This is a genomic window from Sphingomonas sp. ABOLE (genome assembly GCF_003950455.1).
In the GTDB taxonomy this organism is placed as follows: Bacteria; Pseudomonadota; Alphaproteobacteria; order Sphingomonadales; family Sphingomonadaceae; genus Sphingomonas; species Sphingomonas trueperi.
This window is the reverse complement of the sequence record NZ_QQWY01000015.1, coordinates 1-114,406: the sequence shown is the minus strand read 5'-3', so window position 1 is coordinate 114,406 and position 114,406 is coordinate 1. Positions and strand designations below refer to the sequence as shown.

Annotated in this window: 98 protein-coding genes and 4 pseudogenes (1 of these 102 cut by a window edge); 62 read left to right on the top strand and 40 right to left on the bottom strand. The window is 67.5% G+C overall.

Translation table 11 applies throughout. The annotated features are described in order from the left end of the window. The 11 genes from CA234_RS11445 to CA234_RS11395 form a co-directional block, all read left to right on the top strand. Positions 1–1,503: the 3' portion of an ATP-binding protein gene (locus CA234_RS11445; protein WP_206431175.1), read on the top strand. Its footprint begins 555 nt before the window's first position; 1,503 of the gene's 2,058 nt are visible here — the last part of the coding sequence; its start codon lies off the left edge, out of view; it ends in the stop codon at positions 1,501–1,503. Positions 1,504–1,675: 172 nt separating this feature from the next. Then, the gene (locus CA234_RS25195) at positions 1,676–1,810 is read left to right on the top strand and encodes a hypothetical protein (RefSeq protein ID WP_277600103.1); all 135 of its coding nucleotides are present in this window, start codon (positions 1,676–1,678) and stop codon (positions 1,808–1,810) included. Between the two features lie 71 nt (positions 1,811–1,881). Then, positions 1,882–4,440 carry a cation-translocating P-type ATPase gene (locus CA234_RS11435; RefSeq protein ID WP_241213464.1) on the top strand — a complete coding sequence of 853 codons (2,559 nt, stop codon included), beginning with the start codon at positions 1,882–1,884 and terminating at the stop codon, positions 4,438–4,440. Continuing rightward, on the top strand, positions 4,437–5,495 hold the full coding sequence (locus CA234_RS11430) for an AI-2E family transporter (protein WP_125974899.1): 1,059 nt from the start codon (positions 4,437–4,439) through the stop codon (positions 5,493–5,495). Before CA234_RS11435 ends, CA234_RS11430 begins: the two co-directional genes overlap by 4 nt. A 110-nt stretch (positions 5,496–5,605) precedes the next feature. Further along, entirely contained in the window at positions 5,606–5,938 is a 333-nt protein-coding gene (locus CA234_RS11425) for a metalloregulator ArsR/SmtB family transcription factor (RefSeq protein ID WP_125974897.1), read from the top strand. Between the two features lie 11 nt (positions 5,939–5,949). Continuing rightward, positions 5,950–6,378, top strand: a complete 429-nt coding sequence (gene arsC, locus CA234_RS11420; RefSeq protein WP_125974895.1) for an arsenate reductase (glutaredoxin) — start codon at positions 5,950–5,952, stop codon at positions 6,376–6,378. Positions 6,379–6,382: 4 nt separating this feature from the next. After that, positions 6,383–7,462: an ACR3 family arsenite efflux transporter gene (gene arsB, locus CA234_RS11415; RefSeq protein WP_126001740.1), complete on the top strand. Its 1,080-nt coding sequence runs from the start codon at positions 6,383–6,385 to the stop codon at positions 7,460–7,462. Continuing rightward, positions 7,462–8,217, top strand: coding sequence for an arsenical resistance protein ArsH (arsH, locus tag CA234_RS11410; RefSeq protein WP_125974891.1), 756 nt, complete (start codon positions 7,462–7,464; stop codon positions 8,215–8,217). Before arsB ends, arsH begins: the two co-directional genes overlap by 1 nt. Next, complete coding sequence (locus CA234_RS11405) at positions 8,214–8,708, top strand: arsinothricin resistance N-acetyltransferase ArsN1 family B (RefSeq protein WP_125974889.1); 495 nt, start codon at positions 8,214–8,216, stop codon at positions 8,706–8,708. The genes arsH and CA234_RS11405 overlap by 4 nt, the downstream gene beginning before the upstream one ends. Before the next feature lie 333 nt (positions 8,709–9,041). Then, entirely contained in the window at positions 9,042–11,180 is a 2,139-nt protein-coding gene (locus CA234_RS11400; protein WP_125974887.1) for a TonB-dependent receptor, read from the top strand. Then, positions 11,180–12,244: a PepSY-associated TM helix domain-containing protein gene (locus CA234_RS11395; RefSeq protein WP_126001739.1), complete on the top strand. Its 1,065-nt coding sequence runs from the start codon at positions 11,180–11,182 to the stop codon at positions 12,242–12,244. Before CA234_RS11400 ends, CA234_RS11395 begins: the two co-directional genes overlap by 1 nt. Positions 12,245–12,268: 24 nt before the next feature. On the opposite strand, the gene CA234_RS11390 is transcribed toward CA234_RS11395, so the two are convergent. Both CA234_RS11390 and CA234_RS11385 read right to left on the bottom strand, forming a co-directional pair. Next, on the bottom strand, positions 12,269–14,245 hold the full coding sequence (locus CA234_RS11390) for a sugar-binding domain-containing protein (protein WP_126001738.1): 1,977 nt from the start codon (positions 14,243–14,245) through the stop codon (positions 12,269–12,271). A gap of 11 nt (positions 14,246–14,256) precedes the next feature. Further along, entirely contained in the window at positions 14,257–16,563 is a 2,307-nt protein-coding gene (locus tag CA234_RS11385; RefSeq protein WP_126001737.1) for a GH92 family glycosyl hydrolase, read from the bottom strand. 223 nt (positions 16,564–16,786) lie between these two features. On the opposite strand from CA234_RS11385, the gene CA234_RS11380 reads away from it, so the two are divergent. Then, the gene (locus CA234_RS11380; RefSeq protein WP_206431173.1) at positions 16,787–16,987 is read left to right on the top strand and encodes a hypothetical protein; all 201 of its coding nucleotides are present in this window, start codon (positions 16,787–16,789) and stop codon (positions 16,985–16,987) included. Positions 16,988–17,022: 35 nt separating this feature from the next. Here the strand turns inward: CA234_RS11380 and CA234_RS11375 are convergent, their stop codons facing one another. The 3 genes from CA234_RS11375 to CA234_RS11365 are packed head-to-tail and all read right to left on the bottom strand — an operon-like array spanning position 17,023 to position 19,539. Then, positions 17,023–17,286 carry a hypothetical protein gene (locus CA234_RS11375; RefSeq protein WP_126001736.1) on the bottom strand — a complete coding sequence of 88 codons (264 nt, stop codon included), beginning with the start codon at positions 17,284–17,286 and terminating at the stop codon, positions 17,023–17,025. A gap of 31 nt (positions 17,287–17,317) precedes the next feature. After that, a complete protein-coding gene (locus tag CA234_RS11370) occupies positions 17,318–18,493 on the bottom strand; it encodes an MFS transporter (RefSeq protein ID WP_126001735.1) in 1,176 nt (391 codons plus the stop codon). A gap of 11 nt (positions 18,494–18,504) precedes the next feature. Beyond that, positions 18,505–19,539, bottom strand: coding sequence for an aldo/keto reductase (locus CA234_RS11365; RefSeq protein WP_126001734.1), 1,035 nt, complete (start codon positions 19,537–19,539; stop codon positions 18,505–18,507). Positions 19,540–19,626: 87 nt separating this feature from the next. Here CA234_RS11365 and CA234_RS11360 point away from each other — a divergent pair, with 87 nt between their 5' ends. Continuing rightward, positions 19,627–20,532, top strand: a complete 906-nt coding sequence (locus tag CA234_RS11360; protein ID WP_125974873.1) for a LysR family transcriptional regulator — start codon at positions 19,627–19,629, stop codon at positions 20,530–20,532. An 86-nt stretch (positions 20,533–20,618) separates the two neighbouring features. Here CA234_RS11360 and CA234_RS11355 read toward each other — a convergent pair whose 3' ends face one another. From CA234_RS11355 to CA234_RS11325, 6 genes are all read right to left on the bottom strand, one after another. Further along, positions 20,619–23,648 (bottom strand): TonB-dependent receptor, encoded by a 3,030-nt coding sequence (locus CA234_RS11355; protein WP_126001733.1) that lies wholly within the window; start codon positions 23,646–23,648, stop codon positions 20,619–20,621. Between the two features lie 89 nt (positions 23,649–23,737). After that, positions 23,738–24,664 carry a FecR domain-containing protein gene (locus tag CA234_RS11350; protein ID WP_126001732.1) on the bottom strand — a complete coding sequence of 309 codons (927 nt, stop codon included), beginning with the start codon at positions 24,662–24,664 and terminating at the stop codon, positions 23,738–23,740. A 1-nt stretch (position 24,665) separates the two neighbouring features. Next, a complete protein-coding gene (locus CA234_RS11345; protein ID WP_126001731.1) occupies positions 24,666–25,169 on the bottom strand; it encodes a sigma-70 family RNA polymerase sigma factor in 504 nt (167 codons plus the stop codon). A 449-nt stretch (positions 25,170–25,618) separates the two neighbouring features. Next, positions 25,619–28,030: an ABC transporter permease gene (locus CA234_RS11335; protein ID WP_126001730.1), complete on the bottom strand. Its 2,412-nt coding sequence runs from the start codon at positions 28,028–28,030 to the stop codon at positions 25,619–25,621. Between the two features lie 94 nt (positions 28,031–28,124). Further along, on the bottom strand, positions 28,125–28,805 hold the full coding sequence (locus CA234_RS11330; RefSeq protein WP_125974863.1) for an ABC transporter ATP-binding protein: 681 nt from the start codon (positions 28,803–28,805) through the stop codon (positions 28,125–28,127). 9 nt (positions 28,806–28,814) lie between these two features. After that, a complete protein-coding gene (locus CA234_RS11325) occupies positions 28,815–30,098 on the bottom strand; it encodes an HlyD family efflux transporter periplasmic adaptor subunit (protein ID WP_241213463.1) in 1,284 nt (427 codons plus the stop codon). A 139-nt stretch (positions 30,099–30,237) separates the two neighbouring features. Between CA234_RS11325 and CA234_RS11320 the strand changes: the two genes are divergently transcribed. Both CA234_RS11320 and CA234_RS11315 read left to right on the top strand, forming a co-directional pair. After that, complete coding sequence (locus tag CA234_RS11320) at positions 30,238–31,482, top strand: response regulator (protein WP_126001729.1); 1,245 nt, start codon at positions 30,238–30,240, stop codon at positions 31,480–31,482. Beyond that, positions 31,472–32,650 (top strand): PAS domain-containing sensor histidine kinase, encoded by a 1,179-nt coding sequence (locus CA234_RS11315; RefSeq protein ID WP_126001728.1) that lies wholly within the window; start codon positions 31,472–31,474, stop codon positions 32,648–32,650. Before CA234_RS11320 ends, CA234_RS11315 begins: the two co-directional genes overlap by 11 nt. Before the next feature lie 56 nt (positions 32,651–32,706). Here the strand turns inward: CA234_RS11315 and CA234_RS11310 are convergent, their stop codons facing one another. The 6 genes from CA234_RS11310 to CA234_RS11285 form a co-directional block, all read right to left on the bottom strand. Further along, positions 32,707–33,876, bottom strand: a complete 1,170-nt coding sequence (locus CA234_RS11310; protein WP_125974857.1) for a pyridoxal phosphate-dependent aminotransferase — start codon at positions 33,874–33,876, stop codon at positions 32,707–32,709. Between the two features lie 35 nt (positions 33,877–33,911). Beyond that, complete coding sequence (locus CA234_RS11305) at positions 33,912–34,727, bottom strand: sulfite exporter TauE/SafE family protein (RefSeq protein WP_125974855.1); 816 nt, start codon at positions 34,725–34,727, stop codon at positions 33,912–33,914. Positions 34,728–34,816: 89 nt separating this feature from the next. Further along, on the bottom strand, positions 34,817–37,393 hold the full coding sequence (locus CA234_RS11300) for a TonB-dependent receptor (protein WP_241213462.1): 2,577 nt from the start codon (positions 37,391–37,393) through the stop codon (positions 34,817–34,819). 727 nt (positions 37,394–38,120) lie between these two features. Continuing rightward, the gene (locus CA234_RS11295) at positions 38,121–39,650 is read right to left on the bottom strand and encodes a DHA2 family efflux MFS transporter permease subunit (protein WP_125974851.1); all 1,530 of its coding nucleotides are present in this window, start codon (positions 39,648–39,650) and stop codon (positions 38,121–38,123) included. Positions 39,651–39,662: 12 nt separating this feature from the next. After that, positions 39,663–40,856 (bottom strand): HlyD family efflux transporter periplasmic adaptor subunit, encoded by a 1,194-nt coding sequence (locus CA234_RS11290; protein ID WP_125974849.1) that lies wholly within the window; start codon positions 40,854–40,856, stop codon positions 39,663–39,665. After that, complete coding sequence (locus tag CA234_RS11285; protein ID WP_241213461.1) at positions 40,849–42,294, bottom strand: efflux transporter outer membrane subunit; 1,446 nt, start codon at positions 42,292–42,294, stop codon at positions 40,849–40,851. Before CA234_RS11285 ends, CA234_RS11290 begins: the two co-directional genes overlap by 8 nt. Before the next feature lie 118 nt (positions 42,295–42,412). On the opposite strand from CA234_RS11285, the gene CA234_RS11280 reads away from it, so the two are divergent. The 5 genes from CA234_RS11280 to CA234_RS11260 all read left to right on the top strand — a co-directional run bounded on the left by CA234_RS11280 (position 42,413) and on the right by CA234_RS11260 (position 44,605). Next, entirely contained in the window at positions 42,413–43,054 is a 642-nt protein-coding gene (locus CA234_RS11280) for a TetR/AcrR family transcriptional regulator (RefSeq protein ID WP_126001727.1), read from the top strand. A 23-nt stretch (positions 43,055–43,077) separates the two neighbouring features. Then, positions 43,078–43,578 (top strand): hypothetical protein, encoded by a 501-nt coding sequence (locus CA234_RS11275; protein WP_125974845.1) that lies wholly within the window; start codon positions 43,078–43,080, stop codon positions 43,576–43,578. Positions 43,579–43,650: 72 nt separating this feature from the next. Continuing rightward, complete coding sequence (locus CA234_RS11270; RefSeq protein WP_126001726.1) at positions 43,651–44,076, top strand: hypothetical protein; 426 nt, start codon at positions 43,651–43,653, stop codon at positions 44,074–44,076. Continuing rightward, positions 44,073–44,288: a hypothetical protein gene (locus CA234_RS11265; RefSeq protein WP_126001725.1), complete on the top strand. Its 216-nt coding sequence runs from the start codon at positions 44,073–44,075 to the stop codon at positions 44,286–44,288. Before CA234_RS11270 ends, CA234_RS11265 begins: the two co-directional genes overlap by 4 nt. Continuing rightward, complete coding sequence (locus CA234_RS11260) at positions 44,285–44,605, top strand: hypothetical protein (protein ID WP_125974841.1); 321 nt, start codon at positions 44,285–44,287, stop codon at positions 44,603–44,605. The genes CA234_RS11265 and CA234_RS11260 overlap by 4 nt, the downstream gene beginning before the upstream one ends. Positions 44,606–44,694: 89 nt before the next feature. On the opposite strand, the gene CA234_RS11255 is transcribed toward CA234_RS11260, so the two are convergent. The 4 genes from CA234_RS11255 to CA234_RS11240 form a co-directional block, all read right to left on the bottom strand. Then, on the bottom strand, positions 44,695–45,084 hold the full coding sequence (locus CA234_RS11255) for a hypothetical protein (protein ID WP_125974839.1): 390 nt from the start codon (positions 45,082–45,084) through the stop codon (positions 44,695–44,697). A 4-nt stretch (positions 45,085–45,088) separates the two neighbouring features. Further along, positions 45,089–46,612: a fumarate hydratase gene (locus CA234_RS11250; protein ID WP_125974837.1), complete on the bottom strand. Its 1,524-nt coding sequence runs from the start codon at positions 46,610–46,612 to the stop codon at positions 45,089–45,091. A gap of 72 nt (positions 46,613–46,684) precedes the next feature. After that, positions 46,685–47,434 carry an EAL domain-containing protein gene (locus CA234_RS11245; protein WP_206431171.1) on the bottom strand — a complete coding sequence of 250 codons (750 nt, stop codon included), beginning with the start codon at positions 47,432–47,434 and terminating at the stop codon, positions 46,685–46,687. Positions 47,435–47,503: 69 nt separating this feature from the next. Continuing rightward, a complete protein-coding gene (locus CA234_RS11240; protein WP_125974835.1) occupies positions 47,504–48,379 on the bottom strand; it encodes a LysR family transcriptional regulator in 876 nt (291 codons plus the stop codon). 102 nt (positions 48,380–48,481) lie between these two features. Here CA234_RS11240 and CA234_RS11235 point away from each other — a divergent pair, with 102 nt between their 5' ends. The 7 genes from CA234_RS11235 (at position 48,482) to CA234_RS11205 (ending at position 57,856) form a co-directional block, all read left to right on the top strand. After that, a complete protein-coding gene (locus tag CA234_RS11235) occupies positions 48,482–50,029 on the top strand; it encodes a proton-conducting transporter membrane subunit (protein ID WP_126001747.1) in 1,548 nt (515 codons plus the stop codon). Between the two features lie 4 nt (positions 50,030–50,033). Beyond that, positions 50,034–52,424, top strand: a complete 2,391-nt coding sequence (locus CA234_RS11230) for a DUF2309 domain-containing protein (RefSeq protein ID WP_125974833.1) — start codon at positions 50,034–50,036, stop codon at positions 52,422–52,424. A 2-nt stretch (positions 52,425–52,426) separates the two neighbouring features. After that, on the top strand, positions 52,427–52,684 hold the full coding sequence (locus CA234_RS11225) for a hypothetical protein (protein WP_126001724.1): 258 nt from the start codon (positions 52,427–52,429) through the stop codon (positions 52,682–52,684). Between the two features lie 37 nt (positions 52,685–52,721). Then, positions 52,722–53,663, top strand: coding sequence for a hydrogen peroxide-inducible genes activator (locus CA234_RS11220; protein WP_125974829.1), 942 nt, complete (start codon positions 52,722–52,724; stop codon positions 53,661–53,663). A gap of 74 nt (positions 53,664–53,737) precedes the next feature. After that, a complete protein-coding gene (locus CA234_RS11215; RefSeq protein ID WP_126001723.1) occupies positions 53,738–55,429 on the top strand; it encodes an ABC transporter ATP-binding protein in 1,692 nt (563 codons plus the stop codon). Continuing rightward, complete coding sequence (locus tag CA234_RS11210) at positions 55,413–56,474, top strand: HlyD family efflux transporter periplasmic adaptor subunit (protein ID WP_126001722.1); 1,062 nt, start codon at positions 55,413–55,415, stop codon at positions 56,472–56,474. Before CA234_RS11215 ends, CA234_RS11210 begins: the two co-directional genes overlap by 17 nt. Then, positions 56,471–57,856, top strand: coding sequence for a TolC family protein (locus tag CA234_RS11205; protein ID WP_126001721.1), 1,386 nt, complete (start codon positions 56,471–56,473; stop codon positions 57,854–57,856). The genes CA234_RS11210 and CA234_RS11205 overlap by 4 nt, the downstream gene beginning before the upstream one ends. Here the strand turns inward: CA234_RS11205 and CA234_RS11200 are convergent. Further along, positions 57,851–58,453, bottom strand: a complete 603-nt coding sequence (locus tag CA234_RS11200) for an IS5 family transposase (RefSeq protein ID WP_125974821.1) — start codon at positions 58,451–58,453, stop codon at positions 57,851–57,853. The genes CA234_RS11205 and CA234_RS11200 overlap by 6 nt on opposite strands. A 166-nt stretch (positions 58,454–58,619) precedes the next feature. On the opposite strand from CA234_RS11200, the pseudogene CA234_RS24910 reads away from it, so the two are divergent. From CA234_RS24910 to CA234_RS11145, 11 genes and pseudogenes are all read left to right on the top strand, one after another. Then, a pseudogene (locus tag CA234_RS24910) lies at positions 58,620–59,011 on the top strand (tyrosine-type recombinase/integrase); the annotation flags it as partial. Positions 59,012–59,311: 300 nt separating this feature from the next. After that, positions 59,312–60,394 carry a hypothetical protein gene (locus tag CA234_RS11190; protein ID WP_125974819.1) on the top strand — a complete coding sequence of 361 codons (1,083 nt, stop codon included), beginning with the start codon at positions 59,312–59,314 and terminating at the stop codon, positions 60,392–60,394. Positions 60,395–60,462: 68 nt separating this feature from the next. Next, on the top strand, positions 60,463–60,981 hold the full coding sequence (locus CA234_RS11185) for a peptidylprolyl isomerase (RefSeq protein ID WP_126001719.1): 519 nt from the start codon (positions 60,463–60,465) through the stop codon (positions 60,979–60,981). Then, positions 60,971–62,779, top strand: coding sequence for an OmpA family protein (locus CA234_RS11180; RefSeq protein WP_126001718.1), 1,809 nt, complete (start codon positions 60,971–60,973; stop codon positions 62,777–62,779). The genes CA234_RS11185 and CA234_RS11180 overlap by 11 nt, the downstream gene beginning before the upstream one ends. After that, a complete protein-coding gene (locus CA234_RS11175; protein ID WP_125974813.1) occupies positions 62,776–63,255 on the top strand; it encodes a hypothetical protein in 480 nt (159 codons plus the stop codon). The genes CA234_RS11180 and CA234_RS11175 overlap by 4 nt, the downstream gene beginning before the upstream one ends. 18 nt (positions 63,256–63,273) lie before the next feature. Continuing rightward, the gene (locus tag CA234_RS11170) at positions 63,274–64,026 is read left to right on the top strand and encodes a hypothetical protein (protein ID WP_206431170.1); all 753 of its coding nucleotides are present in this window, start codon (positions 63,274–63,276) and stop codon (positions 64,024–64,026) included. Between the two features lie 11 nt (positions 64,027–64,037). Beyond that, positions 64,038–64,583 carry a hypothetical protein gene (locus CA234_RS11165; RefSeq protein ID WP_125974811.1) on the top strand — a complete coding sequence of 182 codons (546 nt, stop codon included), beginning with the start codon at positions 64,038–64,040 and terminating at the stop codon, positions 64,581–64,583. A gap of 182 nt (positions 64,584–64,765) precedes the next feature. Further along, positions 64,766–65,494, top strand: a complete 729-nt coding sequence (locus CA234_RS11160; protein ID WP_125974809.1) for a hypothetical protein — start codon at positions 64,766–64,768, stop codon at positions 65,492–65,494. Continuing rightward, positions 65,494–66,150 carry a hypothetical protein gene (locus CA234_RS11155; protein ID WP_125974807.1) on the top strand — a complete coding sequence of 219 codons (657 nt, stop codon included), beginning with the start codon at positions 65,494–65,496 and terminating at the stop codon, positions 66,148–66,150. Before CA234_RS11160 ends, CA234_RS11155 begins: the two co-directional genes overlap by 1 nt. Beyond that, positions 66,147–67,283, top strand: coding sequence for a hypothetical protein (locus CA234_RS11150; RefSeq protein ID WP_126001717.1), 1,137 nt, complete (start codon positions 66,147–66,149; stop codon positions 67,281–67,283). The genes CA234_RS11155 and CA234_RS11150 overlap by 4 nt, the downstream gene beginning before the upstream one ends. Before the next feature lie 19 nt (positions 67,284–67,302). Continuing rightward, entirely contained in the window at positions 67,303–67,944 is a 642-nt protein-coding gene (locus tag CA234_RS11145) for a PASTA domain-containing protein (protein WP_125974803.1), read from the top strand. An 86-nt stretch (positions 67,945–68,030) separates the two neighbouring features. Here CA234_RS11145 and CA234_RS11140 read toward each other — a convergent pair whose 3' ends face one another. The 4 genes and pseudogenes from CA234_RS11140 to CA234_RS11130 form a co-directional block, all read right to left on the bottom strand. Next, a complete protein-coding gene (locus CA234_RS11140) occupies positions 68,031–68,237 on the bottom strand; it encodes a hypothetical protein (protein WP_125974801.1) in 207 nt (68 codons plus the stop codon). A 165-nt stretch (positions 68,238–68,402) separates the two neighbouring features. Then, positions 68,403–68,919, bottom strand: a pseudogene (locus CA234_RS11135) (IS5 family transposase); the annotation flags it as partial. Further along, positions 68,914–69,042, bottom strand: a pseudogene (locus CA234_RS24360) (IS481 family transposase); the annotation flags it as partial. The pseudogenes CA234_RS24360 and CA234_RS11135, both read right to left, overlap by 6 nt. Before the next feature lie 93 nt (positions 69,043–69,135). After that, entirely contained in the window at positions 69,136–70,914 is a 1,779-nt protein-coding gene (locus CA234_RS11130) for a thiamine pyrophosphate-requiring protein (protein WP_126001716.1), read from the bottom strand. A gap of 338 nt (positions 70,915–71,252) precedes the next feature. Here CA234_RS11130 and CA234_RS11125 point away from each other — a divergent pair, with 338 nt between their 5' ends. The 3 genes from CA234_RS11125 to CA234_RS11115 are packed head-to-tail and all read left to right on the top strand — an operon-like array spanning position 71,253 to position 77,033. Continuing rightward, positions 71,253–74,366 (top strand): response regulator, encoded by a 3,114-nt coding sequence (locus CA234_RS11125; RefSeq protein ID WP_126001715.1) that lies wholly within the window; start codon positions 71,253–71,255, stop codon positions 74,364–74,366. Beyond that, on the top strand, positions 74,351–75,223 hold the full coding sequence (locus CA234_RS11120; RefSeq protein WP_126001714.1) for a CheR family methyltransferase: 873 nt from the start codon (positions 74,351–74,353) through the stop codon (positions 75,221–75,223). Before CA234_RS11125 ends, CA234_RS11120 begins: the two co-directional genes overlap by 16 nt. Next, positions 75,216–77,033 carry a response regulator gene (locus CA234_RS11115; RefSeq protein WP_126001713.1) on the top strand — a complete coding sequence of 606 codons (1,818 nt, stop codon included), beginning with the start codon at positions 75,216–75,218 and terminating at the stop codon, positions 77,031–77,033. The genes CA234_RS11120 and CA234_RS11115 overlap by 8 nt, the downstream gene beginning before the upstream one ends. Here CA234_RS11115 and CA234_RS11110 read toward each other — a convergent pair. The 3 genes from CA234_RS11110 to CA234_RS11100 all read right to left on the bottom strand — a co-directional run bounded on the left by CA234_RS11110 (position 77,030) and on the right by CA234_RS11100 (position 81,306). Beyond that, positions 77,030–78,016: a substrate-binding domain-containing protein gene (locus CA234_RS11110; protein ID WP_126001745.1), complete on the bottom strand. Its 987-nt coding sequence runs from the start codon at positions 78,014–78,016 to the stop codon at positions 77,030–77,032. The two genes, CA234_RS11115 and CA234_RS11110, sit on opposite strands and share 4 nt — an antisense overlap. A gap of 59 nt (positions 78,017–78,075) precedes the next feature. Further along, a complete protein-coding gene (locus CA234_RS11105; protein ID WP_125974791.1) occupies positions 78,076–80,139 on the bottom strand; it encodes a phospholipase C, phosphocholine-specific in 2,064 nt (687 codons plus the stop codon). Between the two features lie 78 nt (positions 80,140–80,217). Continuing rightward, positions 80,218–81,306, bottom strand: a complete 1,089-nt coding sequence (locus CA234_RS11100; protein ID WP_126001712.1) for a PLP-dependent cysteine synthase family protein — start codon at positions 81,304–81,306, stop codon at positions 80,218–80,220. Between the two features lie 138 nt (positions 81,307–81,444). Between CA234_RS11100 and CA234_RS11095 the strand changes: the two genes are divergently transcribed. Beyond that, positions 81,445–81,633, top strand: coding sequence for a hypothetical protein (locus tag CA234_RS11095; protein WP_125974787.1), 189 nt, complete (start codon positions 81,445–81,447; stop codon positions 81,631–81,633). Between the two features lies 1 nt (position 81,634). Here CA234_RS11095 and CA234_RS11090 read toward each other — a convergent pair whose 3' ends face one another. The 8 genes from CA234_RS11090 to CA234_RS11050 form a co-directional block, all read right to left on the bottom strand. Continuing rightward, on the bottom strand, positions 81,635–82,372 hold the full coding sequence (locus CA234_RS11090; protein WP_125974785.1) for a Crp/Fnr family transcriptional regulator: 738 nt from the start codon (positions 82,370–82,372) through the stop codon (positions 81,635–81,637). 58 nt (positions 82,373–82,430) lie between these two features. Then, complete coding sequence (locus CA234_RS11085) at positions 82,431–83,099, bottom strand: sensor histidine kinase (RefSeq protein WP_126001711.1); 669 nt, start codon at positions 83,097–83,099, stop codon at positions 82,431–82,433. A gap of 166 nt (positions 83,100–83,265) precedes the next feature. After that, on the bottom strand, positions 83,266–85,365 hold the full coding sequence (locus CA234_RS25335) for an NAD-dependent epimerase/dehydratase family protein (RefSeq protein WP_346962890.1): 2,100 nt from the start codon (positions 85,363–85,365) through the stop codon (positions 83,266–83,268). Continuing rightward, positions 85,362–86,450, bottom strand: coding sequence for a glycosyltransferase (locus CA234_RS11070; RefSeq protein ID WP_126001710.1), 1,089 nt, complete (start codon positions 86,448–86,450; stop codon positions 85,362–85,364). The genes CA234_RS25335 and CA234_RS11070 overlap by 4 nt, the downstream gene beginning before the upstream one ends. Further along, complete coding sequence (locus CA234_RS11065) at positions 86,447–87,559, bottom strand: glycosyltransferase (RefSeq protein WP_126001709.1); 1,113 nt, start codon at positions 87,557–87,559, stop codon at positions 86,447–86,449. The genes CA234_RS11070 and CA234_RS11065 overlap by 4 nt, the downstream gene beginning before the upstream one ends. Beyond that, complete coding sequence (locus tag CA234_RS11060) at positions 87,556–88,671, bottom strand: glycosyltransferase family 4 protein (protein WP_126001743.1); 1,116 nt, start codon at positions 88,669–88,671, stop codon at positions 87,556–87,558. Before CA234_RS11060 ends, CA234_RS11065 begins: the two co-directional genes overlap by 4 nt. A gap of 2 nt (positions 88,672–88,673) precedes the next feature. After that, the gene (locus CA234_RS11055) at positions 88,674–89,759 is read right to left on the bottom strand and encodes an NAD-dependent epimerase/dehydratase family protein (protein ID WP_126001708.1); all 1,086 of its coding nucleotides are present in this window, start codon (positions 89,757–89,759) and stop codon (positions 88,674–88,676) included. Next, a complete protein-coding gene (locus CA234_RS11050) occupies positions 89,756–90,871 on the bottom strand; it encodes an NAD-dependent epimerase/dehydratase family protein (RefSeq protein WP_125974773.1) in 1,116 nt (371 codons plus the stop codon). Before CA234_RS11050 ends, CA234_RS11055 begins: the two co-directional genes overlap by 4 nt. A 244-nt stretch (positions 90,872–91,115) precedes the next feature. On the opposite strand from CA234_RS11050, the gene CA234_RS11045 reads away from it, so the two are divergent. Genes CA234_RS11045 through CA234_RS11030 form a run of 4 tightly spaced genes read left to right on the top strand, consistent with a single transcriptional unit; the run spans position 91,116 to position 94,625 of the window. Then, positions 91,116–91,715: a histidine phosphatase family protein gene (locus CA234_RS11045; RefSeq protein WP_125974771.1), complete on the top strand. Its 600-nt coding sequence runs from the start codon at positions 91,116–91,118 to the stop codon at positions 91,713–91,715. Next, on the top strand, positions 91,712–92,521 hold the full coding sequence (locus CA234_RS11040; protein WP_125974769.1) for a TIGR04290 family methyltransferase: 810 nt from the start codon (positions 91,712–91,714) through the stop codon (positions 92,519–92,521). The genes CA234_RS11045 and CA234_RS11040 overlap by 4 nt, the downstream gene beginning before the upstream one ends. After that, entirely contained in the window at positions 92,518–93,519 is a 1,002-nt protein-coding gene (locus CA234_RS11035) for a glycosyl hydrolase (protein WP_126001707.1), read from the top strand. The genes CA234_RS11040 and CA234_RS11035 overlap by 4 nt, the downstream gene beginning before the upstream one ends. Then, the gene (locus CA234_RS11030; protein ID WP_126001706.1) at positions 93,519–94,625 is read left to right on the top strand and encodes an inositol-3-phosphate synthase; all 1,107 of its coding nucleotides are present in this window, start codon (positions 93,519–93,521) and stop codon (positions 94,623–94,625) included. The genes CA234_RS11035 and CA234_RS11030 overlap by 1 nt, the downstream gene beginning before the upstream one ends. 191 nt (positions 94,626–94,816) lie before the next feature. Here CA234_RS11030 and CA234_RS11025 read toward each other — a convergent pair whose 3' ends face one another. Further along, entirely contained in the window at positions 94,817–95,341 is a 525-nt protein-coding gene (locus CA234_RS11025) for a DUF1003 domain-containing protein (protein WP_125974763.1), read from the bottom strand. 47 nt (positions 95,342–95,388) lie between these two features. Between CA234_RS11025 and CA234_RS11020 the strand changes: the two genes are divergently transcribed. From CA234_RS11020 to CA234_RS10995, 7 genes are all read left to right on the top strand, one after another. Continuing rightward, positions 95,389–96,348, top strand: a complete 960-nt coding sequence (locus tag CA234_RS11020; protein WP_126001705.1) for a zinc-binding dehydrogenase — start codon at positions 95,389–95,391, stop codon at positions 96,346–96,348. Continuing rightward, complete coding sequence (locus CA234_RS11015; RefSeq protein ID WP_126001704.1) at positions 96,345–97,319, top strand: Gfo/Idh/MocA family oxidoreductase; 975 nt, start codon at positions 96,345–96,347, stop codon at positions 97,317–97,319. Before CA234_RS11020 ends, CA234_RS11015 begins: the two co-directional genes overlap by 4 nt. Before the next feature lie 156 nt (positions 97,320–97,475). Continuing rightward, entirely contained in the window at positions 97,476–97,625 is a 150-nt protein-coding gene (locus tag CA234_RS24355; RefSeq protein ID WP_164521791.1) for a hypothetical protein, read from the top strand. 18 nt (positions 97,626–97,643) lie between these two features. Next, positions 97,644–98,237, top strand: coding sequence for an SRPBCC family protein (locus CA234_RS11010; RefSeq protein WP_241213458.1), 594 nt, complete (start codon positions 97,644–97,646; stop codon positions 98,235–98,237). After that, a complete protein-coding gene (locus CA234_RS11005; RefSeq protein WP_126001703.1) occupies positions 98,237–99,427 on the top strand; it encodes a zinc-dependent alcohol dehydrogenase in 1,191 nt (396 codons plus the stop codon). The genes CA234_RS11010 and CA234_RS11005 overlap by 1 nt, the downstream gene beginning before the upstream one ends. 14 nt (positions 99,428–99,441) lie before the next feature. After that, positions 99,442–100,221: an SDR family NAD(P)-dependent oxidoreductase gene (locus tag CA234_RS11000; protein ID WP_126001702.1), complete on the top strand. Its 780-nt coding sequence runs from the start codon at positions 99,442–99,444 to the stop codon at positions 100,219–100,221. Positions 100,222–100,296: 75 nt separating this feature from the next. Then, positions 100,297–101,139 carry a CoA ester lyase gene (locus CA234_RS10995; protein ID WP_125974753.1) on the top strand — a complete coding sequence of 281 codons (843 nt, stop codon included), beginning with the start codon at positions 100,297–100,299 and terminating at the stop codon, positions 101,137–101,139. Here CA234_RS10995 and CA234_RS24350 read toward each other — a convergent pair. Beyond that, complete coding sequence (locus CA234_RS24350; protein ID WP_164521788.1) at positions 101,122–101,526, bottom strand: hypothetical protein; 405 nt, start codon at positions 101,524–101,526, stop codon at positions 101,122–101,124. The genes CA234_RS10995 and CA234_RS24350 overlap by 18 nt on opposite strands. Here CA234_RS24350 and CA234_RS10990 point away from each other — a divergent pair. From CA234_RS10990 to CA234_RS10975, 4 genes are all read left to right on the top strand, one after another. Next, a complete protein-coding gene (locus CA234_RS10990; protein WP_125974751.1) occupies positions 101,414–104,554 on the top strand; it encodes a TonB-dependent receptor in 3,141 nt (1,046 codons plus the stop codon). The genes CA234_RS24350 and CA234_RS10990 overlap by 113 nt on opposite strands. Positions 104,555–104,713: 159 nt before the next feature. After that, positions 104,714–105,433, top strand: coding sequence for a SapC family protein (locus CA234_RS10985; RefSeq protein ID WP_125974749.1), 720 nt, complete (start codon positions 104,714–104,716; stop codon positions 105,431–105,433). Beyond that, on the top strand, positions 105,430–106,464 hold the full coding sequence (locus CA234_RS10980; protein WP_125974747.1) for a cupin-like domain-containing protein: 1,035 nt from the start codon (positions 105,430–105,432) through the stop codon (positions 106,462–106,464). The genes CA234_RS10985 and CA234_RS10980 overlap by 4 nt, the downstream gene beginning before the upstream one ends. Positions 106,465–106,665: 201 nt before the next feature. After that, positions 106,666–107,301 (top strand): PEPxxWA-CTERM sorting domain-containing protein, encoded by a 636-nt coding sequence (locus tag CA234_RS10975; protein ID WP_164521790.1) that lies wholly within the window; start codon positions 106,666–106,668, stop codon positions 107,299–107,301. 72 nt (positions 107,302–107,373) lie between these two features. On the opposite strand, the gene CA234_RS10970 is transcribed toward CA234_RS10975, so the two are convergent. After that, complete coding sequence (locus tag CA234_RS10970) at positions 107,374–109,266, bottom strand: methyl-accepting chemotaxis protein (protein WP_241213457.1); 1,893 nt, start codon at positions 109,264–109,266, stop codon at positions 107,374–107,376. 237 nt (positions 109,267–109,503) lie between these two features. On the opposite strand from CA234_RS10970, the gene CA234_RS10965 reads away from it, so the two are divergent. From CA234_RS10965 to CA234_RS24900, 5 genes and pseudogenes are all read left to right on the top strand, one after another. Then, positions 109,504–110,562, top strand: coding sequence for a glycosyltransferase family 2 protein (locus tag CA234_RS10965; RefSeq protein WP_241213456.1), 1,059 nt, complete (start codon positions 109,504–109,506; stop codon positions 110,560–110,562). 117 nt (positions 110,563–110,679) lie between these two features. Then, complete coding sequence (locus CA234_RS10960; RefSeq protein ID WP_125974741.1) at positions 110,680–111,468, top strand: 2-keto-4-pentenoate hydratase; 789 nt, start codon at positions 110,680–110,682, stop codon at positions 111,466–111,468. A gap of 32 nt (positions 111,469–111,500) precedes the next feature. Continuing rightward, a complete protein-coding gene (locus tag CA234_RS10955) occupies positions 111,501–112,790 on the top strand; it encodes an MFS transporter (protein WP_125974739.1) in 1,290 nt (429 codons plus the stop codon). 28 nt (positions 112,791–112,818) lie between these two features. Next, the gene (gene uxaC / locus CA234_RS10950; protein WP_125974737.1) at positions 112,819–114,240 is read left to right on the top strand and encodes a glucuronate isomerase; all 1,422 of its coding nucleotides are present in this window, start codon (positions 112,819–112,821) and stop codon (positions 114,238–114,240) included. A 41-nt stretch (positions 114,241–114,281) separates the two neighbouring features. Next, positions 114,282–114,406 (top strand): annotated as a pseudogene (locus tag CA234_RS24900) (5-dehydro-4-deoxy-D-glucuronate isomerase); the annotation flags it as partial.

Sequence of the window (114,406 nt, the reverse complement as noted above, 5' to 3'; positions counted from 1 at the left end):
GCCTATGCGCGGATCGTCCCCGAATGTGCGATACCGTCCCGCCTGCCGGACGCGCGCGCGCGGTGGTTCGGGCAGGATGAGAACGGCCATGCCATCGAGCCCGATCGGTATGCGGGCGCCCGGGCGCTGCGCGGCGAAAACGTACCCGGATCCGAGTTCCTTCACCGCGCGCCGGATGGGCGCGAGACCTGGGTGCGGGTGAGCGGCGTACCGCTTCACGACGCGGAAGGGCAGATTGCCGGTGCGCTCTGCGTCGTCGTCGACATCGACCGACAGAAGCAGACCGAAGCGCGGTTGCGCGAGCTGAACGAAACCCTGGAAGCGCGCGTGGCGGCGCGGACTGCCGAGCTGGAACAGGCCCATGAGCAGCTGCGCCAAAGCCAGAAGCTGGAAGCGATGGGCCAGCTTACCGGCGGCGTGAGCCATGATTTCAACAATCTGCTGACGCCGATCATCGGATCGCTCGACCTGCTCCAGCGGCAAGCGGGTGGCGGCGAACGCGAGCGGCGACTCGTCGAACGGGCGCTCCAGGCAGCAGACCGCGCCCAGGTGCTGGTCCAGCGGCTGCTGGCCTTTGCGCGGCGCCAACCGCTCCAGCCGGTCCCGGTCGATGTGGGCGCGCTGGTGACCAACATGGCGGAGCTCGTCGCCAGCACCACCGGGCCGCAGATCGACGTGGTGGTGGATGTGAAGGCGGCGCTTCCTCTCGCTACCGCCGATCCGAACCAGATCGAAATGGCGCTGCTCAACCTCTGCGTGAATGCCCGGGATGCCATGCCCGACGGCGGTACGATCCGGGTTTCGGTTTCGACGGAGCCGGTCGCCCACCACCATCGCTCGGGACTGAAGCCGGGTCGCTATGTGCGGCTGTCGGTGGCCGATACCGGCATGGGCATGGATCGTGCCACCTTGGCCAAGGCGGTGGAGCCGTTCTTCTCCACCAAGGGCGTAGGTCGCGGCACCGGCCTCGGGCTGTCGATGGTCCATGGCCTTGCCGCGCAGCTCGGCGGCGCACTGACGATCCAGAGCCAGCCGGGCCTGGGCACCAATGTGGAGATCTGGCTGCCGACGAGCGACGAGGCGGCGGAGCCCTCCGGCGCCAAGGCGGAGGGCGCTGCCCCGCGCGCGGCGGGTATCGTGCTTCTGGTGGATGACGAGGACCTGGTCCGCGCCAGTACCGCCGACATGCTGACCGACCTGGGCTATACGGTGCTGGAGGCGAACTCCGCCAAGGCGGCGCTGAAGCTTCTCGATGACGGGCTGCGACCGGACCTTCTCGTCACCGATCATCTGATGCCGGGCGAGACCGGGCCGGCGCTGGCACGCGACGCCCAGCGGCGACTGCCGGACATCCGGATCCTGATTATTTCGGGGTTCGCCGAGCTCGACGCGGTCGAGGCGGATCTGGCGCGACTGACCAAACCGTTCCGGCAGGCGGATCTCGCGCGCAAATTGGATGCATTGGCGGGGGACGGGGAGCCAGCGGGAGCGAAACGCGGGTGAAGATCGCGACCTACTAGGTGAACGGCGTGAACGGTCCCCTGCCGGTGCTGCTGCGCTGGTTGGAGGAAGAGTCGCCGGATGCGGGCGTGGACCGGCAGGTACGCGGCTGGGAAAAGACCAGCGATCACGCCCCAACCTAGATCCGGTTGGGGGAGGACGGAAGCCTTCGCGCATGATCATCGCATCGGAGAGGTGCATGCCGGGCACGGCGATCCTCGACGCGACGCCCGCCAGTCCCTGCCCGCTCGGCGTTCGCTTCGACGAACCGGCGTTCGGCGCCGTGCTCCTCGCTGCCGTTGGGCAGTAGGTAGAGTACCCAAGCGCGCTCCCGGGCGGCGGATGGCATGAGATGACCACTGCTCCTGACCGCGAGGGACCATGATGCAACCGGTGGAAAGCCCCGCGTTCGAAGGCCTCGCCGCGGCGGCGGCCGCCGTCCGGCTCCGCGAGGAGGGGCCGAACGAACTGCCGCGGGCGGGGCAGCGCTCGCCGTTGCGCATCCTGATCGAAGTGCTGCGCGAGCCGATGCTGGCGCTGCTGCTGCTCGGCGGCATCGCCTATCTGCTGCTGGGCGATACCGCCGAAGCCTTGATCCTGCTCGCCTTCGCGACCCTTTCGGTGCTGGTCACGGTGATCCAGGAAGCGCGCACCGAGCATGTGCTGGAGGCGCTGCGGGACCTGTCCGCGCCGCGCGCGCTCGTCGTTCGCGACGGTGCGCGCGTTCGCGTTCCCGGCCGCGAGGTGGTGCGGGACGATCTGATCGTTCTGGAGCAGGGCGACCGGGTGCCTGCCGACGCGGTCCTGATCGCGGCCGCCGACCTGCAGACCGACGAATCGCTGCTGACCGGCGAATCACTGCCGGTGGGCAAGACCGCCGCATCTCCAGCGGGCGCCGACGCGGAGCACCGCCCGGGTGGCGAGGGGCAGCCCTTCGTCTATTCGGGCGCCCTCGTCACGCGCGGCAGCGGGATCGGCCGGGTGCTGGCGACCGGCCCGCGCAGCGCGATCGGCCGGATCGGCCAGTCGCTGGCGACGCTCGACACCGACGCGCCCCGCCTGCGGCGCGAGACCGCCCGGCTCGTCACCTGGTGCGGGATCGGCGGCTGCGCGATCGCGGCGATGGTGGTGCTGCTCTACGGGCTGCTGCGGGGCGGCTGGATCGAGGCGCTGCTGGCCGGCATCGCGATCGGCATGTCGCTGCTGCCGGAGGAATTCCCCGTCGTGCTGACGGTGTTCCTCGCCATGGGTGCGTGGCGGGTAGGCAAGGCCGGCGTGCTGACGCGGCGCGCCGCCGCGATCGAGACGCTCGGCTCGGCGACGCTGTTGTGCACCGACAAGACCGGAACGCTCACCGAGAACCGCATGTCGGTGGCCCGGCTCTGGCTTCCCTCGGGCGATACCCTCCGGATGGGCGGCGGGGGCGAGGTGCCGCCGGACTATCATCGCCTGATCGAGACGGCGGCGCTCGCGAGCGCGGTGGCACCGAGCGACCCGATGGAGGTTGCGCTGCACGAGGCCCGTGCCCGGGTCGCGGTGCCCTGCCGCACCGGGGGCAGGGTGGCCCATGCCTATGCGCTCCGCCCCGAACTGCTCGCCATGTCGAACATCTGGGACGATGGCGAGGAACTCACCCTCTGCGCCAAGGGCGCGCCGGAGGCGATCGCGACGCTGTGCCGGCTGGTGCCCGCAGACGCAGCGGCGATGTCGGCGGCGGTCGAGGCGATGGCAGCCGACGGCATTCGCGTGCTTGCCGTCGCCCATGCCACCCCGCGCGACCGCAACTGGGCGGCGACCCAGCACGATTATGCCTATACGCTGGCCGGGCTGATCGGACTCGCGGACCCGCTGCGGGCCAGCGTTCCCGCCGCCGTCGCGGAATGCCGCGACGCGGGGATCCGGGTGGTAATGATCACCGGCGACTATGCGGCGACCGCGCGCTCGATCGCGACCCAGGCGGGGATCGCCGAGGGCGACGTCCTGACCGGCGACGAACTGGCCCGGCTCGACGCGCCCGAGCTTGCCGCGCGCCTCGAGACCGTCACCGTCTTTGCGCGGATCATGCCCGAGCAGAAGCTTCGGATCGTCCAGGCCTATAAGGCGAAGGGCGAGATCGTCGCGATGACGGGGGACGGCGTGAACGATGCTCCCTCGCTCAAGGCCGCGCATATCGGCGTGGCGATGGGCCGGCGCGGCACCGATGTCGCGCGCGAGGCATCCGCGATCGTCCTGCTCGACGATGATTTCGGCGCGATCGTCCGCTCGGTGCGGCTCGGCCGGCAGATCTACGACAATATCCGCAAGGCCATGGCCTTCATCTTCGCCGTGCATGTGCCGATCGCGGGCTTGGCGCTCCTGCCCTTGTGCCTGGGGCTGCCGATCCTGTTCGGCCCCATCCACATCGCGCTGCTCGAAATGGTGATCGATCCGGTCTGCGCGCTGGTGTTCGAGGCCGAACGTGCCGAAGACGATGTGATGCGGCGTCCGCCGCGCGCGCCGGACGGGCCGCTGTTCTCGCTGCCGATGATCGGCTGGAGCATCTTTCAGGGCGGCCTGGCCTTCGCCATGCTGGCGGCCGTCTTCCTGGTGGAGACCTGGTCGGCCATGCCCGAGGCCGAGTTGCGCGCGCTGATCTTCTTCGCGCTGATCGCCGAGATCGTGGCGCTGGTGCTGGTCAACCGTTCGTTCAGCGCCGCACTGGGTGCCGCGCTCGTGCGTCACAACCTCGCGCTGCGGTACATCGCTGCCGCGATCGTCGGGGGGACCGGGCTGATCCTGCTGCTTCCCTCGGCACAGGCGCTGCTGAAGTTCGGGGCGATCGCCTGGAGCGACATGGCGTTGGCGGTCGCGCTCGGTGTCGCCTTGCTGGTGATGCTCGAGGGGTGCAAGCCGCTGCTCCAGGGGACAATGGCCCGTGGCGCGGCTGGACGGCGGCCATGACCTTCGCGCGCGCCTTTCCGCTATCGCTGCTCGGCGGCGTGACGCTCGCCTTCCTCTGGCTGGTCACGCCATTTTCCGGAGCGATCCTCTGGGCGGTGATCGCGGCAGTGCTGTTCGACCCGCTGAACGCGCGGCTGGTGCGCGCCATGCCTGGCCGCCGCAACGTCGCGATCCTCGTCACGTTGCTCGCGATCATCGCGCTGTTCGTGGTGCCGGCGATGCTTCTTGGCGGGGCGCTCGTCGCGGAGGCCAAGGGGCTCTATGCGCGCGTGCAAGGCGGCGACATCGATGTCGTGCGGCTGGTCGCGGATCTGCAACGCCATTTACCCGCATGGGCGCGCCATTGGCTCGCCGATATCGGGCTGGGCGACATCAACGGGGTGCGCGCCACGCTCAGCCGCGGGCTGGCCGACGGCTTTCAGGCGGTGGCGGCGCGGATCGTGCGTATCGGGCAGGGGACGCTCGGCTTTTTCCTGCAACTGGGCGTGATGCTCTATCTGACCTTCTTCCTGCTGCGCGACGGCCGCGCGATCGCGGCGCGGATCGAGCGCGCACTGCCCGTCGAGAGGACACAGCGCGTGATCCTCGTCGCCAGATTCGTCACCGTGATCCGGGCTACCATCAAGGGAAGCCTGATCGTCGCGGCGCTGCAGGGTATCACCGGCGGGCTCATTTTCTGGGCTCTCGGGATTCCCGGTGCGCTGCTCTGGGGCGTGGCGATGGGCTTCTTCTCGCTGTTCCCCGCGATCGGAACCGGGCTGATCTGGGTTCCGATGACCTTGTACCTTCTCGCCACCGGGGCGGTCTGGCAGGCGACCCTGCTGTTCGCCTGCGGCTTCATCATCATCAGCAGCGTCGACAATGTCGTGCGACCGATACTGGTCGGGCATGATGCGCAGATGCCCGACTATATCGTGCTGATCGCAACGCTGGGCGGCTTCGAGCTGATGGGCTTCAACGGCTTCGTGGTCGGCCCGATCATCGCCGCGCTGTTCCTCGCCGCATGGGAGGCATTCTCGCTTCCGGCGGCAGGCGGCGAGCCCGCGACCGGCTGACCTGGGGGCGATCGGCAGACGCATCCACCAATGCGGGCCGCGATCGGCCGCGCTGGCAGGCTATGTCGAATGTCGTTGGCCGGGGCTAATATATCTACTATGCTGGATATATGGAAAATGATTCGGCTATAGCCGCGCTCGGCGCCCTTGCTCAAGGAACACGTCTCGACGTGTTTCGCCTACTGGTGCGGCACGAGCCGAACGGCATGGCGGCGGGGGAGATCGCTCGCCAGCTGGAGGTGCCGCAGAACACTATGTCGGCGCATCTCGGTATTCTCGCGCGCGCCGGCCTGATCCACTCCGAGCGGCAAAGCCGCTCGATCATCTATCGCGCCGACCTGGCGGGCCTGCGCGCGCTGACGCTGTTCCTCGTCAAGGATTGCTGTGCGGGCAGCGCCGAGTTGTGCGCGCCGCTCGTCGCCGAACTCGCCCCCTGCTGCTGAAAGGACGTGCCATGGCCGTCGACATCATCATCTATCACAACCCCGAGTGCGGCACGTCGCGCAACGCACTCGCCATGATCCGCAATGCCGGCATCGAGCCGCATGTCGTCGAGTATCTGAAGACCCCGCCTTCGCGGGCGATGCTGGTCGACCTGATCGCCCGCGCCGGGATGCGCCCGCGCGACCTGCTGCGCGAAAAGGGCACCCCCTATGCCGAGCTGGGCCTGGGCGACCCGTCGCTGTCCGACGATGCGCTTCTGGACGCGATGATGGCGCACCCGATTCTGATCAACCGTCCCCTGGTCGCCTCACCGCTGGGGGTGAAGCTGTGCCGCCCCTCCGAAGCCGTCCTCGACCTGTTGCCGGCCGCCCAGCGCGGGGCGTTCGCCAAGGAGGATGGCGAACAGGTGGTCGATGCCGCCGGCGAACGGGTGCGCTGACGCCATGTCTACGGTTTCCCCTACACTGGACGCAGCACCTGCGCGTCCCGGCATCGGCACCTTCGAGCGCTATCTGACGCTGTGGGTGCTGCTCTGCATCGCCGCCGGCATCGGACTGGGGCAGTTGCTGCCTGGCGTCTTCGCGTCGATCGCGTCGGCCGAAGTCGCGCGCGTCAACCTGATCGTCGCGGTGCTGATCTGGCTGATGATCATCCCCATGCTGCTCAAGATCGACTTCGGCGCGCTCGGCTCGGTGCGGCAGCACTGGAAGGGCGTCGGCGTCACGCTGTTCATCAACTGGGCGGTAAAGCCCTTCTCGATGGCGGCGCTGGGCACGTTGTTCATCGGCTGGCTGTTCGCACCGCTGCTGCCGGCGGGGGAGGGGCCGTCCTATATCGCCGGCCTGATCCTGCTCGCGGCGGCGCCCTGCACGGCGATGGTGTTCGTGTGGTCGAACCTCTGCGAGGGAGAGCCGACCTATACGCTGTCGCAGGTCGCGCTGAACGACGTGCTGATGGTGTTTCTCTTCGCGCCGCTGGTCGGGCTGCTGCTCGGCGTGGCGTCGGTCACGGTGCCGTGGGATACGCTGCTGATCTCGGTGCTGCTCTACATCGTCGTGCCGGTGATCGCCGCCCAGCTCGTCCGCCGCGCCGTGCTGACGCGCGGCGGGCAGGCAGCGCTGGATCGGCTGCTCGACCGCCTCGGTCCCGTGTCGCTCGTCGCGCTGCTGGCGACGCTGGTCCTGCTGTTCGGCTTCCAGGGCGAGGCGATCGTCGCGCAGCCGCTGGTGATCGCGCTCCTGGCGGTGCCGATCCTCATCCAGGTCTATCTGAACGCCGGCCTCGCCTATTGGCTGTCGCGCAGGTTCGGCGTTGCCTGGTGCGTGGCGGCGCCCTCGGCGCTGATCGGGGCGTCCAACTTCTTCGAACTGGCGGTTGCCGCCGCTATCTCGCTGTTCGGGCTCAAGTCGGGTGCCGCGCTGGCGACCGTGGTCGGCGTGCTGGTGGAAGTGCCGGTGATGCTGTCGGTCGTCTCGATCGTGAAGGCTTCGCGGGGCTGGTATGAACGGGGAGCCGCCGCCTGATGCCGCTACGCACGCTGGAAGATCCGGACATCCTGCCGGCACTCGATGCCGCCTATGTCCATTCGCGGCCGGCACTGGGCCTGGGGCCGCTCGATCCCGCGCCCCGTATCCTGTTGCTGTACGGCTCGCTGCGCGAGCGCTCCTTCTCGCGGCTGGCTGTCGAGGAAGCGGCCCGCCTGCTGCGCCTGTTCGGCGCGGAGACGCGCATCTTCGATCCCTCCACCTTGCCGCTCCCCGACCAGGTGCCTGGTGACGACCACCCAGCGGTGCACGAGCTGCGCGAACTGGCGCTGTGGTCCGAGGGTCAGGTCTGGTGCAGTCCCGAGCGGCACGGACAGATCACCGGGATCATGAAGGCGCAGATCGACCATCTGCCGCTGGAAATGAAGGGCATGCGCCCGACGCAGGGGCGGACGCTGGCCGTCATGCAGGTGTCGGGCGGTTCGCAGTCGTTCAACGCGGTCAACACACTGCGCCTGCTCGGCCGCTGGATGCGGATGTTCACCATCCCCAACCAGTCGTCGGTCGCGATGGCGTACAAGGAATTCGACGAGACGGGCCGCATGAAGCCGTCGAGCTATTACGACCGGATCGTGGACGTGATGGAGGAGCTGGTGCGCTTCACCGTCCTGCTCCGCCCGCACACGCCGCAGCTGGTCGACCGCTATTCGGAGCGCAAGCAGGCGGGCATGGCCGTCGAGCCTGCCGCCGACCTGTCGAGCATCGCCACCGCGCCACAAGGGGGCCGCGCATGAGTGCCGTGTCCGTACGACCGGCAACGGTAGCGGACGCTGCCAGCGTGCACGCCATCTATGCACCCGTCGTGGAGCATACCGCGATCTCGTTCGAAGAGGTGCCGCCGTCGATCGGCGAGATGGCGGCCCGTATCGAAGCGACGTCCACGGCGTACCCGTATCTGATCGCCGAGCGTGCCGGTGTGGTGGTCGGCTACGCCTATGCCGGCCAGCACCGGACCCGCGCCGCCTATCGCTGGTCTGTCGATGTCACCGTCTACATCGCCGAGGAGGCGCGGCGTTCGGGCATCGGCCGCGCCCTTTACGCCCAGCTTTTTCCGGAACTGGCGGCGCGCGGCTTCCATGCCGCGTTCGCCGGTATCGCGCTGCCGAACCCGGGAAGTGTCGCCCTTCATGAGCGCATGGGTTTCGAGCTGCTCGGTGTGTATCGGGAGGTCGGCTCGAAATTCGGGCGCTGGCACGATGTAGGATGGTGGCAGCGGCTGCTTTGACGGAGTACCTGCCGCAAGCGTCCGTTATTGCGGCTGCCTGGCAGAAGGCCGCGCCACACCCACCTTCCCGCAGCTGTCGTGCAACGCGTTGGTCAGCCGTTGCTGCGCTTCCGACCACGACGTCCTTTCAGAATGTGCTCGCTGTAGCGGGGTGAGGTGCCGCTCTCGGCCCGAGGTCGTCGCCCATTGGCGGACGGCCAGAACCTGCGGCTGGTCGTCCCTGAGATAGGACTGGAAGGCGGTGGAGCCCGTGACGGCTTGTGATGCAGTGCTAATGCGAGGCTGTTGCAAAACTTGCGCTGGTTTTCTATCGCGCCCCGAAAGGGGAAGACCATGAAGTTCGCATTCGGCGTAATCGCCGCAGCCATCATCTGGACCGGAAGCGCCAAGGCCCAGGACCGCCGTCCCGATTCCGATACCGATGTCGCCAACACCCGGCGGGAGGACATCGTCGTCACCGCAGCGCGGACCATCCTCCCGGCCAGCGCGCTGCCGCTGACGGTGGACGTCATCGATCGCGAGACGCTGTCGCGCCAGGTCACGGTCTCCGGCTCCACCGTCGATGCCGTCTCGGCGCTGCTGCCGTCCTTCTCGCCGACGCGCGAGAAGATCACCGGCTTCGGCGAGACGCTGCGCGGCCGTTCGCCCTTGTATGCAATTAACGGCATCCCGCAGACGACGCCGATCCGCGACGGCGCGCGCGACGGCTACACCATCGACCCCTTCTTTATCGACCGGGTGGAGGTCATCTACGGCTCCAATGCCCTGCAAGGCATCGGCGCGACCGGCGGCGTGGTCAATCAGGTGACCGTGGCGGCGCCCAAGGAGAATGGCTGGAGCGGGCGGGCCCTGCTCCAGGGCAATAGCGGCGACGATTTCTCCGGCGCCTCGCTCGGCGGCAAGGTCGCCGGCCTGGTCAATGTCCGCAGCGGCGCGTTCGACGCGACCGGCGGCGTCGCCTTCGAGCGGCGCGGCGTCTTCCTCGACGGGCGCGGGCGCCGCATCGGGCTCGACGGCAACCAGAGCGAGATCCAGGATACCGACAGCCTGTCCTTCTTCGGGCGGGTCGGGGTCGACCTCTCGCCCAGCGCGCGGCTGGAGGTGATCGCCAACCGCTTCCGGCTGGAGGGCAACAATCATTATGTCCCGGTCGACGGCAATCGGGCGCTGGGCATTCCCGCCACCAGCCGGCGCGGCGAGACGCCGGGACAGCCCTCCACGGGCGTGGCCGAAATGCTGTCCGCCTCGCTCACCGACGGCGATCTGGCGGGCGGGGCATTTACCCTGCAGGGCTTCTACAACCGCACCAGCGACACCTTCGCCGGGGGTGTCCTGGCGACGTTCCAGGACGCGCGGATCGCGCCGATCGGCACGCTGTTCGACCAGTCGCGCAACGTGTCGCGCAAGATCGGCGGCAAGGTCAGCTATGAGCGTGCGGTGCCCGGCTTCGAGGCGCTGACGCTGACCGCCGGGTTCGACGCGCTTGTCGATCGCACCAAGCAGGATCTCGTCCAGACCGGCCGGGCCTGGGTGCCGCAGACCGATTTCCGCAGCCTGGCGCCGTTCGGGCAGGCAAATCTCAAGCTGTTCGACGGCGTGGTGCGGCTGGCCGGCGGCGTGCGCTACGAGAATGTCCAGCTCGACATCCCCGATTACACGACGCTCGCCAGCGCGAATGCGCGAGCGGTCATCGGCGGCAAGCCCTCGTTCGAGCGTGCCCTTTGGAACGGCGGCGTGGTGGTGGAGCCGATCAAGGGCATCCGCGCCTATGGCAGCTATGCCGAAGGCTATACGATTGCCGATATCGGGCGCGTCCTGCGCGGCATCACCCAGCCGAACATCCGCATCGCCGACTTTCTCGACCTGACGCCCGTCGTCTCTAACAACCGCGAGCTCGGGGTGGAGGTGAACCAGGGGCCGCTGGAGGCGAGCGCCACCTATTACTGGTCGTCGAGCGATCTGGGCCAAGTGCTGGTGCGCGGGAGCGACGGCATCTTCAACGTGTCGCGCCAGCCGATCGACATTCAAGGGCTGGAGGTGAACCTGGGCGTTCGCACCCCGCTGCCGGGGCTCAAGCTCGGCACCGGCTTCGCCCATGTCAGCGGGCGTACGGACACCAACGGCGACGGCCGGATGGATGCCGATCTCGACGGCGCCAACATCTCGCCGGATCGGCTCAACCTCAACATCGACTATAGCCGCGGCCGGTTCAGCGCGCGGCTGCAGGGCCGCTATTATCTGTCGCGCCGGTTCGAGGGGCAGCCGATCGCCAATGATTTCATCGGCTATCGGCTGTTCGACGCCTATGTCGCCTATGACCTGCCGATCGGCCGCATGATGCTGAGCGTCCAGAATCTCGGCAACACCGACTATGTCACCTATTACAGCGACACCCAGGGGCCGACCGACAATGCCCGCTTCTACACCGGCCGCGGTCGCAACTTCACGCTGAGCTGGCAGGCCGGGTTCTGATGCATCTTCTGGCCCTGCTGCACCGCTGGATCGGCGCGATCGGCGGCCTGTTGCTGGCGCTGCTGGGCCTGACGGGCACGCTGCTGGTGTGGCGGGACGAACTGACCTTCGTGGCGCATGCAGGCGATCCCGTCCGGGCCGATCCGGCGTCGCTGGCGAAGGCCGTCGCCATGATCTCGGGCGGGTCGCAGCCGATCGATCGCGTCACCTTCGCGGGCGATGGTCTCGGCGTGCACCAGGTCGTGTTCAAGGACGGGAGCGGCGCCTATCTCAGCCAGGCGGGGGAAACGGTCGCCCGCTGGTCCGCCTCGTGGCAGCGGCCCGAGCTGTGGCTGTTCGATCTTCACCATCGCCTGCTGATCGGCGATACGGGGGAGACGATCACCGGCGTCGCCGGGCTGGTGGGGCTGTTCTTTGTCGTCACGGGTATCCTCTTGTGGTGGCGGACGCGGCGCCGCTTCCGTCTGCGGGCCTGGCCCATGACGATGAAGCCCGGCGCGATCGTCCACCATCACCGCGACCTCGGTGTGGTGGCCGCGCCCTTGCTGCTCGTGTCGCTGGTGACGGGGGTGCTGATGGTCTTCCCTGTGTTGGGCGGCGGGCTGCTGGCCGAAGCGCGTCCGCGACCGCCGCGGGTCGAGGTTCGCGAGGTGCAGGGGCGCAGGGACCTGAGGCCGCTTTTCGAGGCTGCCGCTGCGATCTTTCCCGGTGCCGAGTTCCGCCGCCTGCAATGGCCGCGAAAGGCCGGTGCACCCATCGTCCTGCGGCTTCGCCAGCCGTTCGAATGGACGCCGAATGGTCGGACCTTCGTCTATGCGGATCCGGCGACACTGGCGGTTGTCGGCCGCGCAGATCCCGCGGCGGGAGGCCTTGCAGCATCGATCCGGGAGAAGCTCTACCCGGTGCATGCTGCCAAGATCGGCGGCCCGGCGTGGAAGCTCGCCATGAGCGTGTCCGGCATTGCGCTGACACTGCTCGGAAGCTTGGCAGTGTATGCGTTCTGGCGGACGCAGTGGAACGTCCGCCGGGCCAAGCGCAGGAAGCCGCGCGCAAAGGTCGAATAGGCGCCGAAGCAGCCGGCCCGGCGGCTATCGTCGCTTTTCCGCCTCGCCGCCGTCACCGTCCGTTGCGCGATCCGTCGCCCAAAGCGGCTTTGCCATGGTCGCGAAAGCCTCCGCCGGCGCCTTGGCCACGGCGCGGTCATAGGTGAGCAGTCCGTTGATCTCGCCCTCGACGTCCGTCGTCTGCGTATAGACCGCGGCGCTGAGGCCATGGACCCTGGCCTGGCGCACGATCTCCGCGAACTTGCGCCGGTAGCGGGCGAGATAATCGGCGGAGTCGGTGGTCACCTGGTAGCTCCAGCGCTTGTCGTTCCGCCAGAGATGCCCCTCGATCGGCTGGCCGACCCCGCCATATTCGCCGATCACGATCGCGCGCTCGCTCTGGCGGGTGGGGACATGGGGCACGTCCTCATAGGTGTGGATGTCGAACACGTCGGAGGCGCTCGCCGCGACGTCGAGCCAGCCGCTGTCGGCATTTACCAGCCGGCTCGGGTCCATGCCCTTCACGAAGCGGGCGAGGGTGGCGGAGTCATATTGGCCCCAGCCTTCGTTGTTCACCACCCACAGCACGATCGAGGGGAAGGCGCGGAGATGGCCGATCATCCGCGACAGCTCGACCTGCTGCTGCGCCATCACATCGGACGAGAGCACCGCCTGGCTCTGGCTGGAGCCGGTGACGAACTGGTCCTCGCCGCCGCCCGAGGGCATGTCCTGCCAGATCAGCATGCCCAGGTGATCGGCGTCGTAATAATAGCGCGCGGGCTCGACCTTGATGTGCTTGCGGACCATGTTGAAGCCCGCCTTCTTGAGGAACTCCAGGTCGTAGCGCATCGCGACTTCGCTTGGCGGGGTCAGCAGCCCGTCGGGCCACCAGCCCTGATCGAGCACGCCGTTCTGGAAATAGGGCTTGTTGTTGAGCAGCAGCGCCGGCTGGCCGGGTACCGTGCCGGGCCCGACCGAGATCTTGCGCATCGCGAAATAGGCAGTCACCCGGTCGCGCGGGGCGCCGGTCACTTCGGCGGCGGCATAGGTGTCGACTTCACCCTTGGTGAAGCGGGCATCATAGGCACGACGATCGCGCTCGGGCTGGCCGGCATAGGGATCGCGTACCGTCACCAGCTCGGCGACGAGATCGTAGAGGAACGGGTCTTCGGGCGACCAGAGATGCGCACCGGGCACAGCGATGCTGGCCCGGCGATTGGCGCGCACGATCGTCGTCGCGATCGTCCTGGCGCCCGACCGGACGCTGAGCCGCACCGCATCGGTATCCGCCGCGCTGGCGCTGAGTGCCACGTCGACATCGACCTTGCCGGTATCGATATTGGGCGTGGTGCGGATGTCGTCGATGTGGAGCGCGGGTACGGGCTCCAGCCACACCGTCTGCCAGATGCCGCTGACCGCGGTGTACCAGATGCCGTCGGACGCGAGAATCTGCTTGCCGCGCGGCTGGCTGCCGGCGCTCGTCGGGTCGGCGACCTGCACCACCAGCTCGTTGGCGCCGGGCTTCAGGAACGGGGTGATGTCGAAGCCGAAGCTGTCGAACCCGCCCTGGTGGGCGCCGACCATCCCGCCGTTCACCCAGATGCGCGCGTCGTGATCGACTGCGCCGAAGTTGAGTATCACATGCTGCCCGGCCCAGTCCTTGGGAACGGTGAAGCTGCGGCGATACCAGATGCGATCGTCGGGCGTGACCTTGCGTGCCACGCGCGAGAGCCGGGATTCGACGGGGAAGGGGACGAGGATCTGCCCGTCCATTCGCATCGGCTGCGGCGCTGCGGCGGGGGTGATCGCATAGTCCCACAGGCCGTTCAGATTCTGCCATTCGGTCCGCTGGAATTGCGGCCGCGGATAGCTGCGCCAGGCATTGTCGGGGGTCACGGCCTTGCCCCAGCGCGTGGTGATGGCGCCGGTATAGACCGCGTCGGAGCGCGGCGGCGACGCCTGCTGGGCGATGGCGTGGGCGGGCAGGGCCGCCAAAGCGAGGGCGTAGATCAGGCTGCGCATAAGGCGGCTCCTCAAGGGCGCGAGAGCGAAGGCGGGGCGTCGGCGGGGCTGCTGCCCCAGGCGGTGTTGGGCTTGGGCCCCATGGTCAGCACCAGCCGCGCGCCGTTCGCGACATCGGCATGGCGGAACCAGGGCCTGGTCCAGGGGCGGCCGTTCAGCGTCGCCGACTGGATGTAGCGATTGGCCGCCGAGTTGTTGCGGGCGACGATCTCCAGCAGCTTGCCGTTGCCCATCCTGAGCGTCGCGCGATCGAAGATCGGGCTGCCCAGCACATAGACGTCGCTCGACGGATCGACGGGGTAGAAGCCCAGTGCGCTCAACACGTACCAGGACGAGGTCGCGCCCTGATCGTCCATGCCGGGATAGCCATAGCCGCTCGCGTCGCTGCCATAGAGCTGGTCTAGCACCTGGCGGACCAGCGCTTGCGTCTTCCAGGGTTGGCCGCTCCACGCGTAGAAATAGGGGGCGTGCTGGTCGGGCTGGTTGCCCTGGACGAACTGGCCGATCACGCCGGTGCAGTCGCGGCAGATGCCCTTGGGGGCGTAGGGCATCGCGAAGAAGGCATCGAGCTTGGCGTTGAACGCCGCCCGGCCGCCGAGCTCGTTGATCATCCCCTGCACGTCCTGCGGCGCCAGCCACAAGGTCGACCAGCCCGAGGCCTCCTTCATCATGAAGTTGTAATAGGGCTCGGCCGGATCGAAGGGCGTGATCCACTTGCCGTCGGCGGTGCGGCCGCGGACGAAGCCGATCGCGGGATCGAACACGTTGCGATAGTTCATCGCGCGTCTGGCGAAGCGCGCCGCATCCGCCTTGTGGCCGAGCCGCGCCGCCAGCTCCGCCATCGCGGCATCGTCCCAGGCATATTCGAGCGTCGTCGCCGCGCCCGCCTTGCCCCCGGCATAGGGCGGGCTGGGATTGCCCGGCGGCACCTCGTCGGCGATCCAGCCCTGCCGGTCATATTCCGCCAGATAATCACGCGGGCCCCTAGGGTCGGTGGCGTTGCGGCGGAGATACTCATAGGCCGCGGCATAATCGAACGGGATGCCGCGCTTCATCGCGCCGAGATACAGGAACACGGCATTGTCGCCGTGGAACGAGGTGTTCATGAAGCCGCGCTCGCGCGCCATGTCGAGTTCGGAGCGCATAATGTCCCCCACCACCTCGGGCTCCATCAGCTCCAGCAACACGATCTGGTTGCGGCCGGTATCCCAGAAGGGCACCGGGCCGTAGCGGTCATAGCTGGCGGTCTGCACCTGGCCCTTGGCATCGCTGAAGCGCTCGCCCTTGCGCGCGACCAGGCGCGGGCTGGCGAAGGACTGGAACAGCGTCGAATAGAACAGCATCTGCTGCTTGGGGGTGCCGCCGCTTACCTGCACCCGGTCGAGCAGGCCGGCCCAGGCCGCGCGCGCCTTGGACCGCACGCCGTCGAAATCCCACCCCGAATTCTCGGCACGCAGCCGCTGCTCGGCCTCCGCATAGCTGGTGCCGTGCGCGATCTTGACCAGCACGGCCTCGCCCTTGCGCGTTGCGAAGTCGAGATAGGCGCCGGCGAACTTGCCCTCGATCCGCTCTGCGCCGGGCTGCACGTCCTTGTCGCCGATGCCATAGCCGCGATTGTCGCCCGGCGCCTTGCGGAACGTGCCATGGGCGGCGAACGGCTTGGAGAATTCGGCGACGAAATAGCGGCCGTCGCGCACATCTTCTTCGCGCGGCCCCGCCGCGATGCCGCGCACGACATGGTCGCCGACCACCTCGACCGCGCCGCCGCGCCCCGACAGGTTCAGGATCAGGTGCGCGCGCCTGGTTTCGGGGAAGGTGAACCGCATCAGGCTGGTCCACTGCGTCGCGGTCAGTTCGGCTCTGGTCCGGAAGCTGTTCAGGAATACCGAGTAATAGCCGGGCGCGGCGGTTTCCTGGGCCTTGTCGTACCACGCCTCGGTGTAGACCGGCGGCACCGTCCAGTCGCCGACCACCGGCATGAGAATCGGCTGGGCCCGCGCGCCATAGGTGGGACCGCCGCCGCCGGTGAATCCGATCATCGTCGGGTTGGTATAGTAATAGGGGGTGGGAACGCCCCAGGGATAGCTCAGCTCGACATTGACGTTGACCGGCGCCGCCTCGACCGAACTGTGCGGCAGCCGCGCGCCCGGCGAGGTCATGCCCGAATAGAGCGGTTCGCCGGCCGGCGGCGCGTTGCCGATCCATTCGGACCGATCAAGCGGGGCGGTGCCTACCAGCGGGTTTGCGCGATCCACGGGTGCCTGCGCGCGTGCGGCGGGCGCCCAGGCGGCCAAGGCGGCGGTGCCGATCAACGCCATGCGCGTAGCACGCGGGCGTGCGGCGGTTTTCGAGCGGGCGCGTATCATTCCCCAGGACCTCTCCTTGCTGCTTCACTGCGGAACGGCCCCCCTTCTTTTGAAGGTGAGGTCCGCCCGCTGGCACGGCCCTTGATCAAATAGATAAAACATTTTGTCAATTGAGGCCGGCGTGGACCTTGCTTGAAGAATCCGCCGCAAGTCGTTGCAGCATTTATGATGTTGCGTGCGAGTTTCGGCGGTTCGGTGCCAGTGCCTGCGAGCGGACGGTGCCAACCCCCTCGGCCTGTTTGCCGAGAAGACCGGCGGGCGCGGCCTGCCGCTCGACAACTTTCCGCGGGCGCTTACCCATCTCGCCTTCATCAGCGCTGCCTATTTCCTCGATCGGCAACGCGACCCGGCCTACCGGCCGATATGGCAGCCTTGATGCGGAAGCGGCCCGGTCCGGCGCGGGCGGGGCCGCTATGCCGGATCGCCCTCGCGCAGTTCGACGATCTCGAACGCGAAGGATTGCCAGCCGCGCTTCCTGGCGGCCTCCGCCGCCGCCGCTTTCTTGCCGGTCGCTTCCCTGGACGACTTGCTATGCCCCCAGAAGACTTCCGTCTTCCCGTTTTCGAGGACCGCGACGATACGCCAGAAATGCGTGAACGGCGCAGCGGTGGGGCCGATCGTCTTCACATAGCCGTCCGCCATGGTCGCGGTCAGGTAACGCTTCTTCCTCGCCATCCCGCGCTGATATCGACCCTCCGACCGGCGGTCACGACATTATGCGGGCTGCGAGCTGCGTGGCCGCTTGGCGCCGGCCGCTCAGCCACAGGGCGAGCAGACCAAGCAGCGACGTCGCGGCGCCTGCCAAGGCAATGGCGGGGTAGCCGAGGCCGGCCGCAAGGACGCCACCGCCAAGCGCCGCGCCGGTCGCGTTGCCCAGGTTGAAGGCGCCGATGTTGACCGCGGATGCCAGGTTGGGGGCGTCTCCCGCCGCGGCCATGACCCGGACCTGCAGGGGCGGCACCAGCGCGAAACTCGCCACGCCCCACAGGAAGATCAGGATCGCGCTCGCGCCGGCCCGGTCCATCGTGAAGGAAAACGCGACGAGGATCGCGGAGAGGCTGGCCAGCGTCACCATCAAGGTCCGGTCGACGGATCGATCGGCGAAGCGGCCGCCCAGCCAGTTGCCGACGGTCAGTCCCAGGCCATAGGTCACCAGCATCGCCGTGACGAAGCCCAGCGAGGCGTGCGTCGCCTCGCGCAGGATCGGGGTGATGTAGGTGAACACGGTGAACATCGCGCTCGACCCCACGACCGTCAGCGCGAGCGCGCCCAGCACCTGGCGGCGGGTGAGCACGCGCAACTCGGCGCGCAGGTCGCCACCGCGCGGTGCCGGCACCGCCGGCAGCGTCACCCGCAGCGCGATCATCGTCAGGACGCCAAGCCCGGCAATGCCCCAGAAGGACGCGCGCCAGCCCAGATGCTCGCCGGCCCAGGTGGCAAACGGCACCCCCACCACATTGGCGATGGTGAGGCCCATGAACATCGAGGCGACCGCGCTCGCGCGGCGTTCCGGCGGGACCAGCCCCGCCGCCACGACCGAGCCGACGCCGAAGAACGCACCGTGGTTGAACGCGGTCAGCACGCGCGCTGCCAGCAGCATGGCGTAGCTGCCGGACAGCGCGGCCAGCAGATTGCCGGTGGTGAAGATGCCGGCCAGCAGGATCAGCAGCAGGCGGCGCGGCAAGCGCCCGGTGGCCAGCGTCATCAGCGGTGCGCCGATCAATACCCCCAGCGCATAGGCGCTGACCAGCAGCCCCGCGGCGGGGATCGATACCTGCAGGTCCCGGGCGATGACCGGGAGCAGACCCATGGGTGCGAACTCGGTGACGCCGATGCCGAATGCCCCCGTCGCGAGGGCAAGCAGGCTCCATCTGTTCTTCATGCCGGCCTCCGTCAGACGAGCCGCGGCGCCAGGCGGGCAAAGCCCTCCTGCTGGTGATAGGGCGTATGGGGGTAGGGCGGCAGCACCTCGCTCGCGCGATCGAGCAGGGCGACCTGTTCCGGGGCGAGCGTCCAGCCGACCGCGCCGAGATTCTGGCGCAGCTGCGCTTCGTCGCGCGCGCCGAGGATGACCGAGGACACGGTCGGACGCTGGAGCAGCCAGTTGATCGCGATCTGCGGCACCGTTCTGCCGGTCTCCGCCGCGACCGCTTCCAGCGCATCGATCACGCGATACAGATGCTCGGCCTCGACGGGGGGCGCGAACTGCTCGGTCGCGTGCAGCCGGCTGCCGACCGGGATCGGGCGGTCGCGGCTGATCTTGCCGGTCAGTCGTCCCCAGCCGAGTGGGCTCCACACCAGCGCGCCGAGGCCCTGATCGGCGGCCAGCGGCATCAGATCGGCTTCATAGGCGCGTCCGATCAGCGAATAATAGACCTGGTGGGCGACCAGCCGCGGCCAGCCATGGCGGTCTGCCACCGCCTGCGCCTTCATCACCTGCCAGCCGGGATAGTTGGACACGCCAGCATAGCGGATCTTGCCGGCGGCGATCAGCCGGTCGAACGTCGCCATCACCTCGTCGGTCGGCGTCGAAGCATCATAGGCGTGGAGCTGGAGCAGATCGATATAGTCGGTGCCGAGCCGGCGCAGCGCGTCCTCGACCGCGCGGATCAGCCGCGCTCGGGACGCGCCCCAATCCTGGGGGCCGTCGCCCATCGGCAGCCCGGTCTTGGTCGAGACGAGCACGGCGTCGCGCCGCCCGCGGATCGCCTCGCCCAATATCGCCTCGGATGCGCCGCCCGAATAGACGTCGGCGGTGTCGAACAGCGTGACCCCGGCATCGAGGCAGATGTCGACCAGCCGCCGCGCCTCGCTTGCGTCGGTCTGGCCCCAGGCGGCGAACAACGGCCCCTGGCCGCCGAACGTGCCCGCGCCGAAGCTGAGTGCCGGTACGCGTAGCCCCGATTGTCCCAATTGCCGATATTCCATGATGCCGCATCCTGTTGCTTGTTCCATGCGCAGATGGACGGCGCGTCCGGCCCGCGGTAGCAGGGGCGGACGCGAAGGATTTTTGCAATGGACGCAAAGCTGACGGGCGGCAGCGACCGCGCCCACGCCTTGGCGCTGTTCGCCGCGGTGATCGAGCAGGGCAGCTTCTCGGCGGCCGGTCGGCAGCTGGGGATGAGCCCTTCGGCGGTCGCGCGGGCGGTCGACCGGATCGAGGCGCGGCTCGGCGTGCGGCTCGTGCTGCGCTCGACGCGTGCGCTCACCCTCACTGCGGAAGGCCGCGCCTATCTCCAGGCGGCGCGGAGGATCCTCGCCGATCTCGACGATGCGGAGCAGCAGATTGCCGACCAGGGGAGCCCGCGGGGGAGGCTGCGCGTCACTGCGGCGCTGTCGCACGGCCGGCTCTGCGTGGTGCCGTTGCTAGGCAGCTTCGCGTCGCTCTACCCCGATATCCTCATCGACATCGCGCTGACCGACACGATCGTGGACATTGCCGCCGGCCAGGCCGACGTGGCGGTGCGGTTCGGCCCGCTTCCCGACTCCCGCCTCACGGCGCGCAAGCTGGGCGAGAGCGGGCGGGTGATCGTCGCTGCGCCCGAGTATCTGCGCCGCCACGGTACGCCGCAGGTGCCGGAAGACCTGTTCGCCCACAACTGCCTCAATTTCAGCTTCCGGCGCTCGGAGCCGGTATGGCCGTTCGTGCGCGACGGGAAGGCCTTCGCGCTGTCAGTTCGCGGCAATATCGAGGCCAATAACGGCGAGACGCTCGGGCAGCTTGCCGCGATCGGCGTCGGGATCGCCCGGGTGGGCGCCTTCAGCGTTGCCGAGGCGATCGCGGCGGGCACGCTCGTGCCGCTTCTCGAAGCGTTCAATCCCGGCGACGTGGAGCAGATCCATGCGGTGTTCGTCGGGGGACAGGCCGTTCCGGCACGGATACGGGTCTTCGTCGATTTTCTGGCATCGCACCTGCGCTAGCCCCGTCCCGATCGTCCCGTAGGGCAGGGGAGCGAGCGCAGGATCGCGCACCCTCGTGCGGCGATCCTGCGCGTCGGAAGTCGCGATCAGAACTTCGCGCGGATGCCGACGTTCACCGTGCGGCCGAAGGTGTGGATTTCGCTGAATTCCTGCTTGGTGCCCGCAAACGATACCTGGCGCTGGTCGAGCAGGTTCACCACCTGGCCGAACAGTTCGACATTGGGCTTCACGCGAAAGCTGGTGCCCAGATCGACGATGCCGAAGCCCTTCTGGTAGAAGGCGACGACATCCTGCGGCGTGGGCAGCGAGGTGACCAGCGCGCCGGAATCGGTGATATAGTCGCTGCGATAGGTGTAGCTGAGATTGATCTCGAACGGGCCGGTCTCGAAGAACGGCGTGATCGAATAGCTGACGTCGGACACGCCCTGGATGCCCGCGGTCTGCAGGCCGACCCCGCGGCGCGCCAGCTCGAGCTTGGTCGTCGCGAAGGTGGCGGTGGCGGTCACGCCCAGGCCGAAGGGCAGCTTGTTGGTGAAGCCGAACTCGACGCCCGAGATCTTGGCATCACCGACGTTCGCCGGCGTCGCCACCAGCACGTCCACCGGCAGGGTCGATCCGTCCTTTACCGCGAAGGCGAGCTTGCGGGTCTGGAAGTCGGAGGCGACGTAATCGCTGATGTCCTTGTGGAAGGCCGCGACGGTAAACGCGCCGAACTTGTTGAAATACCATTCGAACGACGCGTCGAAATTCCACGCGGTATAAGGCCGCAGATCGGGGTTGCCGGCACTTGCCTGCAGGTTGATCGTGGGATCGGCCAGCGCGGCAGCACCCTGGTTGTAGATGCTCGTCACGGTGACGCTGTTGGTGTTGATCGAGTTGCGCAGCTCCGAAAGCGACGGGCGGGTCATCGTCTTGGCGATGCCGAGCCGCAGCTGGACATTGTCGAGGAACTTGAGCGTCGCATTGGCGCTGGGCAGCCATTCCTCATAGCTGGCGTGCGTCGTCACCGGGGTGACGGTGGTGGTCACGCCGCCCTTGCCGTCCGCCACCGGCGAGACCGTCGTGCCGCGCACGTCGGTGCGGGTGCGGACGTAGCGCACGCCCAGATTGCCGGTGAGCGGCACGCCGCCCAGTTCCGCCGCGAAATCCACGCGGCCATAGCCGGCCGCGATCTTCTCGCCGATGCGGTAGGAATTCTGCAGATCGGCGGCGGTGGGCTTCAGATCATAGGCGCTGGGATTCACGCCGTCGAACTCCGCGCCCAGCGTGTAGTTCTGGTTGAACAGCCCCCAGTCGACGTTTGCCCAGGGCTGGCGCTTCTCGATCGACTGGTCGAAGGCGTTGGACGGCACCGGATAGCCCAGATACGCCGCCGTCCGCGTCGAGCCGGCGCGCAGCACCGCGGCGTTGCGGTCGCGGCGCTGATAGTCGCGGAAGCGATCGGAATATTGTCCGCCGAAGCGCAGACCGGTGAAACGAAGACCGGCAATGCCGACATCGAGATCGCGCCCGACGTTGAGCACCGCCGTCTTGTCTTCGTCCGTCGAGTTGATCGGACGCACCGCGAAGCTCTCGAAGATCATCCCCGAGGCGTTGGTGAGGTCGAGATCGGTGAACAGCGCATTGACCTTGCCGTCGTTCACCACGTCGTTGCTGAAATCGAAGGTGAGGTTGCCGCCGGCCTTGTCTGCGGTGCGGTACTGCACGCGTTGGATCGGGGTATCGAGGTCGCTGGTCGCCTGCGCATAGCTGAAGCGCGGTTCGATCCGCCAGCCGTCCAGGTCGAGCTTCACGGTGCCGTTCAGCTGGAGGTTGCGGTGCGACTGGTCCATATATTCGGCATAGTTGCGCATCCGCGCGCCGCGGATCGTGCCCGCCACCAGCCGACCGTCGCGGACCACGGCTGTCGCGCGATCCAGCCGCGCGATCTGGCTGGGGATGTAATAGGTCAGGCGGCGTTCGGTGGTCTCGTTGTTGAACTGCGAGAAGAGGCCGTCGATCTTCACCTCCACGTTCGTCGCGGGCCGCCATTGCACGCCGGCCACCGCGCTGATGCGCTCGCGGTTCTCGAACTCGAGATAGGGCTGCGCGTCGCCGGGCGCGCGGATCGTGCCGAAGCCGGGAACCGCAGTGTCCTGCCAGCCGATGCGGAGGCGATCGAACTGCACGTTGCGCTTGGTGTAGGACAGGCCGGCGAGCACGCCGAAGGTGTGGGCATTATTGCGCCACCCCGCCGAAATCGCGCCATTGGGCTGCAGCTTGTCGGTGCGCGCCTCATAGCCGCCATAGGCGCTGACCGCGAGGAACGGGCTGCGATCAAGGGGCTTGATCAGCCGAATGTCGACCGAGGAACCGATGCCGCTTTCCACCAGATCGGCGGTGGGCGACTTGGTGACGACGACGCTGTCGATCAGCTGCGCGGGCAGCACCTGCAACCGGAACTGGCGGCCGGACTGGCCCGAGTTGCGGATATTCTCGTTATACGCGAGCGGCATGCCGTCGAAGGTCACCGCCTGGAAATTGGGGCCGAGGCCGCGGACGCTGATGAACTGGCCTTCACCCGCTTCGCGCACGATGGTGACGCCGGGCACGCGCTGCAGCGCTTCCGCCACGTTGAATGCGGGGAGCTTGCCGATGTCCGCCGCGACGACGGCGTCGGAGATCGAGTCCGCGTTGCGCTTCACGTCCAGCGCGCGCTCGACGCCGTCGGAAAAGTTGGCGGTGACGACGATCTCCTCCGCCGGGCCCGTCGCCTCGGCCGCACTCGTCTGGGTAGGCCGCGTGGTGGCCGAGGCCCGTACGATCAGCGTGCCCGAACCGTCACGGACGACGGTGAGCGGCGTGCCGGCGATCAGGCGGCGCACCGCGGTTTCGGCATCGAATTCGCCCGAAAGCGCCGGCGCCTTGTACTGCGCCACGGCGTCGCGGGTGAACAGGATGTCGCTGCCGCTCTGGCGGGCGAGCTGTTCCAGCGCGCGGTCCATCGGCTGCGCGGCGATCGTCAGGCGCGCACGGCGCACGGTCCCCTGCGCCGCCGCAGCCGTCGCCATAGCGAGCGTGGACAGCGTGAGTGCGAGCGCCGCCGACCGGCAAAGCTGCCGCTTCAAGTTCTGCATGAATCTGTTTCCCCTGTCGCGCCCCTGGCGAGCGCCCGATCCCTCGACGTGCGGGGCGGAAATTTCCCCACCCCCCGTCGCGAAAAAAATCAGCGGTCGGTGGAGGAAATGTGGATCGTCTGCCCGTCGCTGGCGACGCGGACCGGCAGCAGCAGCGCGAGCGAGCGGGCAAAGGCTTCGGAATCGCCGACACGGTAGACGCCGCTCAGCCGCAGCGCGGCGGCGCGCGGGTCGGCGACCACCAGCGCGTGGGTGGAATAGCGGTTCATCTCCGCCGCGGCATGCGCAAGGGTTTCGTCGCGAAAGGCGAGCCGGCCGCTCTGCCACGCGATCAGGTCGTCGAGTTCGGGCTGGTCGATCCTATCAGGCTGGCCGACCGCCATCGCGATGCGATTGCCCGGGGCAAGCGCCACCGACGCCCCCGCGGTCTCCACGCGCGCGCTGCCCTGGATCGCGGTTATCGCCACGGCGTCGCCTTCGCGGCGCAGATCGAGCCGACCGGCCCGCGCCGTCGCCCGCCGCGCGCCCATGTCGATCACGAACGGGCGCGGGTCGGCGGCGATGTCGAGGTCGATACGCCCCGCTCCAAGCGCGAGGGTACGCACCGCGTTCCGCACGAAGAAGCGGATGCGGGTGTCGGTATCGAGCATCACCCGGCTGCCGTCTTCCAGCACGAGCCGGCGCTGTTCGCCGACATCGGTGCGGTAGACGCCGGCATAGGCCTGCCGCCAGCCGAGGGTCAGCCCGCCGGCGAGCATGACGGCGCCGCCGCCGGCCAGCATCGCCCGGCGCGAAACGCGGGCGGGCGGGGGAGGCGCGAAATCGGTTGCGGACAGGCCGGGTACGGCATCCCAGACCATCGCGGCGCGCTCGAACGCGTTCTGGTGCGACGGATCGGCATCGAGCCAGGCGCGGAACGCCGTCTCGTCCTCGCTTGCCCGGTCATCGGCGTGCAATCGTGCCAGCCACTCTCCCGCCTGCCGGTTGGCATGTTCCGGCTCGCTGCGGAAGATCACGTCACCAATGCTCCATCCAGTCGGTAAGATGCCCCATCGCCTTGGCGATGTGTTTCTCGACCGCGCTCTGGCTGATCCCGAGATCCTGCGCAATCTCCCGATATTTACGGCCGTCGAGCCGGTGCATCAAGAAAATCTCGCGGGTGCGCGGGCTGAGCTGGGCAACGCCCAGCCGCAGCCGTTCGAGGCGGTGGCGCGCGATCAGCATCTCGTCCTGCAGGGGGTGAAGGTCCACGATCGTCTCGGCGACACGCATCGTGTCTGCACCTGTCGTCGCGGCGAAGCGACGCTCGCGCCGATAGGCGTCGATCCCGAGATTGGCGGCGCTGCGCGCGAGCAGTGCCGCGGAATTGGCGGCATCGACCTGCCGCTCGGCGATCCCGACCCAGGCTTCGTGGAGAAGGTCCTCGGCATCCTCGCGCCGCGTCATGCGGGCGACCTGGCCGCGCAGTCTGGCCCAGCCCGTCCCCAGCACAGTTTCGAACGCGCCCTTTTTCGCTCCCATGGGGCCTTCTGGTAGAAAGCCGTGGATACGGTTTGATGACAGCGCATGGTCGTCGCGATGACAGCGCCGAGCGGCGTCGGTGCGCGTATCGAGCCGGCCCTTGCAGTTCCATTCGCCGTCATAGGCCCCAGCGTGGCATGGTCCCGCACGTCGCCGTTCGGTCGGTCATGCGACGATGCCCGCCGGAAATCCTGCCCAAGCAACGCCCGCCGCTCGCCCCTGTCAGAAGCCGAAATGGCCGGAGCCCGGAGGATCGTCCGGCCCACGGTCGCGCGGCGAGCGGGACCTGCGATCGGCCTCGGCGATCGGGTGCTCGTGGCGCGACTGGACGCGGCACGACAGCTGTGAGGCGGCGCGCAGCGTCGTCGTCGAGCATGGCGGCGGCTGCGGCATCGGCCTCGATGATGCGCGGGACAGGACCCCTCCCTGATCCGGCGCCGTGCGCCGCGCTATTCGTAGCGCAGCGCGCGAGCCGGCTCGGCACGCGCGACGCGCCACGACTGGCCGAGCACGGTCAGCACCGCGATCGCCACCGCCAGCGCCGACGCGGCCAGGAAATACCAGGGCGTCAGCGCGATCCGGTCGTCGAAGGTCGAGAGCCAGCGCTGCATCGCCACCCAGGCGAGCGGCCAGGCAATCAGGTTGGCGAGCAGCACCGGGCGCAGGAACTTGGCGACCAGCAGCTGGAGCACGTCGCGGGTGGAGGCGCCGAGCGCCTTGCGGATGCCGATTTCCTTGATGCGCCGCGTCGTGTCGAAGGCGGCGAGGCCGTAGAGGCCGATGCAGCCGATCGCGATCGCCAGCACCGCCCCCATGGTGAACAGGCGACCGCGGCGCGTGTCCTGCTCGTAATAGGCCTTGTAGAGATTTTCCTCGATCGTGCGGCCCTCGAAGGGCTCGGTCGGGACGATGCGCTTCCACGCGGCTTCGACGGCGTCGGCCATCTTCTGCGGATCGCCGCTATAGCGCAGCGTGATGAAGGCGTCGTTCAATGGCCGGGTGTCGAGGCGATAGAAGGTCCCGCTGATCGCCTGGCGGGGACCGAGGAAGCGCAGATCGTCGACCACCCCGATGATCGTCATCGAGGCATCGCCTTCGATCGGCTTGCCGATCGCCGCTTGTGGACTGGCGAAACCAAGCAGGCCGACCGCCATGCGATTGATCACCACGTTGAAGGGCGTGGTGCTGCCCTTGGCGCGGAGCGCGCGATCATCGGCCGGGCGCGAGCGATTGAACAGACGCCCGGCGACCAGCCGCGCGCCGAACGTATCGAAGTAATGATCGCCGACGCGCACATCCATCAGCGAAGGCGCGCGGATGCCCTGCATGCCCGGCTGGTACATCGTCGAGAAATTGGTGAGGCTCTGGTCGCCCGGTGCGTTCTGCGCCATGGTGACGTCGCTGACGCCCGGCAGTGCCGCAAAGGCGCGCATCAGCGCGGTCTTCTGCTCGGGCAGCACCGATCCGCTGTTGAGCGAGCGCACGACGTAGAGACCCTCGCGGCGGAAGCCGAGATCGGCGTCGCGGACATGCGACGCCTGCGCGAGCATCACGGTGGTGCCGATCGCGAAGGCGATCGCGATCGAGAACTGGACGACGACCAGGCCGGCGCGGACCCGGGCGCCGACACGGCCCCCGCCAGGCGCACGCGCGGCGGCGAGCACCGCGGCCGGGCGGAAGCCGGCCAGCACCGCCGCCGGGTACAGGCCCGCGACGGCCCCGACGGCCAACACCAGCGGCACGAGCAGCAGCAACACGCTGTTCGCGCCCCAATAATCGATCCGCAGCGCCATGCCGCCCAGCGTGTTGATCAGCGGCAGTGCGATCTCGGCCAGGGCGAGCCCGATCACCGCGGAGAGGATGACGGTCAGCATCGCTTCGGTCAGGAACTGGCGGGTCAAGGCCCGGCGGGTGCCGCCGAGCACCTTGCGCACCGCCACCTCGCGCGCACGGAGGCCGGCGCGCGCGGTGGCGAGGTTGATGTAGTTCACGATCGCGATCAGCAGCGTCAGCACGCCCACCGCGCCCAGCGTGGTGACGACGGCGCGATCGGACGCCGCATAGAGGTGGTTGTCGACCAGCGGGCGCAGGCTCTGCTCCCATTGGCCCTTTTTGAGGTTGTCGCCGAACACGCGGCGCTCCGCGAAGCGCGCCAATTCGCCCTCGAACCGGTGGGCCGCCGCGCGGTCGGGGAAGCGCAGCAAGGTAACCAGCGAGGTGCTGCCCCAATGATCGAACCATTCGGTGGCGAAGCGGGAAGCGACCAGCGGCACGAACAGTTCCGACGTGTAGCTCATGTCCTTGCGCATGTCGGCGATCACCGCGCCCACCCGGTAGGTGTAGGGCGTGCCATTGGCGACGACGGTGAGCGTCCGGCCGATCGGCGACAGCTGGCCGAAATAGCTGGTCGCGGCGCGCTGGGTGATCACGATGCCGTCGGGATCGGCCAGGGTACGGGTCGGGTCGCCCGCGACGACCGGCAGGTGCAGCAGCTGGAAGAAGTTCGGGTCGACCGCGGCCAGCGCCTCGCGGGTGTTCACCGTTCCCTGCCGCACCGTCGCATCCATCGCGGCGATCCGCGTGCCTTGCAGCTGCGGATAGTCTGCGCGCAACTGGAGCAGCTCGTTGCCCATGGTGTTGGGGTTCGGCGTCTCCGGGTAGCCCGGCATGTGATAATGTTCCTGGATGATGTAGAGCTGGTCGGCACCGGGGATCCAGCGATCGAACCCGGTCTCGAACCGCACGAACAGGCTCAGCACCAGGAACACCGCGATGCCGAGCGCCAGCCCGCCGATGTTGAGCGCGGCAAACAATTTGTGGCGGGTGAGCGAGCGGTAGAAGCTGGTCAGCGCGGAGGTCATGGCGTCACTCCCGGTTCGCGGGTGGCGGAGAGATGGCGGAGCAGGGCCACGGCGAGGAGCAGCAGCACCAGCACCGTCAGCGCGCGATCGAGTTTCACGCCGCCCGCCGCACGGCGGAGAGAATCCGCCCGTCGAGCATGTGCACGGTGCGCTTGGCGATATCGGCATGGGCGGGCGAGTGGGTGACCATCACGATCGTCGCGCCATCGGCGTTCAAGCGGGTGAGGATGTCCATCACCTGGGCGCCATTCTCGGTATCGAGGTTGCCGGTGGGTTCGTCCGCCAGGATCAGCTTCGGCTCGCCGACGATCGCGCGGGCGATCGCGGCACGCTGCTGCTGGCCGCCCGAGAGCTGGTGCGGATGGTGGTTGCGGCGGTGCGCGATGCCGACCCGGTCCATCGCGGCGTCGACCCGCTCGCGCTTCTGCCGCGCGGGCATCGCGCGATAGGCCAGCGCCAGCGCGACATTCTCGGCGATGGTCAGCTCGTCGATCAGGTTGAAGCTCTGGAACACGAAGCCCAGCCGGTCGCGGCGGAGCTTGGCCAGCTGCGCCTCGGGTACATGCGCGATGTCCTCGCCCTCGAACAGATAGGCGCCGCTGGTCGGGCGGTCGATCGTGCCGAGGATGTTGAGCAGCGTCGACTTGCCGCAGCCCGAGGGGCCCATGATCGCGAGGAACTCGCCGGCCGCTACGGTCAGGTCGATCTCGGCGAGCGCGGTCGTCTCGACTTCGTCGGAGCGATAGGCGCGGTGGATGGCGTTGAGCTGGATCATGGCGGGCTCCTAGTGGATGAGCAGGGTCTGGTAGGGGGCGTAGGTGCCGAGCGGCGTGGTGACGATGCGGTCGCCGGGGGCGAGGCCGCTGGTCACTTCGACCTGATCGGGGTTGCGGCGGCCGGTGGTGATCGCCCGGCGCACGGCATGGCTGTCGCTGGTCAGCACGAAGGCGGTGGTGCCGCCCGCGTCGAGCCAGCCGCCCGACGGGGCGACCACGGCGGGGCGATCGGCGCCGAGGACGAGCCGCACGTCGAGCGTCTGGCCGCGGTACAGCCCGGCGGGCGCGGCGCCCTTGAAGCCGAGCTCGACCCGAAATCGCCCTTCGGTGACTTGGGGAAGGACCTTGATCACGGTGAGCGGCAGGCTGCGCCCGTCCAGATCGGCGACGGCGCTGAGACCGGTACGGACGCGGCCAAGATAGAATTGATCGACGTCCGCCGTCAGTTTCCAGGCGCGTTCGGAATCGACCTGGCCGACGGCATCGCCGGGTTTGATCATCTGGCCCGGCTGGAGCGTGAAAGCGGTCAGCCGCCCGGCGACCGGCGCGCGCACGACGAGCGCGGCGAGGCCGGCGCGGGTCATGGCGAGGCTCTCGCGCAGTTCGTCGGCGGTGGCGTCGACCCCGCTGGACTGGTCGGCGAGCATCTTGTCCGCCTCGGCGGCGCTGCGGGTGAGGGCGGTGAGGCGCGCGCGCTGGTACGCCACTTCGTCCCGCAATGGGGTGACGGCGGCGGCGGTGACGATCTGCTTGTCGAACAGGATCTGCTTCTGGCGGAGCAGCGCCTCGGCCTTGGCGAGCTCATTGCGCGCCGAGGCGATGTCGCGCTCGGTCTGCTCGCGGCTCTGCTGGATCGACAGGCGCTGGCCGCTGATCGAACTGAGCTGCCCGGCGATGTTGGCCGAGCGGCTGGCGACGTCTAGCGCCAGCGTCGGGTTGGCGAGGCGGGCGAGCGGGGCGCCGGCGGCGACCGACTGGCCGTCGCTGGCGATCAGCGCCTCGACCTGCCCACCGCTGATCGCGGTGACGTAGACGGTCTGGAGCGGGGCGACCTGCGCGCGGAGCGGGACATAGTCGGCAAAGGCGGCGCGGGTGACCGGGGCGACGCGGATCGTCGCGGCGTCGACCGCGAGGCTGCCCGAGCTCGGCAGGAACCACCAGAGCGCGGCCGCCGCCGCAAGGACCGCCAAGCCGAGGCTGATGCGTACCGCCAGCTTGCGGCGGCGCGCGTGCGGGCGCTCGATCCGCCGGTCCATCGCGGCGCCATTGGTGTGAAGAGGCGTAACGTCCATGGCGGACAGTGTACGGTACGCCAGCCTGCTGGCCTAAAGCACTGACATAAATGGATAATGTAGAATGGGCTGGCGCTTGGAGCGAACAGTGTTCAAGCTAGTGTCCGATTCCGAACACTGAACCGGAGCGGTCAAGCCTGTGCCATCCGAATCGCCGGCCATCCTGGTGATCGACGACGATCCCGATATCGTCCGCGCGGCGACGTTGCTGCTCGAACGGAACGGCATGCGGGTGCTCGGTGCGCTCGATCCCGATGCCGCCTGGGTGCGACTGGCCGAGGGCCCGGTCGACGCGATCCTGCTCGATCTCAACTTCGCGCGTGGACGCACCTCCGGGGAGGAGGGGTTCCGCATGCTCGACCGGCTGATCGCGGCCGATCGCAATGCGGTGGTGGTCGTAGTCACCGGTCATAGCGGCATCGCGGTGGCGGTGCAGGCGATGCGTGGCGGGGCAAGCGACTTCGTGATCAAGCCATGGAGCAACGAGCGGCTGCTCGCCACCGTCGAACGCGCGGTGGCGCTGCGCCGGGCGAAGCTGGCGGCCGCCCCGGCGCCGAGCGGCGAGGAGGCGCTGCTGCTGCTCGGCGAAGCGCCTGCGATCGAGGCGGCCCGCCGGCTGATCGCGCGGGTGGGGCCGACCGATGCGGCGGTGCTGCTCACCGGCCCGGCGGGGAGCGGCAAGACGCTGGCAGCGCAACTGCTCCACCGCACTTCGCCGCGCGCCGAGCGGCCGCTGGTCACGCTTGACGCGGCGGTGGCGGATCTGGCGATGATCGAGGCGCGCGTTGCGGCGGCCGAGGGCGGGACGCTGCTGATCGAGGCGGTGGACCAACTGGCGTCAACGCTGCAGCCCGAGCTGGCGCGACGGCTGGGCGGGCTGCGGGTGCTGTCGACCAGCCGGCGCGATCGGGCGGGCACCCGCGCGGCGCTGAGCGACGACCTTCGCTTCCGGCTCAACACGGTGGAAATCGATTTGCCGGCGCTCTCGGATCGCGGGGAGGATGCGCTGCTGCTCGCGCGGCATTTCTGCGCGTTGTACGCCGGGCGCTATGCCCAGCCGCTGCGCCCGCTGACCGAGGAGGCGGCACGGGCGATCGCGGCCGATGCCTGGCCCGACGGCGTGCACGGACTCCGCCAGGCGATCGAGCGCGCAGTGCTGCTCGGCGGCGGCGAGGCGATCGATGTCCCCACACTGGGACTTAGCCTGCCCGAGGACACGCTGGAGCCGCGCGCGATTAAGGCGGACCTCAATCTGGGGCGGAGCGAGGCGGCGCTAATATCGGCGGCGCTCAAGCGGCACGCGTTCAATGTCAGCCGCGCGGCGGCGGAACTGGGGCTGACGCGCGCGGCGCTCTATCGGCGGATGGCGAAATATGGGCTCTAGAGGCTGGTCCGCGCTGCTCCGCGGCATGCTGCTGCTGCTGGCGGGCGGGGCGTTCGCCGTGGCGTGGAGCGCGGAGCTCTATGCCAGCGCGCTGGTGTCGGCGCTGGCGGCGCTGTGGGGCGTGGTGACCGGGATCGTCGAGGCACAGCGGCCCAAGCTCGTACCGGTGGCAGCGCCGATGCCTGCGCCAGACCCCGCGCATCGCGAGCGCCGGCTGACCGCACTACTCGATCTCTCCCCGGCCCCGATCGTCACGCTCGACGGCGAAGGGCGGCTGCATGCGATCAACCGGGCGGCCCGGCGGCTGTTCGGCGCGGCGGACCTCGTCGCCGAACCCCCGGCGCTGCTGGTCGAGGCGATCGGCGATGCCTCGGGCCGGGCGGCGACGGTGGCGATCGGCGGGCGCAGCTATGCGCTCACCACCAGCGACTTCGCGCTTGGCGGGGCGCGGAGCCGGCTTGCCGCGCTGGTCGACATCGATGCCGAGCTGAAGGCCGCCGAGGCGGCGATGCTGCGCGACCTCGTGCAGGTGCTGAGTCACGAGATCGTCAACGCGCTCACCCCGATCGCCTCGCTCAGCCGCACCGCGGCGGACATGCTGGACGAGCCCGCCCCGTCGATTTCCGCGCTCCGCGATGCCGTCGGCACCGTCGCGCGCCGGGCCGAGGGGCTGCAGCGGTTCGGCGAGGCCTATCGCTCGCTGGCGCGGCTGCCGGCGCCGCGCTTCGCGCCGCTCGACCTGCGCGAGGGGGCGGAGGATCTGGCGCGGCTGTTCCACACGCGCTGGCCGGCCCTGCCGCTGGCGTTCGAGGCAGCCGCACCGGTGCGCCTGCACGGCGATGCCGACCAGCTGACCGCGGCGCTCTGGGCGCTGCTCCAGAACGCAGCCGAGGCTGTGGGCGACGACGCTGGCGGGAAGGTGGGTCTGTTGCTGTGGCGCGACGAGCGCGCCGCCTATTGGCAGGTCCGGGACAATGGCCCCGGCGTCGCCGAGGCGGACCGCGGGGCGATCTTCCGCCCGTTCTTCACCACCAAGCCGCAGGGCAGCGGGGTGGGGCTGGCGCTCGCCCGGCAGATCCTGCTCGCGCATGGCGGCGACCTGACGCTGCTGGCAGGCGAGGGCGGCGCCCGGTTCGAGGCGATGCTGCCGATCGCCCCGCAGGGCTGAGCAAAACAGACCCGCGCCGCCCCGGAAGGGGCGACGCGGGCCAGGCACCGCAAACCTCAGGCCATCAGCACCTTGTCGACGGCGATCCGGAACTTCTCCATGTCCGCCGCCGAGCCAACGGTGACCCGCGACATCGTCGGATAGGCGGTCCAGGAGCGGCCGATCTGGACGTTCTGGGCAAGCAGCGCCGCCATCACCTCCTTCGGCGCCTTGCCCTTCCACTCGACCATGAACATGTTGGCATGGCTGCCCGGCAGCACCTTGAGCCCGCGGCTCTGGAGATGGGCGATGGTCTTTTCGCGCACCGCGATCATCTCGTCGCGTCGCGCCTTGATCTCGGCGGCGAGCGGGATCGATGCGGTGCCGCACGCCACCGCCGTCATCGGCAGCATGTTGGTCACCTGCATGCCGTCATAGCGCATCATCTTCTCGTGCAGCGACGGCGCCGCGAAGGTGAGGCCCAGCCGCATGCCGGCCATGCCGAACAGCTTGGAGAAGGTGCGCATCACCAGCACGTCGTCGCGGGCAGCGACCAGCTTGGCGGCATTGGGGGCGTCGGCGAAGTGGATATAGGCCTCGTCGACGATCAGCACCGCGTCCTTGGGCTTGTTCTCCGCCAGCCAAACGATGTCGGCGATCGGCGTCAGCGTGCCGGTGGGGTTGTTGGGCGAGCAGACATAATAGAGCCCGGCGTTCGGATCGGCCGCGAGCATCGCCTTGACGTCGTGCTGGTACTGGGGGCCGAGCGGGGCCTTGGTCACCTTGGCGCCGATCCAGGCGCCGGTGCGCCAGATCTGTTCATAGGTGGGATCGGCGGTGACGATGCCGCGCGTCGGCGAGGCGAAGGTGACGGCGGCGCGGTTGAGCGGGTCGCTGGAGCCGGGCCAGGCCTTGATATGGGTGGCGGGCAGGCCTTCCACCGCCGAGACCGCGGCGAAGAGCTGGTCGTGCTCGCCATTGGGCTCGTAGCGATTGCCTTCGGTGACGATCTTCATCGCCGCCGCGGCGCCGGCGGGCAGCGGGCCGGTCCAGCATTCGTTGGAGCCGATGCGCACCGCACCGATCACCGCCCTGGCCGATTGCTGGGCCAGGGCAGGCGCGGCGCGGCCGAGCGCGACGGTGCCGCCGAGCAGCGCGGCGATCCGCCCCATGTCGCGGCGCGAATAGCCGCGCCCCCGCAGGTCCTCGGTGATTTCGGGCTTCTTGAGCGTTTCGAGGATGGTCATGTCGTGGGTCTCCCTGTTTTCGATCGAGACGCGCGTCAGAACTTCAGCGCATTGTGGAACATCACCAGCGCGATGACGATGAGGTAAATGCCGAATACCCGTTTCAGCATGGCCGGTTGTAAGGCATGGGCAGCTGCGACCCCGAGCGGGGCAGTGAGCATCGACATCGAGGCGATGGCGACCGTCGCGGGCAGGTTGACGAAGCCGAGCGAGCCCCAGGGCAGCCCCGGCTCGCGCAGTCCGATGATCGCGAAGCCGATCGCGCTGGGGATCGCAATCAGCGTGCCGATGCCGCTCGCGGTGGCGACCGCGCGGTGGATCGATCGGCCGCACAGCGTCATCACCATGATCGCGATGGTGCCGCCGCCGATGCCGAGCAGCGAGGAGAAGGTCCCCAGCCCCCCGGCAATGGCGACGCGGGTGACGCCGCCCGGCATCTGATCGCTGATCACCCGGTTGCCGAGCCTAGGCACCAGGAAGTTGACCGACATCAGCAGCACGCCGGTGGCGAAGACCATGGTGAGCACCCGGCCGTCGACATGGCTGGCGAGCAGCACGCCGATGCCGTCGCCCAGCACCACCCAGGGTGCCCAGGTCTTGAGGATCTCGAAATCGACCGCGCCGCGCTTGTGGTGGCTCAGCACCGATCGGATCGAGGTGATGATGATCGTGGCGGCAGAGGTGCCGATGGCGACATGGGCGTATTGGCTATGCTCGCCACCGAGCAGGGGCAGCATCAGCAGCAGGGCGGGGACGACGACGAAGCCGCCGCCAATGCCGAACACGCCGCCGGCGAAACCGGCAGCGAGCCCGGCGACCAGCAGGCCTGCCAAAGGGATCAGCCAGTCCATGGATGAGGTAAGCAAAGGACATCACTCCCGGTTTATGTTCTTGCACGCGACACGACCGGCCGAGGGCGATGCCCCCGGCCGGCAAAACGTCAGAATTTCAGGCTGATCCGGCCATAATAATAGCCGCCGTTGATCCCGTAGGGCGAAATGGTGGGGTAGAGGTTGCTCGAATAGGTGCGCGAGCCGGCGAGCAGTTGCGGATTGCGGATGTGCTCGAAGGAGCGCTCGGTCGGATAGTGGTTGAACAGGTTGTTGGCACCGATCGCGAGCGTCACCGGCGGCAGCACGCGGACGCTCAGTTCGGCATCGGTGATGAAAGCGGCGTTGACTGGAACGATGGTGTCGGCCCCGCGCAACGGGCCGTTGCCGGGCGTCGATTCGAGTGCGTAGACCTTGGAATAATAGCTTTCGCGCAGGTTCAGGCTCACGATCCCGCGCGACCAGAAGGCGCCGAGCGTGGCGCGGAACTTGGGCGTGCTGTTTTCCAGCTGGACGATGCTGTAGCGGTCGATCAGTGCGGAACGGCTGGGATCGGCACGGTTGACGTAGAGCGGGGCGGGCAGGCCCGCGATGCTGCGCACCTGGTTCTCGTTGTAGTTGGCGGTCAGCGACCAGTCGACGGTCCCCAAGGAACCGAAGTCCGACGCGTAATTGGCGGTGAAGTCGATACCGCGCGTGCGCACCTTGGCACCGTTGACGAAGGTCTGCACCGAGACCGAACCGTCGATATTCCGCTCGCCGTTGACGTCGAGCAGGACATAGCTGGGGATCTCGCCGCCCAGCGCCGTGGCGACGGCGTTGTACACCGATTGCTGGTTATAGGTCAGATAGTTGTCGGCATTATAGGCGACGCAGCGGCTGGCATTGGAGCCGGCATAGCCTTGCGGACAGAACTGGCCGCGGAACCCGTAGAACGAGCTGGAGATCAGGATGCGATCGCGAATGTCGATCCAATAGCCGTCGATCGTCACGCTGAGCCGCGGGGCGGGGTGGAAGACGAAACCGGCGCTGAAGTTGGTCGACTTTTCCGGTTTCAGGCCGCCGAAGCCGAGCGCTGCGCCGGCGGCCGAGTTGGCGGGCAGCACGCCGGAAATGCCGCTGGGCGCGACGTTGATACCCGAATAGAAGCCCTCGGCCAGCGTCGGTGCGCGGAAGCCGGTGGAGACGGTGCCGCGGATCGCGATGGCGCTGGAAATGTCGTAGCGGCTGGTCAGCTTGAAGACGGTGGTGTCGCCAAAGTCGCTGTAATGTTCGTGGCGCACCGCGCCGTCGACCAGCCAGGCGCTGACCGGACGGACGCTGAAATCGAGATATTGCGAGAAATTGGTGCGGTTGTGATTGCCGGCATCGTTCGGGCTGTAGCCGAAGAAGGACTGGGCGCCGCCGCCATAATAGGACGCCGGATCACCCGAGACGATGGCATAGGTATCGCGTCGCCACTCCAGTCCGCCGGCGAGCGTGGCAGGCTGGGCCAGGCCGAGTTCGATCGGATAGGTGATGTCCAGCGTGTTGGTCCACTGGCTCGCCTTGAAGTCGCCATTGTGAAACTCGGTCGGCGTGAAGCCGGTCGCACGGTAGAGCTGGGCATTGCCCGAATCCTGGACATGGACCGCGACGAAATCGTCGCCATAGGTGGAGGCGATGTCGAAGGTGCCGGCACCCAGCGCGCCGCGGACGCCGCCGGTGACGGCATAGTCGGTTTCGCGGATGGCCTCGAGCGGCTGGAACCCTGCGGGATAGAAGGGAACGCCCGCGGCGCTGACGATCACGTCGGGCGTGCGGACATTCTCGTAGGCCCGGGCATATTTGTGGCCGTAGCTGCCAAAGGCATAGAGCTCTATGCCGCCGAAATCATAGCCGGCATTGGCCATCACCGAGGTCTGGTTGACCTCCGGATCCCCCAGGATGCGGTTGGTATAGGGATAATGGGGCAGCGTCCGGATCGCCGGGTAGAGCGAGAGGTAGCGCTGGGCGACGGAATTGTCACCAAACACCTGCGGGTTGATGTCGCCGCGGAAGCTGAAGCCCTTTTTCTTCTTCTCAACGGTGAGGTTGACGAACGCATTTTCGATCGGCGCGAAGCCGATGTTGCCGGCGATCGCATAGGTCTTGCCGCCCTCGTCATAATAGCGGCCGCCGGTAGCGGTGATCATGCCGCCATGATCGGCCTTCTTCTGGATGATGTTGATCACGCCGGCGATCGCATCGGTGCCATATTGCGCGGCGGCACCGTCCTGCAGCACTTCGATATGGTCGATCGACAGCGGCACGATGAAGCTCACGTCCGGCGCGGCGCTGCCGCCATAAGGGCCGCCGGCGACCGAGACGTTGGCGGTGCCGTGGCGCCGCTTGCCGTTGAGCAGGATCAGCGTGTGGTTGGGGCTGAGCCCGCGCAGCTTCATCTGCAGGTTGTGCGCCTGGAGATCGCTGCCGAACGCCTGGGCCTGCACGCTCGGCAGATTCTGGGCGAGCGCCTGGATCAGGTCCGGCTGGCCGGTGCGGGAGAGATCGGCGGCGGAGAGAAGCTGGATCGGCGCGGGGCTGTCGGCGGCGCGCAGGCCGGTGACGCGGGTGCCGGTGACGATAATGTCGTCGCCCTGTGCGGCCGGTGCCGCGCTGTCTTGCGCAAAGGCGGGCGTGGCGGCGAGCGCCAAGGTGATGGCCATAACCGTGAACGATGCCGTTTCGCGAAATTGCATTCGATCGTGCCCCCCGAAAGCTGATGGTTGTCGTTCGTTCCTCAGATTGCGGTCTGTTCTTCTTTCTCGTCCGTTGGTGCGGCTCCGCCCGGGACATGACCGCCCCTTCCCGAGAGCGCGGCTTCGCGAACGGGGTGGTCGTGCCGACACTGGATACGCAGGTGCCACCGCGCCCTGGGGCGCAGCCGCACGGTCTCGTGCCATGCTCCCGAACGGGAGCGCGGCGACATCACATCGAAACAGGCTCGAACCGGGTCCGTGCAAACAGCCGGACCGGATAATGGGTAGACAGGGAAGCCTCCGCCTCTGTCGACCCAAACAAGTGACTCGGGCACACCACCGATATACCCGGATCGCCTAGGGTCCTGGTGGAGTGCAGCGCTAATTATTCGATAGGAGAAAAGCTATTGGGGCCGCCAAGCCATGACCCGCTCCGCGATGTCTTCTGCACGGGCAGCGCCAAAGTGCCGCCTGAAAATCGATAGTCGGTCATTTGATCGCCCTGTTCTTGATCAAAGCACCGATTCGGACATCCGACCCCTGAGATTTTTCTTTCTTGCTATCAGGATGCTATCCCCGGGATGCACGGTGTCAATGCGCGAATGACGTATGTCGCAACGTTTCTGTCGCATATACGACACATAGCCCGCTCCATCGCTGGAACGGGCTATCTGCTTTTACGAATTCGGGAAAATCAGTGCGCGGCGCTGGTATCCACCTTGCCGCGCGGGCGCGGGGTCAGCCAGATAATCCCGGCGGCGAACACGAAGATGATCGCCGAGAGCAGGAACACATGGGTGGTCGCCAGCGTCAGGCTCTCCTGATTGACGATCCGCTCCACCGCGGCGCGGACCTGGCCGATCGAGAATCCCTGCGCCATCAGCGCGTTCATCGTCGGATCTGTGTTGAGCCGCGAGACGATCTCGCTGCGCGCGATGCGCGAACTGTCGTCCCAGATGCTGGTCGAGATCGAGGTACCGATCGCGCCCGCCATGGTCCGCAGGAAGCTCATCACGCCTGCCGCCGATGCGGTCTCCTCCGGCAGCACCGATCCCAGCGCGAGCGTGGTCAGCGGGATGAAGAAGAAGGGCATGCCGAAGCCCTGGAGGAATTGCGGGAAGGCGAAGGTCCAGAACCCCGCCTGGCTGTTCCAGTAGACGCGGAGCAGCGCCGAAACGCCCAGCCAGAGGATGCCGAACGACACCAGCAGCCGCGGATCGACCTTGTTCGACAGCTTGGCGACCACCGGTGACATGAACACCGCCGCCACGCCGGAGAAGGCGGTGGCATAGCCCGCATAGGTGGCGGTGTAGCCCTGGCTCGACTGGAGCCATTGCGGGATGATCACCGCCGAGGCGAAGAAGGTCGCAAAGGCGAAGCTCAGCGATAGCACCGATACGGTGAAGCCCCGGTGGCGGAACACGCGCAGATCGACGATCGGGTCCTTCGCGGTGATCTCCCAGGCGAGGAAGACGAGGAAGCCGATCGCGGCGATCACGCCCAGCCACACGATCGTCGCATCGTTGAACCAGTCATGCTCGCGGCCGAGGTCGAGCATGATCTGCAGCGCCGCGATCCACAGTACCAGCAGTGCAAGGCCGCCCTTGTCCACCGACAGCTTCTGCGTCGGCGTCTCGGCCTTGGTGAGCAGCCGCATCGCCCCGAACGCGCACAGCGCGGCGACGGGGATGTTGATGAAGAAGATCCAGTGCCAGGACCAGTTGTCGCTGATCGTGCCGCCGGCGATCGGCCCGAGAATCGGCGCGACGACGGTGGTCATCGCCCAGAGCCCCATCGCCTGGGCGTGCTGTTCGGGCTTGAAGATGCGCAGCAGCAGCGTCTGGGTCAGCGGCATCAGCGGGCCGCCGCATAGCCCCTGGCCGATCCGGCAGGCGACGAGCATGCCGAGCGTGGTCGACATGCCGCACAGCACCGAGAAGATGCCGAAGCCGATCACGCCGAGGATGAACACCCGCACCACCCCGAACCGGCCCGCGAGCCAGCCGGTGAGCGGCACGCAGATCGCCTCGGCGACGGCGTAGGAGGTGATGATCCAAGTACCCTGGCTCGCCGAGATGCCCAGGCTGCCGGCGATGTGCGGCACCGAGACATTGGCGATGGTGGTGTCGAGCACCACCATGAAGTTGGTCAACGCCAGCACCACGCCGGCGAGGATCAGCGAGGGCCCCTCCAGGAAGCCCCCGCGCTGCGTCTGGCCGTTCATGGCAGGCGTTCCTTACTTGGCCGAGGTATCGATCTCGGCATCCATCGACAGGCCGACGCGCAGCGGGTGCGCCTGCAGTTCCTTCGGATCGAGCGCGACGCGCACCGGCAGGCGCTGGACCACCTTGATCCAGTTGCCGGTCGCATTCTGCGCCGGGATCAGCGCGAAGGACGAGCCGGTGCCGCCCGAGAAGCCGACCACGCGGCCATGATACTTCACGTCGCCGCCATAGAGGTCGGAGGTCAGCTCGACCGGCTGGCCGACCTTCACGCGGGTCAGCTGGCCTTCCTTGAAGTTGGCGTCGACATAGAGCTGGTTGAGCGGGACGATCAGCATCAGCTGGGCGCCCGGTGCCACGCGCTGGCCGACCTGGACGTTGCGGCGGGTGACCACGCCGTCGAACGGCGCGCGGATGACGGTGCGGGCGAGGTCGAGCTTGGCCTGATCCACCTTGGCGCGCGCGGCCAGCACTTCCGGTGCCGTGGTCGCGGTGGCGCCGTTGACCAGCGCCTGATTCGCCGCCAGCTGTCCGCTGGCCGCGACGCGGGTCGAGTTTGCCTGGGCCAGTCCGGCCTTAGCGAGTTCGAGGTTCGCGCGTGCCGCCTGGAAGGCGTTGGTAGCCGAGGTCAGCTCCTCGCCCGAGACCGCGCCGTTGGGGGCGAGCTTCTGGCGACGGGAAAGGTCGATGCGGGCCTTCTCGAAATCGGCCTGGGCCGCGGTCACCTGCGCCCGCGCGCGGGCGATGTCGGCTTCGCGGGCCTGGACCTGCGCGGCCAGCGCTTCGCTGGTGGCCGAGGTCTGGCCGAACTGGCGGGTGGCGCGGGCGAGATCCGCCTCGGCCTGGGCCAGCGCGATCCTGGCGTCGCTGTCGTCGATCTGGACGAGCACGTCGCCCTTCTTCACCGCCTGGGTGTCCGACACCGCCACGCGCAGTACCTGGCCGCCGGTCATCGGCGTGATGCTGGCGCTGTCGGCGCCGACATAGGCGTTGTCGGTGCTCACATAATGGCTGCCGACGGCCATGTAATAGCCGCCATAGCCGAGGCCGGCGACCAGCACGAGGCCGCCGACGCCGAGCATCAGCCGCTTGCGCAGGTTCTTGCGCTCGCTGTCGTCCATGTCTGTATGGGCGGGGGCCTGCGACGGCTCGTTGCGATCGGCGGCATCGCCGCGGGCGGAATGGATGGCGGGTTCTGCATCAGCCATGGGTCTTGACCTCGGAAGCGGCAGCGGCCGCGTTGTTGGTGGAAAAGCCTCCGCCGAGTGCGCGGACGAGCTGGACGTCGAGCGTGAATGCGCGCGCTTCCAGGTCGGCGACGATCTGGCGGTTCTGCAACACCCTCTCCTCGGCGGTCAGAACATCGAGAAATCGCGACAGCCCGCCTTGATAGCGTTGCTGGGCGATCGAATAGGCCTGTTCGGAATCGTCCAGCGCCTGGCGGCTCTGGGCCAGGCGTGTGGCCAGCGCCTTCTGGCTGGTCACCGCGTCCGCCACGTCATGATAAGCGGTGGTGACGCTGTTGTCGTAGTTCGCGACCGCCTCGTCATAGGTCGCGCGCGCGCGGGCATATTGACCGCGCAGTTCGCCGCCATGGAAGATCGGCAGGCTGATCGCCGGGCCCGCCTGGAACACCGATGCGCCATTGCCTTTGACAAGGTTGTCAAGGCCGAGCGCGCCATAGCCGGCGAGAGCGCTCAGGCGGATCGACGGGTAGAAATCGGCCCGCGCGGCCTTGATCCGGCTCGCGGCGGCTTCGACCCGCGCACGAGCGGCGGCGACGTCCGGGCGGCGGCCGATCAGGTCGGTCGTCACGTCGGCCGGGATGCCGCGCGCCTCGGTCGGCGCGGCGGGCAGGGCGATGCTCAGGCCGCGATCGGGGCCCTGGCCGAGCAGCGCGGCGATGCGGTTGCGGGTAAGGCCGATATCCTCGTCGATCGCGGCGAGCTGCGCGCGGGCGGCGGGGACGGCGGCGGCCGCCTGCTTCTCTTCGGCGCGGGTTTCGAGGCCGTTGGTCACGCGATCGGTGACCAGCTTTTGCGTGGCGAGGCGAACCTCCAGCGCGCGCTCCTGCACCCGGCGATCGGCCGCGAGGCGGGCGAGATCGGCATAGGCGGCGGCGATGTTGGTCGAGAGCGCGAGCCGCGCCTGTTCCAGCTCCAACCGCGCGGCTTCCGCTTCCGACGTGGCGGCGGCGAGCTGGGCGCGGTTCTTGCCCCAGAGATCCAGGTCGAAGGCCAGGTTGAGCGTGCCATAGCCGAGGGTCTGCACGTTCGATCCGATCTCGATCGGCAGCCCGTCGCCGGTGTTGATCTGGTTGGCCGCGGCCGAACCGCTGGCATCCACGCGCGGCAGCCGGGCGGCGCCGACCTGGACGGCATAGGCCTGGGCCGAGCGCAACCGCGCGGCGGCCGCCGCCAGGTTGGGCGCGCCGCGGAAGGCCTCGTCCATCAATGCGTTGAGCTGCGGATCGTTATAGGCGGTCCACCAGTTGGTGACGGGCCACTGCGCCTGGGTCTGGGCGGTACCGGCGAGCGACTGGCTGGCGGCGTAGCTGTCCGCCGCGCGCACTTCCGGCCGGGCGCCGAGGTTCGGCACCGGCGCGCACGCGGCCAGCGCGGAGGCGGCAGCCGCAGACAGCAACAAGGGCCTTGTTGGGAAACGACTCATCATGGTCTGGAAAAAACCGTACTATTGGGTACGAGTTCCAGATGGAGAGGGCTTCCGGCCTTGTCAATAGAAAATCGTACCCTATAGTACGGTTATGGAAATCGTAACCCCTAAATGTCTCGGCAAACGCGCAGCGCGGAAACAGGATCGGCGTGCCGCCATCCTTGCCATCGCCAAGCGCCACTTCATGGAGCAGGGCTATGTCGGCGTCTCCATGTCGGCGATCGCGGCCGAGCTGGGTGGCTCCAAGGGCACGCTGTGGAGCTATTTCGCGTCGAAGGAAGAATTGTTCGACGCCTGCGTGGACGAAGTGACGCGCGAGTATCGCGAGCAGGTGATGCAGCTGCTGGTGCCGTCGGACAATCTCCAGGCGACGCTCTGTGCGTTCATCCGCAGCCTGTTGCGGAAAGTGACCTCGCGCGAGGCGATCCAGCTGCACCGGGTGATCCACGCCGAGGTCGAGCGTTCGCCGGAAATGGGGGAGATCTTCTTCCGCCGTGGCCCGCAGCGCACGCGCGAGCTGCTGGCGGCGCATCTGCAGGACGCGATGCACAAGGGGCAGCTGCGCGCCGCCGATCCGCTCAAGGCGGCGTTTGCGCTGACCAGCCTGTGCATGGGCTCGCAGCAGCGGGCGATGCTGGGCCACCAGTTCAGCGATGCCGAGATCGAGGACGAGACCGATTATATCGTCGATCTCTTCCTTCGGGCATTTGCACCCGAGCCGGGCGCCGCCTAGGCTTCCCACGAGGGGGTAAGGACATGCGGCGGCCAGAGCACCATCATCGCAGCGCCGTGCGCGCGGCAGTCGCCGTTGCGGCGCTGCTGGTGGCCGGATGCAGCAGCGAGCCCCCCGCACCGCCGCCGCCCTCGCTTGCCTATGCCGGCCTGCCGGTCAGCGGCAGCCTCGCCGATGCCAAGCGTGCCGGGTTCGACCAGTGCCTCCAGATGGATGGCGGCCATCTGCGCTGCCGTCGCTCCGGGGTGATGCTGCTGGGCGAGGGCCCGTATGAGGCGGCGCTCGACCTGACGGGCGGCGACGGCGCGAGCGGCTTCCGCCAGATTACCTTGTGGCACGATCGCGACCAGTCGGCGGTGCTCAAGGTCGGCGAGGCGCTGAAGAAGCAGGGTTGGGCATTCAGCTATACCGGCGAAGGCGGGCGCGGGGACCAGATGATCCTGACCCGAAAGGGCGCCCCCGTGCATTTCTCGATCGACCTCAGCTATTGGGGCAAGCGCCGGGTGCGGATTCTGCCCGAATAGGACGACCCCGCCGGCGCATCGCTTCGGCGCGAACCGATTGTTGCCTCGTCGGCAGCGTAATAACCGGCCGCCATGAAGATCCCATCCTTCCGCATCGCCTTGCTCGCCGCGCTGCTGCCGGCATCCGCGTTCGCCGCCGCGGTGCAGGACGACGACGTCGATCCCGCCAAGATCGACGTGCGCGACGCGATCGCCTGCCGCCTCGACGCGCCGACCTATGCCGGCTTCGCCAATGCCGTGGCGGGCGATGACGCGATGGCCGCCAAGCTCGGCTGGAAGCCGGTGAAGTCCACCAATTTCCTGCTCAAGGAATATGATCTGCCCGCCCCGATCACCGTGGCCGGGGCGTACAGCACGCGGCGCATCGCGTTCACCTCCAGCGGCATCCTGGCGATCCTCGACGAGCCCGATCCCGAGGTCGTCGCGGGCAAGGAGAAGATCGAGAACGCGATGGGGTCGGACGGGCTGGTCGACGCGCTGGTCGCCTCGGGCAGGTGACGCGGGCGCAGGCCGAAGCAGAGATCAAGTTTCGCAAGTTCCTCGGCGAGCGCGTGATCAGCGACGTCACCGATCCTGCCGATGGCGATCATTTCCGCGCCCACACCCGCATTGCGCTGAACGTGTCCAACGCCACGACGCACCCGGGCAAGACCCTGTACGGCTGCTCGTACAAGATCGACCTGCTCGACAAGGAGGGCAACCCGCTATGATCGGCATGCTGATCGCACTTGCCGGGGCGGCAATGCCGGTGCAGGACGGCACGGACGTCTTCATCGGTACGGTGGAGCTGGACGGCACTGCCCTCATCCTGCGGCGCTGCGACCTGGCCGAGAACCGCTATGCGCTGGCCGAGGCGCCAGGCGGGCATGTGCTGGACACGCTCCGCAAGGCCGGGCTGCCCGCCTATGGCGAGGTGATCGGGCGCTATGTCGAGGGGAAGGATGGCGGCTCGATCCTGCAGGTCGAGCACGTCGAGGCGCTGACGCCGGGCAAGACCTGCCACCTGTCGGACGCGCTCGGCGGCTAGAGCATTTTCAAGTTGACCGTGTACGGTCAACGACTCGGAAAATGCGGCAAACAAACATCTAGAGCGTCTTCACCCATGGTGAAAACGCTCTAGCGCCGCACTCCGCCTGCCCACAGCGCCCACGAGCAGAGCAAAGGCTGCACGAACAGCCGCGGCGCGTGATAGGCCCAGCCAAGCCCGGTGCCGGTCGAGAGGTCCTGCACCGCGTGCTGGAGGTTCGCCGGGAACACGCAGAGCGCGTAGAGCGCCAGCATCACGCCAGCGAGCTTGCGCAGCCGCACCGTCAGCAGCGCGAGCGCACCCCCGATCTCGCAGAGCCCGGTGCCCGCGATGACCAGGGCGGGGTAGGGCACCCAGCCCGGCGTGATGTGCAGGAACGGGCGCGGCACCATCAGGTGCAGCACGCCCGCCAGCAGATAGAGGCACGCCAGCGTGATGCGCGCGCGGCGGCGCGATCGCGTCTCGTCTGGCGTGCCCATGGCCTCAGGCCTGCTGGAGCAGTCGCTCCTTGGCGATCTTCTCGCGCCATACCAGCGGGCCGGTATGGTGGACGCTCTCCCCGGTCGCGTCCACCGCGACGGTGACCGGCATGTCCTTCACGTCGAACTCGTAGATCGCTTCCATGCCGAGATCCTCGAAGCCGACGACCCGCGCACCCTTGATCGCGCGGGCCACGAGATAGGCCGCACCGCCCACCGCCATCAGATAGGCGGCCTTGTGCTGGCGGATCGCCTCGATCGCCACCGGACCGCGCTCGGCCTTGCCGACCATCGCGATCAGCCCGGTCTGGGCGAGCATCATCTCGGTGAACTTGTCCATGCGGGTCGCGGTGGTGGGGCCGGCAGGGCCGACCACCTCGTCCCGCACCGGATCGACCGGGCCGACATAATAGATCACCCGGCCCTTGAAATCGACGGGCAGTTCCTCGCCCTTGGCCAGCATGTCCTGGATGCGCTTGTGCGCGGCGTCGCGACCGGTGAGCATCTTGCCGTTGAGCAGCAGGCGATCGCCCGGCTTCCAGCTTGCCACCACTTCCGGGGTCAGCGTGTCGAGATCGACGCGGATCGATTCCTTCGATGGCGTCCACTCCACCTTCGGCCACTCGTCGAGGCTCGGCGGGTCGAGATAGACCGGGCCGCTGCCGTCGAGGCTGAAATGCGCGTGGCGGGTCGCAGCGCAGTTGGGGATCATCGCGATCGGCTTGGACGCGGCGTGGGTCGGATAGTCGAGGATCTTCACGTCGAGGATCGTCGCCAGGCCGCCCAGGCCCTGCGCGCCGATGCCGAGCGCGTTGACCTTGTCGAAGATCTCGATGCGGAGGCGCTCGATGTCGTTCTGCGGGCCCCGCTGCTTGAGCTGGGCCATGTCGATGTCGCCCATCAGCGACTTCTTGGCGAGCGTCACCGCCTTCTCGGCCGTGCCGCCGATGCCGATGCCGAGCATGCCCGGCGGGCACCAGCCGGCACCCATCTTCGGGGCCATCTCGAGCACCCAGTCGACGATCGAGTCGCTCGGGTTGAGCATGGCGAACTTCGACTTGTTCTCCGAGCCGCCGCCCTTCGCCGCCAGCTCGACATGGACATGGTCGCCGGGGACCATCTCGACGTTGAGCACGCAAGGGGTATTGTCCTTGGTGTTGACGCGGCTGAACGCCGGATCGCGCAGGATCGAGGCGCGCAGGCGGTTCTCGGGATGCAGGTACGCGCGGCGCACGCCTTCATCGACCACGTCCTGCAGCGAGCGCTCGCTGTCCAGCACGCACTTCTGGCCCCACTGGATGAACACGGTGACGATGCCGGTGTCCTGGCAGATCGGGCGATGGCCTTCGGCGCACATCCGGCTGTTGGTGAGGATCTGCGCGATGGCGTCCTTGGCAGCGGGGCCTTGCTCGGCCTCGTAAGCGTCGCCCAGCGCGCGGATATAATCCATCGGGTGGTAATAGGAGATGTACTGGAGCGCGTCGGCGACGCTCTCGATCAGATCGGCTTCCTTGATGAGGACGGTCATGGATACTGCCTGCAGAAAATGGGGCCCGGTGCGGGCGTCACCCGTGTCTCTATAGGCCAAGTCGCGGCAGGACTAGGCCCCCGGGGTGATTGCCGGCAGCGCGCCGAGTTCAGGCCGCGCGTACCAATAGCCCTGGTGGTAGCGCACGCCGAGGTCGCGCAGCACCGCGGCTTCCTCCGCCGTCTCGATCCCCTCGGCGATGAGCAGCGTGTCGAGTTCCCTGCACATGCCCACCATCGCGCGGACGATCGCCTGGCGGCGCGGTTCGCGATCGATGCCGCGGACCAGCGCCATGTCGAGCTTCACTTCATCGGGCGCGAAGCGCGCAAACAGGTCGAGCCCCGAATGGCCCGCGCCGAAATCGTCGACCGCGACCTTGAAGCCGATCTGCTTGTACGAATCGATGATCGTCGCGACGTGCTCGGGGTCGGCGATCAACTGGTTCTCGGTGAATTCGAAGATCAACCGGTCGAGCGGCATCGCCACGGCGCGGGCGGTCTGCAGCGTCAGCTGGATGCAGGCGACGGGGGAATAGACCGCGTTGGGGAGGAAGTTGATCGACAGGCGCGCGGCCGTTGCCATCAGCCCGGCGGCCATCGCGGTCTCGATCGCCTTGACCCGGCAGGCCTGGTCGAAGGCGTAGCGGTTGGCGTCGGTCACATGCGACAGCACATCGCAGGCGCCGGACCCGTCCAGACCGCGCACGAGCGCCTCATAGGCGAAGGGCAGGCCGGTGTCGGTGTCGACGATCGGCTGAAAGGCCATGGCGAAGGGGATGTCGAAATCGACCCCGTCGCGGCACCCCGTGCAGATTCTCCGCATTTCCATTCTCTTCTATAGAATGCCGGTGCGATCCTGACACGACAATGGTTGCGGCAACAGCGTGTTAGCTCAGCGTCGCGCAGCGCGGAGCAGCTCGGCCACCAGCGGATTGGGGAAGCGGCGCTCGAGGGTGACGGCGTAGAAGCTCTCGGTAACCTGCGGCAATTGATCGAATTCGACGAGGCTGCCCGCCGCCAGCTCGTCCTGCACCACGATCGGCGGCAGCACCGCCAGCCCCACGCCTTCACGTGCGAGCAGGCGCATCAGCGCCATGTCGTCGACCTCGGCGGCGATCTGGGGCCGCACGCCCAGCGTTGCAGCGAGCGAATCGAAGGCCGCGCGGACGCTGCTCTCCAGCGTCGGCAGCACCACCGGCTGGGTAGCGAGCAGGGCGGCGAGGCTGGTGTCGCCCGCGATACCGGGCCGGCCGATCAGGCTTACCCGCTGCTCGGCGATCCTGTGCGCGAGATAGGGAGTGATCGCGTCCCGCGCCGGCGGGCGGTTGGCGAGCACCACGTCGAGCTGGAGCGCGGCGAGCGCCTGCATCAGCTCCGCCGCGCTGCCCGAGCGCAGCACCAGCTCGACATCGGCGCGGTGGAGCAGCGGCTGGACGAAGCCGATCTGGAAGTTGCGCGACAGCGTGGCCAGCGCGCCGATCCGCACCGCCTGGCGAGCCCGGCCGGTCTCGCGCAGCACCTCGAGCAGCTCGTCGCCGGTCGCGAAGATCGTGTCGGCATGGTCGAGCGCGATGCGGCCGGCTTCGGTGAGCACCAGCCGGCGTCCTTCGCGCTCGAACAACGCATGGCCCAGTCGCTCCTCCAGCTTGCGAATTTGAGTCGAGAGCGCGGATTGCGAGACCGCCATTCGATCGGCGGTTCGGGTCAGGTTCCCGTCATGCGCGACCGCCCAGAAATAGCGAAGATGGTTGTAATTCAGGTCTCGCATTCGTTCTGTTTAAGTGAACGTTGCACTACAAACAATGAATTTTATCGGATCGTTGCGCAGCCCTAACGCTCCGCCCGACACAACAGGAGATCGGGTGTGAGCATGTGGTGGTTGGCGAATGCGGGGCCGGGGCTCCTTGCTGCGGCGGCAGTCGCGGCGGGTATGGGGCGGCAGTTCCGGCCGGGATGGACGCGACGGGTCGTGCCGCTCGCGGCGCTCGTCGCGCTGATCGCTGCCCTGGGGTTGGCCGCATGGACCGCCTGGTCCGGACCTCGCACGCTCGCGCTGGCGGGGGCTGAAGCCTTCGTAGCGGCCCGGCTGGACGTGGTGAGCATGACCATGCTGGTGCTGGTCGCCTTCGTCGGTTGGGTGGTGGTGCGCTTCGCCGCGACCTATCTCGACGGCGAAGCCCGGCAGGGCCGTTTCCTCGCCTGGCTGGCGGTGACGCTGGCGAGCGTGATGCTGCTGGTCACGGCGGGCACGCTGCCGCAGCTGGTCTTCGCCTGGATCGCGACGGGGCAGGGGCTGGGTCGGCTGCTGCTCTTCTACGCCGAGCGTCCCGCCGCGCGCCGTGCCGCGCGCAAGAAGGCGTTGAGCACGGGACTTGCCGACGTGCTGCTGATCGGATCGGCGGTGCTCCTCTGGCGGGCAACCGGCACGACCGACATTGCCCAGCTGCTTGCCGCCGCGCGCGCCGGAACCGCGCCCGAGGCGATGGCGCTCGCCGCCTGGGGGATCGGCATCGCCGCGATGCTCAAGTCCGCACAATTCCCCCTGCACGGCTGGCTCACCGAAGTGATGGAAGCACCGACCCCCGTCTCGGCGCTGCTCCATGCCGGCGTGATCAACGCCGGCGGCGTCCTGCTGATCCGGCTTGCCGACGTGATGCTCGCATCCCCGGCGGCGCTGGCGCTGCTGGCGGTGCTGGGCGGCTTCACCGCGCTGTTCGGCAGCCTGGTGCTGCCCACCCAGCCCGCGATCAAGACCCAGCTCGCCTGGTCGACCGTCGCGCAGATGGGCTTCATGATCATGCAGTGCGGGCTGGGGCTGTTCTACTTGGCGCTGCTGCACATCGTTGCGCACTCGCTCTACAAAGCCCACGCCTTCCTGTCCTCGGGCGGCGCGGCCGAGCGGATCGCGGCGGCGCGGCGGCTGGGCCCGGTCGCCAAGCCCGACGGCACGGCGGTCGCGCTGGCGATGCTGGGCGCGGCGATCCTCTACGGCGCGCTGGCGATCGGTTTCGGCGCCTGGACCAAGCCGCCCCAGGCGGTGGCGCTCGGCGCGATCCTGGTGTTCGGCGTGGCCTATCTGATCGTCCAGGGCATGAGCCCCGCCGCACCACGCGCGCTGCTCCAGCGGACGCTCGGCTTCGCGATCCTCGCCACCGCCGCCTATTTCCTGCTGCACGCTGCGGTCGAGTGGCTGACCGCCGGCACGCTGCCCGCGGTGCCCGCGCCGGGGCCCTTCCAATGGGCGCTGCTCGCCGTCGCGCTGGTCGCCTTTGGCGGCATCGCGGTGGCGCAGGCGATGCTGCCGCTGTGGTGCGACCATCCCGCCGCGCAGCGCCTGCGCACGCATCTCTCCCACGGTTTCTATGTCAACGCGCTGCTCGATCGGGTGATCGGCGGCCGGGTTCTCGGAAAGGCTTGATCCCATGTACCGCAGTGCCGACCCGCAATCGCATGCCCCGCAGCCCAGCTATGTCGGGCTGCTCCTCGAAGCCGCCGAACAGGCCGCCCGCGCCATCCCGCCGCTCTGGCCGCTGGCGACCAGCGTCGCGGTGAACCCCTTCCTCGGCCACACCGGCCGCAGCCTCGCCCAGGCCTCCGCCTGGCTGGCGCGGAGCGGCGGTGCACGGGCGACGATGCCGCGCGCCTGGTACCGCGCCCGCATCGCCGAAAGCGCGATCTACGAAAGCGACCTGTACGCGGCATGGAAGGCGGCTCGGCCCATCGAGCGCCCGCATAGCTTCGAGCGGTTCTTGGCCCAGATCGGCGGCGACGCGGCCGACCCCGTGGCGTTGCCCACGCTTGCCGAGATCGCCGCGGTTTCGGGTGGGATCGACTGGCCGTCGGTGGTCGCCGACCAGATCGGCGGCTGGGCAGGCAGCTATTTCGACGCCGGCCAGGCCTTGTGGGCCGCGCCGCAAGGGCAGGGCGCCTATCCCGGCTGGCGGGCGCAAGCCTGCCTCGACCGCACGCCCGAGGTTTTCGGGCTGACAGGCTTCCGCGCCTTCGTCGCCGAGACACCGGAAAGTACGAGCGACGCGATCGCGGTCAGCACAGCGCGGCTGGGCCTACGGGCCGATGCGGCCGCCCGCTATTTCGAGCGGCTGCTGATGGACCTGGGCGGCTGGGCGCAATTCGCCCGCTACCAGGGCTGGCAGGCCGAGCTGGCCAACGAGGCTGACGACACGCTGGTCGATCTGCTCGCGGTCCGGCTGGTCTGGGAAGCGGCGCTGTGGGAACTGGGCGAGGCTTCCCTGCGCGCGCGCTGGGCCGAAGCGGCAGGCCGGTACGAGGCACCGGCGCGGCCGGGGCAGGACAGCTGCGTGGATGCGATCCTGCAGCACGCGGCGGAACTGGCCGAGCAGCGCCGGCTGGCCGACCGGCTGCACGCGGCGGTGGAAGGTCCGGTCGCTGCGACGCCGATCGCGCAGATGGCCTTTTGCATCGACGTGCGCTCGGAGCCGATCCGTGCCGCGATCGAGCGGGTGGCGCCGGGCATCCGTACCAAGGGCTTTGCGGGCTTCTTCGGGGTCGGCACCGCGCATCGGCCGCACGGCGCGTGCGCGGGGGAGGCGCGGCTGCCGGTGCTGCTGCGGCCGGGGCTGGTGAGCGACGATGGCGGCGATCCGCATCTCGAAGCGCTCGACCATGCCAATGCCCGCGGCGACCGTGCCTGGGGGCGGTTCAAACAGGCGGCGGTGTCCTCCTTCGCCTTCGTGGAGTCGGCCGGGCTGGTCTACGCGGCCAAGCTGCTCAAGGGCACGCTGGGGCTGGCCGAGACCAAGGCGGCGAAGGGCAAGCCGCGCTTCCACCCGCCCTTGCCGCACCATGACGCGGTCGACGCTGCGGAGCGGATCCTTCGCGCCATGTCGCTGACCAGCGACTTCGCGCCGCTGCTGATCCTGGTGGGGCATGGCGCGGGGGTGACCAACAATCTCCACGCGAGCGCGCTCCAGTGCGGCGCCTGCGGCGGCCATGCCGGCGACGTCAATGCACGGCTGCTTGCGGGGCTGCTCAACGATCCCGTCGTGCGGGCCGGGTTGGCGGCGCGGGGGATCATGATCCCCGCCGAGACCGTTGCGATCGGCGGCCTGCACGACACCACCAGCGATCGCATCCAGCTGTTCGCCCAGGATGTGGACGCGCCGACACCGCTCCTGGCGGAGGTGAAGCAAGCGCTCGCCCGCGCCTCGGTGGCGGCGGCTATCGCCCGCGCGGCCAAGCTGCCCCGGGCCGAGGGCGCCACGCAGATCGCCGCACGGGGGCGCGACTGGGCCGAGGTGCGCCCCGAATGGGGGCTGGCCGGGTGCAGCGCCTTCATCGCCGCCCCGCGTGCGCGGACGGCGGGCCGCGCGATGGGCGGCCGGGCGTTCCTCCACGATTATGACTGGCGGGCCGATGCCGACCTTTCGGTGCTTGAACTGATCCTCACCGCACCGGTGGTGGTGGCGAGCTGGATCAGCCTCCAATATTATGGCTCCAGCGTCGCGCCGGGCGTGTTCGGCGCGGGCAACAAGCTGCTCCACAATGCCGTGGGCGGGATCGGCGTGCTCGAAGGCAATGGCGGCACCCTGCGCGGCGGGCTGCCCTGGCAATCGGTGCATGACGGCGAGAAGCTGGTCCATGATCCGCTGCGGCTGACCGTGGTGATCGAAGCGCCGACCAACGCGATCGCCGAGGTGCTCGCCCGGCACGACGGGGTACGCGCGCTGTTCGACAACCACTGGCTGCACCTGCTGGCGATCGACGATGCCGGCCGGGTCGCCTCGCGCTATGCTGGTGGCCTGACGTGGCAGCCCTTCGCGCAGGAGGTTTGACGATGCGGATCGAGATTGCACCGCCCCGGTGCACGGCCGAGCCCGAGGTGGAGATCGCCGCGATCGATCGCCGGATCGCCTGGGTGCTTTCGCACCCGGGCACCAGCGCCTGGCTGCGCACGGCGTTGCAGGCTGCGCTCGCGGAGGAGCCGGTTGCGGTCGTCAACGACGTCGAAATGCTGCGGCACCTGCTGCTGCCGCGCGGCACGGCCCATGCCGTGCTCGCGGCATCGTCGCAGAACGGACGGGAAAGACCATAGGCGAGGCCCCGCCACTTGTGCTTCACTGTGTAGCCGTATGGATGTGAAAGCCGCCCCCGGTTTCGAACAGCAGATCAGCCTGCGCCAGCTCCGCTATCTCGTCGCGCTGGGCAGCGAAGCGAGTTTTACCCGCGCCGCGGCGCTGTGCGGGGTGAGCCAGCCCTCGCTGTCCCAGGCGATTCGCCAGTTCGAAGACGCTTTGGGTGCACCGCTGGTCGAGCGCGGTGCCCGTGCCTTCCTCACGCCGCTCGGCCGCGAGGTCGCCGAGCGGGCACGTCGCATCCTGCTGGAGGTGCGCGATCTCGGCGAACTCACCGGCGCGGGCGATGCTGCGCTGCTCGGCACGATCCGGCTGGGCGTGACGCCGACCATCGGCGCCTATCTGCTGCCGCGGCTGGTCGCGCGGTTGCACCAGCAGTTCCACGACTTGCGCGTGCACGTCCGGGAGAACATCCCGGCCGCGCTGGTGGAGGGATTGGCCGCCGGCACGTACGACCTCATCCTCGCCCAGTTACCCCTGCCTGCGCCCGGCGCACAGGTCGAGCGGCTGTTCCGCGAACCGCTCCAACTCGCCATGGCTGCCGATCATCCCCTCGCAGCGCGCGCTTCGATCGGCCGCGAGGATCTGGCGGGGCAGGACCTGCTGACCCTCCAGCGCGGCTATCGGCTCGCCGAACAGACGATTGCGATCGCCGAGGAAGCCGGGGCCCGGGTGCGGGAGGAATATGAAGGCACCAGCCTCGACGCGATCCGCCAGATGGCGGGCATGGGGATGGGGCTGGCGGTGCTGCCCGAACTCTATGTGCGGCAGGAAATCCGCCCCGGCGACGACGTGGTCGCCCGGCCCTTCCATGGCGGGCGGCATTATCGCGAGATGGGGCTGCTGTGGCGCAGCGGGGTGGCGCGTGCTGCGGCCTATAAGAGACTGGCGCAGGAACTGATGGCCTGCGTCGAGGACATAGGTATTTCCTATCGATGATATAGTCGGCCTGCCATTGTGCTTATGGCGTGCGGGCCGCACTTGGTCGATCCGGAAGGGAGTAAGGTGGAGAGATGGCGAAGCAGAAGATCGGCTGGGGGCAGGTGCGCGGCTGGCTGGGCGAGGTGATCGGCCCCGATGGCGGCTATCTGCGGCTGGCGATGGTCTATGGGATCGCGATCAGCCTGCTGTCGCTGGCGACTCCGATCTCGGTGCAGCTACTGATCAACAGCGTCGCCAAGATCGCGCTGCCCGCGCCGCTGATCACGCTGTCCGCGCTGCTGTTCACGCTGCTGCTGATCGTGGTGATCCTGAGCGCCCTGCGCGTCCACATCATGGCGCTGTTCGAGCGGCGGATCTTTGCACGGACCATGGCGGAGATTACCATCCGCGCGGTCCACGCCCGCAATCCCTTCTTCGCCGATGCCCGCCGCGTCGACCTGTTCAACCGCTATTTCGACCTGATGACGGTGCAGAAGAGCGTGCCGAGCCTCGTCATCGGCGGCTTCACCATCCTGCTGCAATCGGTGGTGGGTCTGGTGGTGACGAGCTTCTACCACCCGTTCTTCCTCGGCTTCAACGTCATCCTGATCGCGCTGGTGTGGCTGATCTGGCAGCTCTGGTCGCCCGGCGCGATCCGCTCGGCGGTGGCGCTCAGCCATGCCAAGCACGATGCGGCGCGCTGGCTGGAGGGGCTGGGCACCTCCAACGGCTTCTACAAGTCGAGCCGCCATCTCGACTTCGCGATGGACGGTTCGGAGACGATGACCGCCGCCTATGTCGCCGCGCATCGCCGTCACTTCCGCTTCAGCTTCACCCAGACCTGCGCCTATCTGCTGCTCTACGCCACCGCCAGCGCGGCGCTGCTCGCGATGGGTGGCTGGCTGATCCTGCAGGGGCAGCTCTCGATCGGCCAGCTGGTCGCAGCCGAGCTGATCCTGTCGGGCGTGTTCTACGGCCTCGGCCAGCTCGGCACCTATCTCGATGCCTTCTACGACATGGTCGCGGCGGCCGAGGAAGTGTCGCTGCTCTACGCCATCCCGCACGAGACCCATAGCCGCAGCAGCGAAGCGCCGGGCAATGGCGAGGTACGGCTGCGCGAGGTGGAGGCCGGCGACGCCCGCATCGACCTGACCATCCCGGCGGCCAGCCAGCTGGTCGTGGTGGGCGCGCCGACGATGGACAGCCGGCTCGCCATGCTGCTCAAGCGCAACCTGCAGCCCGATCGCGGGCTGGTGATGGTGGGCGGCGTCGATCTGGAGGCGCTCGACGTCTATCGCCTGCGCTCGGACGTGATCGTGCTCGACCGCCCGACCATCGTCGAGATCAGCATCCGCGACTATCTGGGGCTGGCCGGGGCCGGCATCCCGGCGGGCAAGGTGCTCGACGCCCTTGCGCTGGTCGGGCTCGACGCCCGCATCGGCCAGTTGCCGGAGGGCATGGATACTCCGCTCGCCGCCTCGGGCTATCCGCTGTCGATCGGCGAGCTGATGGCGCTCAAGCTCGCCAATGCGCTGCTCGCGCGGCCGCGCGTGCTGCTGCTCGGCCCGCTCTACGATCTGATCCCTCCAACACGATTGACCGCCGCGCTCGATGCGCTGCGCGAGGCAGGAACCACCGTGCTCCTCTTTACCGGTCGCCCCGAGGCGATCCGCCGCGATGGCTATCTCTGGCTGGGCAAGACCAGCCAGGCACGTTTCGAAACACTCGAAGCGCTCCGCGCCACCCTCACTGCGCAGGAGGCAGGCAATGCCCTTCAGGCCTGACCATATCGGCCGTTTCCCGACGCTGGCCGGCATGCGCCCGCCGCGCATCGCCCGCGTCATCGCCTGGATGATCGTGATCGCCATCGCGCTGCTCGGCGTCACCATGGTCTATGTGCCCTGGGTGCAGACCGCGGCGGGGCGGGGACAGGTGGTCGCGCTCGATCCGCACGATCGCGTCCAGTCCGTCACCGCGCTGGTGCCCGGCCGGGTCGAGCGATGGTTCGTCACCGACGGCCAGGCGGTGAAGAAGGGTGACCCGATCGCCAAGATTTCCGATAACGATCCCGAGCTGCTCGCGCGCCTCGCCGCCGAGCGCGATCAGGTCCATGCCGAGATCGCCTCGCTCGAAAGCGCCCGTGCCGTCGCCTCGATCGACGTCAACCGCGCCCGCACGCTGTTCAACGAAGGGCTGGCGGCGCGGCGCGACTATGAACAGGCGCAGATCCGCGTCGCCGATCAGGGCGCCAAGCTCGCGGAATCGCGGGCCAAGCTCAACCGGATCGAAGTCTCGCTCAACCGCCAAGCGGTGCAGATCGTCCGTGCACCGCGCGACGGTCGTATCCAGACGCTGAACGCCGCCGCCGGCGCGACGCTGGTCAGCGCCGGCACCGAGCTGGCGACGCTCGCGCCCGAAGGCGGCACCGAGCGCGTGGTCGAGCTGATGGTCGACGGGCGCGACATCGCGCTGGTCCGCCCCGGCCGCCGCGTGCGGCTGGAGTTCGAAGGCTGGCCCGCGATCCAGCTGAGCGGCTGGCCGTCCATGGCCTGGGGGCTGTTCGACGGGCGGGTGCGCTCGGTCGATCCCTCGGCGATGCCCGACGGGCTGTTCCGCGTGCTGATCGAGCCGATGCCCGGCACGCTCGCCTGGCCGGGCGACCGCTTCGTCCGCCTCGGCGCCAAGGTGCGCGGCTGGGTGCAGGGCGAGACGGTGCCGGTCGGCTATGAACTCTGGCGCCAGCTCAACGACTTCCCGCTCGAATTCGGCACCGCCGCCAACAAGGCGGAGGAAAAGAGCATGGACGTCTACAAAAAGAAAAAGAAATGATCCGGCTGCTGCTCTCCCTCGGTGCCTTGGCGTTCGCGGTGCCCGCTGCCGCACAGGGGCCGCTGACTCTGGACCAGGTGCTGCGCTCCTCGGCGCAGAACGCGCCGCAGATCATCGAGGCGCTGGCCAAGCAGCGTCAGGCCGAGGGCAAGGCGCTGAGCGCCGAGGGCGCGTTCGATGTGGTGTTCGACGTCGATGCGCAGACGCGGCCCTTCGGCTATTATGACGGCTCGGTGGCCGAGGCGAAGGCCAGCCGCGCCTTGGACAACAACGGCGGCGGGCTCTACGCTGGGTACCGCGTCTCGCGTGGGCGTTTCCCGGTCTATGAGGACAAGGCCTACACCAACCAGCTCGGCGAGTTCAAAGTCGGGGCAGTCTTCTCGCTGCTGCGCGACCGGGTGACCGACGAGCGGCGCACCAAGCTGCGGCTCGCCGACCAGGATGTCGACGTCGCCCGGCTGGAGCGCGAGATGGTGGCGATCGGGGTGCAGCGCCGCGCCATGGGCGCCTATCAGGCCTGGGCGATCGCGGGGCTGCGCCTCAAGGCCTATCGCGACCTGCTGGCGCTGTCCGAAAAGCGGCGCTCGCAGCTGGCGCGACAGGTGCAGCTGGGCGCGCGTCCGCAGATCCTGATCACCGAGAACGACCAGAATCTCGCCCGCAGGCGATCGCTGGTGGCGCAGGCCGAGCAGAAGCTGGCGGAAACCGCCAACGCGCTGTCCTTCTTCTGGCGCGACGCCAATGGCGTGCCCCTGGTCCCGGCGACCGAGCAGCTGCCCGACGCGCTGCCCGAACTGGCGATCGCGCCCCGCAAGGCCGGCCCGATCCTCCGGCCCGACCTGAAGACGGTGCTGGTGCGCATCGACCAGTCGCTGGCGCGGCTCAATCTGGCCGAGAACGACCTGAAACCGCGGCTCGACGCGCGCGCGGAACTGGGCAAGGATGTCGGCGCAATCGGGCTTGGCGGCCCGTCGCGCACCCCGGCCGAGGCAATCGTCGGCGTCAAATTCTCGGTGCCGCTCGAACGGCGCAGCGCGCGCGGCCGCATCGCCGAGGCCAAGGCGGAGATCGACGGCCTGCGCACCCGCCACCGAATGCTGGAGGAGCAGATCGCGATCGAAGTGAAGGGCATCGCGATCAACATCGAGGGGGCCGACAAGGTCGCCGACCTCGCGTCGCAGGAAGCCGACCTGGCGGGCAAGATGGCGTCGGCCGAGCAGCGCCGCTTCGATATGGGCGCCAGCGACTTCTTCCTGATCAACCAGCGCGAGGAAAGCGCGACCGACGCGCGGTTGCGCGCGCTGGATGCACGCTACCAGGCGCTGGTGGCGCGTGCCGACCTGGCCGCGGCTACCGCGGACCGCAGCGTGCTGGGGCTATGATCCACCGCGCGCCTCCATTCGATAACCGATCAAGATAGGAGATTTCCGCGAAGCGTCTGCAATGTCGCGTGCTGCGAGGGCGGCACGGAACCAGTCGGCGTCATAGCCCCGATCGGCCAACAGCGCTTTCACCCTGGACAAGGCATCGATCATCAGCGCCGCGCCCTTATAGTCGCTCATCTGCCCTTCGCTGAGCAGCATGACCAGTGGCGGCCCTTGCCATCGCAGACGGCGCGAAGCTTGGAGTTCAGGCCGGTCGGGGAACAGCCCCTTTTTGAGCAGACTGGCTGCCGTCCGGTGCGCCTTGAGATGGATGGCGTCGATCATCAACTGATCCGGCTTGCCACCCTCGGCCGACAGTGCCCCGAAAATCCTGTTGAACACGCCCATACGGCTCCAGCGGATGAACCGGTTGTAGATCGTCTTCGGCGGCCCGTACTCAGCAGGCGCATTGCGCCACCGCAGACCATTGCGGATCACGAAGATGATCCCGCTGATAATCCGGCGGTCATCGACCCGGGGCATCCCGTGCGACAGCGGGAAATGTGGCTCGATCCGGCGCATCTGCGCCTCCGACAGCCAAATCAAATCACTCATGGCAGCGCCTCCTCGCGCCGCCCAGTGAATCAATCGATCAGGCCGTTCGCAAGCAATTTAATAGGTCCTGAGCCTAGGTCGATGACGTACCTGGGTTTGGAACAATCGAGTGGGAATGATCACGCGTCCGGCATGGTCTGGCAGCGGCAAGCACGTAATCTGGATGGCACGATTGATGGCATGCGAACTGCCGAGAAGGTAGAGCGAGCTGACCAACGCAGAGTGGAGCGAGATCAACTTCAGCGAGGCGCTCTGGACCATCCCCGAGGAGCATATGAAGCGGCGAAACTCACGCCTTGGTGTCCCTGTCGCGGCAGGCGCTGATATCGTCATCGCTGAAAATCTTTGCTGGCGGATCGGAGTGCGTCCTCTTGTCGCGGTACGATTTGGACCTGCCGATGAGCAGCCCGGAGCGCAGCCATGTGCTGACGCTGACCTTTCGACGCAGAAGAAAGGCAAACCACTGGCCAAGCCCAGCCCGCATGATCTGCGGCGCACTGCGAGCACGCTCTTGCATGAAGCGGGGCACGACACCGACTATTTGTTGATAAATCATTGAAGCTTCCTACTTCATTACTGAACCCGGCGAGTTACGTTGACAATACCAACGGCCTATGGCAAATTTATAAAGACTCGGTGATATTGTGCAAAGTCGCGTTCGGTCGCCTCACAATAAACAATCGCTTGCGTACACGAACCTTGCGTTTGCGGGTGTAGCGCACTTCCTAATCTAAGAAATCAGTCGTCATAAGGCGACGGAGGTTTTTTTGTGCGACCATCTAACGAGGTGAATGATTGCACGGGGAGGGGCGCCGCGGCGACGGCTACCCAGCAGGTGCTGCCTTGATCCTTCCGAATATGCGATCGGTCGATTGGCGCGGCGATCTGCGGTTCGACGTGATCGTGCGCAGTGTCGGCAGCGCTTCGCCAAACATTGCAGCTGCCATCGCCGCGGGCCTCGGTTTACCTGTCGAAGCGGTGGTTGCGTCGATCTATCGTGCCCCGTCGCCGCTTGCGCGCGCACTTCCTCGATCTGCTGCCGACGCGATGTGCGCGCTGCTTTGCGAGTTGGGCCTCGTCGTCGATGTCGACGTTTCCCCCACCGCGTTGGAACCCGCCGTCACGCTCGATGTCGCAGCCGAGATTGCCGATCCCGCGCTTACCGAGGCAGCCGGACTGGCAATCGCCGACTTTCTTGGCGTGTCTGTCGATGAAGCGATGGAATTGCTGATGACGCCGCCGGGCATCGTGCTGGGCAATGTCAGTCCCGTCACCGTCGCAGCGTTCGAGGCGCGGCTTCCGCAGGGTGCGCTGGAGCTGACCACTGCCGATCCGCTGACATCGCGATATGCGTTGTTCGCGGGCGACTTGCCGCCCAGCGAACGCGCGGCTGTCGCGTCGATGCTGCCCGGAGTCGTCCTTGCCGACGATACCAGCCTGGTGGTGATGGACCTGAGCCATGGCGATGCCGACCGGATCTGGCGGCGACTGGCCCGGAATCCAGGCGTACGGGTCTTCAATCAGGCGTTCCTGCGGTACGACGTGCAACTCGATGCCGCGGACAGCGACGATCCCGGTGTCGCCGCAGCGCTCGAGGAACTCGCCGGGATCCCGCTAGACGATTGCGATTCCGTGTTGGCCTTGGCCCCGGTCACCATCGAGAATGGCGTCCGCCATGCCGATGTCGAAACGCGTCTCAAGGCCTATGCCGCGCGGGGCATATCCGTCACGGCACGGCTGGCGAGCTTCGTCGAGCATGTACTCGTCGTCGAATCGGCCCCGCCGCCGGCCCTGGCGCTCGTCGGCGCGTCGGGCACCGCGGTACTGCCGCTCCAATTGCCACCGCTCAGTCTGCCACGTGCCCGGTTGCTGCGCGCGCGGCTGGAACAGGCCGGCGCCGACGTGCTCCAGTACGATGCGCCGCCGGCGCGCGCCGCATGATTCCCATGCCCGCCTCGACACGGATCGGCGCGCATCAGGTCCATATCGGCATCGCTGAAGCGGGCAAGATGCTGGCGATCAAAGGCCGGCATAAGGAAGCGCTGGAACGCTACCGGGAAGCGCTGCGGCTGGCGCAATCGGCGCAGGCGCCCGACGTCTTTGGTCGGCATTATCTGCAATGCGTACTCGAAAGCCTTGAGAAACTCGGCGACTTTGTGCGTGTCGTCGATCTCGCGACTCAGGCCGCCGATGCGGTGGGGCAGCGGGACACGCCGTTTCATCGCCGCGACCGGGCCTCCTTGCTGGAGCGTGCCGCGGTGGCGCGCCTGCGGCTCGACGAGCGCGATGCCGCGCGAGACGGATTTGCCGAAGCGCTGGCGCTGGCCGGGCGCGAGGGGCAGCCGCTGTCGGCGATGCTGCTCGACTGGATAAATCGAGGGTTGCAAATCACCCCGGTCCGCATCGCCGAGGCGCAGCGCAAGCATGGCTATTGGGCGGTGCGCGCCGAAACGGTCGATCCCGTCCGCGCGAGCCGCGCGCTAACGATTCCCGATTCCGGAAGCGAGGAGCCTCTCCGTGGCCGATAAGAATCCTATCGAAACCATGACGCCGGGGCAGGTGCTGACCGACGCCAGCGTGTCCGAATTCATCAAGGCGATGGGACTGAGCATCGCCGAAGCACAAAAAGCGCTCGACCTGAATTCCATCGCGCAGATGGAAGAATATGCCAAGCCGCGGCCGGGCCTCGGCAATCCAGGCGGTAAATCGCTGATGCAACTCGGGCTCTCGCCGCCATTTTACCATTACCAGCATGCAGACCTGACGGTGTCGTTGCAGCTGACGATGAAGATCGGGGATAGCGAGGCGCTGGGCGTCAACGTGACGGGAGAGATTGGCAACAAGGGGAGCGGAGCGGGTGGGGCGGCCAGTGCGCGCACGGCGCAGATCACGATGAAGAGTCTGCCTGCCAGCGTTACTGTCGATGGCACCAAGCTCGACGCGGCGGGCCCTGACATCGACACCGCCGCGCAGGCTCTGGCAGACAAGCTGCGCGCGCCTGCCGGCAAGTTCGAGCAGGCGTTCGTCTCCAGCAAGGATAGCAAGGTCAAGGCAGAGCTCGATCCCGCGTCCGCGAAGAACCCGTTGCTGGCGGAAAATGCGGTCGTCTTCCTGCCCACCGCTGCATCGAGCACGGGCATCATCCGGATCACCAACACGCCCGCGGCCAAGGAAACGTTCCAGCTTGCGCCGAGCGTCTCGACCGAGGTCACTCCCGAATCGAGCCGCCTGCTCTATGCGCGCAAGGTCGCGAAGCAGATCGACGATCTCGCGGACTTCAAGGCGCGGCTTGCGTTCGATCCCAACCCGAACGGCACGATCGATTCACAGAGCGATTTCCAGCCCTTCATCTTTGCGCTGTTCGATACGGACAAGGACGTCATCAAGAACGATGCCGCCATTGCGCTGCGCGACGGCGCAAGGATCATCAAGGAAAGCGGGCAATCGGTCGATGTCGTGGGCTATGCCGATACCCAGGGCAAGAACGATCACAATCTCGATCTGGCCAAGCGCCGCGCCACCAACGTCGCCGAATTCCTGAAGAAGAACGGCGTCGGTGCCGACAAGATCAAGTCGGTGAAGCACTTCGGCGAGGAGCCTTGGAGCAAGACCCCGAATCCAGACAATAACCAGCATTTTCGTCGCGCCGAGGTGCATTTCGACGGCAACAAGGATCTGCTGATCATCGTCGAAAACCAGGGCTCGGTGCAGCTGCAGGCGACGCCCACACCCGATAAGACCGGCGGGGGCGACGGCAATGGCTTCATCATTGTCAAGAAGTTCGACGCAGCGCCGGTCGACGGCAAGAAGGTGTTGCTGGGCGATGCCAAAACGCCGGTCGACATCAAGGGCGATGCGGTCAACACGGCGGACGACAAGTTCGCCGCCGACACGCCGGAAGCCAGTGCGTTCAACCTTGCCAAATCGATCAACGACAGCAGCGCGACGCATGGCACACGCGCAACGCGAAAGGGATCGGTCGTCCTGCTCGCCAGCGTCAACGACGCCGTGACCATCGATCTGGTGACCCTCTCGACCGATTCGATCAAGCTGGCCGCCGATGGCGGCGCGACGATCTCCAAGCCGCTGAGCGACATCGCGACGGGCAAGCCGGCCGCGGACGGATCGGGGAGCGGCAAGATCACGTTCGCGGTCGGGGCTACGGTCGACTACCGCACGAGCCGCCAGTTCGAACAATCGGCCAACGGCAACAGTTCGATCAGCGCGCGGCTGGTCGCTATCCCTGCCCCCGTCGAATTTCTGCAGGAGATCAAGAAATTCCTGGCACCTGAAACACCTGCTCCGGCACCGGCACCGGCGCCATGAGCGTCGTCCCTTCCGTCACGCGCGAACTGGTTTCCGCGCCCCTGCCGCAGATCATCGAACGGCTGGGTATCGCCGTGGCCGATGCCCAGCATGCACTCGACGAAAACAGCGTCAAGACAGCGGCCGCGCTGGCCACCAGCCAGGTCGAGATCGGCGGGGATAACTACAATCTCCTCGCGCTCGGCTTCTCCCCGGCCTTTTATGCATTCACCGAGGCGACGGTCGAAGCGAAGCTGAGCTTTTCCATGACCGAAACAACCGAGCTGGGGGTCACGGCCGGGGCACGGGTCGGCGTCAATGCCGGCATCGTCATGGTCGCGGCTTCGGTCAGCGTCTCGTACGCCAGAAAATTTTCCGTCACCGCGGAAGGAACGAGCTCGATCGCCGCGCGCCTCGTCTCGCTGCCTGTCCCGGGCGAACTTGAAAAGGTTCTGCGCAAGTTGAGCGAGCGCCCGCCCGTCCCTGTCACTCCGTAACGCAAAGGAGACTGCAACATGGCAATCGGCCAGGAATTGCTGAACGTCCCGATGGGCGACATGATTCGCCAGATGGCGTTCGCCATTGCGGAGGGCCAGGTTCAGCTCGACGCAAGCTCGATCGAAGTCGCCGAGATGATGGGCGGCCTCAAGGTGGTTCAGGACGAGAACGGCAAGCAGTCGTTCGACGACAGCCGGATCTTCTTCGGCTACGAGCTGATGACGGTGAAGGAGGCGCAAGCCTATATCGCCGCGGACGAAGCGATGACCGGCGGTGACAAGACGGCGCTGAACGAGCTGGTCTCCGCCCAGACGCCGACGACCGGCACCCCGGAGGAAAAGGCCGCAGCGCTGATCCGGGTGCCGACGCGGCTGTCGATGCTCGAACTGGGCTTCTCGCCCACCTTCTATCAGTTCGTCGACACGATCATCGAGGTGAAGATCGCGATCAAGATTACCCGCGAATACCAGTCGACCAGGTCGCAATCGTCCAAGGATACGCGCACCCGCAATTTCAGTTCGGGAGGGGGGGTCTTCCGGGCGATTTTCGGCGGCGACAGCTCGAACGGCAGCCGGGTTGCGACCAGTCAGGTCGACGCCACCTATTCGAGCAAATACAGCTATTCGGCAGAGGGATCGAGCCTTTTGCGGACTAAGCTGGTGCCGTTGCCTCCGCCGGCTATCCTTGAGGAACGCATCCGCCGCACCCTCGACGAAGATATCGAGCGCCGTCGCAAGAAGCTCGATCTCCAGCTCAATCCGCCGAAATAGGGAGCGTCGCAATGACTGTCGGTACCGAACTGCTCGCCGTTCCGTTCCCCCAGATGATTCAGCGCCTCGGGGTCGGCGTGGCCGAGGCGCAGTTGCAAATGGACCTCGTAAGCCTTCGTATCGCCCGGCTGATGGCAGGCTATGACGAGGACGAGGACGACCAGAAGGACGGCGATGGTGTGAAGTCGCCGCGCTATCTCGTAAAATTCGGCGACGGCCAGAGCTACAGCCTGCTGGAGCTTGGGTTCACGCCGACCTTCTACCAGTTCGTCGACACGGTCATTGAACTGAAGATGTCGATCTCGATGTCGAGCGAGACCAAGAGCGAGTTCAAAAAGTCCACGCTCAGCGCGAAGGCAAGCGGCTATGCTGTCCCGTTTGCGGCCGGCGGATCGGTATCCTCGACGTCGGTCAGCGCGAGTTTCGCCGCGAAGTACCAATATAGCGCGGAAGGATCGAGCTTGATGCGCACCAAGCTGGTGCCGGTTCCGCCGCCCGCGGTGCTCGAGGCCCGGATCCGCGCCCTGCTCGCGGCGCGGACGCCGCCGGCGCCATGACGCTATCGGCACCTTGGCGCGACGCGCTGAAACGTGCGGGCGCTGCCTCACGGGCCGGCGCGGCGGCGTTGCAGCCACAGCCTGCCTCCGCGATCGCCCCCAATGCCGCCTCGATCGATCCGACGACGGTATCGCCGCACCTTGCCGCGCTCCTCAAGGAGCGCGAACAGCTGCAAGCGAAGATGGCCGCGCTGACCGGCGCGGTCGACGGCGTTGGCACGTCCGATCCGCGTTATGCCGTTGCAGGAATGGCGGAAAGGCGGGCGGATTTCCAGCGCTGGGCCGACGCGCGCGACGCACGTCGCAGCCTGGTGAAACGCGACATCGGGCGCCCGCGACCGGCGGGGGCACAACCCGACGCGGACAAGCCGGCAGGGATCGATTCGGTCGCCGGGCGAATGATGGCGCCCAGAGCGAAGGCCCTGCACGTGGCGCCGGCGCTGCGGCCCACACCGGGAGAAACGGCAGGCGGTGGCGGAACGCCGCTCGACGCGCAGGCCTTTGCCGAAGCGCGCGACGCCGCGCGCGCGCTCTTCGCACCGCCCGGGGAAACGTCGCGCCCGAGCAACGATCGTAGCGGGCTGCTCGATCGTGCGATCGACCGCTGGGCTGAAATGCGCGACAAGTCGCGGATGGCGGAGACCGCGCTGGGCAAGGCGCGGCGGGCAATTCCCGACGATTGGCAGCGCCGCGCCAAGGCGGCGATTCCGGCGCTGTCCGAGCCGAAGGGCTATGCCGAGCGCACACGGGAATTGTTAACGGTAGCCGTCGGGTCGATCGATCAACTCACCGAACTGGCGGACAAGATGCGCGACGTTCGCGAGTTGAAGGCTGCGGACGAAGCGCATGACGACGCGCGGCGCGAACGCGCGCTCGCCAAGCTCCAAGCCAAACGACGGGAAGAGGTCTGATGCCTGCGGACAGCCGGTTCGTCGGTAATTCGATCGAGGAATTGCTCGTTGCGCTGGCAGAAGGGCTGCGCGAGGCGCAGAGCGCGCTCGACAGCGGCCAGCAAGTCGATGCGAGCGGACGTCCCGTCGCCGGCTATCACTTGCCGTTCCTCGATTTCACGATCAACGTGAATATGTCGACCCAGACCGATAGCGGTGGCAGACCCATCGCATTGATGTTCCAGGCCGCACCGCCGCAGAGTTCCACGACGACGGCAATCCAGAGCAACATCACCGGCCGTCTGGTCGCGATACCGCCAGGCAATGGATTGCCGGTACCCAACATCGTGGTGACAACAGGCGTCAATATCGGTGGTGAGGCCGCAATCACGGTAAAGGCAACGAATTCCGCCGGGGAATTGCTGGTCAATCAGGCCATCGAGATCAATATCGACGATGCTGCCTCTGCGCACCTGTCCGCCGGCAGGGGGCGCGATGATTTCAGCCGCGCAGCCGGGACGCGGTTGAAGGACGGCCTGTTGTCCACCGGGCCGGACGGGATCGCGACCACGCGGCTGATCATCGGCAAGGATCAGAGGCCGGGGATCGTGGCGCTCGTTGCCAATATCGGACCATACACCGCGCGCGGTGCTGTGCCGCTGGAGATGCTGGGATGACCGCGATCAGCTGGTTTGCCCGTATCGTCACGTCCGACGGCAATCCGCTCATCGGCCAGATTGTGCAGTTGCAATTGTTCGACATGAAGTCCGGCTGGCGCAGCATCGCCGACGCAACGACTGCGAGCGACGGGAGCGTCAAGGGCCGTGCCGACGACGGGATGGCGGACGCGAAGCTCGCGCCGATGCTTCGCTTGGTCGACGTGGAGGCGGCGTCGGCAGTGCTCGGCGGCGTCCCGCAGCTGACGGCGTCGGCAAACGAGGGCACGCTGACCGCCGACTTCGGCGAGATCGTGCGCATCGAACAGCAGGCGCATTTCCAACTTGGCCGTGTCGCGCCGAAACGCCTAGGTCGTGACACCGCGACGATCGGCGGCGTTGCGATCCCCGCCGCGGCGCGCGTCGCCGTCGGTGCAAGGCTTGCCGGCGTCGACGGCGATACGGTCGGGGCGGCAACGGCAGCGACTGCCGCGACGAGGATCGACGCCGACGCCCTAGTGACCCGCGCCACCGTCGCCGAGCGGCTGGCGACCGAGCGCGAGCGCGATCTGGCGGCACTCCGGGGCGAGCGCGACGATGTCATCGCGCGCCTGGCGGACTCAGAAAACCAGCTGGCGGCGCTGCGCGCCGCGGCGGCCGCCGGCGCGGCCGGCAAATCGACTGATACGATCGGCCTCGCCAGCAGCGTGATCAGCATCGGCGATTTTGCCACACAGGTGGGTCGCGAAATCGACGGCGCGCAGATTGCCCTGCGCACCCGCGGATTCTCGCTGGGGACGATTTCCGTGAACGCCCGCGCGTTAGTCGATCAGGGTGGCAAGGGGATCACGTTCCCCGGGCAAGAAGATTTGAAGACCGTCGGTGGCGGGCTCACGGATATTGGACTCCAGTTCAATCCCAGCCCGGTTACCGAGACGAGCGGCGTCCAGATTCCCGATATTCGCCAATTGACCGAGAGCGCGGCGCGTCGGGTGCTGGCGTCGGTCGGCCTGGCCCTCGACGCCCATCACGGACCGCCGCAGATCAACCCCGATTGTGCCGAGGGCCAGGCGATGCTGCAGGCGCCCAAGGCTGGTGATTCGGCTGCGCGGGGATCGACGGTGATGGCGATCTTCGCGCGCAGCACGACGTGAGACGGATGGAGACGTCGGGATGAATGACACGTTGAGAGAGGTATTCAGCGACGGCTTTGCCGCGCCGCTCGGCGAAGTGATTGCAGCCGTCGGGCGGGGCGTGGCCGATGCGCAGGCCGCGCTCGACCGTGCCTCGCTGGAGGCGACGCTGGAAGTCTATCACGACGAAGGAACGGCCGCGGCCACGCTGCTGCGCGACATCGGCTATCGCCCGACCTTCTACGTACTTCCCGAAACGACGTGCGAAGTGCAGGTGTCGATGCGGGTGGGGGGCAGCAATGGCGTCGACGGTGCCGCCAACGCGGCGCCGGGCTCTCCCGCCTCGATGCGATCGCGTCCCTACGTCACCCCGGTCGATGCCGGTTTTGCCAACCGCTTCGGCTATCAGGCGTCGGCGAGCGCCAAGCTGACCTTCAAGATCGTGCCCGTGCCACCGCCATCTGCACTCGACGACAATCGACCGGTGCCCGATCTGATCGGCAGGACCGGGGGCGATGCCGACGCAGCACTGGCCAGTCTGGGACTGTTCGCTGCCTTCCGGGCGGCAGGCGACAAGCCGGTCGCCCGGGAGGAGGCACTGAAGATGAACGTTAGGGCGCAGGATTCGCCTCCGCTGGCGCTGATCGCGATCGGGGGGACGGTCACGCTGACGGTGGCGTAGCGTGCGTTCGGCACCGAACCGGAAGCGGCGGGAAATCGCCAAACGGGTCCTTAGTCTATGCCGGGCCCAAATACTTCGGGAAGTGGTCATGTGGTGGCGCGAACCGCACGAACCAGCGATTCAAGAAGGTCGATTAGCACCGCGATCAGCATGCCGCTGAACACAGCGCGAGACGTGATCACCGAGTCGGAGCTTGCACCCATCGTCGTGATGCTTTGGCGGTCGAACGCCAGACAGGCGATAATGCCGCCGAGTGCCGCACCGGCCAATCCGATCAGCAGTGCTTCGCCCAACAGTGCAATGAGGACCGATGACCAGAAGAAGCCTATGGCACCGGTGTTCGACAGGGCTGGTTTGCGCCAGCCGAAGGGCGCGTTTCAGCAATAGCCGTCGCTTACATCAAAGACGCTGAGTGCCTGATCTGGTCGGAAACGGCGGAAGCGCACAGGGCAGAGGCGCTAGTCTAGGGTCGGGACTCGTTGATAATCGCCAGAGTATGACGTCGGCAGGCGGGTGATGGCGGAAAAGAAGGCGGTAGGGCAGCGATCGTAGCGGGTTGCGACGCGGCGCCAGCCCCTGAGGCGACCGAACATGATCTCGATGCGGCTTCTTCGCCGATAGCGCCGCTTGTCGTATCTGATCGACTCGTTGCGGGATCGCTGGCCCGGGATGCAGGGCTGAATGCCTTTGGCTTGCAGAGCATCCCTGAACCTTTCGGCGTCGTAGCCGCGGTCGCCGAGCAGCCACTGCGCCTTGGGCATGTCGTCGAGCAGCGCTGCCACTCCGGTGTAGTCGCTGACCTGGCCGGCAGTCATGAAAAAGTTCAGGGCTGGCCGTTCGCGTCGGCAACGGCGTGGAGCTTGGTGTTCATGCCGCCCTTGGTGCGCCCGATCAGGCGACCGAGACCCCCCTTTTTACCCGCAGGCTTGAGGCCGTGCGGTGCGCATTCAGGTAAGTCGCGTCGATCATGACCGTCGTCGGGCTGATCCCATAGCGACCGGCGAGCACCCTTACGCTCTCTTCACTCCGCTGTATCGCTCGACGCACTGCCTCCGTCGTTCGGGTAGAACCTGGCCCATAGCTCCTCCCGCTCTGCATGCTGGTCAATCGTACCACCACGCTGTGGGATCAACACCTCGTAAAGATGCGGCGCCGTGTCCGGCACGGCTCCGCCCACAGCATATCGATCCGCTATCCCGTGATCTCCTTCGCGATCTGTCGTACCGTTTCCTTGATCACTCCGCCGCGCCCGGCATCCCCCTTGAGCATCGACGACAGGAAACCCTTGGCTTGGGCAAGGGTTAGGTGGGGCGGGAAGGGGGCGATGTCGGGATCGGTCTTCACCTCCAGCACCATCGGCCGATCGGCGCGCAGCGCTGCGTCCCAGGCATCGCCCAGCGCTTCCGGCGTGTCGACATGGATGCCGTGCAGCCCGATCAACTCGGCAAAGCGGGCATAGGGCACGTCGGGGATGTCCTGCGTGGTCGGGAAGCGCGGATTGCCCTCCATCACCCGCTGCTCCCAGGTGACTTCGTTGAGATCCTGGTTGTTGAACACGCAGACGATGAAGCGCGGATCGGCCCAGCGCTGCCAATATTTGGCGACGGTGATCAGCTCGGCCATGTTGTTCATCTGCATCGCGCCGTCGCCGACCAGCGCCACCACCGGCCGATCGGGATGGGCGAACTTGGCGCCGATCGCATAGGGCACCGCCGCCCCCATCGAGGCAAGCCCGCCCGAGAGCGAGGCGCGCTGCCCCGCCTTCACACGATAGTCGCGGGCATACCAGTTGGCGCAGGAGCCGGAATCCGAGGTGACGATAGCGTTGGCCGGCAGCCGCGGCGACATTTCCCAGACGACCCGCTGCGGGTTGACCGGGTTCGCCTCGGCCATCGCCCGCGCCTCGATCGTCTTCCACCATTTGGTGACTTCATGGACGATCCCCTCCTGCCAGCTGCGATCCTCCTTGCGCTTGAGGAGGGGCAGCAGCGCGTTGAGCGTCTCGGCCGCGCCGCCGTGCAGGTTGCATTCGACGGGGTACCGCAGACCGAGCATCGCCGGATCGATGTCGATCTGTACCGCGCGGGCCTGGCCTTCCTTGGGCAGGAACTCGGCCCAGGGGAAACCGGTGCCGATCATCAGCAGCGTGTCGCAGCCCGCCATCATGTCCGAAGACGGCTTGGTGCCGAGCAGGCCGATCGCGCCGGTGACGAAGGGCAGGTCGTCGGCCAGCACGTCCTTGCCGAGCAACGCCTTGGCCACGCCCGCGCCGAGCCGCTCGGCGATCTCGATCACCTGCACCTCAGCGCCGCGCGCGCCCGCGCCGATCAGGATCGCGACCCTCTGGCCGGAATCGAGGATTTCCGCCGCCTGCGCCAGTGCACTCGCCGGCGGAACCACCTGCGGGTGGACATAGCCGGGGCCCGATCGCGTGAAGCCGTGCTGGAGCGGCGGGTCCTGATTGGGCTCGTCCTGCACGTCCTTGGGCAGGATGATCGCGGTCACGTCGCGGTTGGCGATGGCAATGCGGATCGCGCGATCGGTCACGTGGCGGAGTTGGGCCGGCGCGGAGACCTCCTGCACATAGCCGCATACGTCGGCGAACAGCCGATCGAGGTTCAGCTCCTGCTGGTAATTGGCGCCGCGGATCGTGGTCTCGGCCTGGCCGGCGATGGCGAGCAACGGGACATGGTCGAGCTTGGCATCGTACATGCCGGTAATGAGATGCGTCGCGCCGGGTCCGCCGGTGGAGAGGCAGACGCCCAGCTCGCCGGTGAACTTGGCGTGCGCGGCGGCCATGAAGGCGGCCATTTCCTCGTGGCGGACCTGGATGAACTCGATGCCCTCGGCCTCCGCCCGCTGCAGCGCGCCGAGCACGCCGTTGATGCCGTCGCCCGAATAGCCATAGATCCGCGTCACGCCCCAGGCCTTGAGCCGCGCCACGAAAAAGTCGCTCGTCTGTTTCGCCATCTGCCGTCTCCTGAAGTCATTGGGGTAACCGACGGGGAAGGGGATGGTTCAGGGTTCGCATCCCCGCCACTGCAGTCGCGCTTGAAGTGAGACGGTGCCAGCGCACCTGAAACCATCGTCATTCCCGCCAAGGCGGGAATCCATTCGCCTGTGCGTCCGGGGAAAGAACTGTGGCACCAGCGCCAATGGATCCCCGCCTCCGCAGGGATGACGGTGCATTTCTGTCTGACGCGACGGCGCTTTCTGGGAGGGGGGATCGGGATGGTCCCGCCGTCAGGGTTGCAGGGGCGGGGCAAAGCCGGGTACCTGCTTGCCCATCTATCCCTTTGAGATTCCATATGTCGCCCAGCCAGCGCAGCCGAAAGCCCTCGCGTCCCCTCTATGCGGCCCTCGCCGCCCTGCTGGTGCTGCCGTTCGGCGCCGACGCGGTCCTGCCGCTCGGCACGGCGACCTGGGCGGGCTATATCCTGCCGACGGTGATCGCCTACACGGCCGGGCGACCGGTGGTGCCGCTGATCGTCGCGGCACTGGCGACCTTGCTCAACTTCGCCGGGTTCACGCTGGCGCCGCCGGGCGTCGATCCGCAGGTGGTGCTGGTCAACCGCATCCTGGGCTCGGCGATCCTCTGGATACTGGCGGGCATCGGCTTCGCCTTCGTGCGCAACCGGCTGGCGATCCGGCGCGAGGAATGGCTGCAATCGGGGCAGGTCGGCCTCGCCAAGGCCGTCGCCGGCGAGCTGCCGCTCGACGAGCTCGCCACCGCCGCGCTGCGCTTCCTCGCCGACTATAGCGGTGCGCAGGCGGGCGCCATCTTCGTGCGCGACCCCAGCGGCGCGGGCTTCCGCCGCCGCGGTACCTACGCCGTGCCGGCCGACGCACCGCTGCCCGAATGGGTGAAGTCGGGCGAGGGGCTGCTGGGCCAGGCGATCGCCGATCGCCGCCAGTTCGTGCTGGAGCAGGTACCGGAGGGCTATCTCTATTACGGATCGGGCCTCGGCCAGGCGCAGCCGCGCACGCTGGTAATCGGTGTCACCGAGGCGGACGGCGAGATCAACGGCGTGCTCGAACTCGGCTTCCCCGGCGCGGTCGACCCGCAGGTGCAGGCGCTGCTGGAGCGGATCGGCGGCCAGCTGGGCGTCTCGATCCGTTCGGGCAAGTACCGCGCCCGGCTGCGCGCGCTGCTCGAAGAGACGCAGAAGCAGGCCGAGGAGCTGCAGGTGCAGAGCGAGGAGCTGCGCACCAACAATGACGAGCTGGAGACCCAGAGCCGTCAGCTGCAGGACACCGCCGCCCGGCTGGAGGCACAGCAGTCCGCACTCGAGCAGAGCAATGCCGAGCTGGAGGCGCAGACCCGCGCGCTGGAATTGCAGCGCGATGAACTTGCCCGCGCCCAGGGCGCGCTGGAGCAGCAGGCTGCCGACCTGGAGCAGGCCAGCCGCTACAAGTCCGAATTCCTCGCCAATATGAGCCATGAGCTGCGCACCCCGCTCAACTCGCTGCTTATCATGGCGCGGCTGCTGGCGGAGAACCGTGCGGGCAATCTCAGCGCGGACCAGGTCCGCCACGCCGAGACGATTGAGACCTCGGGCAACGACCTGCTGACGCTGATCAACGACATCCTCGACATCTCGAAGATCGAGGCGGGCAAGCTGGAACTGCAGCCCCGCCGCGTCCGCATCGCGCCGGTGCTCGACAAGCTCAAGGCGGTATTCGGGGCTTCCGCCACCGCGAAGGGGCTGGAGTTCCGCATCGAGCAGGCGGCGGGCGCGCCGGGCGAGATCGAGACCGATCCGCAGCGGCTGGAGCAGGTGCTCAAGAACTTCCTGTCCAACGCGATCAAGTTCACGGACAAGGGCGAGGTGTCGCTCGGTGTCTCGCGGCGGCCCGATGGGCGGATCGCGTTCACGGTGCGCGACACCGGTGTCGGCATTCCCTCCGAGCAGCAGCAGGTGATCTTCGAGGCGTTCCGCCAGGCCGATGGCACCGTGAGCCGCAAATATGGCGGCACCGGGCTCGGCCTGTCGATCTCGCGCGAGCTGGCACGGCTGCTCGGCGGCGAGGTGGCGGTGGAGAGCATGCCGGGCGAGGGCAGCGCCTTCGCGCTGATCCTGCCCGAGGCCTATGATCCCGCGCTGGTCCAGGCAGCGGCCCCGCTGCCGAGCCCCAGTCCGGCGCCGGTCAAGCCACAGCCCTCCAATCCCAAGCCGGGCCGCCGCCGCAGCGCCGAGCCCTGCGAGGACGATCGCGAGAAACTGTCGGGCGATTCCCGCGTGATCCTGATCGTCGAGGACGATCCCGTGTTCGCGCGCATCCTGTGCGACATCGCGCACGACCTCGGTTTTCAGTGCCTGATCGCCGGCACCGCCGACGAGGGCGCGCTGCTCGCCCGCCAATATGTGCCCAACGCGGTGATCCTCGACATGAACCTGCCGGACCATACCGGCCTGTCGGTGCTCGACCGGATCAAGCGCGACGTGCGCACCCGGCATATCCCGGTGCACGTCGTCTCGGTCGACGACGACAGCCAGGCGGCGCTGTCGAGCGGCGCGGTCGGCTATCTGTTCAAGCCGGTGAAGCGCGAGCAGCTGGTCGACATGCTGGAGGGCCTCGAGGCCAGGATGTCGCAGCGCATGCGCCGCGTGCTGGTGGTGGAGGACGACGCGCAGCAGGCGGAAAGCGTCAAGGCGCTGCTCGCCTCGCGCGAGGTGGAGACGGTCCAGGCCCATTCGGCCGCCCAGACCTTCGAACGCCTTGGCCAGGAGACGTTCGACTGCATGGTGCTCGATCTCAACCTGCCCGACGCCTCGGGCCTCGACCTGCTCGACCGGCTGAGCGAGGACGACAGTGTGGGGTTCCCGCCGGTGATCGTCTATACCGGCCGTGACCTCAGCCAGGACGAAGAGCTGCGGCTCCGCAAATATTCCAAGTCGATCATCGTCAAGGGCGCCAAGTCGCCCGAGCGGCTGCTCGACGAGGTGACCTTGTTCCTCCACCAGGTCGTCTCGGAGCTGCCCGAGCCGCAGCAGGCGCTGATCGCCAAGGCGCTGGGCCGCGACGCGGCGCTCGAAGGCCGCTCGATCCTGGTCGTCGAGGACGACATCCGGAACGTTTATGCGCTCACGAGCATTTTCGAGCCCCATGGAGTCAAGGTTCGCATCGCCCGCAACGGCCGCGAGGCGCTGCATGCGCTGGACGAATCCGCGCGCCATCTCACCGATCGGGTCGATCTCGTGCTGATGGACGTGATGATGCCGGAGATGGACGGCCTCACCGCCACGCGCGAGATCCGCAAGCAGCCCTGGGGCAAGACGCTGCCGATCCTGATGCTCACGGCCAAGGCGATGGCGCGCGACCAGCAGGAATGCCTCGACGCCGGCGCCAACGACTATCTCGCCAAGCCGCTCGACATCGACAAGCTGCTCAGCCTGGTGCGGGTGTGGATGCCGCGGTGATCGATGACCTCGTTCCGGCGCATGCGGAGATCGAGCTGGACCTGCTGCTCGAGGCGATCTGGCGGCAGTATCACTACGACTTTCGCGGCTATTCGCGCAGCTCGCTGCACAAGCGGATGGAGCGGGCGTGCCAGCGCTTCGGCTGCGAGGGGGTCTCGCAGCTCCAGCATCGGCTGCTGCGCGAGCCGGCGGTGTTCGCCGAGCTGATGGGCTTCCTCACCATCCAGGTGAGCGAGATGTTTCGCGATCCCGGCTATTTCCGCGCGCTGCGCGAGAAGGTGGTGCCGCATCTGCGCACTTGGCCCTCGCTCAAGGTATGGATCGCGGGCTGCGCCAATGGCGAGGAATTCTACTCGCTCGCCATCCTCTTCCGCGAGGAGGGCCTGGAGGACCGGACGATCTTCTATTGTACCGATATCAGCCCGGCGGCGCTGGCCAAGGCCGAGGCGGGCATTTTCGATCTGGGGCGGATTCCGCAATTTACCGAGAATCACCGGCACTCCGGCGGCCATAGTTCGCTTTCCGATTACTATATGGCGGCCTATGGTGGCGCGGTGTTCGACAAGAGCCTCCGTGCCCGCGCCGTCTTCGCGGAACACAGCCTCGCCACCGACCAGGTGTTTGCCGAGGTGCATCTCGTGTCGAGCCGCAACGTGCTGATCTATTTCGATCGCGAGCTGCAGGATCGTGCGCTGGGGCTGTTCGGGGACTCGCTGGTGCGCGGCGGATTCCTCGGGCTCGGCGCGCGCGAGACGCTGCGTTTCTCGCGCCATACCGACGCCTTCGCCGATTTCGATGCGGGCGAGCGCCTCTACCGGCGCACCAATGCCGGCCTGCGGACGATCGCCGATGCGTGATCCGGTGAAGGTCCTTGCCGTCGACGACGTGCCCGAAAACCTGATCGCGCTGGAGGCATTGCTCGCGCAGGACGGTCTGGAACTGCTCACCGCCGCCTCGGGCATGGAAGCGCTGGAGCTGCTGCTGGTGCACGATGTCGCGCTGGCGCTGCTCGACGTGCAGATGCCGGGGATGGACGGGTTCGAGCTCGCCGAACTGATGCGCGGCACCGAGCGCACCCGCCGCGTGCCGATCATCTTCCTCACCGCGGTCGCCACCGACGAGCGCCGCCGTTTCCGCGGCTACGAAACCGGGGCGGTGGACTATCTGCTCAAGCCGGTCGATCCGCAGATCGTCCGCAACAAGGTCGAGATCTTCGTGGAGCTGGCGGCGCAGCGACAGGAGATCGCCCGCCAGCGGGACCGCCATGCCGCCGCACTCGCCCGGCTGAAGGCACACCGGGACAATTCCCCGCTCGCCATCGTCGAGTTCGATGCCGAGCAGCGGATCATCGCCTGGTCGGCGGGAGCCGAGCGGATGTTCGGCTGGCGGGTGGTGGAAGTCTCCGGCTTGCGCCCGTCCGAGCTCGAATGGCTCGATGCCGAGCATGCCGCGCGGTTCGATGCGATGATCCGCGGGATGATCGCCGGCGAGCATGTCCGCGACATGCGGCCCTTGTGCATGCGGACGGCTGTAGGCGTGATGCTCGACTGCGAAGTCTATGGGTCGGCGCTGTTGGGGCCGGATGGGTCCTTGCTGTCGGTAAACACCCAGATTCTAGATGTCACCGATCGGGTACGTGCCGAGGAGACGCAGCGGCTGCTGATCGGCGAGCTCAACCACCGAGTAAAGAACACGCTCGCCTCGGTGCAGGCGATCGCCACGCAGACGCTGCGCCATTCCTCCGGCCCCTCGGACTTCGCCCCGACCTTCATCGGGCGGATCCATTCGCTGGCGCGCGCGCATTCGCTGCTCAGCAGCAGCACCTGGCAGGGCGCGAGCCTGCAGGAGCTAATCGAAGGCCAGCTGCAGACCGGCACGATCGATCCGGAACGGTTCGACACCGGTGGACCGATGGTTGAACTGGCGCCCGAGCCCGCGTTGCATCTGGCGCTCGTTCTGCATGAACTGGCTACCAACGCGCACAAATATGGCGCGCTGTCGGTGCCCGAGGGACGGGTGGGGCTCCACTGGGGCGTCCGGAACGGGATGCTCGAGCTTGACTGGCAAGAAAGCGGTGGACCGGCCGCGACACCGCCCACACGGCGCGGCTTCGGCACCGCGCTGATAGAGCGCAGCCTGAAAGCCGAGGGCGGTAGTGCCGTGCCGAGCTATGGCGAGGGAGGCGTCGCCTGGAAGCTCTCGATCCCCTATGCCAGCGCGGTTCGGCTTCGCGAGGAGCCGCGCGCGGCGCGCAAGGCGATCCCGGTGTTGCCGGCAGGCGGCGGCGCGGCGCTGGTCGGCAAGCGGGTGCTGATCGTCGAGGACGAGCCGCTGGTCGCGCTCGAACTCGCGACGATTCTGGGCGATGCCGGCATGGTGGTGGCGGGTGTCGTCGCCACTTCGGCCGATGCGATGGCGGCGATCACCAAGACGCCCGTCGATGCCGTGCTGCTCGACGGCAACCTCCAGGGCGCGCTGGTCGACGATGTGGCGGCGGCGCTGGTCGCGCGCGACATCCCGTTCCTGTTCGTCAGCGGCTACGGCCGCGATCACCTGCCGATCGGGCTAGACTCGGTCACCGTGATCGAGAAGCCGTTCGATGCCCGCACGATCGCCGCGGCGCTCCACCAGTTGCTGGTGCGCACGCCCGTGCGCGACTCAGCCTAGGCCGAATCACGAACGATCAGTTCGGGCAGCATCGCCACCGAGCCGACATTCTGCCCGGCGATTCGTGCCAGCAGCAGCTCCACGAGAAGATTCGCGCCATAGACGACGTCCTGGCGGATCGTGGTGAGCGCGGGCGTGGTGTAGCCGGCGAGAAGGATGTCGTCATAGCCGATGACCGCAACGTCCTCCGGTACGCGCAAGCCGCGCTCGGCCAGTGCGCGCATCGCGCTCATAGCGATCACGTCGGAGGCGGCGAGGATGCCGTCCGGCGCCGGATTGGCAGCGAGATAGGCGGCCATCTCGCGATAGGCGTCTTCCATCGTGAGATGGATCGGCACCACGGTGTCGGTCACCCCAGCGGCTTCGGCGACGGCACTGTGGAAGCCCTTGTACCGATCGGAAAATTCGGGCGCTCCGGCATTGCCGAGAAAGGCGAGGCATTTGCACCCGCGCGTGATCAGGTGGCGCGCGGCAAGTTCCCCACCGGTGACATTGTCAGTACCGACCGTGATCTGGTTCGAGCCCAGTCGCGCGGCGCCCCACACCACCATGCGCTGATAGCTGCCCGCCACCCGCTCGATCGCCTCCAACTGATCCGACTGACCGATCAGGATGATGCCGTCGACGCGGCCGGAGGCAATGATGTCGTCGAGCCAGCGCGGCCCCTGCGGCACCACGCGCGACAGGAACAGGTCGTAGCCGCGCTTGGTCAGCGCATCCGCAAGTCCGCCCAGCAGCCCCATGAAGAACGGATCGGACAGCGCCTGATCGACTTCGTGGCCCAGCGGTACCACTACGCCGATCGCGCCGGTACGCTGCTTGCGCAGCGCACTGGCGGTCTGGTTGAGGCGAAAGCCGTGTTCTTGGGCGAGCGCAACGATGCGCTCGCGGGTACCTCGCGCGACTCTAGGATGATTGGAAAGCGCCCTTGAGGCAGTCGAAACCGACACGCCTGCGATTTTCGCCAGCTCGACCAAGCCCACTGACTTCAACTGTCCCGCCCCCCAACGCGTTGTTCTGTCAGCGCTGACAGTATCGCGTCCTAATCGATTTGGGAAACCTTAACATTGGTATAGGGCGGTTCGGACCAACCATCGCTGCCATTTTCGATCCTTCCGGCGAGCCGACGACGGTAACCGGGGACAGCCGGATCGGTGAGGACAAGGTCGTACCAGCCACCGGTAACCGTTAGCGCTACCTTGGTTTCTTCTGATACGATCGGCTTGAGCTGGGGGTGGCGGGGCCATTCCGAAATGATCCCAGCGGGCGCCTCGATCCGCAGCGAGGGGGCGGTGCCGCGGCGCTGCTGCCAGCGCACCGCACCGGCATGGGCAGGCCCTTGGCCGGCGAAATGGCGATGAAAACCGTTCGGACCGAGCAGCCAGAGATCGTAGCGGCCTTCCGAGTCGAGCGGCCATTCGGCTTCGATCGCGCCACCCTGCTTGAGCGTGTAGCGGCGCGGCACCGCATCTAGCTGGAGCCGATCATAGACATGCACCACCGCCGGCACGCCAGTGCATTCGAAGCGCAGCACGATCTTGCTCGAATCGAGCCCGGCTTCGCTCACCTCCAGCGCATAGGGCAGGGCGCGCGCGCGGCGGATGCCCGGCTCCTGCGCGGGTGCCTGGCCGGCGGCGACCGGCGCGCTGGGCTCCGGCTGGCTGCGAAGCGCGGCGGCGCGGGTGGCGAGGTCGCGTGGATCGGGCAGCACCGGCCCGATCTTGCGGTTGGGGCTGCGGAAGTCGAACGCGCTGGTCAGGTCGCCGCAGACCGCCCGTCTCCACGCGGAGATATTGGGCTCCTGCACCCCGAACCGCGCCTCCAGGAAACGGATTACCGAGGTGTGGTCAAAGACTTGCGAGTTCACCCAGCCGCCGCGGCTCCAGGGCGAGACGACATAGCAGGGCACGCGCGGGCCGAGGCCATAGGGCCGTCCGATCAGCTCGGGCCGCTCGGATTTCTCGTCGGCGACGCTGGGGATCTGGTGATAGTCGTTGGACGTGTCGACCTGCGAGGCGCCGAGGAAGCCGCCGACCACCGCCGGATCGCGCGACGGCGGCCCGGGCGGCGGGACATGGTCGAAAAAGCCGTCATTCTCGTCGAAATTGACGATCAGCACGGTGCGTGCCCACACCTCCGGATTGGCGGTCAGCGCGTCGATCACCGCGGCGGTATAGGCCGCGCCCTGGGCCGGGCTGGAGGGGGCGGGGTGCTCGCTGCCCTTGGCGTCGGCGATGATCCACGAGACCTGGGGCAGCTTGTTCGCCAGCACGTCGGCGCGGAGCTGGTCGAGCCCGTGGGTGGTCAGCGCGCGATCGTAGAGCGGCGAGCCCGGCTGCGCCTCGCGATAGGCGGCGAAACCGACCAGGGGGTTGTCGGTGAAATTGTCCGCCATGTCCTGGTAGATGCGCCAGTCGATCCCGGCCGCCTGGAGCCGCTCCGGATAGGTGGTCCAGCGATAGGAGTCGGGGTGGCCGCCCTTGGTCGCGAGCTCGTCGTGCGAATTGCCGATCGACGGGCCGCCCATCATCCCGCTGGGATCGTTGGTGCCGGTCCACAGGAACAGGCGGTTGGTGTTGGTGCCGGTATGGACCGCGCAGTGATAGGCGTCGCAAATCGTGAAGCTCTCGGCGAGGGCGAACTGGAACTCCAGGTCCTCGCGGGTGAAATAGCCCATCGCGCGATCGGTCTTGGCGGCGGCCCAGCGCTGCATCCGGCCCTGATCCCAGGCGGCCTGCGCATCGGGCCAGCTGTGCGGCGTGCTCGCCACCCGCATCAGCTCGAAATGCTCCTTGGTGGAGAGATGGAAGGGCGCGACCAGCCGGCCGTCGGCGGCTTCCTGGGCGAACACGCTGCGGCCGCCCGGCAGCGGCACCGTCAGCGGATCACCAAAGCCACGGACGCCCTTCATCGTGCCGAAATAATGGTCGAAGCTGCGGTTCTCCTGCATCAGGATCACGACATGCGCGACATCGGCGATGGTGCCGCTGCGGACGTCCGCCGGGATCGCCGCCGCCCGTGCGATCGATGCGGGCAGCGCCGATGCCACCGCCGCCTGCGCGCCCGCTGCCAGGAACCGCCGCCGCGTCGTGCCCCCGTTCGTCATCGTGCCCCCAACTCCCATGTCACCAAAACAATACCTGCAGGCGGGTGCAGTAGCGGGATGACGAATTGATGACGGTTTTCAGACAGTCGGCAGGAAAAGATCGTCCATCGCCCGATCGTGCGTGTCGGTCTCATAGCCATGCGCCGCCCGCCAGCCCGCGTCGAAGCAGGTCGAGCCATAGCGGCGGCCATCGTCGCACAGCAGGGTGACGATCGAGCCGGTCTGGCCGGCGGCACGCATCTCGCGGATCAGCGTCGCGCAGGCCCAGATATTGGTGCCGGTCGAGACGCCGCACGGGCGGCCGAGCACGCGACTGATCCGCAGCGCTGCCGCCAGGCTCGCGGCGTCGGGGACGGCGATCATCCGGTCGATCACGTCGGGCAGGAAGGAGGGTTCGAGCTGGAGCCGGCCGATGCCTTCGACGCAGGAGGGCGCGCCGTCGATGGTGGTGACGTTGCGATCGACATAATGGCGGTGGAACACCGAGGCCTCGGGATCGGCGACGCACAGTCGTGTCAACAGGCGGCGATAGCGCAGGTAGCGGCCGATCGTCGCCGAAGTGCCGCCGGTCCCCGCGCCGCAGACGATATGGGTAGGGATGGGATGGGCTTCCTGCGCCATCTGCTCGAAGATCGACTGGGCGATATTGTTGTTGCCGCGCCAGTCGGTTGCGCGCTCGGCATAGGTGAACTGGTCCATGAAATGGCCGCCCAGTTCGGTGGCGAGCCGCTGCGCCTCCGTGCGGACCGAGCGCGGATCGGCGACCTCGTGGCAACGGCCGCCATGGAACTCGATCGCCTCGATCTTCTCGGGCGACGTACCGCGCGGCAGCACCGCGACGAAGGGCAGCCGGATCATCCTGGCGAAATAAGCTTCGGAAACCGCGGTCGACCCGCTCGATGCCTCGACGATGGTCGTCTGCGGCCCGATCCAGCCGTTGCACAGTGCGTAAAGGAACAGCGAGCGGCCCAGCCGGTGCTTGAGGCTGCCGGTCGGGTGACTCGATTCGTCCTTGAGGTACAAGGTGATGCCCGGTGCGCCCGGCAGCTCGACGCGGACCAGATGGGTGTCGGCCGAGCGGTTGAACTCGGCATCGATGGTGCGGACGGCGTCATCCACCCAGGCGCGGTCGCAGCGGGTGGGGCGGGGCAGGGCAGCGTCGGTCATGGCGCCCGCCTTTAGCCCCCCGATTGCGGGTGCGTCGACTCCGGAAGCGCCGCTTGTCCTGCGTTGTCGTGATCTGCGCGAACGCGGCGGGGTGGCGAACGGGTGTAGCGTCGGCGGCCGAGCAACGGAGTGCCGCCCATGCCAAGTCCCGATGATCGCAGTTATTTCCAGCGCCGCGCCCGTGCCGAGCTGGCCATCGCCTCCACCTGCGAGGACAATGCCGCCGCGCTCGCGCATTTCCGGCTGGCCGACGAATATGAGCGGCGGGTGCGCGCCATGGCCGCGCGCATGCCCGTCGCTGCAGCAACGTCGTCCCGCGGGTCCTGATCTAACCCGCGAGCAGCGCCTTGCGGAAGGCCGAAATCGCCGCTTCCGGCATCGGGCGTGCCCGCGCCCCGTTCGTTGCAGCACTCTGGCGGAGACGCACCGTGCCCCCCCGCCATTCGAGGATGCCGTCGCGCCGCATCGCCTGGAGCGTGCGGTTCACATGGACGCTGGTGAGGCCCAGCGCATCGGCCAGCATCTCCTGGGTGAGCGGCATCGGGAAGCTCTCGGGCCCCGCAGCGCCGGCCAGGAGCAGGCGCTCGTGCATTTCGGACAGCCAGTCCTGGATGCGTTCATAGGCGCTCATCCGGCCGAGCCGGGCGATCTGGCGTAGAAGATAGATCTCGTCGAGTGCGGCGCTCGCCGCATAGGCTTCGCGCGGGCCTTCGTCTTCGGGCGCAGGGGCGGAGCACAGCACCGCATCGCAGAGCGCCGTGATCGTGCTGGGGGCTACCGGCTGGAAGGTTCCGGCGTCCTGGATCACGTCGCCTGGCAGGAGGAAGCTGAGGATCTGGCGGCGGCCGTCGCTGAACAACTGCACGCGACCCAGCCAGCCGTCGAGGACGAGCAGCGGCCCCGGCGTTCGCTGCCCCGCCAGGATCAGGTCGCGGGTGGCGCGGATCCGCTGGGGAAACTCCGCCGCCTGCCGGAGCACACGACGCTCGGCATCGCTGAGCGACGCAAGCGAGCCTAACCGGCTGGATGCAAATGCGTCCGCCGCGTGGGGTGGAGTTGTCAGCATGATCCGAAGGCAACGCGCTGGGTGCGTGCGAAGTTCAGAATAAACAGCCTAACAAGGATCAGTACATCAATGCTTGTGCCGGAATCGTGAAGCTGCATTCCGCTCCGCCAGGAAGTAAGCGGAAACTGGAATGGATTCCGGAATAGGAAGCGAAGATGGTCTCGATCAGTTTTCTTCCGAAACCAGAGCGTGGGTGATCTGCCGGGGCCAGGATGGCAACGCCACGCTCCCTCCACGCGACCTCGACGCCCAGCGTAGTGTGCTTCCAGGCTATCTGGAGGGATTGACGCGCGCCGGCGCCACCTAGTGCGCCGAACTTGATCGCGTTGGTGGTGAGTTCGTGGAAGACGAGCGTCAGCAGTCGCGCAGCCGCCGGGCGAAGCAGCACGCCGGGCCCCGTGATGGAAATGCCCGGCGCGCCGCCGAACTGGAACGCCCGCAGCGCGTCGCGCACCAGCAGTTCCAGGTCGGCGCCATCGCTCGTGGCGCCGATCGCCGCGGCGTGCCGCACGGCATCGTTGCGACCGGCCTGGTGCGCGCGCGCATCCTCGGCGAAAGTCTCGGTAGAGGGAAGCTCAGCATGTTGGCCGTTCACCAGCGCGCGCAGCTTGGTCAGAACCGCTTCCGGCGTGCAGGCCGGAGAAAGGGCGATTGCCGGTGCGTCGTCGCTGAGACCGGACTGAACGCCCCCATGGGCAACTGCAGGGCGTGTATTGGGCTGCGTCACCCGGGACCGTTCCTCTCGCCGACGGGATGGTTCGCGCCGGTGCCGCGTCCCGAGGGCGCGCGGCAGGGCGGAATGCGGCATCACATGCGTACGCCGCTAGCTGGCGAAAGGAACTACGGCCTTAAGGGCAGGGTGGATGCACGCTTAACATGGAACCCGTTGCTTTTTATTCGGCCGCGACTTCGAGGGACGTCGTTTGCGGAAGGGGGACGTTCATCGCCTGCGCAAACCAGGTACAGGTGCGCTCCAGCCCCTCGGCAAGCGGGACTCGCGGCTCCCATCCGAGCAGCGCACGCGCACGTGCAATGTCGGGCTTGCGCCGGCGTGGATCGTCCGTCGGGAGCGGATGATACGCAATAGCAACATTGCTGCCCGTGAACACCGCGACCGCCTCGGCTAACGCCTCTACCGTAATTTCATGAGGATTCCCGAGGTTTATTGGCTCCATACCGGTGATATCACTATTCATTAGCAGGCGTAGGCCCCGCACCAGGTCCGAGACATAGCAGAAGCTGCGCGTCTGGCTGCCGTCGCCGTAGAGCGTCAGCGGCTTGCCGGAGAGTGCCTGTACGATCAGGTTCGACACCACTCGACCATCGTCGAAGTGCATGTGCGGGCCATAGGTGTTGAAGATCCGCGCAACGCGGACTTCCGCGCGTCCGCTGCGGCAGAAATCATAGGTCAGCGCCTCGGCGGCGCGCTTGCCTTCGTCGTAGCAGGCGCGCGGGCCGGTGCAGCTTACCCAGCCGCGATAGTCTTCGCGCTGGGGGTGCATCTCGGGATCGCCATAGACCTCGGAGGTGGAAGTGAGCAGAAACCGGGCGCCCGCCTCCGATGCGAGCCGCAGCAGGCGATCGGTACCAACCACATTGGTAAGCATCGTATGCTCGGGATCCACCTGATACTGCGGCGGCGAGGCGGCGCAGGCGAGGTTGTAGATCTGCTTGAAGCGATGCGCGCGTTCCAGGATGGTTGCCGGCAGTTCGTCGACAACGTCGCCGCGGACGAACTCGAAGCCCCGCCGCCCCTCCAGCCCGCGCAGGTTGGACAGGTTCGAGGTCTGGAGATTGTCGAGGCACACCACCTGCTCGCCGCGGTCGAGCAATTCGGCGCAGAGGTGCGAGCCGATGAAGCCGGCACCCCCGGCGACCAGGATCAGCGACTTCTCTGTATCGTTCGTCATCGGGGCATTCCTCTCCCGGCGCGTGCCGTGGGGTCGCGCGCTGGCTTCGTTGAGATGGGCTTCGAGTTCGGCGGCGCGGTGTGCGGCGTCATGGCCTTCGAACAGGCGGCGCCGCGCGGCGGTGCCGATCGCCTCCGCATCGCGGTGGAACGCTGCGATCGCGTCTTCGGTCGTGTCGGCGAGCAGGATCTCGTCGCCGGGGACGAACAGGCTTTCGATGCCTTCCCAGCGGTCCGACAGGATCGGGGTGCCGCAGGCCGCCGCCTCGAACAGCCGCACCGAGGGCGACCAGCCGGCCGCGATCATGTCCGCGCGGGTGACGTTCAGGGTCATCCGCGAGGCGGAATAGAAGCCCGGATGCTCCGCCGGGGGCAGATGCTCGATCCGCTCGACATTGGCCGGCCAGTCGATGCTGTCGGGATATTGCGGGCCCGCGACGGCGAAGCGCCTCTCCGGGCAGCGACGGGCTGGCTCGAGCAGCAGTTTCTCCAGCGTCGGCTGGCGATCGGGGCTGTAGGTGCCGAGATAGGTGAGATCCCAGCGCTTCGGCACGTCGAGCGGGCGATAGGCGTCGGTATCCACCGAGCAGTATAGCGCGCGGGCGGCGGGGCTGCCGAACTCGCGCTCGATCCGGTCGAGCGTCGGGCCGCCGGTGAAGCTGAGATACACGTCATAGCCGGGGACCAGCGCAGGGGTGAGATACTCGAACTCGCCGCGCGCCAGCTTGGCGAGGGTGACCGGCGTGTCGATGTCGTAAAAGGCGGTGACGCCCTTCGCTGTACCTTGTACGAACTGGCCGACTTCCACCCCATCCGGCACATAGGAGCCGACGATCACCGCGTCGGCGTTGGCGATCGCCTCCCGCCAGATGTCTAGATCGGCGAGCGTACGGTAATATTCCAGCCGGCAGAAGTCCGGATCGACGAGGTCGCGGTGTGCGCCGGCGTACCACGGCACCTCGCGCTCCAGGAACAGCACGTCGTGTCCCCGTGCGGTGAACGCACGCAGCAGGGCGCGGAAGGTGGTCGCGTGGCCATTGCCCCAGGAGGAGCCGAGGCTGAGGCCGAGGACGATCAGCTTCATGCGGCTTTCCTTTCGCGGGGCTGGTGCGACTTGAGGATTGCGTCGACCTGCGCGCCGCGGAGGTCGTAGCTGTGTTCGGCGAGCACGCGGGCCTTGGCCGCTTCGCCGATCGCGCGGGCGCGCTCGGGGGTGAGGGTGGCGAGGTGCTCGGCCACGTCCTGCCCGTCGCGGGCGACGAGCACTTCGGCGTCGGGCTTGAGGAACAGTTCGATGCCTTCCCAGGCGTCGGTAATCAGGCAGGCGCCGGCGCCGGCGGCCTCGAACACGCGGGTGGCGGGGGAGAAGCCGATCGCCGCCATCGAATCCCGCGCGACGTTGAGCACCGCCTGCGGCGTGCAGTTGAAGGCGTTGTGGTCCGCGGTGCCGACATGGCCGATCGCGCGGACGTTCGCCGGCACGCCCTTGTCGTGCCAGCCATTACCGCCGAGCAGGAAGCGGCGATCGGGTGCCAGCGAGGCCGCACGGAGGAAGAATTCCTCGATCCGCGCCTCGCGATCGGGCAGCCGGTTGGCGAGCAGCGCGAGATCGGCGCTGAAGCGCGGATCGGCGGGGGCGGGGTGGTGCGTCTCGGGGTCGAGCGCATTGTAGACCGGGATGCACTCCCGGGCACCCATCTCGGTATAGGCGTCGATCACCGGCGGACCGCCGCCATAGGTGAGCACCAGGTCGATCTCCGGCAACATGGCGCGGACCGGATGGGCGGGGTCGCCGCGCATCTCGTCGAGCGTCGCGGCGGCATCGACGTCCCAGAAGATGCGGAGCGCATCCGGGCGGGGCGCGGTGCGCAGTGCCTCGATCAGCTCGCGGTCGAACACGCCGACGCCGCTGGCCTTCACCACCACGTCGGCATGGCGCGCCTCGGCCAGCACGCTGCGCAGGCCTTCCTCGGTGGCGGGATAGACCACCACCTTGGCCCAGGACGGCGGATCGATATCGCGGTGCTGCTGGCGCTCGAAGGCGTCGGGCTCGTAGAAGGTGATGGCGTAGCCGCGCGCGGCCAGCGCCTTGAGGATGCCGCGATAATAGGTCGCGGCGCCGTTCCAGTACGAAGAGAGCAGGCTGGATCCGTAGAATGCGATCTTCATGCGGCGTCCTTGGCAAGTTGAGGGCGGGCCAGGCTGGCGACGATGGCGAGCAGTTCGTCCACCCGGTGCGCGCAGCTATGGCGGGTCCGGATCGTCTTGAGCCCGTGGGCGACCAGCGCGGCGCGGAGATCGGCGTCGTCGCGCAGCGCCTTGAGGAGGCGGGTCATCTCGGCGCCGTCTCGCGCGACCAGATAGTCGGTTCCCGGCCGGAACAGGCCTTCCGCATCGTCCCAGGGAGCGGAGACGAGCGGGATGCCGCAGGCCAGCGCCTCGAACACGCGGATCGTCGGGATGCCGGGCAGGATCGTCGCATAATAGCGCCGGGGCACATGCACGGTGGCGAGATGCCGGGCGAAGATTTCCGGTGCACGGGCATTGGCGGCCCAGCCATGATAGCGTGCGCCGTGGCGGGCGAGCATGGCCTTGGCCTCGTCCGGATAGCGGACGCCGTAGATGTCGAGCGGCAGGTCAGCCTCGGCGGCGGGCTGGAAGAGGAACCGCTCCAGTTCCTCGGTCCGCTCGCCATCGCCCCAGTTGCCGATCCAGACCAGGCCCTCGCGCGCGCCTTCCTGCGCGGGCGGCTGGAAGCGGCGCAGGTCGGCGGCCTCGTGCCAGACCCAGACGCGGTTGCCCCAGCCCCAGCCGCGATAGACTTCGGCCAGCGTCTCCCCGAAGGCGAGCACGCCGTCATAGTCGTTGAGGTCATAGGCCTGCATCGCCGCGGGCTCGCTGACCGCGCGGTGATGGGTGTCGTGAAAGAGCAGGGTGAAATTGCCGCCCATCGCGCGGGCATGGCCGATCCGGGAAACCAGCTTGGGATCATTCCACTCGTGGACAATCACCAGATCGGCGTCGCCGATCATCTCGGCAGGCGTGCACATCGGCGTGTAGCTGTGGGAATGCAGCTCCGGATAGGCGCAGTGATACGGCGCCAGACCTTCCCGACCATGATCGGCGAGCAGGTTCGTGAGGCTCCAGGCGTGTTCGGGCTCCCAGACCTTCACGTCATGGCCGCGGGCGATCAGCTCGCTGAGTACGCCGCGCAGGAAGTGCGCGTTGCCATGGTTCCAGCACGAGGTGAGCGAATGGGTGAAATAGACGATCTTCATGCCGCGACCTTTCCGGCGGGCGCGCGCTCGGAAACGAGCTGGCGGTAGAGGGGGAGCATGGCGTCGGCCATGCGGGCAGGCGTGTAGCGGCGGGCGCGCTCGGCGGCGGCGTCGCCCAGATGGCGGCGCAGCGCGAGATCGCCGATCAACTGCTCGATGGCTGCGTGGTAGGCGGCGGGGTCGCGCGGCGGGACGAAGGTGGCGGCGCCGTCCCAGAGTTCGCGGAATACCGGGATGTCGCCCAGCACCAGCGCGCATCCGGCGGCCGCTGCTTCCAGCACGGCAAGCCCGAAGGGCTCGAAACAGGCGGCGGAGACGAAGATCGGGCGCGCGGCGAGCCGCTTGGCGAGCGCCGCTCTGTCCAACTGGCCGAGCAGATGCAGGTTTTCCAGCTGCACCGTCTCGCCGTGCGGGCCGGTCGCGGCGCCCGCGGCATGGAAGGGGACGGAGAGCTGCCCCGCCACGGCGTCGAGCAGTTCGGCGCCCTTCACCGAATCCCACAGCCGGCCGACGGTCAGCACGCAGTCCTGGGCGGGTTCGTGCTTGGGCGTGACCAGCGGCGCGCGGCCATTGTGCACCACGGTCGGCAGTGCCGGCAGGCCGTAATAGTCGCGCACGACCTCGGCATAGCCGGCGGAAGGAGCGACCACCCGATCGGCCGCGCGCAGTCCCTGCTCGGTCAGCGCCCGGTGCCATGTGAAGCTTGGGTCGAGCGGCACGCCGGGGCGGCCATGCTGCCACCAGGTGGAGACACAGCCATGCGTCACCGCCAGCATCGGCATGCCCGGATCTGCCGAAGCTGCCAGCGTGGGCATGTTGAGCTGTACGAGATCGACGCCGTGCAGCTGCGCCAGTCGGCCGATTTCCGCGCCTGCCGCAAGCACGGGAGCAGGACCCTCGCACAGCCAATCGAGCGGCAGCCCGCTTTCGATGAAGGTCATTCCGGGGATTGCCTGCGCCTCTGCGCGTTGCGCGGCGCTGGGCGCCGGCCCGAGCTGCACCAGCACCGTCTCGACGTCGCGCTCGGCCAGCGCCCCGGCAAGGTCGATGCTGTACTGCCACACGCCGCCGACGGTGTCGGTGGTCAGCAGCAGTCGCAGCGGCGCGGCCATGGTCACAGTGCAGCCGCCGCCATGCGCTCGCGCTGGGCCGGGCGGCCGATCGTCAGGCCGCGCTCTTCGCCGAGCCAGCGGGCGAGGGTGGTCACGCCGTCCTGCCATCCGGTGGGCGCGCCCAGCCCAAGGGCGGCTCGCGCCTTGCTGGTATCCGCGACGAAATAGCGCTGGTCGCCCGCGCGCCAATCGTCGAAATGCAGGTCGAGCGGGCGGCCGGTGATCGTCTCGACATGCGCCAGCAGCGTCCGCAGGCTCACCGCATTGGCGGGCCCGCCGCCGAGGTTGAAGGCCTGGCCCGAGACCCGGTCGATCTGTCGCCATGCGGCGACATAGGCGTCCACCGCGTCCGACACGTCGAGGATGTCGCGCACCTGGTGGCCGTCGCCATAGAGCGTGATCGGTGCGCCTTCGAGGGCGCGGATCAGGAAATGCGCGACCCAGCCCTGGTCCTCGGTGCCCATCTGGCGCTGGCCATAGATGCAGCTCATCCGCAGCACCGCGGTCGGCAGACCGTAGCTCCGGGCATAGTCGAGCACATATTGGTCGGCCGCACCCTTGGAACAGCCATAGGGCGTGTGGAAATCGAGCGGCCGCGCCTCGCCGATGCCGCTCTCGTGCACTTGGCGGTCGACGGGCTGGTAGCCGTTGTCCCCAAGCTCGAAGTCGAGATCCGCGAGGTCGCCATAGACCTTGTTGGTCGAGGCGAAGATCACCGGTGGCGGAGTGTCGGCCGTGCGGGCCGCTTCGAGCAGCGCGAAGGTGGAGGCGATGTTGACCTCGAAATCGGCGGTTGGATCGGTGAGGCTGGTCGTCACCGCGACCTGCGCGGCGAAATGGAACACCGCGCGCGCCGAGCGTACCGCCTCGACGAGCTTGGTCGTCTCGCGGATGTCGGCGATTTCGGCACTGATACGGTCGCCGTGGCGCGCCTGCAGCCAGGCAAGGTTTCGCTCGACACCGGGGCGGCGCAGTGCGTCGTAGATCAGCACCGCCTCGCCCTGGCGCGCCAGCCGGTCGGCGAGGTTCGATCCGATGAACCCGGCGCCGCCGGTGATCAGGATCGGCCGTGCGTCGCCGCCGTTCATGCGACCAGGCCCCGCTTTTCGAGCTCGGCGCGCGCCTGGCCCACCCGGTCCTCGGCGGTCTGCTGCTGCACCCAGTCGGCGAGTTCGGCGAGCCCGGCCTCGAAATCCTGCCGCGCCTCGAAGCCGAGCTTCTCGCGCGCCAGGCTGGTGTCGCAGAAACAGTGGCGGATATCGCCGACGCGCGTCTTGCCGACGATCTCCGGCGCGGCGTCGTTGCGCCCCATCGCGCGGGCGAGCGCCTCGGCGACCTGGGTCACCGAGCGATCGTTCCCGGAGCCGATGTTGAAGGTCTGGCCGGCGGCCTGGGGCAGGGTGAGCGCGTCGGCGAAGGCGCGGGCGACGTCGCTGACATGGACGAAGTCGCGGCGCTGCTCGCCATCCTCGAAGATCATCGGGCGCTGGCCGTTGAGCAGTCGCGAGGCGAAGATCGCCAGCACGCCGGTATAGGGGTTGGACAGCGCCTGGCCGGGGCCATAGACGTTGAACAGGCGCAGACACGCCGTCTCGATGCCATAGGGCGCCCCCATGATGTGGGTGGTGCGCTCCTGGACATATTTGTTGAGCGCGTAGATCGAGGCGAGGCTGGGCCGCTTCCATTCGGGCGTGGCGACCGGCTCGAGCGGGCGGCCCTGTCCGTCGAGCGGATTCCACTGCTGCTGGCCGTCGCGGACGATGCCGCGCTCGGCATTCTCGACGAGGGTGCCGTCGGCATCGCGATATAGGCCTTCGCCATAGATGCTCATCGACGACGCAGTGACCACGCGGCGGACGGGGGTGTCGATCAGCCGCTCGAACAGCACCGCGGTGCCGACATCGTTGGTGGAGGTGTAGCGCTCGACTTCGTACATCGACTGGCCGACGCCGACTTCGGCGGCGAGGTGGATCACGCTGTCGACACCCTGCAGCGCGCGGGCAACAGCATCGCCATCGCGCACGTCGGCGCGGATCAGCTCGACTTCAGAGTCCAGTGCCTCCGGGCGTTCGCGGTCGCCATGGACCTGCTCCAGCATCGAATCCAGCACGCGGACCTGGTGCCCTCTGCGCAGCAGTTCGGCCGAAACCTGACACCCGATGAATCCCGCGCCGCCCGTTACGAGCACCTTTTCCGCCATGTCGATGCTTTCCTGCCTTTAAACTAATCTAGGTAAGTCGTGACAGAATGATGACTTGCTAGAGAAACCATCCGCCGATGCAACAAACAGCTTCTTCTTCATCTTTGTTCCCGATGATCGTGACGTAACAACTATATTTAACATGTTGAATATACGAAGATGATTTAGGTTAATTGGAACCATTACGATGAGGCAGTTGTTACGCTAGCATCTAAGTTGATGCTGATAGGCTGCAAACCTGCTGATGACTGCAAAGGTACATTTGATCCGGCACGGCGCACATGACGATGTTGGTCAGGTGTTGAGCGGCCGCAGCGCGCGCTCGCCGCTGTCTGCGGCCGGACATGCGCAGGCGCAGTGGCTGGCCACGCATTTCGCGCGCGAGAGTCCGATCGCCGCCATTCATTGCAGCCCCCGCGAGCGCACGCGAGCCACCGCCGAGATCATCGGCGGCCGGATCGGCGTGCGGGCACAGGTGGTGGAGGCGCTCGACGAGGTGGATTTCGGTGCCTGGACCGGCCGCAGCTTCGACGAACTGGAGCGCGATGCCGAATGGCGCGAATGGAACCGCCAGCGCTCTGCCGTCCGCCCGCCCAACGGGGAGAAGATGGCGGAAGCGACCGAACGCGCCGTCGGTCATCTCGACGCGCTGGTAGACCGCGGCTGGAACGGGACGCTGCTCTGCGTCAGCCACTGCGACATCATTCGGGGGGTGATCGCCCATTATCTCGGGCTGGGCCTCGATCGCCTGCTCGCCTTCGACGTGGACCCCGGCTCGGTCAGCACGCTGCTGATCGGCAATTGGGGGGCGCGTCTGCTCAAGCTCAACGGGGGACAGGAATGAAGAACCTTGCAGCCGCGCGGTGCACGCCGGTGGACGATCTGCGCGCGCGGATCGATGCACTGGGGCCATGGTTCCAGAACATCCGCATCCAGGGCGTCGAGACCGCGCCGGACCATTTCCTCGGCGACTATCCCGCCTTCAAGTTCGCCCGCTTCGCCGATGCGCTGCCGGAAGATCTCGAAGGGCGCTCGGTACTCGATATCGGCTGCAATGCGGGCTTCTATGCCTTCGAGATGAAGCGACGCGGCGCGGGTGAGGTACTCGGCATCGACAGCGACGAACGCTATCTGGCGCAGGCACGGTTCGCGGCCGAGGCGCTGGGCTATGACGACGTCCGCTTCGAGAACCGCTCGGTCTACGACGTGGCCGCGCTCGGCCGGCGATTCGATATCGTCATCTTCATGGGCGTGCTCTACCATCTGCGCCACCCGCTGCTGGCGTTGGACCTGATCCGCGAGCACGTCGCGGGCGAGTTCATGCTGTTCCAGACGATGCAGCAGGGATCGGACAGCGTTGCGCAAGTGCCGGAGGATCATCCCTTCCACATGCCCGGCACCTTCGATCCACCGGGCTATTTCAATGATCCCGGTTACCCCAAGCTGCACTTCATCGAGCGCCAGTTCGCGCATGATTGGACCAACTGGTGGGCGCCGAACGCCGCGGCCAGCCAGGCGATGCTGCGCGCGGCGGGCTTCACGATCGAGGCGAACCCGGAATCCGAAGTCTATTGGTGCCGCGTCGCCGACGTGCCCTATGCGGAATACGGCCCCGCTGCAGTCTATCCGGCGAAGGGAGGTGCCGCATGATCGAAGCGGCGATGCTCTGGAACGAGCCCAACAACAAGTCGCATTGGGACCCGGCGATCGACCCCGACTGGTCGATGTTCGCGCAGCATGTGATCGCGGCGGGCAACGCGATCCGCGCGGTGAACCCCACGCTGCCGCGCGTGCTCGGCGGCATGTCGCCGATCGACCCGCACTGGCTGCGGCGGATGGAGGCGCATGGCGCGCTCAAGGCGGTTGATGTGGTCGCCGTCCACGGCTTCCCGCTCGACTGGAACCTGTGGCCGCTCTCCGCCTGGCCCGACAAGATCGCCGAGATCCAGGCGGTCACCGACAAGCCCGTCTGGGTGACCGAGGTCGGCGTCAGCTCGTTCGGCGCCGAGGAAGTGCAGGCATTCGGCCTGCGCCGCACGGCGGAGCTTCTGCGCGGGAAGGCGGAACGGGTCTTCTGGTACTCGCTGTTTGACCTGCCGACCAGCTGGGGCGCCGAGACCCGCCACCGCGAGGCGGAAGGTTCCTCCTATTACCGTCACTTCTATCTCGGCCTGATCCGCGAGGACGGCACGCCCAAGCCTGCGCTCGACGTCTATGCCGAGCATGCCGCCGACATCGGGCTGATGCAGTGGTTCCACTTCCACGATCACCGGCTTGACGAGGCGGTGGCGTGGATGAAGCGGCTGGGTACCCGCCGCATCCGCACCGGGCTCAGCTGGGCGGACAGCTTCCGCGAGAATGCGGTCGACTGGTTCGATCGGCAGATGGAGGCGCTGGCGGACTTCGACGTCACCGTCACCTTCTGCTTCACCCCCGAGCATCTCGGCATCGCGCCGCACCACACCAGCCCGGCACGCGATCCGCAGGCGTTCGCCGATTTCTGCGCCTGGATGATCGATCGCTATGCCGGCACCGCCACCGTGTCGGCGCCGGTCACCCCCCTGGCGCTGGCGACCAGCCAGCCCGAGCTCAACCCCTTGCTGTTCAACCGCGACGAGCGTCTCGCCGCCGAGAGGAGGTCCGCCTGATGCTGTCCCCAGATCGCCATGCCATCAATGTCGCGCTTGTGGGCGTGGGCAACTGTGCCAGCTCGCTGGTGCAAGGCATCGAGCATTACCGCGCCGGCGCCAACGACATGGTCGGGCTGATGCATGCCGAGCTGGGCGGTTATGCCCCCAGCGACATCCGGGTGGTCGCTGCCTGGGACGTGGACAGCCGCAAGGTGGGGCAGGACGTCGCCGAGGCGATCTTCGCCAAGCCCAACTGCACCGTGGTGTTCTGCGACGAGGTTCGGCACACCGGCGCCAAGGTGCGGATGGGCAGGGTGCTGGACGGCGTCGCCGATCACATGGCGAATTATGCGCCGGACCGTACCTTCCTGCTGGGCGACGGTGCGGAACCGAGCAAGGGCGAGATCATCCAGGCGCTGCGCGAGACGAACACGCACGTTCTTATGAACTATCTCCCGGTAGGCTCGCAGGCGGCGACCGAATTCTACGCCGAATGCGCGCTCGAAGCCGGGGTGGCGTTCGTCAACAACATCCCCGTCTTCATCGCCAGCAACCCCGAATGGGCGGCGCGGTTCGAGGCGGCGGGGGTCCCGATCATCGGCGACGACATCAAGGCGCAGCTCGGCGCGACCATCGTCCACCGCGTGCTGACCGACCTGTTCCGCAAGCGCGGCGTCAAGCTGGAGCGGACCTACCAGCTCAACACCGGCGGCAACACCGACTTCCTCAACATGCTCAACCGTTCGCGGCTGGCGTCCAAGAAGGAATCGAAGACCGAGGCGGTGCAGTCGGTCGCCGAGGTGCGGCTGGAAGACGAGAACATCCATGTCGGCCCGAGCGACTATGTCGCGTGGCAGAACGACAACAAGATCTGCTTCCTGCGAATGGAAGGCCAGATGTTCGGCGGCGTACCGATGAACCTCGAACTCCGCCTGTCGGTGGAGGACAGCCCGAACAGCGCCGGCGTGGCGATCGACATGATCCGCTGCGCCAAGCTGGCGCAGGACCGCGGGCTGGGCGGGGCGATCCTTCCGGCGGCGGCATGGTTCTGCAAGCACCCGCCCGAGCAGATGCCGGACGATGATGCGTATGCGGCGGTGGAAGCGTTCATCGCGGGGGAGTGAGGGTGGAAGCCTTGCAAATTCCTCCCCGGAATGGGGAGGGGGACCGCGCTGCGCAGCAGCGTGGTGGAGGGGCCGCCGCGCTAGCGGCGGGTTGCCCGGTGGGTTCAGCCGAACCGCGCCTGCGGCGCGGCCCCTCCACCATCCGCTGCGCGGATGGTCCCCCTCCCCGTGCCGGGGAGGACTTTAGGGGCTCACTCGATCCCCTTTTCCTTCCGGCTCTCGTCGAGCGCGTCGAGCACCTGGACCGGCTGCACATCGGCATGGACTTCCACAAAAGCCGGATCGCCCGCCGAAATGTCGAGCTTCTCCGCGATCCGCGCCACCAGGCCCGCAAGCTTGGTCAGCTCATGCTCGGCGAGCAGGTTGACGTGCAGGTCCAGGTCCGCCCGGCGATCGGCGACTGCCGCCATGCGGTTCTGGCTGATCAGCACGAAGGTCGAGAGGAAGATCGCCTCCACCGACGCGACCATCGCCAGCGCGACGAAGGTGGGATCGAAGCGCGGCAGTACGGGCAGCACCCCCAGATTCACCGAAATCCAGACCCCGAAGAGGATAAGATGCAGCACCACGAACGTCATCGATCCCGTGAAGCGGGTGATCCGATCCGCGACCTTGTCACTGAGCGGTGCGCGCTCGGCATCCTCGCGCTGCCGCGCCGTGAGGTCTTCGATGTTCTGGCGGAGCGTGGCGCCCATGCCCTGGCGTGGTTCGATCATCGACCCCCAACATCGCGTGAAATCAATTGGTTGCACGGAGAGGTCGCATGATGCGCGCGGCGATCCTCGAAGGGCCGGAGCAGATCCGGATCGAAACCGCGACGCTGCCTGCGCCGGGCCCGGGCGAGGTGCGCATCCGGCTGGAGGGCTGCGGCGTCTGCGCCTCCAATGTCGAGCCGTGGCAGGGCCAGCCCTGGAGCCAGTTCCCCGGCGAGCCCGGCGGGCTCGGCCATGAGGGCTGGGGCGAGATCGACGTGGTGGGCGAGGGCGTCGAAGGGCTGATGCCGGGCGATCGCGTGGCATCGCTCTCCTTCCGAAGCTTCGCCGACTATGACGTCGCCAAGGCTGATATGGTGGTGAAGCTGCCCGACAGCCTCTCCGGCCAGCCCTTTCCCGGCGAACCCTTGGGCTGCGCGTTCAACATCTTCCGTCGCAGCGACATCCGCGAAGGCCAGACCGTGGCGATCATCGGAATCGGCTTTCTCGGCGCGGTGCTCACCAGGCTGGCCAGCGACGCCGGCGCCCGGGTGATCGCGATCTCGCGGCGGCAGGAGTCGCTCGATCTCGCCCGGTACTATGGCGCGGTCGAGACGATCCCGATGCACGATCACTATGCGATCATCGACGCGGTCAAGGCGCTGACCGAGGAGGCGATGTGCGCGCGGGTGATCGAGGCGGTCGGCAAGCAATGGCCGCTGGATCTGGCGGGCGAGCTGGTCGGCTTCGGCGGCAAGTTGGTGGTGGCCGGCTATCACCAGGATGGGCCGCGCCAGGTGAACATGCAGGGCTGGAACTGGAAGGGCATCGACGTGATCAACGCGCACGAACGCGACCCCGCGGTTCAGATGCAGGGGCTGCGCGAGGCGGTCGACGCGGTGGCGAGCGGGCGGCTGGATCCGACGCCGCTCTACACCCATCGCTTTGCGCTGGAGGAGCTCGGCGAGGCGCTGGCAGCGACGCGCGACAAGCCCGAGCATTTCGTCAAGGCATTGGTGATGCTGCGATGAGGCCGCGCGTAGGATTCCTCGGCACCGGCTGGATCGGTCGGCACCGGATGGAGGCGATCCTCGCCACCGGTGCGATCGAAGCGGCCGCCTTCGCCGACCCGTCGCCGGCATGCGCCGAGCAGGCGCGGGCGCTGGCACCGAACGCGCGGGCGGTCGACGGGCTGGAGGCGATGCTGGAGCTCGGCCTCGACGGCATCGTCATCGCCACGCCCAGCGCGCTGCACGCGGAGCAGAGCATCCGCGCCTTGGAAGCAGGCGTGGCGGTGTTCTGCCAGAAGCCGCTGGGCCGCACCGCCGACGAAGTGGACGCCGTGATCGCGGCTGCGCGAACCGCCGACCGCCTCCTGGGCGTCGATCTCTCCTATCGGCATACCGAGGGCATGCGCGCGATCGCCAAGCTGGTGCAGGGCGGGGCGCTCGGCCATGTCTTCGCGGTCGATCTGGTGTTCCACAACGCCTATGGGCCGGACAAGCCGTGGTTCTACGACCCGGCGCAGTCGGGCGGCGGCTGCGTGATCGATCTGGGCGTGCATCTGGTGGACCTGGCGCTGTGGACGCTGGGCTTTCCGGGGGTGGACGGGGTGTCGGCGTCGCTGCGTGCACAGGGGCAGCCGCTCGGCGCGATGCAGGTAGAGGACTATGCCACCGCCGCGTTCCGGGCGGGCGACACCGATGTGCGGCTCGCCTGCTCGTGGCGAGTGCATGCGGGAATCGACGCGGAGATCTCGGCAGTGTTCTACGGCACCGAGGGCGGGGCGGCGCTGCGGAATGTCGGCGGCAGCTTCTACGATTTCGTCGCGGAGCGATTCACCGGCACCTCCAAGACGGTGCTGGCGAGCCCGCCGGATGCATGGGGCGGCCGGGCGGCTGCAGCCTGGGCGGAGCAACTGGCACGTTCGCCGTGCTTCGATCCGGAGGCCGCGCATTTCGCGCGCTCGGCCGAGGTGCTGGATCGGATCTACGGGCGGTAAGGCCATTCCCCTCCCGCACGCGGGAGGGGAGCTATTTGGTCCACCGTCCGCCGCGCGCCGAGCTGCGCCTAACTCACGTTACTTTCAACAATTCTTGCAACCCGTGCCGCTGCCGGTGGTTACCTTCTGCACCTCCCAACTGCAGGAGACTGGATCATGGCCACCCCGCCGAACGATCCCGAGGTGCGCGACGAACAGCGCGACCCCGGCTCGACCGAGACCAACCCCGCCGCCACGTCGACCCCGGCGCCTGCCGAGGGCGACGACGATCTTCCCCCGAAGCTGCCCGGTTCGCCGCAGGGCTGAACCGCCAACGGAGGCATTATGGCCGACACGATGAACCGCGCGTCGCAGGACGACGCGCCGCTGAGTACTGCCAACAACGAACGCCAGGCGATCGACGAGGCGACCGACGGCCTGATCGTCCAGCGCGGCGACAAGCTTGTCGCGCGTGCCGTGACGATCAACCGTCCACGCGCTGAACTCTACGCCTTCTGGCGCGATTTCAGCAATTTGCCGCCGATCCTCGACAATGTCGTCCGGATCGACGTGCTCGACAGCGAACGCAGCCACTGGGTGGTGAAGTCCCCCGGCGGTGGCACGGTCGAGTGGGACTCGCGGATCACCGAGGACCGTGAGGGCGAACTGATCGCCTGGGCTTCCGAGGACGGCGCCGACATCCCCAATAGCGGCCGGATCGAGTTTCGCGACGCCGGGACCCGTGGCACGGTGGTCGTCGCGACGATCAACTACGACCAGCCCTTCGGCACCCTGGGCCGCGTCCTATCGCGCATCTTCCAGCGCGAGCCGAAGATGCAGGCGCAGCGCGACCTGCGCCGCTTCAAGCAACTCATGGAAACCGGCGAGATCGCAACCTCGTCCCGCACCAAGCAACAGCTCGAGGAGGAGCGGAACTGATGCGCGCACTCACCTGGCACGGCAAGCACGACGTCCGCGTCGACACGGTCGACGATCCCGAGATCCTCAATCCGCGCGACGCGATCATCAAGATCACCTCGACCGCGATCTGCGGCTCGGACCTCCACCTCTATGACGGCTTCATCCCGACGATGATGGCCGGCGACATCCTCGGCCATGAATTCATGGGCGAAGTGGTCGAGGTCGGCGCCCGCTCGACGCTCAAGAAGGGGCAGCGCGTGGTGGTGCCGTTCACCATCTCCTGCGGCTCCTGCTATCATTGCGGCAAGCACCAGTACTCCGCCTGCGAGAACGGGCTGCCCGCCGACAACCAGGACCTCGGGCAGGAAATGTACGGGCAGCCGATGGGCGCGCTGTTCGGCTACAGCCACCTCACCGGCGGCCATGCCGGCGGCCAGGCCGAATATGTCCGCGTGCCGTTCAGCGACGTCGGCCCGATCGTGATCCCCGACGGCATCGAGGACGACAAGGTGCTGTTCCTCTCCGACATCCTGCCCACCGGCTGGATGGCGGCGGAAAATGCCGAGATCGAGCCGGGCGACACCGTGGCGGTGTGGGGCTGCGGCCCGGTCGGCCTGTTCGCGGTGCAGTCGGCCTTCCTGATGGGCGCCGAGCGCGTCATCGCGATCGACCATTTCCCGCGTCGCCTCGAACTCGCCCGCCGCTTCGGCGCGGAGACGATCAACTTCGAGGAGACCGACACGGCAGCCGCGCTGTTCGAGATGACCGGCGGCATCGGTCCCGATGCGGTGATCGACAGCGTCGGCCTTGAGGCGCACGGCTTCTTTGTCGACAACGTGCTCGACCAGATCAAGAAGTCGACCTTCCTCGGCACCGATCGCATCCACTCGATCCGCCAGGCGATCCTCGCCTGCCGCAAGGGCGGCCGTGTCTCGATGCCGGCGGTCTATGGCGGCTTCGTCGACAAGTTCCCGCTCGGGGCGCTGATGGAGAAGGGGCTGACGCTCAAAACCGGCCAGACCCACGTCCAGCACTATATGCCCGCCCTGCTAAACGCGATCATCGAAGAGAAGATCGATACCACCTTCCTGATCAGCCACACCCTGCCGCTGGAGCAGGCGCCGCAGGGCTACAAGATGTTCCACGACAACCAGAACGAAGTGACCAAGGTCGTGCTGAAGCCCGGCGTGGCGCCGGCGGCCGAATAAGCGGAGACACGGAAATGGCGAACAAATTTGCTATCGTGACTGGTGCCTCGACCGGCATCGGCCTGGAACTGGCGCGGCTCGCGGCGCGCGACGGCTATGACCTGCTGGTGGTGGCAGACACGCCGCTGGTCGATGCCGCGGCGGCGCTCAAGGGCGAGGGCGTCGACGTACAGTCGGTCGAGACCGACCTTTCGTCCATCGAAGGCGTCGACCGGCTGCTGGCGGCGGCCGGCGGGCGCCGGGTCGACCTGCTCTGCGCCAATGCCGGTCACGGCCTGGGCGGCGGCTTCCTCGATCAGGACGTCGCCGAATGGCGACACGTGATCGACACCAACATCACCGGCACCGTCTATCTGCTGCAGAAGGTGCTGCGCCAGATGCGCGACGCAGGCGAAGGCAAGGTGCTGATCACCGGCTCGATCGCGGGCTGGATCCCGGGCAGCTTCCAAGCGGTGTATAACGGCTCCAAGGCGTTCGTGGACAATTTCGCCGCGGCGATCCGCAACGAGCTCAAGGAGGTGAAGGGCATCACCATCACCACCTTGCTGCCGGGACCGGTCGAGACCGAGTTCTTCGAGCGTGCCGGCATGATGGACACCAAGGTCGGCCAGAGCGAGAGCAAGTCCGATCCGGCCGATGTCGCCAAGGACGGCTGGACGGCGTTGATGAAGGGGACGGACAACATCGTTTCCGGCCTGTCCAACAAGCTGCAGGTCGCCGGCGCCGGCGTGCTGCCGCAATCGGTGACCGCCGAGCAGCACCGCAAGATCGCCGAGCCCGGCAGCGGCGAATGACTGAGGCGGCCGGGCAGTTGCCAGCCCGGCCCCGATAATGCCATGGCATCCCGCTCAGGATGGGAGAGGGGTGCCATGCGTCTCAGGTCGCTGTTGTTCGTGCCGGGCGATCGGCCGGAGCGCTTCGCCAAGGCGGCGGCGAGCGGTGCCGATGCGCTGATCCTCGACCTCGAGGATTCGGTGGTGGCGGACCGGAAGGACTTCGCCCGTGATGCCATCGCTGAATGGCTCGCCGAGGCGGCCGACACACCCTGCTTCGTTCGGGTTAATCCGCTCGGGACCCCCGCGATCGTCGACGACCTCGCCGCCATCGCCGGGAGCCGCCCGGCGGGGCTGGTACTCCCCAAGGCAGACGGCGCTGCGGCCATCCGCACGCTGGTGGCACTGGTCGCCCAGGCAGGCGCCGCGTGCCCGCCGATCCTCCCCATCGCCACCGAAACGCCCGCCGCGCTGTTCCACCTCGGCAGCTATGGCGAAGTCGCGGCGCATCTCGCCGGGCTCACCTGGGGCGCGGAGGATCTGCCGGCGGCAATCGGTGCCGCCAGCGCGCGGGAGGAGGATGGCGGCTATACCGCGCCCTTCGCGATGGTGCGCGCGCTGGCGCTGTTCGCCGCCCATGCCGCGGGAGCCGCGGCGATCGAGACGGTCTATCCCGACATTGCCGATATCGACGGGCTTTCTGCCTATGTCGCGCGCGGCCGCCGCGACGGATTCACCGGCATGCTCGCGATTCACCCGGCGCAGATCGAGCCGATCAACCGTGGATTTACCCCGAGCGAGGCCGAAATCGCTGCGGCGGAGGAAATCGTACAGGCATTTCGTGCCCATCCCGAGGCGGGGGCGCTGCGGCTGAACGGCCGGATGATCGACCGCCCGCATCTCGAACAGGCGCGCCGTTTGTTAGCGCGCGCGGAATAGCGCTGCCCGCCCCGCAGCCGCCGATGTAACCCGTTTCAGTCCGACAGCTTGTTGCGCTGCAATGAAGCTTGCAAGTTTGTTGCACGGGTGAAAGCTAATTACGGGCTGTAACATCGAAAACACACCGGCGGACAAAATCAAACCTGTCGGACAGCTTCGTGTTTCAAACATTGACAATGTTGCAACCGATGGTAGCGATACCGCGGTAGCGAAAGCATCGGGGCGTTCGCAACAAAAACGGTTTCCGACGAACAAAGTCGGCAGAGGAGGGGACATGAAGAGCGTATCGCGTTCGACTATATGGTCGCGCTCGGCTTCCATGATGGCAGTGGCTGCCTGCATGGTCTTGCCAACGATTGCACAAGCACAGACCGACAACGTTGCCAACGCTGCGGTGCCGCAAGAAAGCGGGCAGGGCGAAGAAATCGTCGTGACCGGTATTCGTGCGTCGCTGGAACGGGCAATCGCGATCAAGCGCGAGTCTCCGGGTATCGTCGACGCGATTTCGGCGGAAGACATCGGCAAGTTCCCGGATACCAACCTGGCGGAATCGCTGCAGCGCGTGCCCGGCGTGTCGATCAACCGTACCAACGGCGAAGGTTCGCTCGTCACGGTCCGCGGTTTCGGTCCCAACTTCAATCTGGTGACGCTGAACGGGCGTCAGCTCGCCGCGGCCAATGTCGCGGTGGTCGGTGGTGACCAGAATTCGGACGGTGCGCAGGGGACCACCCGCTCGTTCGACTTCTCCAATCTGGCCACCGAGGGCGTTCGCACGCTCGAAGTGTACAAGACCGGTCGCGCAGCGGTTCCCTCGGGCGGCATCGGCGCGACGATCAACGTCGTCACGCGGCGTCCGCTCGACAACGGTACTGCCGGCTTGAGCGGCAGTGTCGGGGCGAAGGCGGTGTACGACACCAGCGTCGACGGCTGCCTCGATTGCGGTTCGAAGGTAACGCCGGAATTCTCGGGCGTGCTCAGCTGGAGCGATCCCGAGCAGCGGCTCGGCTTCAACCTGTTCGGCAGCTATCAGAAGCGTAACTTCACATCGATTTCGGCCACGTCGAACGACTGGAACATCATCCCGTACAGCACCTTCCTGACCGGCGGCTTCGCGCGCAGCGGCGGTGCGTGCACGGGCGCGGCGACGCCGACCTGCACGGTCGTGAAGAACGCGCCGACCAATCCGAACCAACTCGTCGCGATCCCCAACGACAGCCGCTATCACTATGCCGAGGGCAGCCGTGAGCGCATCAACGGGCAGGCGACGGTGCAGTTCAAGCCCACCGACACGCTGACGCTGACCGCCGACGCGCTCTATGCGCAGAACAAGCAGCGCGAAGAGCGCTCCGACGTCTCGAACTGGTTCAGCCGCCCGTTCGACGAGGTGACCTTCGACGGCAACACCACCGTCGCCACCGCGACCTATCTCCACGAGACGCTGGGCGGCCAGAAGGACGAAGGCTTCGAGGCGCAGTCGCGCGCGCAGAAGAGCAAGATCGAGGATTACGGCCTCAACGCGAAGTGGGAAATCTCGCCCACCTTCTCGCTGAACCTCGACGGCCACATCAGCTCGGCTTCCAGCCGCCCGGACAACCCCAATGGCGTCAGCTCGACGCTGATGGGCATGGGCGCGAACGTCGTCGCGGCGCATTCGGTCACCTATCTGTCGGGCATCCCGCAGCAGGACATCACGCTGGGCGCCAGCGCGCCGCTCGACATCAACGATGTCGGCTCGTCGATCGGACGGACGCGCAGCTCGATCCAGAACCAGAAGGTCAAGGAAGTCCGCGCCGATTTCGGCTGGGACCTGGGCGAGGGCAGCCGCTTCGACTTCGGCGGCAACTTCCGCAAGGTCGAAACCACGCAGACCTACACCGAGACGCAGCAGACGCTGGGTGACTGGGGCCTCGCCAACCCGGGCGACGTGCAGCGCCAGGCGCCGGGCGCGCTCCAGGCCTTCTGTCTGGTCTGCAAGTTCGAGCATTACAACCCCGGCTCGGATCCGGACTCGCGGCTTGCCTTCCGAGGCAACGGCGCGGCGATCTACTCGATCATGTCGCCTTATTATGCCAGCCGCGGCAACGCGGTCGCGGTGAACAGCCGCAACGACAACCGCGTCAACGAAGAGATCTGGGCAGCCTATGGCCAGCTGACCTGGAAGGGCGAGATCGGCAACGCGCCAGCGCGCCTCGTCGGTGGCCTGCGCTACGAACACACCAAGTCGCACACGACCTCGCTGACCGCGGTTCCGGCCGGGATCGAGTGGGATTCGGACAACGACTTCACCGTGGTCCTGTCCAACCAGGGGCAGTATCTGAGCGACGGCGGCAGCTACGACAACATCCTGCCGCAGGTCGACTTCCAGGTGGAACTGCAGCGGAACCTGCTCGCCCGCCTGTCGTACAGCAAGACCATCGCGCGGCCGAACTACAACAACCTCTACACCTCGGTCACCGTCGGCGGCCCGCCGCGCCCCAGCATCAACGGCGGCATCCCGACCGGCAATACCGGCAACGCCCGGCTGCGCCCGCTGATCTCGGACAATTTCGACGCGTCGCTGGAATGGTATTTCAAGCCGGACAGCTATGTTTCCGCGTCGTTCTTCGACAAGCGCGTGCGGAACTTCATCGGCAACGGCCAGTATACCTCGCCCTTGTTCGGCCTGCGGGATCCGACGTCGGCGGTGGCCGGCAGCCGTTCGGGTGCGGCGCGCGATGCGTTGCAGGGGATCGGTGCGGACACCAGCGACGTCAATCTCTACGTGATGACCTCGCTGATCCAGTCCACCGGCTCGACCGCCGCGGCCGTCCAGCAGTTCAACGCCAACTACAACGCCACCGCGCGTGCGCTGGACGAGGCCTTCATCCAGTCGATCAACAACGGCCCACGGATCCAGGCCAACGGTACCGACGCGCTCTGGCAGTTCCAGGTCACCCAGCCGATCAACAATCGGGATGCGGAGATCTACGGCGTCGAACTGGCCGGCCAGTACTTCCTCGGCACCACCGGCTTCGGCGTGGCGGCACAGTACACGCTGGTGCGCGGCAATATCGGCTTCAACATCGGTGCCGATCCGTCGCAGGACCAGTTCGCGCTGGTCGGCCTCAGCGATACCGCCAGCGGCACGCTGATCTACGACAAGAACGGCATCTCGGCCCGTCTCGCCTATAACTGGCGCGGCAAGTCGCTGTCGGGCGTCAACCGCCAGGGCTCGCGCAACCCCGAGTTCACGGCGCCGTTCGGCCAGCTGGACATGAACATCAGCTACGAGATCACGCCGCAGATCGCGATCACCTTCGAAGGCATCAACCTGACCGAGGAGAGCGTGCGGACCTACGCGCGTGACGAGAAGCAGCTGTGGTTCGCGCAGGAGCTCGATCGCCGCTTCCTGCTGGGCGCTCGCTTCAAGTTCTGAGCTACCGCGCATCCGCGCGAGTGGAGAGGGAGGGTCGCTGCCCCGCGCAGCGGCCCTTTCCTTTATCCGCGCGGCATGCCGATGGTTGAGAGGGCCGAGGCTTTGCGCCATGGTCCCGCCGAACCGGGCCCGACGTCCGGCAACATGGATGCTAATCGAATGACGAACCCGGTCGCGCTGGACAATGTGCTCCACCAGGACCTGCGCGTCGCCTTCCGCTACGGCGCGGAATTTGGCGATGTCGCCAATCAGATCCTCATTTTCCCCACCGAGTTCGAGGCGGTGCAGCGCGAATTCCCAATCCTGTTCCGCGACGCGGAAGGCGAGGGGCTGCAGGCGGTGGCGCTCACCGGCTTCGACCTGGACGAGAACCTGTTCTTCGACGGCGAACGCTGGACGAGCCGCTACATCCCCGCGCTCCAGCAGCGCGGACCTTTCTCGATCGGCATCCCCGGCGACGGCGCCGATCCGGAGGAGGGGCCCACGGTGCATGTCGACATGGACGATCCGCGGGTGGGCACCGAGGCCGGCGAGCTGCTGTTCCTGCCCCAGGGCGGCGCGACCCGTTATCTGGAGCATGTCTCGCGCGTGCTGGGACGGATCCATGCGGGCCTGGGCGCCGCGGCACCGGTCTATGCGCTGTTCCAGGAACTGGGGCTGCTCGAGGCCAATGTGATCGAAGTGACCTTGCACGACGAGCAGCGCTACCGGATCGATGGCTTCCAGATGCTGTCGCACGAGCGGCTGGAGGCGCTGGACGGCGCCGCGATCGAGCGGCTGCACCGCGCCAATGTGCTGGGGCTGGCCTATCTGGTGGCGTCGTCGCTCGGCAACATCAGCGCGCTGATCGAGCGCAAGAACGCAGGCGCCGGCCGGTGAACGTGCTCGCCGGTGTCGCGCCCGCCGTACGGGTGATCGACGGTGTGGCGCCCGACGCCATTCCGTTCGACCAGCTGATGGAAGCGCAGCAGCCGGTGATCCTGAAGGCGATCGCCGCCGACTGGCCGCTGGTGCGCGCCGGCCGCGCCTCGACCGATGCAGCGATGGACCTGCTGCAGCGCTTCGACGCCGGTCGCCCGGTGGTGACTTTTACCGGCGCCCCCGAGATCCACGGGCGGTTCTTCTACGACGAGACCGTCACCGGCCTGAACTTCACCGGCCGCCGCGAGCCGCTGACGCCGCTGCTCGACGCAATGCGCGCGCGGATTGGCGACGCGCACGCGCCGAGCGTCTATGTCGGTTCCACCGATCTCGACGAATATCTGCCGGGCTTCCGGGCGGAGAACGACCTCGTACTCGATCACCCGATGTTCGCCCGGCATCTGGCGAGCATCTGGATCGGCAACCGCACCACCGCGACCTGCCATTACGATATGTCGCACAATCTGGCGGTGTGCGCGGTGGGGCGCCGGCGCTTCACCCTGTTCCCGCCCGACCAGATCGCCAACCTCTATCCCGGCCCGCTCGAACCGACGCCGGGCGGGCAGGTGGTCAGCATGGTCGACTTCGCCGCGCCCGATTTCGATCGTCACCCCGGCTTCCGCGCGGCGATGGCGACGGCGCAGGTGGCCGAGATGGAGGCGGGTGACCTGCTCTTCTATCCCGCCATGTGGTGGCACCATGTCGAGGCGCTGGCGCCGTTCAACGTGCTGGTGAACTATTGGTGGAACACCAGTCCCGCCTGGCTCGATACGCCCCAGCTCACCTTGCTCCACGGACTGCTCAGCCTGCGCGATCGCCCGGCATCCGAAAAGCAGGCCTGGAAGGCGTTGTTCGACTATTACGTGTTCGGCGACCCCGAGCGCCCGGCTGAACATCTGCCGGAGGCGGCGCGGGGTCCGCTGGCGCCGATCGACGCGATGGCCGCCCGTCGGCTGCGTGCCCAACTTCTCCACCGACTGAATCGCTGAGGTTCATTCGTACCTGCGCAAATGGTCGACGGAATCCGGCGGCCTGCCGCGTAATGGTTAATTTTTCCGCCAAGCCGATCGTTTGCCTAGACAAATCGACGGAACCCGTTGCGCGCGCGCCTGTTCGGGGACTGCCATGATGCGGGCATGATCCATGCGGCCGCTCCTGGCGTGTTGTACCCTGTTCAGGAGGATTTGCGGATGATTAAAGGCGCTTTGAGCGCGGCGGCCCTGGTTGCGGGCCTGTCGCTTACCCCGGTCGCGGCACAGGCCGCCACCGTCATCGGCGGTGCGACCGCCATCGATCTCACCGCGACCAGCACCTTCAATTCGCTCGGCTACAAGGTCGCGACCTACGGCACCGCGAGCGCCTTCAAGATCGGCAACGACCTCGTCGCCGCGTTCCTCATCACCGGCGGCTCACGCAACGACACGACCGGTGCGACGATCATCGACCATGCCGGTTCGGGCCTGAAATTCTCGCTGGGCGGCAACACGCTCAGCATCGGCAATTTCCAGATCGATACGGCAGCCGGCCTGGTCCGCGGCAGCGCCACGGCCAATGGCTTCACCCTCGGCGACAACCTGTCGCTGTTCAACCTCGGCACCGGCTCGGTGCTGACGCTGACCAACGAAGCGGCGGCCGCGTTCCAGACGACGCTGGGCACTGCCGGTCTCGCCGGCGCCACCATCGGCACGGCGACCCCGGTCGCGGTATTCGGCCCGAGCGGCGTGCCGGAGCCGGCCAGCTGGGGCTTGATGATTGCGGGCGTGGGCTTTGTCGGCGCGTCGCTGCGCCGTCGTGCTCGCAGCGCGGCGCGCCTCGCCGCCGCCTGAGCGTCAAAGCGGACATGGAAACGGCCGGGAGATCGCTCTCCCGGCCGTTTTCTTTTGTCCGGCGTGCGCAGCTTAGAAGCTTGCCCAGTCGTCCGCGTCGGCCCCGGCCATCGCGGCAGCGGGAAGGGGCTTCACCGGCGAGACATAGCCACCGCCGTTGCTGCGCGGCGCTTGGCGCTTGGGCTGCGGCTGTGGCTGCGCCGCCTGTCGGACGGGCGCCGCATGCTGCCCGCCCACTTCGAACTGGTGCGCGGAATCGCTGAGGCTGGTGACCTCGGCATTAAGGTTGCGCGCGGCGGCGGAGGTCTGCTCCACCATCGCGGCGTTCTGCTGCGTGCTGTGGTCCATCGTCTGCACCGCCGCGGCGATCTGGGAGATTGCAGTGGCCTGCGCCTGATTGTCGGTCGCCATCGCGCTGACCAGCTGGTGGACCTCGGCGGTCGCGGTCGAGATGGTGTCGAGCGCGCCTTCCACCTGCTGGACGGTCTGCACCGCCTCGACGATGTCCTTCTGCGTCGCGCTCAGCTGGTCGCGGGCGCGGCTGGCTTCCTCCTCCGAGCGCATCGCCAGCTGCGAGACGAGATCGGCGACCACCGCGAAGCCGCGGCCTGCCTCGCCGGCACGCCCCGCTTCCACCGCGGCGTTCATCGCGAGAACGCGGGTCTGGAAGGCGATCTTGTCCAGGCCCTCGATCACGCTGTCGATGCCCTTGGCGCCTTCGGAGACGCGGGTCATCGCCTGCACCGCGGTGTCGGTGATTGCGCGGCCATCGTTGACGGTCTGGATCGCGCCGTTGGTGCGCTGGACGGTGGTGTCGGCGGCGCGGGCGGTGGCCTTGAGCCGCTGGTCCATCTGGGTGACCGCCGCGGCGGTCTGCTCCAGGCTGGCGGCATTGGCTTCGGTGCGCTTGGCCAGGTCTTCCGAGGCCATCGCGATCTCGCTCGATCCGGTGCGGATCGTCGTGGCGCTGTCGAGCACCTGGGCGATCAGCGCGCGCAGATTGGCGACGGCGCGGTTGAAATTGGACTTCACCGGCTCGAATTCCGGCGCCACCGCGATGTCGATCGTGGCGGTGAGGTTGCCGTGCGACAATGCGTCCAGCTGGCTGTCGAGCGCTTCGAGCAGGCGGGCCTGTTCTGCATCGGCGGCGGCCTTGGCCTGCTGGGTCGACTGGAGGCCGATGGCATTCTCGCGGAATACCTCGACGGTGCGGGCCATGGTGCCCAGTTCGTCGCCGCGATCGGTGCCCGGCACGGTGCGACGGAGGTCGCCCCCGGCAACGGCCTGCATCGCGGACTGCAGCGCGTTGAGCGGATCGGTGATGCCGACGCGCGCGACGAGATAGCCGGTGCCCATCGCCACGAGCAGCGAGACCACGTTGATTACGACGAGCGTCCACACGGTCGATTCGCCGGCGGCCTGCAGCTTGTGCGACGTCTCGGCTGCGACCTTCATCCGGTCGTTGTTGAAGGCGAGGAGATGTTGCGAGATGGTCTGGATTTCGGGGTCCACCTCGCGCAGCAGCGCCAGCGCGGCGGCGTCTTCGTTGCGCAGGCCGTGCTGGATGGCGGCCTGGGTCCTGTCCTGCAGCGTCTCGATCTTGGCGCGAACTTCGTCGAGCACCGGCTTGGCGGACGGGTCTTCCCGTTCGATCTGGCCCAGCAGCGCCTTGGCCTGGGTGTAATTGTCCTTTTCCTCGCCCTCGGTTTCGCGCGCCATCGTGCTGTTGCCGTCATAGGCGACGGCGCGATAGCCGGCATAGGCCATCGCCTCGAGCAGGCGGTTGAGCCGGGCGGTGTGGGTGGTGCTGGGCAGCTTGCCCAGCGTGAGTTCGGAATAATCGCGGTTGGCGCGATTGAGGCTGCTGGCGCTGATCGCGCTGACGACCAGCGTCACCAGGCTGATCAAGGCGATCACCGCCAGGATTTTGACGGGCACGCGCACGCGCGCGAGTAACTGTTTCATCCCTAGAATCCCCAATGCACCGGCGTTGGATGCACCGGTGGCAAGTACCCCATTATAGAATCCGCGCGCTGCGCCGTGGTGCTTCTGGCGCCATAAATGTGGTCGATAACACGCTGGCGCCTCGCGGGACTTCGGAAGCGTGGGCGCGACCGATCGGTGCGATTGGCGCCGGATTTCCGCCGCATCGCCTATAATGCGGAGCGAGGCGCCGCGACGGCGTCGGGGGAAGGTATGCGCGTGGTACGACTGGCTCTGGTGATGATCGCCCGGAACGAGGCGCGCGCAATCGCGCGGGCGCTCGATAGCGCGCGTCCCCATGTCGATCGCATGATCGTGCTCGATACCGGCTCGACCGACGACACGGTGGCGATCGCCGAGCGCTGCGGCGCGAGGGTCCACACATTCGTCTGGCGCGACGATTTCGCCGCCGCCCGCAACGCCGCGCTCGACCATGCCGACGCGGACTGGAACCTGGTGCTCGACGCCGATGAGTGGCTCGAGGGCGGATTCGAGGCACTTTTGCCCGCGGCGCTGCCTACCGGGCGCAAGGCGCCGGCCGCGTTCATCGGCTGCGCGCGGCTGCGCAACGAGGGGGACGCCGGCACCGTTGCCCGACGGTTTCTGCCGAGGATCCTGCCGCGCGGGGTGCGCTATGCCGGACGGATCCACGAACAGCCGGTGTCGCCGCTGCCGCTGGTGCCGGGTGCGCTGCGCATCGGGCATGACGGCTATGCCGAGGCGCAGCTTGCCGCCAAGCAGGGCCGCAACCTCGCGCTGCTGCAGGTGGCGCTCGCCGAGGCGCCCGAGGATTGCTATCTCTGGTACCAGCTTGGGCGGGAGCATCTCGTCCGCGGCGAGGTCGAGGCGGCGGTCGAACCGCTGCAGAGGGCCTATCGCCTGACCGCGCCCGATGCGGCCTATCGCCACGCCGTGGTGCTTTCCAATATCCGCGCGCTGAAGGAAGCGGGCCGGCTCCACGATGCGCTGGCGCTGGTCGATGCCGAGCAGGCCGCCTGGTCGACCTCGCCCGATTTCTATTTCGCCGTCGCCGACCTCTATCTCGAATGGGCGAGCCGTGCGCCGGAACTCGCGATCGACGAGCTGCTGCCGGTGGTGGAGGGCGCGTGGCTTCGCTGCCTGGAGATCGGCGAACAACCCTTGCTCGACGGGTCCGTGGTCGGGTGCGGCAGCTATCTCGCGGCCGGCAACCTGGCGATGTTCTACGAGCGTCTGGGGATAGTGGACGAGGCCGAGCGCTATGCCGCGCTGGAACGCGAGTTGCTCGCTGCGGCCTGATCCATCCAGCCGGCGCGCGGCGGTCCTCGGGCGCCTCAGCGTCGTTGATCGCTCACGCTGATACCGGTATCAGAGCGGCCCGTCGAAAGGATCGGCGCGACGCAGGGAATCGAAGCGATGGCGAAGCAAGCGGCAGTCGAGCAAATCGCCCAGGCCTTCGTAGCCGCACGCCGCGCCCGACAAGGCTTCGCCGACTATCCGGGTCCGCTGCCGGAGACGCTCGGCGACGGCTACGCCATCCAGACCCGCGCCATCCAACTGTTCGATCAGCCGATCGCGGGATGGAAGGTCGGTCGCGTGCCCGAGGCGCTGGTAGCGCGGCACGGCGTGAACCGCCTGTCGGGCCCGATCTTCGCCGACAGCGTGGTGTGGGCGAAGCCAGGCGAAACGCCGGAAATGCCCGTGTTCCGCAACGGCTTCGGCGCGACGGAAGCGGAGTATCTGCTCCGGCTCGGCGCGCTGCCCGACAGTTTCGACCGCGCCTGGACCAACGAGGCGGTGCTGCCGTTCATCGACGATATCCGAGTGGGCATCGAGATCGCCGGTTCGCCCTTCGAGGGCATCAACCGCCACGGCCCCGCCGTCACCATTTCGGACTTCGGCAACAACAACGGCCTGTTGATCGGATACCGTATATCTTCTGGAGAGGATTTCCTTCACTGGCCAGTGTCGCTAACGATCGACGGGGAGGTCGCTGGAACCGGCACTGCGAGCGCCATGCTCGACGGACCGATCGGAGCGGTGCGCTTCCTGTTCGAACGCGCGCGCCAAGGGCTGCCCCTGGCGGAAGGCCAGTGGCTATCGACCGGCGCCGTCACCGGCGTCCACCCGGTACGGCCGGGGCAGAAAGTCGAGGCGCGATTCGGGCCGGAGCTGTGCGTGCAATGCTCGATCGGGATCGCCTGATCCCGGGACGGCGGAGTGGGATTGGAGAGTTGATGGCGAGCAAGGGCGAAGCCGCGGTAAGCGGCGCCGTGGAACGGGTGGGGCGGTATCGCTGGGTGATTTGCGGGCTGCTGTTCGCGGCCACCATCATCAATTACATCGATCGCCAGATGATCGGCGTGCTCAAGCCCACGCTGATGGCCGACCTGCACTGGACCGAGCAAGACTTTGCCGGGGTCATCATCTGGTTCCAGTTCGCCTATGCCGTCGGCTATATCCTGTTCGGCAAGATCGTCGACCAGGTCGGCGCGCGCGTCGGCTACACCATCGCCTTCGTCGTCTGGCAGGTGGCGCACATCTTCCACGGTGCGGCCCATAACATCACCCAGTTCGCCATCGCCCGCTTCGCGCTGGGCATCGGCGAGTCCGGCAACTTCCCGGCCGGCATCAAGGCGGTGACCGAGTGGTTCCCGGCCAAGGAGCGCGCCTTCGCGATCGGCGTGTTCAATGCCGGCGCGAACATCGGCGCGGTGCTCACCCCGCTGGTCATCCCGTATATGGTGATCGCCTGGGGCTGGCGCTCGGCCTTCGTCATCACCGGCGTGGTCAGCTTCGTCTGGCTGATCGCCTGGTGGCTGCTCTACCGCAGCCCGCGCGAGCACCCCAAGGTGACCGAGGGCGAACTCGCCTGGATCGAGCAGGACCCCGCCGACAAGGTGCAGAAGCTCGGCTATGGCTCGGTCCTCATGAAGCGCGAAACCTGGGCGTACGCGCTCGGCAAGTTCTTCATCGATCCGGTGTGGTGGTTCTTCCTGTTCTGGCTGCCGGGCTATCTGTTCGAGCGCTATCAGCTCGATCTCAAGACCTTCGGCCTGCCGCTCGCGGCGATCTATCTCGTGTCGGACATGGGTAGTGTGGCCGGCGGCTGGCTCTCCTCGCGGCTGATGCGCGCGGGCTACACTGCCAATGTCGCGCGCAAGCTGACGATGCTGGTCTGCGCCTTCGCGGTGCTGCCGGTGCTGTTCGCGGAATCGCTCACCAGCGTGTGGATGGCAGTCGCCGTGATCGGCATCGCGACGGCGGCGCACCAGGCCTTCTCCGCCAACCTCTATGCGCTGCCCGCGGACATGTTTCCGCGCGGCGCGGTGGGTTCGGTGATCGGCATCGGCGGCACCGTGGGGGCAGTGGGCGGCATCCTGATGTCCTTCTATGCCGGCGAAGTGCTGGCGCGGATCGGCAGCTACTGGCCGCTCTTCGCGGTGGCCGGCAGCGCCTATTTCGTCGCGCTCGCCTGCGTGCATTTCCTGTCGCCGCGGCTCGCTCGCGTCGACATGGGCGCCTGATTTTTCTCTGACCTGTCCGGAGTCTCCGATGGCCAAGCCGCTCAAGCTCGATCCCGACCGGCTGTTGCCGGCCGAGGACCGCACCCGCGCGATCGCGCGCGAACTGTATCGTGAAGTCGCCGAGCTGCCGATCATCAGCCCGCACGGCCATACCGATGCGAGCTGGTTCTCGACCAACGCCAACTGGTCGAACGCGACCGAGCTGCTGCTCTCGCCCGACCATTATATCTACCGCATGCTCTATTCGCAGGGCGTGTCGCTCGACGCGCTGTGCGTGCCGAGCAAGGCCGGCATGCCCGCCACCGATCCCCGCGCGGCCTGGCGCACCTTTGCCGAGCATCTCTACCTGTTCCGCGGTACCCCCTCGGCGATGTGGCTGGGCCATGTGTTCGGCGAGGTGTTCGGCTTCGACGTCGCGCTCGACGGCGAGACGGCCGATTTCTACTACGACACGATCAACGCCAAGCTGGCGAGCGACGACTTCCGCCCCCGCGCGCTGTTCGATCGCTTCAACATCGAGTTCCTCGCCACCACCGAGGGTCCGCAGGACGACCTCTCGGCGCACCATGCCGTGCAGGCATCAGGCTGGCCGGGCCGCGTCGTCACCACCTATCGCCCCGATGCGGTGATCGATGTCGAGCACGAGCAGTTCCACGGCGCGCTCAAGATCTTCGCCGAGAAGACGGGTGAGGATGTGTATAGCTGGGACGGCTATCTCGCCGCGCACGCCAAGCGTCGCACCGACTTCCGCGCCGCTGGGGCCACCGCAACCGATCATGGCCACCCAACCGCGCGCACCGCGAACCTGAGCAAGGCCGAGGCCGCCGCGCTGTTCGCCAAGATCCTCGGCAGCGACTGGACTCCGGCCGATGCCGAGCTGTTCCGCGCGCAGATGCTCACCGAAATGGCGGCGATGAGCGTCGAGGACGGGATGGTGATGCAGATCCACCCGGGCAGCTTCCGCAACCATAATGGCGGCCTGTTCGCCAGCCATGGCCGCGACAAGGGTGCCGACATCCCGATGGCGACGGAGTATGTCCACGGCCTCAAGCCGCTGCTCGATCGCTTCGGCACCTCGACCGCGCTGTCGATCATCCTCTTCACGCTCGACGAGACGGTCTATTCGCGCGAGCTGGCGCCGCTGGCGGGTCATTATCCGTGCCTCAAGCTGGGCCCGGCCTGGTGGTTCCATGACAGCCCCGAAGGCATGCGCCGCTTCCGTGAGCAGGTGACCGAGACGGCGGGCTTCTACAACACCGTCGGCTTCAACGACGACACCCGCGCCTTCCTCTCGATTCCGGCGCGCCACGATGTCGCGCGGCGGATCGACTGCGGCTTCCTGGCGCAGCTGGTCGCCGAGGGGCGACTGCTCGACTGGGAAGCGGCGGAACTGGCGTTCGAACTCACCAACGGGCTTGTACGCAAGGCCTACAAGCTCGATAGAGCCTGATAGACACCGGTGGCATAAGCGCCGCCCGAGGGAGACAGAGGATGTTCGACCGTACCTATTACGCCACGCACCCGGACATGATGGCGTGCGTGAGCAATGAGGAACTGCGCGACCGCTATCTGATCTCCGGGCTGTTCCGGGAAGGCGAATGCGTGCTCAACTACAC

Excerpts from the sequence above, each read along its gene's own strand:
- CA234_RS11025 (WP_125974763.1), bottom strand. The coding sequence starts at position 95,341 with ATGATCGAACCACGCCAGGGCATGGGCGCCACGCTCCGCCAGAACATC.
- CA234_RS11355 (WP_126001733.1), bottom strand. The coding sequence starts at position 23,648 with ATGCAGAACTTGAAGCGGCAGCTTTGCCGGTCGGCGGCGCTCGCACTC.
- CA234_RS10990 (WP_125974751.1), top strand. The coding sequence starts at position 101,414 with ATGAAGAGCGTATCGCGTTCGACTATATGGTCGCGCTCGGCTTCCATG.
- CA234_RS11220 (WP_125974829.1), top strand. The coding sequence starts at position 52,722 with ATGGATGTGAAAGCCGCCCCCGGTTTCGAACAGCAGATCAGCCTGCGC.
- arsC (WP_125974895.1), top strand. The coding sequence starts at position 5,950 with ATGGCCGTCGACATCATCATCTATCACAACCCCGAGTGCGGCACGTCG.
- CA234_RS11065 (WP_126001709.1), bottom strand. The coding sequence starts at position 87,559 with ATGAAGATCGTCTATTTCACCCATTCGCTCACCTCGTGCTGGAACCAT.
- CA234_RS11175 (WP_125974813.1), top strand. The coding sequence starts at position 62,776 with ATGAGCGTCGTCCCTTCCGTCACGCGCGAACTGGTTTCCGCGCCCCTG.
- CA234_RS11070 (WP_126001710.1), bottom strand. The coding sequence starts at position 86,450 with ATGAAGATCGCATTCTACGGATCCAGCCTGCTCTCTTCGTACTGGAAC.
- CA234_RS11365 (WP_126001734.1), bottom strand. The coding sequence starts at position 19,539 with ATGGAATATCGGCAATTGGGACAATCGGGGCTACGCGTACCGGCACTC.
- CA234_RS11430 (WP_125974899.1), top strand. The coding sequence starts at position 4,437 with ATGACCTTCGCGCGCGCCTTTCCGCTATCGCTGCTCGGCGGCGTGACG.
- arsH (WP_125974891.1), top strand. The coding sequence starts at position 7,462 with ATGCCGCTACGCACGCTGGAAGATCCGGACATCCTGCCGGCACTCGAT.
- CA234_RS11315 (WP_126001728.1), top strand. The coding sequence starts at position 31,472 with ATGGGCTCTAGAGGCTGGTCCGCGCTGCTCCGCGGCATGCTGCTGCTG.
- CA234_RS11240 (WP_125974835.1), bottom strand. The coding sequence starts at position 48,379 with ATGCGAGACCTGAATTACAACCATCTTCGCTATTTCTGGGCGGTCGCG.
- CA234_RS11145 (WP_125974803.1), top strand. The coding sequence starts at position 67,303 with ATGAATGACACGTTGAGAGAGGTATTCAGCGACGGCTTTGCCGCGCCG.
- CA234_RS11245 (WP_206431171.1), bottom strand. The coding sequence starts at position 47,434 with ATGCGGAGAATCTGCACGGGGTGCCGCGACGGGGTCGATTTCGACATC.
- CA234_RS11150 (WP_126001717.1), top strand. The coding sequence starts at position 66,147 with ATGACCGCGATCAGCTGGTTTGCCCGTATCGTCACGTCCGACGGCAAT.
- CA234_RS11185 (WP_126001719.1), top strand. The coding sequence starts at position 60,463 with ATGCTGGCGATCAAAGGCCGGCATAAGGAAGCGCTGGAACGCTACCGG.
- CA234_RS11165 (WP_125974811.1), top strand. The coding sequence starts at position 64,038 with ATGACTGTCGGTACCGAACTGCTCGCCGTTCCGTTCCCCCAGATGATT.
- CA234_RS11325 (WP_241213463.1), bottom strand. The coding sequence starts at position 30,098 with ATGGACGTTACGCCTCTTCACACCAATGGCGCCGCGATGGACCGGCGG.
- CA234_RS11055 (WP_126001708.1), bottom strand. The coding sequence starts at position 89,759 with ATGAACGGCGGCGACGCACGGCCGATCCTGATCACCGGCGGCGCCGGG.
- CA234_RS11050 (WP_125974773.1), bottom strand. The coding sequence starts at position 90,871 with ATGGCGGAAAAGGTGCTCGTAACGGGCGGCGCGGGATTCATCGGGTGT.
- CA234_RS10975 (WP_164521790.1), top strand. The coding sequence starts at position 106,666 with ATGATTAAAGGCGCTTTGAGCGCGGCGGCCCTGGTTGCGGGCCTGTCG.
- CA234_RS11045 (WP_125974771.1), top strand. The coding sequence starts at position 91,116 with ATGACTGCAAAGGTACATTTGATCCGGCACGGCGCACATGACGATGTT.
- CA234_RS11095 (WP_125974787.1), top strand. The coding sequence starts at position 81,445 with ATGCCAAGTCCCGATGATCGCAGTTATTTCCAGCGCCGCGCCCGTGCC.
- CA234_RS25195 (WP_277600103.1), top strand. The coding sequence starts at position 1,676 with ATGATCATCGCATCGGAGAGGTGCATGCCGGGCACGGCGATCCTCGAC.
- CA234_RS11330 (WP_125974863.1), bottom strand. The coding sequence starts at position 28,805 with ATGATCCAGCTCAACGCCATCCACCGCGCCTATCGCTCCGACGAAGTC.
- CA234_RS11250 (WP_125974837.1), bottom strand. The coding sequence starts at position 46,612 with ATGACCGTCCTCATCAAGGAAGCCGATCTGATCGAGAGCGTCGCCGAC.
- CA234_RS11405 (WP_125974889.1), top strand. The coding sequence starts at position 8,214 with ATGAGTGCCGTGTCCGTACGACCGGCAACGGTAGCGGACGCTGCCAGC.
- CA234_RS11020 (WP_126001705.1), top strand. The coding sequence starts at position 95,389 with ATGATGCGCGCGGCGATCCTCGAAGGGCCGGAGCAGATCCGGATCGAA.
- CA234_RS11210 (WP_126001722.1), top strand. The coding sequence starts at position 55,413 with ATGCCCTTCAGGCCTGACCATATCGGCCGTTTCCCGACGCTGGCCGGC.
- uxaC (WP_125974737.1), top strand. The coding sequence starts at position 112,819 with ATGGCCAAGCCGCTCAAGCTCGATCCCGACCGGCTGTTGCCGGCCGAG.
- CA234_RS11060 (WP_126001743.1), bottom strand. The coding sequence starts at position 88,671 with ATGGCCGCGCCGCTGCGACTGCTGCTGACCACCGACACCGTCGGCGGC.
- CA234_RS11035 (WP_126001707.1), top strand. The coding sequence starts at position 92,518 with ATGATCGAAGCGGCGATGCTCTGGAACGAGCCCAACAACAAGTCGCAT.
- CA234_RS11275 (WP_125974845.1), top strand. The coding sequence starts at position 43,078 with ATGCGGCGGCCAGAGCACCATCATCGCAGCGCCGTGCGCGCGGCAGTC.
- CA234_RS10995 (WP_125974753.1), top strand. The coding sequence starts at position 100,297 with ATGCGTCTCAGGTCGCTGTTGTTCGTGCCGGGCGATCGGCCGGAGCGC.
- CA234_RS11205 (WP_126001721.1), top strand. The coding sequence starts at position 56,471 with ATGATCCGGCTGCTGCTCTCCCTCGGTGCCTTGGCGTTCGCGGTGCCC.
- CA234_RS11030 (WP_126001706.1), top strand. The coding sequence starts at position 93,519 with ATGCTGTCCCCAGATCGCCATGCCATCAATGTCGCGCTTGTGGGCGTG.
- CA234_RS11225 (WP_126001724.1), top strand. The coding sequence starts at position 52,427 with ATGCGGATCGAGATTGCACCGCCCCGGTGCACGGCCGAGCCCGAGGTG.
- CA234_RS11000 (WP_126001702.1), top strand. The coding sequence starts at position 99,442 with ATGGCGAACAAATTTGCTATCGTGACTGGTGCCTCGACCGGCATCGGC.
- CA234_RS11435 (WP_241213464.1), top strand. The coding sequence starts at position 1,882 with ATGATGCAACCGGTGGAAAGCCCCGCGTTCGAAGGCCTCGCCGCGGCG.
- CA234_RS11385 (WP_126001737.1), bottom strand. The coding sequence starts at position 16,563 with ATGGCGTTGATCGGCACCGCCGCCTTGGCCGCCTGGGCGCCCGCCGCA.
- CA234_RS11375 (WP_126001736.1), bottom strand. The coding sequence starts at position 17,286 with ATGGCGAGGAAGAAGCGTTACCTGACCGCGACCATGGCGGACGGCTAT.
- CA234_RS11235 (WP_126001747.1), top strand. The coding sequence starts at position 48,482 with ATGTGGTGGTTGGCGAATGCGGGGCCGGGGCTCCTTGCTGCGGCGGCA.
- CA234_RS11130 (WP_126001716.1), bottom strand. The coding sequence starts at position 70,914 with ATGGCGAAACAGACGAGCGACTTTTTCGTGGCGCGGCTCAAGGCCTGG.
- CA234_RS11090 (WP_125974785.1), bottom strand. The coding sequence starts at position 82,372 with ATGCTGACAACTCCACCCCACGCGGCGGACGCATTTGCATCCAGCCGG.
- CA234_RS11280 (WP_126001727.1), top strand. The coding sequence starts at position 42,413 with ATGGAAATCGTAACCCCTAAATGTCTCGGCAAACGCGCAGCGCGGAAA.
- CA234_RS10955 (WP_125974739.1), top strand. The coding sequence starts at position 111,501 with ATGGCGAGCAAGGGCGAAGCCGCGGTAAGCGGCGCCGTGGAACGGGTG.
- CA234_RS11270 (WP_126001726.1), top strand. The coding sequence starts at position 43,651 with ATGAAGATCCCATCCTTCCGCATCGCCTTGCTCGCCGCGCTGCTGCCG.
- CA234_RS11190 (WP_125974819.1), top strand. The coding sequence starts at position 59,312 with ATGCGATCGGTCGATTGGCGCGGCGATCTGCGGTTCGACGTGATCGTG.
- CA234_RS11345 (WP_126001731.1), bottom strand. The coding sequence starts at position 25,169 with ATGGGAGCGAAAAAGGGCGCGTTCGAAACTGTGCTGGGGACGGGCTGG.
- CA234_RS11200 (WP_125974821.1), bottom strand. The coding sequence starts at position 58,453 with ATGAGTGATTTGATTTGGCTGTCGGAGGCGCAGATGCGCCGGATCGAG.
- CA234_RS11010 (WP_241213458.1), top strand. The coding sequence starts at position 97,644 with ATGGCCGACACGATGAACCGCGCGTCGCAGGACGACGCGCCGCTGAGT.
- CA234_RS11155 (WP_125974807.1), top strand. The coding sequence starts at position 65,494 with ATGCCTGCGGACAGCCGGTTCGTCGGTAATTCGATCGAGGAATTGCTC.
- CA234_RS11160 (WP_125974809.1), top strand. The coding sequence starts at position 64,766 with ATGGCCGCGCTGACCGGCGCGGTCGACGGCGTTGGCACGTCCGATCCG.
- CA234_RS11400 (WP_125974887.1), top strand. The coding sequence starts at position 9,042 with ATGAAGTTCGCATTCGGCGTAATCGCCGCAGCCATCATCTGGACCGGA.
- CA234_RS10970 (WP_241213457.1), bottom strand. The coding sequence starts at position 109,266 with ATGAAACAGTTACTCGCGCGCGTGCGCGTGCCCGTCAAAATCCTGGCG.
- CA234_RS10960 (WP_125974741.1), top strand. The coding sequence starts at position 110,680 with ATGGCGAAGCAAGCGGCAGTCGAGCAAATCGCCCAGGCCTTCGTAGCC.
- CA234_RS11370 (WP_126001735.1), bottom strand. The coding sequence starts at position 18,493 with ATGAAGAACAGATGGAGCCTGCTTGCCCTCGCGACGGGGGCATTCGGC.
- CA234_RS11005 (WP_126001703.1), top strand. The coding sequence starts at position 98,237 with ATGCGCGCACTCACCTGGCACGGCAAGCACGACGTCCGCGTCGACACG.
- CA234_RS11300 (WP_241213462.1), bottom strand. The coding sequence starts at position 37,393 with ATGGCCATCACCTTGGCGCTCGCCGCCACGCCCGCCTTTGCGCAAGAC.
- CA234_RS11335 (WP_126001730.1), bottom strand. The coding sequence starts at position 28,030 with ATGACCTCCGCGCTGACCAGCTTCTACCGCTCGCTCACCCGCCACAAA.
- CA234_RS11215 (WP_126001723.1), top strand. The coding sequence starts at position 53,738 with ATGGCGAAGCAGAAGATCGGCTGGGGGCAGGTGCGCGGCTGGCTGGGC.
- CA234_RS24355 (WP_164521791.1), top strand. The coding sequence starts at position 97,476 with ATGGCCACCCCGCCGAACGATCCCGAGGTGCGCGACGAACAGCGCGAC.
- CA234_RS11260 (WP_125974841.1), top strand. The coding sequence starts at position 44,285 with ATGATCGGCATGCTGATCGCACTTGCCGGGGCGGCAATGCCGGTGCAG.
- CA234_RS11295 (WP_125974851.1), bottom strand. The coding sequence starts at position 39,650 with ATGAACGGCCAGACGCAGCGCGGGGGCTTCCTGGAGGGGCCCTCGCTG.
- CA234_RS11305 (WP_125974855.1), bottom strand. The coding sequence starts at position 34,727 with ATGGACTGGCTGATCCCTTTGGCAGGCCTGCTGGTCGCCGGGCTCGCT.
- CA234_RS11015 (WP_126001704.1), top strand. The coding sequence starts at position 96,345 with ATGAGGCCGCGCGTAGGATTCCTCGGCACCGGCTGGATCGGTCGGCAC.
- CA234_RS11115 (WP_126001713.1), top strand. The coding sequence starts at position 75,216 with ATGCGTGATCCGGTGAAGGTCCTTGCCGTCGACGACGTGCCCGAAAAC.
- CA234_RS11290 (WP_125974849.1), bottom strand. The coding sequence starts at position 40,856 with ATGGCTGATGCAGAACCCGCCATCCATTCCGCCCGCGGCGATGCCGCC.
- CA234_RS11125 (WP_126001715.1), top strand. The coding sequence starts at position 71,253 with ATGTCGCCCAGCCAGCGCAGCCGAAAGCCCTCGCGTCCCCTCTATGCG.
- CA234_RS11395 (WP_126001739.1), top strand. The coding sequence starts at position 11,180 with ATGCATCTTCTGGCCCTGCTGCACCGCTGGATCGGCGCGATCGGCGGC.
- CA234_RS11105 (WP_125974791.1), bottom strand. The coding sequence starts at position 80,139 with ATGACGAACGGGGGCACGACGCGGCGGCGGTTCCTGGCAGCGGGCGCG.
- CA234_RS11230 (WP_125974833.1), top strand. The coding sequence starts at position 50,034 with ATGTACCGCAGTGCCGACCCGCAATCGCATGCCCCGCAGCCCAGCTAT.
- CA234_RS11360 (WP_125974873.1), top strand. The coding sequence starts at position 19,627 with ATGGACGCAAAGCTGACGGGCGGCAGCGACCGCGCCCACGCCTTGGCG.
- CA234_RS11170 (WP_206431170.1), top strand. The coding sequence starts at position 63,274 with ATGGCAATCGGCCAGGAATTGCTGAACGTCCCGATGGGCGACATGATT.
- CA234_RS11390 (WP_126001738.1), bottom strand. The coding sequence starts at position 14,245 with ATGCGCAGCCTGATCTACGCCCTCGCTTTGGCGGCCCTGCCCGCCCAC.
- CA234_RS25335 (WP_346962890.1), bottom strand. The coding sequence starts at position 85,365 with ATGAAGCTGATCGTCCTCGGCCTCAGCCTCGGCTCCTCCTGGGGCAAT.
- arsB (WP_126001740.1), top strand. The coding sequence starts at position 6,383 with ATGTCTACGGTTTCCCCTACACTGGACGCAGCACCTGCGCGTCCCGGC.
- CA234_RS11310 (WP_125974857.1), bottom strand. The coding sequence starts at position 33,876 with ATGACCATCCTCGAAACGCTCAAGAAGCCCGAAATCACCGAGGACCTG.
- CA234_RS11255 (WP_125974839.1), bottom strand. The coding sequence starts at position 45,084 with ATGGGCACGCCAGACGAGACGCGATCGCGCCGCCGCGCGCGCATCACG.
- CA234_RS11100 (WP_126001712.1), bottom strand. The coding sequence starts at position 81,306 with ATGACCGACGCTGCCCTGCCCCGCCCCACCCGCTGCGACCGCGCCTGG.
- CA234_RS11040 (WP_125974769.1), top strand. The coding sequence starts at position 91,712 with ATGAAGAACCTTGCAGCCGCGCGGTGCACGCCGGTGGACGATCTGCGC.
- CA234_RS11425 (WP_125974897.1), top strand. The coding sequence starts at position 5,606 with ATGGAAAATGATTCGGCTATAGCCGCGCTCGGCGCCCTTGCTCAAGGA.
- CA234_RS10985 (WP_125974749.1), top strand. The coding sequence starts at position 104,714 with ATGACGAACCCGGTCGCGCTGGACAATGTGCTCCACCAGGACCTGCGC.